Below are 112,457 nucleotides of genomic sequence, written 5' to 3'. Positions count from 1 at the left end.
CGATCGTCGGTACGACTGACCGCTGGGACGTTCGGCGGCCTGTTCCCGGTTCCGGCAGACTGCGAGATGACCGGTCACGATTCAGCGACGGAGGAGCACCGTGCGTGTCACGAAGTTCACTCATGCCTGTCTACGGATCGAGGGGGCGGGAGTGCTCGTCGTCGATCCGGGCGAATTCTCCGAGAAGTCGGCCTTGGACGGTGCGGATGCCGTGGTCATCACCCACGAGCACTTCGACCACCTCGATGTGGCGGCGCTCACCGCGGCCGTCGAACGCCGGCCCGGGCTGCGGGTCTTCGCGCACGCGGAGGTCCTGGAGAAACTCGGCGACGTCGCCGAGGCGACCAGGCCGGTGGCGCCCGGCGAGCAGTTCGAGGCCGCGGGCTTCACCCTTTCGGCGTACGGCGGCAAGCACGCGATCATCCACGAATACGTCCCGCGGATCGCCAACCTGGGATACCTGATCACCGATGGGACCGCGAACCTCTACCACCCCGGTGACTCGTTCGTCGTCCCCGACGGCGCGACCGTCGACACCCTCTGCGTCCCGCTCAACGCGCCGTGGCTGAAGATCTCCGAAGCGATCGAGTTCGCCCGGGCGGTCAAACCGGCTCGGGCCATCGCCATCCACGACGCGCTGCTCAACGAGCGGGGGGCGAAGATCTCCGACGGGCATCTGGAGAACTTCTCCCAGACCCGGTATCAGCACGTGGCTCCCGGCACCACGCTCGACTGACGTGCCGGGTGTGATCGACGACGTGGTCCGGCGGCTCTACGAGGAGCCGCCGGACGGTTTCGTGGCGACCCGGGCGGCCGCGGTCGACCAGGCGCGCGCGGCCGGCGACCGGGAGACGGCCAAGCGGCTCGCCGCCCTGAAGAAACCGACCGTGGCCGCGTGGGTGGTGAACCTGCTGGTCCGCAAACGCCCGGACCTGATCGGCGAGCTGGTCGAACTCTCCGGGGCGCTCCGGGCCGCCCAGCGCGAACTGCAGGGCGGTCAGCTGCGCGAGTTGTCGCAGCAGCGCCGGGCGTTCGTGTCGGCACTGGTCACCGCGGCCCGCAAGCTGGCCGTGGCCGCCGGGGCGGGCGCCGCCAAGCTGCCGATGGGCGAGGTGGAGGCGACGCTGACCGCGGCGCTGGCCGACCCGGAGATCGCCGAGCAGGTGCAGACCGGCCGGTTGATCCGGGCCGCCGCCTATGCGGGGTTCGGGGAGGTCCCACGCCCGCGCCTACGCCTGATCACCGGCGGCGAGGACGAGGATGATCTCGTCGGCTCCACGCCGGTCCGCGGCGGCATGAACCACGATGAGCCGGGCCACGGAGACTCGGGGCAGGGCGAGTCTGATGCGGAGTCGGCGGCGCGGGAAGCGCGGGAACGGGCCGCCCGCGAGCGCCGGCGCCGGGAGGTCGAGCGCCGCCGCCGCGAACTGCGACGCGAGCTGAGCGCGGCCGAAGCCGGTGAACGGCGCGCCGACGACCAGCTGAACCGGGCCGAGTCGGCCGAACGGGACGCCGAGAGCCTGGTCGACGACCTGGAAGCGGAACTCGCCGAACTGGAACGCCGGCGCACCGAGGCCGTCGCCGAAGTCGGCCGCCGCAAACTGGCCCGCCGGACCGCCGAGCGCGAAGCCGCCACCGCCCGCCGCCGGGTCGGCGACGTCCAAGCCGCCCTCGACGACCTGGACTGACCACCGAGCCCCGCTTCGGCGCTGTCCCGGCGCTCTGCGGACGGGCAGCCGTGCCCGGGCGGCAACCGGGCCGGAACCCGGGGGCGCGCTGCGGGCGGGACTCACCGCGGAGGTCGCGGACCACCGGGTGGCGGAACTGCGCGGCCTGCTCAAGCGCGTCGGGAGGTTTGTTGCTCTCACCGTGCCCACCCACGGAGGCCGCCCTGGAGGGCTGAGCGTTCTGGGCGCCCCGCGCCCTGCTCGGCCCGGAAGGGTCCCCGCGGGAGCGGCGGAGAAGGACCACAGCGGACCCAGGACATGAAGATCTTGATGTTGATTTGTTCGCAGGGCGGACAAGTAGAGCGTTTTCTTAATCGGTCGAGCGGAGCAGAATCGGACGGTGACCCCCGAACAGGCAGCGGCCAACGCCAAGGCGAGCGTCGCCACCATCGTCGGAGCCTTCGCCGAATCCCCGCAGACGTTGCGGCGGGCCCGCCTGCTCGGGCTCTCCGGCTGGGCCTATCACGTCTCGGCCCGGGCCGGCGCGCTCGGCGACGTGCGGCCGGAGACGGTGGCGGCGGCGATCGCGTTCATCGCGCCCGAGGCGGTCACCGAGGGGTGGGAGGCCACGGCGAAGAGTTCGCAGCCCTCCGAGGTGGCCACCTGGCACCTGCGTGAGCTGTGCACCTGGGGTGTCGAGCAGGTCGGCGGCTTCCCGCGGCTGGGCCGGCTGCTGGAGCTGGCCGAGCGGGTGGTGGGCGAGGTCGACCCGGCCGGGTTGCCGCTGTTCGCCGCGTGGCGGGCGATGCCGGTGCCGAGTCAGGAGCCGGGGGCGCGGGCCGCGTTCCTGTTGCATCTGCTGCACGAGCACCGGCAGGGGGTGTACGTGATCGCCGTCCGCGCCGGTGGCCTGACCCCGCTGGAGGCGATCATCGCCGGGCCGGAGGGGGAGACCGGCGCGGTGGCGCTCGGATGGCAGTCGCCGTACCCGTCGGCGGGCCCGCTGGTGCGCCGCCTGATGTGGGCCGAGTCGGTGGCGAACTCGCTCGCCGGGCAGGCCTGGGGCACGCTGGACCGTCCGGAGCGGGTGGAACTGGCCGGGTTGCTGGAGTCTCTCGCGCACCGCTTCACCCGCTGACGTCCCGGCCCGGGCGGGTGACAACGACTGGCAGGTGCTCGGCGGGCGTGGTCGGATGGCGGGCACGAGCGTGTTCCGCCCGGCTGGACCACTCGCCGGCTTGTCCCGTCCACGGAACCCGACCGGTCAGGCCCGGGACCTCGCCGAGGTGTACGTCTGACCGGAACGCCGCCTGCTGATGGGGCGGACGGCCGAGCGCGCGGCGGAACTGGGTCACGACGTGTACACGAACCCGACCGAGGCCGCACGGCTCTACCGGAAGGTCGGGATGTCCCCGCTCTACCGGGCGAACGTGTACGAGACCACGGTGACACCGCGGCCGGGCGTCAGGTCCCCGGCGTAGCCGTGCGGGTCGGGCGGCTACGCAGCTCGCTGACGTAGTCGTCGGGCGCCCCGGCCTTCTCCGCCGCGGTGGCGATCTCGGAGAGGTACCACGCGGTCGGCAGGCCGCCCTCGTAACCGGCGAAGACGTAGACCCAGGCGGGCATCTCACCGTCGAGCGTCGATACACGCACGGTGAGCTTCTGGTATGTCCCGGCGGGCACCCCCTCGACCTCGTCGAGTTGTGAGGCATCCCACGGATGCACGTCGTAGAGGGAGACGAAGACACGGTCGCCGGGCGATTCGACGATCGTCGTCACCGCCCCCTCCCAGCCCATTTCCCCTTCTCCGGCAAAGGTCAGGCGCCAGCCTTCGATCCACCCGACCCCGACCATGGGGGAGTGCGGACAGTAGGCCAGCATGCGGGCTGGGTCCAGGTTCGAGCCATACGCGGCGTAGTGACGCACGGCGACGACGATAGTCGTAACGACGGTCGGTGAGAATATGAGACGAGCGTGTCGGCACACCGTATGGGGTTTGTTGCCGGTTTTTCCCCTGCGGGGGCGGCAGAGTCATTATTTGGAGGTCGGGTAACAGTGAGTCGGATCGTGATCATCGGCGGGGGCCCGGGCGGGTACGAGGCGGCCCTGGTCGCCGCCCAGCTCGATGCCGATGTGACCCTGGTCGAGGCGGACGGGCCCGGTGGCGCCTGCGTGCTGACCGACTGTGTCCCGTCGAAGACCTTCATCGCCAGCTCCGAGGTGATGACCGGTTACCGCAACAACGACGCCTTCGGGATCCGTTCCAGCGGTCTCGACGGGGTCAGCGTCGACGCCGTCGCGGTCAACCAGCGGGTGAAGAAGCTGGCGCTGGCGCAGTCCGCCGACATCCAGACGAAGCTGGTCAAGGCCGGTGTCGACGTGGTCCGTGGCCGCGCCCGGATGGGTGAGGACCGGCTCGGCCACACCCACCAGGTGCTGATCACCCCGGCCGAGGGCGCGGAGTACGCGGTGGAGGCCGACACGGTCCTGCTGGCCACCGGCGCCACCCCGCGGGTGCTGTCCACCGCCCGCCCGGACGGCGAGCGCATCCTCGACTGGCGTCAGGTGTACGACCTGACCGAGCTCCCCGAGCACCTGGTCGTGATCGGCTCGGGTGTCACCGGCGCCGAGTTCGCCAGCGCCTACCTGGCGATGGGGGTGCAGGTCACGCTCGTCTCCAGCCGCGAGCGCGTGATGCCGCACGAGGACGCCGACGCCGCGATGGCGATCGAGCGGGTGTTCCGTGACCGCGGCATGACCATTCTCAGCCAGTCCCGTGGCGACTCGGTGGTGAACACCGGCGACGGTGTCCGGGTGACCCTGTCCGGCGGCAAGGTGATCGAGGCGTCGCACGCCCTGATCGCGGTCGGCGCCGTCCCCAACACCGCCGACCTGGGCCTCGCGGAGTACGGGGTGGCGGTCGGCAACGGCGGCTACGTGACCGTCGACCGGGTGTCGCGCACCAACGTGCCGGGCATCTACGCCGCCGGTGACTGCACCGGGGTGCTGCCGCTGGCCAGTGTCGCTGCCATGCAGGGCCGGATCGCGATCTGGCACGCGATGGGTGAGGCGGTCGCGCCGCTGCGGCTGCGCACGGTCTCGGCGAACGTGTTCACCGACCCGGAGCTGGCCACCGTCGGCGTCTCGCAGAACGAGGTGGACTCCGGCCGCACCCCGGCCCGCCAGGTGATGCTGCCGCTGACCGGCAACGCCCGGGCGAAGATGGCCGGCCTGCAGGACGGGTTCGTGAAGCTCTTCTGCCGCCCGGCGACCGGTCAGGTCATCGGCGGCGTGGTCGTGGCGCCGAAGGCGAGCGAGCTGATCCTGCCGATCACGATGGCGATCGAGAACAACCTGACCGTGGACCAGCTGGCCCACACGATCACGATCTATCCGTCGCTGTCGGGTTCGATTGCGGAAGCGGCTCGTCAGCTGATGCAGCACGAGATCCAGTAGCGTCCTGGCCGGCTGACCCTGAGCAGGCTGACCCTGAGCCGGCTGACCCTGAGCCGGCCGACCCTGAGCCGGCTGACCCTGAGCCGGCCGACCCCGAGCAGGCTGACCCCGAGCCGGTCGACCCCGAGCAGGCGGAGCCTGAGCCGGTCGACCCTGCGCCGGTCGAGCCTGCGCCGGTCGACTCCGGGTCGGCCGGGTCCTTGCCGCCGAAGAGGGCGAGGATCCAGCCGGCGGTGCCGAAGACGAGGGCGGCGGCTGCCGCGATCGCGAACAGCCGCCAGGCGGACTGGGTGATCGCGGTGCCGCCGAGGTGCCCGACCAGCCCGCCGTAGGAGGCCCAGCAGAGCGCGGCCGCGCCGTCGTACCCGACGAAGTTCCGGACCGGGTAGCCGGTGCGGCCGGCGTGATAGCCGGAGGCCATCCGGCCGCCGGGGACGAACCGGCACAGCAGGATCACGAGGGGACCGGGCCGGCGCAGGCCGCGGGTGAACCGCTCGGCGGCCTGTCGGGCGCGCGAATTCTCACCTTCTTCGCTGCGCGGGGCGAATCGGGCGCGAAGGGCGCTGAGCCCATGCCCGGTGGATCGCCCCAGCACGAATGCGATCAGGTCGCCGGTGACCATGCCCAGTGCGCCGATCAGGATCACCAGGGCCAGGTGCAGGTCGCCGTAGACGGTCAGCGCACCCGAAGTGATCATGATGGCCTGGATCGGCACCACCGGGATCAACGCGTCCACCGCGAGAAATCCGAACAGCGCGAGGTAGACCCAGAGCGGTGAGGTCACCATCGTCAGCAGATCGGTCATCGCAGGGGCCACCACCTAGCGGATTCAGGGCTCACGGTATTTTCCGGGAACGCACCTGAGAGAGCGCTGTGCTCAGCATGCGCCCACTGTCTGTGAACCCGGCCGTGATGCCCGCCACGCTACGGCCGAAAGGCCCTGAAGCGCCCATGGTTTTCCCAGTGTCCACAACGGCGGGGCGTACCGTTGGTTCTGCCCGCCGGCGCCGGATCCCCCGTTCCGACGCGCCGTGGCAGCGGGCCGCCGGTAGGTCCCGTATCGGCGGCCCGCCCCTTCAAAAACAAGATCAAGACCGGTTTCCCGTACGTCGTGAGCCGCCGAATCTTGCCACTGGCTAGTTATCCTTGCGCGGTGACCAGGCAGAGCTACCACCACGGTGACCTGCGGCGCGCCCTGCTGACCGCGGCCGCCGACGCGATCACCGACTCCGGCGTGACCGCGCTGAGCATGCGCGACCTCGCCCGCCGCGCCGGTGTCTCGCACGCCGCGCCCGCCCACCACTTCGCCGACAAGGCCGGGCTGCTCACCGCGCTCGCCACCGACGGCTTCGAACGCCTCGCCAAGGCGCTCGCCACCTCCCGGCTGGCCAGCAACAGCCTGCTCGAACTCGGTGTCACCTATCTGCGGTTCGCACTGGCCAACCGGGCGACGTTCGAGGTGATGTTCCGGACCGACCTCTACCACGCCGACGACCCCGGCTTGCTCGCCGCGCGCCGCCAGGCCGCCGACGCCCTCTACGCCGGCATGACCGACCTGCCGGACGCGCCGCTCGCCGGGCCCGTCCCGACCGGCCCCGCGCGACCGGCCAAGGAAGGCACCGCCGAGCTGGTCTCCGACGAGGTACGCGAAGTCGGCCTGGCCGCCTGGTCGATGGTCCACGGCTTCGCGACGCTGTGGCTGAGCGGCGCCTTCCCGGACAGCGCCCAGGAGGACCCGGTGGAGGCGGCCCGCCAGATCCTGGGGCGTGTCCGCCAGATGGGCGGGTGATCGACTTCTACTTGTCACCCCACCCGCCCTGGGGGAAGTCCCGCTGGTCAGTATGGCCGGAAACGGCAGGCTGCCACCGGCGGCCTGTGGACAGGCCGCCAGTGTGGACACACTTGCCCTCAGCCCTCGATCGTGCAGACCACCGCGCCGGACGTGACCGTGGCGCCGACCTCCAGCGACAACCCGCTGACCGTGCCGGCCTTGTGCGCGTTCAGCGGCTGCTCCATCTTCATCGCCTCGACGACCACGATCACGTCGCCCTCGTTGACGACGTCACCGTTCTGCGCGGCGACCTTCACGATGGTGCCCTGCATCGGGGCGGTCAGGCTGTCGCCGCTCGCGGCCGCGGTCGCGGCGTTGCCGCGCGGACGGCTTGCGCGTTTCTGCGGGGCGGCGGATGACGACGTACGCCCCATCAGGTCCTTGGGGAGGCGGACCTCGATGCGCCGGCCGCCGACCTCGACCACGACGGTCTCGCGTTCGGCGGCCTCGCCGCCGTCGGCGGCCGGGGCACTGAACGGCGGCACCTCGTTGGCCCACTCGGTCTCGATCCACCGGGTGTGCACGGTGAACGGTTCGGCGGTGAACGCCTCGTCGCGCACGACCGCGCGGTGGAACGGCAGCACCGTGGCGATGCCCTCGATGACCGTCTCGTCGAGGACCCGGCGGGAACGTTCGAGTGCCTGCTCCCGGGTCGCGCCGGTGACAATGATCTTGGCGAGCATCGAGTCGAAGTTCCCGCCGATGACGCTGCCCGTCTCGACGCCCGAGTCGACTCGCACGCCCGGCCCGGACGGCCAGGTCAGCGCGGTGACCGTGCCCGGTGCGGGCAGGAAGCCGCGGCCCGCGTCCTCCCCGTTGATCCGGAACTCGATGGCGTGCCCGCGGGGCTCCGGGTCCTCGGTGAGCGCCAGCGGCTCGCCGGACGCGATCCGGAACTGCTCGCGGACCAGGTCGATGCCGGCGGTCTCCTCGCTGACCGGGTGCTCCACCTGCAGCCGCGTGTTGACCTCCAGGAACGAGATCGTCCCGTCCTGGCCGACCAGGTACTCCACCGTGCCGGCACCGTAGTACCCCGCCTCGCGGCAGATCGCCTTCGCACTCCCGTGGATCTCGGCGCGCTGCTCGGCCGTCAGGAACGGCGCGGGCGCCTCCTCGACCAGCTTCTGGTGGCGGCGCTGCAGCGAGCAGTCACGCGTGCCGACCACGATCACGTTGCCGTGCGTGTCCGCGATGACCTGCGCCTCGACGTGGCGGGGCCGGTCCAGGTAGCGCTCGACGAAACACTCACCGCGCCCGAACGCGGCCACCGCCTCGCGTGTCGCGCTCTCGAACAGCGCCGGGATCTCCTCGATCGTGCGGGCCACTTTCAGACCTCGCCCGCCACCACCGAACGCCGCCTTGATCGCCACGGGCAGCCCGTGCTGCTCGGCGAACGCGATGATCTCGTCGGCGTCGGCCACCGGCTCCGGTGTGCCGGGCACCAGCGGCGCCCCGGCCCGCTGCGCGATGTGCCGCGCGGTCACCTTGTCGCCGAGGTCGCGGATCGCCTGCGGGCTCGGCCCGATCCACGTGAGGTTGTTTTTAATCACTGCGTCGGCGAACTCGGCGTTCTCCGAGAGAAACCCATAACCCGGATGTACGGCGTCAGCCCCGCTCCGCTTGGCCACGTCGATCAACTTGTCGACGCGCAGGTACGTGTCAGCGGCGGTCTCGCCGTCCAGTGCGAACGCCTCGTCGGCGAGCCGGGCATGTGGCGCGTCGCGATCACTGTCGGCGTAGACGGCGACGCTGGTGAGGCCGGCGTCCTTGCAGGCCCGGATGACCCGGAGGGCGATCTCGCCACGGTTGGCGATCAATATCTTCCGCACGGCTAGAGCCTAACGGCAGTTCAGTGTCCCGTCGTGGCCCGTCTTGAAATGCAGCCATTTGGATGCCTATTGTGGTGACCGTGGACGAGGTGTTCAAAGCACTGGCCGACCCGAGCCGCCGCCACCTGCTCGACAGCCTCAACCGGCGCAACGGGCAGACGCTGCGGGATCTCTGCTCCGGCCTGGGCATGGCCCGGCAGTCGGTCAGCAAACACCTCGCCGTGCTCGAAGCCGCCGGCCTGGTGACCACCACCCGGCGCGGCCGGGAAAAGCTGCACCACCTCAACGCCGCACCGGTCAACGCCATCGCCGACCGCTGGATCAGCCGATACGACCGCGGGCGCGTCCAGGCGCTCGCCGACCTCAAAAGCGCGCTGGAAGGGACACCGATGAGCTTCGTCTACACCACGTACATCGCGACCACGCCCGCGAAACTCTGGGAGGCGCTCACATCGCCGGCGTTCACCAGTCAGTACTGGGGCGTGTCGTTCGACAGCGACTGGACCGCCGGCTCGCCGATCACCTGGAAAATCGGCGACCTGACCATCGCCGACCCGGAACAGGTGGTGCTGGAATCGGTACCGGGGTCGCGGTTGTCGTACACGTGGCACAGCTTCACCCCGGAGTTCGCCGCCAAGCACGGCTTCTCGCCGGAGTGGCTGGCGGCGGTGACCGCGGAGCGGCGCTCGACCGTGACGTTCGACCTCGAACAGGTGGGCGAGCTGGTCAGGCTGACCGTCACGCACGACGGCTTCGACGACGGCAGCACGATCCTCGGGCAAGTGAGCCAGGGGTGGCCGGCGATCCTGTCCAGCCTCAAGACGTACCTGGAGACGGGCTCTCCGCTGCCCGTTGAGTGACTAGTTCCGCCCGGTGGCTGCTGGGGCTCGGCTCAGTTTCGCTGCCGCTTCCACGGCCTGTTCCACTGCCGCTTTCACGGCCTGTTCCACTGCCGCTTCCGCTCGGCGGCTGCTGGTTTCGCTCCGGCGGCTGGCCGGGGCTCGGCTCAGTTTCGCCAGAGCGTCGTGATCGGCACGTCCATCTCGGCGAGCAGCGTCCTGAGCAGCGGCAACGACAGCCCGATCACGTTGCCGGGGTCACCCTCGATCCGCTCGACGAACGCACCCCCACGCCCGTCCAGCGTGAACGCGCCCGCCACCTGCAGCGGCTCACCCGAAGCAACGTAGGCCTCGATCTCGGCGTCGGTCACGTCCGCGAAGTGCACCGTGGTCGTACCGACCGCCTCGGCCTGCCGCCCGCTGACCAGCCCGGTCAGATGATGCCCGGTGTGGAGCACCCCGGACTTCCCGCGCATCGCCATCCACCGCTGCGCCGCTTCCCGGGCGTCCGCCGGCTTCCCGAAGATCTCCCCCTCGAACGCCAGCACCGAGTCACACCCGAGCACCAGCGCCCCCGGATCCGCCGGCAGATTCGCCGCCACGGTCCGCGCTTTCATCCGCGCCAGCGCGAGGCTCAGCGTGTAGGCATCCTCAGCCTCCACGACGCTCTCGTCCACCCCACTGACGATCACCTCAGCATCAATTCCCGCCCCGGTGAGCAGCGCCCGCCGGGCAGGGCTGGCCGAGGCAAGAATCAGCCGGTACGCGTTGTCACTCTGCACAAAAAGTGAGACTACAAGCCCGCCGTGCCCAAAAGTGCACGCAAGCCCCATCTTCCACCGACAAACCCATCATTCCCCCTGTCCCACCACAGCCCCAAGTCCCAAATCCCCAGCTGGGACTGCCCAGCCCTGGTCGGTGGAACCTTGCGTCGCGGCTTGCGAGGCCACGCGCCCTCGGCCGCCCGGACACGGGCCACGCTCTCCGCGCTCGCCCGTGCGCTACGCCTGAGCCGGTTCCGGAGGCAGCACACCGGTCGATGGCCAATGCATCGCGGCGCCGACCGAGCCATTACCGCATGCGAGTCCCTGCCTGGTGAGCGTCTTTGCCTACAAGGCAGGCAGCTCGGTAGCTTTCTAAATTCGTCTCCGATTCCGCCGCCGAACAGCTAAGAACGCCAGAACCACTCCACCGCTCAATGCGACCGCAACCCTACCTAGCAGGCCGAACTTCCACCCACGACCACGGTTATGGGCCCCGTCCACCACCGCACTGCTGGAAGCACCGGCGCCGACTGAGGTCCCATTGCTCATCGGCGGAACGTCTGCGGTTAGAGCCTTAATGATGTTGAGCACCCCGTACCCACATTGCTCATCCCGACCAGGCGGCCCGATGTCGGTAGCCGTGGCCGTAAGTCGATGAACGACTTCCCGAGCAGAAAGTTTCGGAAAATTGGCCCGAACCAATGCCGCTGCCCCCGACACAATCGCAGTCGCTGCCGAAGTGCCGTCGATCTTGCTGTAGGAATTATGTGATCCGGTCGTCACAATATCAACGCCGGGTGCGCAAATTCCAAGATTAGGTCCAGGCGTCGAGAATGGCGCATACTTTCCATCCTTGTCGACGGCTCCAACGGCGAGCACGCCCGGGAGTGCGGCGGGGTACCCTATCCGCGCCGTTCGGAAATCGTTTCCTGAGGCTGCTACGACAACCACGTCGCGATTGATTGCGTCGTTAACTGCCCGTTCAAGCTCCTTGGAGATACTTCCAGCGGATGACACGTTTATTACTCTGGCTCCAAGATTTGTTGCCGCTGATATTCCGGCGCCAACTATTGGACGGAAATCTGGTCCGTCGGATACCTTAATTGGCAACAGCTTCGATCCAGGAGCTATCCCAAGTACTCCCTTGGCAGAATCTTGCCCGTGGCCGACAATAAGGCCAGCCATCTCAGTGCCATGTCCGATTCGATCGTTGTTGTAGGCGGGGCCGCTATTGGTGACTAGGTCTACGCCCGGAACAAGATTATTATCGAAGTCGCGATGGTTATTAACGCCGCTGTCCGTTAGTGCGACGGTGACGCCCGTACCCGTGCTTAGTGCGTGGGCCTTGTCAATCTTAAGGGCATCCAAGAACCACTGTGCCTCTCGCACCGCGTCAGTTCGCTCGAATGCCGTCAGTGACAATGTAGCGACAAAGGCGAGAACAGTTGTGGCATTGCGGAGGCTGAGAAGAGAAGATTTCCCAATCCTGTGGCTCCTACGGAAGTCCAATTGCTGGCCCCGGATCAATCTTCTGCTTCTCTGGGGGAAGGATGACCGGATCAATTCCTTCTTCGATAGCCCAAGGGTCATCGGGACTCCAGTGCCTATCGCCTATTTTTTCTCGGGTTGTGTTCGAGCGCTTTCGGGGATTGAAGGAGCTTCCGATGGGGGTGGTGGGGCTGCCAATGATCCCACCTGACGGATTCAACTGCTGGTTTCGGGGCAAGCTAGGTCCGATGTGGGTGCCGCCTGTTTCGGCGGGATCTCCTATGATGCCACCGGGTAGTGTTTTTCGTGCCCGGCTCAACGTGCTGGGAGATCTTTCGATACCGCCAATATTCCCAGCGGGAAGACTCGCGTGCGGTTCCGTGGGTAGCGTTCCTATGACCGGAATTGAACCGATCAATCCGGTGCCTGGGTTCAGACCATGACTGATTGGATTGGTTGCTACGGGCGTTGAGGTCGCCTTCGTTGGGTCTAAACCGCTCAATATTGGTATTAGTGGGCTCGAGGGTGGGTCTGGATGGGTGTAGGAAGGAGTTGAAGAGACCGCCGAATGTCCGCCGGTTGGTCCGCTTGATATCCCATGCGAATGCGTGAGTGATGTGCCCGAGTTATTGCTGACGTTGCTTGACGGAGAAGGTGAGGTGAGGGTTTTGATTGACGAATCACTCGAGTTTTCGGGATCGAATGGCTTGGTTCGATCGGTATTGGGCACTGGGTCATAAAGCGCCGGTGTGGTGATGTTTAGTTGGGCTTGGGCGAGGTCGGTGCTCAGCGCGGACATGACTGACTGGGCCTGTAGGTGCAGTTCGAGCTGACGGGACTCTGCCGTTGGTGGGGTCGGGGCGATGATTCGGTATTTGCCGACGATCTGCTCGTTTGACTTCAGCTTCGCGGCGTAGGCGTCCAAGTCCTGCTGGTTCGCCAGGTAGGCGCGGTAGATGGACTCCATTTTGACCCGGGCGCCGACCAGGGCGGACGTGGCGGCACCCAGGGCGCGGTGGTTTTCTACGGCGGCCTCGTAGGTGCTGGTCAGGTGGCTGATCAGGTCGTCGAGACGGTCGAGGTATTTGGCGGCGGCTTTGCTTTTGTCCGGGGGCCAGGCTTCGGCGAGGTTGTCGCGGTAGCGCTTGACCCGGGACAGGTGGTCGATCAGGAGGTCGGCGGACTGCAGCCAGGTGAGCAGCAAGCTTTTGTGGGCTGTTCCGTCGTGGGCGGCGATCATCGACCACATTTCGGGGACGGTTTTCAGCGCCCAGTCGGTTCCGCCTTGGTTGTCGGAATTCGCGAACATCAGGCACCTTCCTTCGCGGTGGAAGGCGGCGATGGCGTCTCTGCCACGGGGTCGAACGGGACGGATTTGTCGCCGAAAATGCCGATCGAGGAGTCTGCGGAAGTGCCCGCGACGGCGGGCGGGGCCACCGAGGCGCCACCGGAAGGAGCGGCGGAAGACCCGGGGGAAGGAGCGGCGGAAGACCCGGGGGAAGGGGCTGCGGGAGACCCAGCGGAAGGGGCTGCGGGAGACCCAGCGGAAGGGGCGGCGGGAGACCCAGCGGAAGGAGCGGCGGGAGACTCCGGGGAAGGAGCGGTGGTCGACCCGGCGGAGGACGCGACGGAGGGGCCGCCGGTCGAGGTCACCTCCGCAGGTGGCAGCAGCCCAGCCGTGACCAGCGCCGACTCCACATCGCTCAACCGTGCCCGAGCAAACGCATCCGCCCCGCGATAAAGCCCGCTGACTTGCTCAGCCGCTTTCGCGAACCCATGGGTCCCGTTGGCGAAGTTGTAGATGTTCTGCTGGCAGGTGTCCTGCGCCGAGGCCAGAACGGTGGTGAAGGCGTGCAGTTCGCCGAATTGGTGGTCGGCGGCGGGGAGGCCGGCCAGCATCCGGTTCGCCAGGGTGTCGGCGAACGGCGCGTACTGGTCGTCGACATCGGCCAGGAGTTTCCGGGCGAAGTCTTCCATCGCGGTGATGTCGGCCGAGATGTGACCGTCGTCGCGCCATGGATCGTCGTAGGGAGCCACGCAGCGAGGTTAGCCGCTCACGGCACGCTACATCGACTCCTGTGGAAGGGGCCTGTGGACAACGTGCGGTCGGTCAGTGGCGGGGGAGGGAGGACGTCTTCCAGGAGCGTGCGCCGGTGGCGGGACGCCCTGATCGGATCCAGTCCGAGGCGCTCTGCGGGCGGCTTGACGAATTGACCGACGTAGATCTAACTGCCAGGATGGCGACCAGAGCGGCGAGCTCATGATCGTCTAGGCTTCCACGTACGACTCCGACCAGCGGTTCCTCTTTCATTGGCCGAGCGTACGACGGGTGCCCCGGCTTCCGGTGACACGTGTCCCACACTCGGCTGATCAATTCGCGGCCGCTCGACAGAACCAGGTATTTTCTGCGTGATGTCTTCTTCTCCCCCGCTCATTGTCGCTGATCGGTACCGGCTGGTTGCGCCGCTCGGTCAGGGCGGGATGGGTCGCGTCTGGCGGGCGACCGATGTCGTCCTGCACCGTGAGGTGGCGATCAAGGAACTGGTTCCCCCGCCCGGACTGACGCCCGCCGAGCGGCAGGAGATGCGTGAGCGTTCCCTGCGCGAGGCTCGGGCCATCGCCCGCCTCAACAACATCAACGTGGTACGTGTCTTCGACGTGCTCCGGACGGATGCCGACCCGTGGATCGTCATGGAGTATGTGCCGTCCCGCTCGCTGCAGGACACGCTCGCCGCCGACGGGCCGTACAACGCGGTCCGCGCCGCCGAGATCGGCCTGGGCGTGCTCAACGCGTTGAAGGCCGCGCACCGTGCCGGTGTCGTGCACCGGGACATCAAGCCGGGCAACGTGCTGATGGGTGGCGACGGCCGTGTGGTCCTGACCGATTTCGGTCTCGCCACCGTCCCCGGCGACCCGAACGTGACGCGCACCGGCTTGGTTCTGGGCTCCCCGGCGTACATTGCTCCGGAGCGCGCCCGGGACGGGACAGCCGGTCCGGCCGCCGACCTCTGGTCGCTGGGCGCCACTCTCTACGCCGCGGTCGAGGGCCAGTCCCCGTTCGCCCGGCCGTCCGCGATCGCCACGCTCGCCGCTCTCGCGACCGAGAACGTGCCGCCGGCGCGGAACGCTGGGCCGCTCAAGCCCGTACTGAATGGGTTGTTGCGCAAGGATCCCGCGCACCGGATCGACGCTGACGAGGCGGAACGCCTGCTGGCCCGCGCCGCCGGGCGCCGGGCGAAGATCAGCTTCCCGATGAGCCCGACGATGCGCCGTCCCGGTGCCGGCCGGGAACGGCCGTCGTTGCCGAGCGGTCCGGGTGGGCCGCCGGTGCTGCCGGGCAGCGGGTTCGTCACCGCGACCGGTTCCGCGCCGGTCGTCCCGACCCCGCGCCCGCCGGCCACCTCGCGTCCGGCTGACGCACCGGGCCGGGCGCAGAGCGGTCCGGGCGGTGTGGGCAGTAACAGTCAGGGTCGTCCCGCGACTCCGCCCGTGCCGCCGGTCGGCCGGTCGAGCTTCGCGCCGGGTCGCGCCACCGTCGGCAACCCGCCGCCCGGTCCTCAGCCGGGCCCGGCCGGGCCCGGTCGTCCGCCGGTCCGCCCGGGTCAGAAGCCGTTGGACGCGACGAAGGTCGACGGTCCCGCGGTCGTCGACGAGCCGAAGGGTGTGGCGAGTCCTGGCACCGTGTCCGGCACGCGCCGCCCCGACGGCCTGCCGCAGGGCCCGTTCGCCGGGCGCGGTCCGGTCGGCCCGGCTGGTCCGCGTCAGCCCGGTGACCCGTCGGCCGCCCGTGGCCTCGCCGATCCCGCCGGTCAGCGCTCCGCGCCGCCGACCGGCCCCGGCCAGGCGCCGCCCCGTGAGGCCGGTCTCGGTCAGGCCCCGTCCCGCGATGTTGCCCCTGGTCAGGCCACTCCGCCCCGCGACACCCGTCCCGGCCGGGCCGCGACTCATGGTGCCGGTCCGGGTCAGGCCCCGTCGGCGCCGTCCCGCGATGCCGGCCCGATGGTGAACACGGCCCGGGTCGGTTTCACCGCCGCCGACATCGCCGCGAACCGTCGCAAGCAGGCCGCCCCGGAGCACGAGGCGTCCCTGGCCGCCGCGACCGGTTCGTACCCGGTGGTCGCCACGCCGGAGCCGGCCGAGTCCGACTCCGAAACGCCGGTCGAGAACACTCCGGCGGAGACCCCGCCGGTCGAGGCCGCTGAGAACGCTCCGGCTGAGGCGCCGGCTGAGAAAGCCACGATTGGGGCGTACGGGTCGGAGCCGCGCCAGTCCGCCCCCGGCCAGGCCGAATCGGACAGTGCCGAGCCGGCCGAGTCCGAGCCGGCCCAGTCCGAGCCGGACACTCCCGCGGCCGAGGCGCCAGCTCCCGTGGCCCCGCCCGCCGAGGAGCAGGAGCCCGCGGAGGAAGCAGCCCCGGAGACCGCGGAGCCCGAGCCCGCCGCCGCGGAGTCGAGCGCCGAGCCGGAGTCGAGCGCCGAGCCGGAGTCGAAGGTCGAGCCGGGGTCGAAGGCCGAGCCGAAGCCCGAGCCGGAGGCGAAGCAGCCGGAGCCGGCAAAGCCCGAGCCGGTGGCATCCGAGCCGGTCGAGCCGGAGCCGGAGCCGGAGCCGGCGAAGGCGGAGAAGCCCGCCGACCGCCCGGCCACCGCGCTCACCCCGGGCCGCCGGCCGGCGTCCGCCGCTCGCCCCGAGCCGCGGACCCCGCCGGCCAGGGACGAGGACAAGACGTCGGTCGTGCGCGCCGAGGACAAGACGTCGGTGGTCGACTTCACGGCGATCGCCCCGCCGTCCCCGCCCGCCGGTCCTGACGACGGCGCCACCCGGGTCGTCGGCTCCCTGCCGAACGTGCCGGGGTTCGCCCCGTCGAGCCGTCCGGCCTGGACACCGATGCCGACCCGCCCGGCGGTCCGCCGGGTCGACGGCGTCACGATCTTCGGCACCACGCTGACCCGCCGTCAGGCGATCATCGGTGCGGCCATCGTGCTCACGTTCGTGCTGCTCGTCGGCATCATCCTGGTGCAGGCGTTCGGTGGGGACGGCGACAAGCAGGCGACCCCGCAGGCGAGCGCCCCGGCGGCGGTGACCGGCGGCAAGGCGCCGGACGCCCAGCCGAACACCGGTAGTGCCAGTGCGGCGGCCACCAAGCCCTCGGCGGCCGCGCCGTCGAGTGCGCCGGCGTCGAGCGCGCCGACCGGGGCCGTCCCGGCCGGCTGGAAGACCGTGCCGTTCGGTGCCTACTCGGTCGCGGTGCCGGCGAACGCGAAGATCAGCGACGCGGAGAACGGCGGCAAGCAGGCCGAGTGGAATGGCCGGCTGTTGCTCATCTTCCAGTTCAACGGCACCTCGGACCCGGCGACGATGTTCTCCTCGGACTCGCCGTCCGGGTTCCAGGGACAGATCAGTCTCAAGCAGACGACCTATCAGGGCCGGCCGGCCGCCGACTGGCAGTACTACCGCAGTAGCGGCAGGGGCAGCCAGCAGCGCGTTCTCCGCAAAGGCTTCTCGGTCGGCGGCAAGACGTACAACATCTGCTGGTACACCCCGGTGGCTGACTGGGATGCGTCGCAGGCGGATCTCAACGGAGTCCTCGCCGGCTTCAAAGTCAACTAGGGCTCGAAACGCGAGCCTCATGCGTGATTTCTCGCCGATGCGGGTAGTTGGTGAGAATCACGGATGGAGGTACGTCATGAACTGCCGACCGTACGGCAGTAAGCCGACTCTCGCGTTGTGGATGCTGGTGGCCCTGGCTGACATCGCGATCCTCATGACCGCCGCGGGCGCGGTCACCATGCTTCTGATCAGTGCCGGACTGTTCGTCGTGGCCGCGGGCGTTTTCGCGGCGCGGAGCCTGGGACGTCCGGCACCGGCGAAAGCGGCGGTTCGACGCCGCGCCTGAGCGTGCTGACGACGTACGCACAAATCGTTTTTTGTGAATGGATGACAGTCGGTGCGACGCGACTCTTAGCGTGATCGGCTACAGTCCCCGGCGTGTTGTCGATCGACGGTGTGAGCGACCTCTGGGACCAGCTGCTGGGCGCACAGCCCGACCCTCCCGGACTGCTGGTGGCCCTGACGGCGGTGGCCGGTTTCCTCGCGGTGGCCTTCAGGCCGGTGTGGCGGGTCGCCCGTAATGCGGTGACCATCGCGCACGAGGGCGGCCATGCCCTGTTCGCGCTGCTCACCGGGCGGAGGTTGCGCGGCATCCGGCTGGAGTTCGACACGTCCGGCCTGACGCTGTCGTCGGGCCGTCCGACCGGTCTCGGCATGATTCTGACCCTGCTCGGCGGCTACATCGCGCCGTCGCTGGTCGGGGTGCTCGGCGCGTGGTTGCTCGGCGGCAACCGGATCACGATGCTGCTCTGGCTGGCCGTGGCGCTGCTGCTGCTCATGCTGATCAACGTCCGGAACCTGTTCGGCGTGATTTCTCTGCTGGTCACGGGCGCGATCGTCTTCGCCGTGTCGTGGTACGCGTCGCCGGAAGTGCAGTCCGCTTTCGCGTACGCGGGAGTCTGGTTCCTGCTCTTCGGTGGCGTGCGGCCGGTCTTCGAGCTGCAGAGCCTGCGCGGGCGCGGCCGGATGCGGGACTCGGACCCCGACCAGCTGGCGCGGATCACGCACGTGCCCGCGCTGTTCTGGGTCGGCGTCTTCCTCGTCGTGAACCTGGGTGCGCTGGTCACGGGCGCGTTCCTGCTCGCCGGCCAGTGGCTGCCGGCGAGCGCGTAGCAGATCTTGCCGGCCCCTGGCGGCCGGCCACCACTAGCGGGTGGCACATCGGACCGCGGTCATCGGGCGCGCAAGACCACGCCGGCCGCCGGCCGGGCTGGGCTCGGCCGTGGTCATTCGTCTCCATGACCACGGAGGGCACCAGCCCGGGAGCGGGAGCGGCCCCGCCGGCTCAGAGCGGAATGTTCCCGTGCTTCTTCGGCGGCAGCGTCTCCCGCTTGGTCCGCAGCATCCGCAACGCCCGCGTGACCTGCGTCCGAGTGTCCGACGGCCGGATCACCGCATCCACGTAACCGCGTTCCGCCGCGATGTACGGGTTCGCCAGGGTGTCCTCGTACTCCTGGATGAGTTCGGCCCGCCGCGCCGCCGGGTCGTCCGCGGACGCCAGCTCGCCCCGGTACAGGATGTTGACCGCCCCTTGCGCGCCCATGACGGCGATCTGCGCGGTCGGCCAGGCGAAGTTCATGTCGGCGCCGATGTGCTTGGAGCCCATCACGTCGTACGCCCCGCCGTAGGCCTTCCGGGTGATGACGGTGACTTTCGGGACGGTGGCCTCGGCGTAGGCGTAGATCAGCTTGGCCCCGCGCCGGATGATGCCGTCCCATTCCTGGCCGGTGCCGGGAAGGAAGCCGGGCACGTCGACGAAGGTCAGGACGGGGATGTTGAACGCGTCGCAGGTGCGCACGAAGCGGGCGGCTTTCTCGCTGGCCGCGATGTCGAGCGTGCCGGCGAAGTGCATCGGCTGGTTCGCGACGACGCCGACCGGGCGTCCTTCGACGCGGCCGAAGCCGACGACGATGTTCTGCGCGTAGAGCGGCTGCACTTCGAGGAAGTCCTCGACGACCGTCTCGACGACGGTCTTGATGTCGTAGGGCTGGTTCGGCGAGTCCGGCACCAGGGTGTCGAGGGCCAGGTCCGCGTTGCTGGAGGCGAGGTCGGCGTCCTCGGCGTAGACGACCGGCTCGTCGAGGTTGTTGCTGGGAAGGTAGGAGAGCAGAGCGCGTACGTAATCGATCGCGTCCTCCTCGTCGGAGGCGAGATAGTGCGCGTTGCCGGAGCGGGTGTTGTGGGTGCGGGCGCCGCCCAGCTCCTCCATCCCGACCTCTTCACCGGTGACCGTCTTGATCACGTCCGGCCCGGTGATGAACATGTGCGAGGTCTGGTCGACCATCACGGTGAAGTCGGTGATCGCGGGGGAGTAGACCGCGCCGCCCGCGCACGGGCCCATGATCAGTGAGATCTGCGGGATGACGCCGCTGGCCCGTACGTTGCGGAAGAAGATGTCGGCGTAGAGGCCGAGCGCGACCACGCCCTCCTGGATGCGGGCGCCGCCGGAGTCGTTGATGCCGATGATCGGGCAGCCGATCTTCATGGCCAGATCGAGCACCTTCACGATCTTCTCGCCGAAGACCTCGCCCAGGGACCCGCCGAAGATCGTGAAGTCCTGGGAGAACACGCAGACCTGCCGGCCGTCGATCGTGCCGTGGCCGGTGACGACCCCATCCCCGTACGGCCGGTTCTTCTCGAGGCCGAAGGCGGTGGACCGGTGCCGGGCCAACTCGTCGAGCTCGACGAACGAGTCCTTGTCGAGCAGCAGCTCGATCCGTTCCCGGGCGGTCTTCTTGCCGCGCGCGTGCTGCTTCTCGACGGCACGCGCGGAACCCGCGTGGACCGCCTCCTCGGACCGGTTCGCGAAGTCGGCGAGCTTACCGGCGGTGGTGTGGATGTCGGGCTGCGTTGTCACGATGGTCTCCACATACGGGCGGCGATGCACTCTCGATGATCGTAGCCGCGTCGGCACCGCGCGCGAGGGGCGCCGGAAAGCGTCCGTTTCACACCTCTTGTCTTATTCGTTACGCCTCACGTGACGAACTGGATGACCGCGGCCGGGCTCGCCTTCATCGCGGGGGGCCTCGCCACACTGATCAGTTTCCGCGCCGTGCTGTTCGGCGGCGGTGACGACGGTGAGGCTCGCACCCGGGCGGTACCACCACCGGCCCGGGCGCGCCGCTCGCTGCCGCCGGAAACCGAGTTTCCCCAGGAAGACGCGCTGCCTGTGGACAACGAACCGGGGCGTGGGCGGCGGCTGGCGGCGGCCTTCGCCGGTCGCTCCGAGGCGCGGGCCGACCGGAGGAACGGTCTCGCCTCGATCGGCCTGGCCGAGGAGAACGAGGCGGAGCGGTACGCGCCGGTGGCGCCCCCGGCCGAGGAGCAGTCCTGGCCCGAGGAGCAGTCCTGGCCCGAGGAGCAGTCCTGGGAGGCGCAGCCGGAATCCTGGCACGACGACTTCGCGCCCGTCGAGGACGAGTTCGTCGAGGTCGAGTACGACGAGCCGGAGCCGGTCGGCGACCCGGGTCACGAGAATGAGGCATCGCGGTTCATCGACAACGCCGGGTGGCGTCCCCAGCCCGACGAGCCGCGCTACGAGGTGCCGCCGCCCCGGCCGGCGGCGATCGACCGTTCCGACCGCGGCTACGGCGACCGGGTCGACGGCTGGGTCCGGCCCCGCTACCGCGACCTGGACGACCGGCCGCCGTCCGGGGACTACTGGACGCCGGTTCCGGACGACCTCTACGCCGATCCGGAGCCGTCCGCCCGGGGGTACGGCTGGCCGGTCCCGGTGGAACGTCTCGCGGCCGCCCCCGACTACGGGCCGGCGACTGATTTTGATCTGTCCCCGGTGGAGGCGGCCGAACCCACCACCCTGGTGCCGGACTGGCCGCCGAGCCCGGATCGCCGGATCCGGCTGCCCCGATCGTGGGCGGCCCGGGACGAGCAGGAACGGGGCAGCGACCGTACCGGAATCGGTGGTGAGCGGGAGCAGCCGGCCTGGAACCAGCCGCCTCGGCGCAGCCGCCGGGCCGCCGACGGCCCGCGTCCGCGCCCGCGTCCCCGGCCGGCCGCGGCCGAGGAGGACTCCTCCTACATCAGTCGCCACGCCGCCGGTCCGCACCGCTGAGTCATCGCGGCCGGCCGGGGCATAGGCTGCCGGGATGGCCGCCTCCGGGTACAGCGATCTGGACCGCCCGCCGCTCTCCGAGCGTGCCCTCACCCGGGCCCTCGTGCAGCCCGGCGGTCTCTGGTCGCGGATCGACATCCGTGCCGAGACCGGCTCGACCAACGCCGACGCGGCCGAGGCGGCTCGCGGTCACGCGCCGGAAGGCCTGGTCGTCGTCGCGGAGCGGCAGGTCGCGGGCCGCGGCCGGCGGGACCGGCAGTGGCTCAGCCCGGCCCGCGCCGGCCTGACCCTGAGCGTCCTGCTGCGGCCGTCCTCGCCCGAGCCGGAGCGCGACTGGCCCGCCGCGCCGCCCAGCACGTTCGGGTGGCTGCCGCTGCTGGCCGGGGTGGCGCTGGCCGAGGCGGTGACCCGGGTGTCCGGTGTCGAGGCGGCCCTGAAGTGGCCGAACGACCTGCTGGTCGGTGACCGCAAGTGCGCGGGCATCCTGGCCGAGATGGCCGGTGACGCCATCGTGGTCGGTATCGGGCTGAACGTCAGCACGTACGCCGCGGAGCTGCCGGAGACCACCGGTGTCCCGGCGACGTCGCTGCGGGTCGCCGGGGCCGAGAACCTGGACCGGGATCCGCTGCTCCGGGCGCTGCTGCGCGGGCTGGAGCGGTGGTATGGCGGCTGGCGCCAGTCCGGTGGCGACGCCGAGATGTGCGGGCTGCTCGGGGAGTACCGGCGGCTGTGCGCGACGATCGGCCGGGATGTGCGGGTGCTGCTGCCCGGGGGCGGCGAGCTGGTCGGCGAGGCGGCCACCGTGGACCGCGACGGGCAACTCGTGGTCCGAACGGTGGACGGCAGTGAACATCGCGTCTCAGCAGGTGATGTTCTGCACGTACGCTGACCGCGTGGCGTTCCCGGCAGAAGTTCTCGCGGAGCAGGAGGAGGTCGTCCTCCACCTGCGCCCGCACGGCAAGTCCGTGGTCGGCCCGGCCCTGGTGGTCGCGCTGGCGACGGCCGGCACGATCCTGGCCTGGGTGCTGCTGCCGGGTAACGAGGGCGGTCGGATCGGCCTGGGCCTGGTCGTCGCGATCATGGCCTACAACGGCATCCGGTACGGCGTGGTCCCGCTCGTCCAGTGGCGTTGCACCCACTGGGTGATCACCGGCGAGCGGCTTCTGACGCAGCGTGGCCTGCTCGTCCGTGAGCGGCGGGACCTGCCGTTGAACCGGGTGAACGATCACGCGCTGACCCAGTCGCTGCTGGACCGCATCTTCGGCACGGGCACTCTGGTGATCGACTCGATCGGCGAGCAGAGTGCCCGGCTGGCCGGGGTCCCGCACGCGCAGCAGGTGCAGACGACGCTGTACGAGCTGATCGAGCAGGCCCCGGACGACGAGGAGGAAGAGGAAGAGGAAGCGCCGGTCAGCGCTTCAGGCGGACGTCCAGCTCGGCCGCGCTTCCCGGCACGTCGATCGCGCTGAGCTCGGCGAACCCGGCGGTCGCGTCCATCTCGGTGATCGCGCCCTCGTGACCGTCGACCGGCGGCTTGAGGAAGACGAACGTCCGGTACGCCCAGAAACGGAAGACCGTGGCGATGCCGATGCCGATCAGCGTGACGGCGAGGAACGCGATCTTGTCGTTCTCCTCGGTGAGCCCGAAACCGTACTTACCGACCGCGACCAGGCCCGACTGGATGGCCATGCCGACCAGGTTGAAGCCGAAAAACAGTGCGTACTCCCGGCGCAGCGCGGTGCGCGTGTGGTTCCGGTACGTCCAGTAGCGGTTCGCCAGGTACGCCAGGGTGGTGGTGACGACGGTGGCGATGATGCTCGCCTTGACCGCGCCGATCGGCAGCGCGACCCAGGTGATCGCCAGGTAGAGCAGGGTGTTCCCGGCTCCGATGATGGCGAAGGCGACAGCTTCCGGAGCGAGACGGCGCAGCCGTTCCGTCAGCGAGGGGGCTGAGGGCATTGGTCAACCTTACGGGGGGTGGGGCGCGAACGCCGAATCACGAAAGTGTGGGTGACGACGATGTCACCCCGGGGCTCCGGTCCGTGTCGGCCCGGAAAACGAACTTCCGATAGGACCAGAAGCGGAAGATGGTACCGATAGCGGTCCCGACTAGCTGTCCCGCGACGTTGTCGGCGGCCTGGCTCCGCAGCACGGGCCAGAAGTGGCCGAGACCGTAGTGACTGATCGCCAGGCAGGCCAGGGCGATGCCCAGGCCGATCGCGTTCAGCACGAAGAACGTCGTGTACTGCCGGGCCAGGTGGGTGTGCGCACCGTCACGCCATGTCCAGAACCGGTTCCCGAAGAACGCCAGCGTGGTCGCGATGACCGTGGAGATCGTCTTGGCGCTCAGGGTCTCACTGCCCGCGTTCAGCAGCAGGTTGAAGATGATCAGGTCGACGCCGAACGCGACCGCGCCGACCGCCCCGAACTTGCTCGCCTCCCGTGCGAGGGAGCGCAACCGGGCTCGCATTCCGGCGGGCCGCGGCGAGGGAGGGGGCACGGGACCGAATGTACCGGCGCCGGGCTCGCCGCGGTGGCCTCGTTGCACAGTCTCAACCCGCGGTACCGGCATGGTGACGTTGCCGGTACGGCCCGTGACGGAAGCCGTCGATCTCCCGGATCTCGGCCAGCCGGCTCCGGCACTCCGCGCAGCGGCCGAGATGGGTCCGCATCCGGTGCGCGTCGCGGGGCGCGAGCCGGCCGCGGACCTGCGGGCCGAGCCGGTCGCCGGCCCACCGGCACTCCGGGTGCTCGGCCACGGTGACGTGCTGCTGGAGGTAGAGGCTGCGCAGCCCCTCGCGGGCCCGGTGCGCGAGGACCGCCACGGCGTTCGGGGTCAGGCCCATCCGCGGGGCGAGCTCGGCCGGCGTGGTGCCCTCCACCTCGGTCTGCCAGAGCACGTCGCGCCAGCGCGGCGGGAGTTGCCGGAAGGCGGCCGCCGCGAAACTGCGTTCCAGCTGGTCCAGGGCGGGGTCGGTGAACGGCTCGCCGGCGTCGTAACGGGTCAGGTCGTCGGTGAACTCCAGCCGCCGGTCCGAACGCGCCCGCTGGTAGCAGACGTGCCGCATGGTGGTGTGCAGGTAGGCGCGGAACGCGACCAGGGGACCGCGGCCGGCCCGCAGCGACGCGAACACCTTGGCGAACGTCTCGGCGACCAGGTCGTCGGCGTCGGCCGGGTCGCGGGCCAGGCCGTACGCGAACAGCCGCGCCGCCGCGTGGTGCCGCTCGTAGAGCGTCCCGTACGCGGCGGTGTCGCCGGCCCGGACGGCGGCGAGTAGATCCGTGTCCGAGTCCACGTCGTTGCCCGGGGTCGTCATTCCGCCTCCTGTGGCAGGAACTGCGAGGAAAGCCCGATTAGGTGAAAGTGTACGGCGCTATGTCCTTTTTGCGAAAGTTGTCAGGAGTGACGGTGTGGCTGGCTCAAGTGCGCGCTCGTGCGCTCTGCAGCGAAGAATCAATCGTCATTGCGCACCGCAGCCAAAGATTGTGCGGTTATCCACAGGTTCAGCCGATGAACTGTATGGGTGTGGGGCTTAACCTGATGTGACTCCCATGACAACGACCGGATTTTCCCGGTTGCTTCGTCATTGGTCAGTGCCGACCGAAGGAGCTTCACTTGTCTCACCCCCACACCTCGCACCCGCGCCTGCTGGCGTGGATCGACGAGGTCGCCGCCCTGACAACGCCCGACCGGATCGTCTGGTGCGACGGTTCGGACGCCGAGTGGACCCGGCTGACCGACGAGCTCGTCGAGTCCGGCGCGCTGGTCCGGCTCGACGAGAAGAAGAAGCCCAACTCGTTCTGGGCGCGAACCGACCCGTCCGACGTGGCGCGCGTCGAGGAACGCACGTTCATCTGCTCGGCCGACGAGGCCGACGCCGGTCCCACCAACAACTGGATGGACCCGGCCGAGATGAAAGCCCTGATGACCGAGCTGTACCGGGGGTCGATGAAGGGCCGGACGATGTACGTCGTCCCGTTCTGCATGGGCCCGCTCGACGCGGACCACCCGATGTTCGGCGTCGAGCTGACCGACAGCCCGTACGTCGTCGCCAGCATGCGCATCATGACCCGGATGGGGGCCGAGGTCCTGAGCGCGATGGGCGACGAGGCGGACTTCGTCCCATGCCTGCACTCGATCGGCGCGCCGCTCTCCCGGCATGAGGAGGACGTCGCCTGGCCGTGCAACGAGACGAAGTACATCTCGCACTTCCCGGAGACCCGGGAGATCTGGTCCTTCGGCTCCGGTTACGGCGGCAACTCCCTGCTCGGCAAGAAGTGCTACGCGCTGCGCATCGCCAGCGTGGCCGCCCGTGACGAGGGCTGGCTGGCCGAGCACATGCTGATCATGAAGCTGACCTCGCCCGAGGGCGTCGTCCGCTACATCGCCGGCGCGTTCCCGTCGGCCTGCGGCAAGACCAACCTGGCCATGCTCGAGCCGACCCTGCCGGGGTGGAAGGTCGAGACGGTCGGCGACGACATCGCCTGGATGCGTTTCGGGGAGGACGGCCGGCTCTGGGCCACCAACCCCGAGTTCGGGCTCTTCGGCGTCGCGCCCGGCACCGACTTCCACACCAACCCGAACGCGATGCGCACCCTGGCCAAGGGCAACTCGGTCTTCACCAACGTGGCGCTGACCGACGACGGCGACATCTGGTGGGAGGGCATGGGCGAGCCGCCCGCGCACCTGACCGACTGGAAGGGGCAGGACTGGACGCCGGGGTCGGAGGCGCCGTCCAGCCACCCGAACAGCCGCTTCTGCACCCCGATCGAGCAGTGCCCGATCCTCGCCGACGAGTACCACGACCCGCGTGGCGTGCCGATCGACGCGATCCTGTTCGGTGGCCGCCGCAAGACCACGATCCCGCTGGTCACCGAGGCCCGCGACTGGGTGCACGGGGTGTACCTGGGCGCGACCCTGTCCAGCGAGACCACCGCGGCCGCGGTCGGCCAGGTCGGCGTGGTCCGGCGCGACCCGATGGCGATGCTGCCGTTCATCGGCTACCACGCCGGCGACTACTTCCAGCATTGGATCGACATGGCCAAGGGCGCCTCCGGCGACGCGTCCAAGCTGCCCAAGGTCTTCTACGTGAACTGGTTCCGGCGCGACGCCGACGGCGGGTTCCTCTGGCCCGGCTTCGGCGAGAACAGCCGCGTCCTCAAGTGGGTCGTCGAGCGTCTCGACGGCAAGGCCGACGCGGTGGAGACGGCGATCGGCCACGTCGCCACGCCCGAGGCGATCGACGTGACCGGCCTCGACCTCGACCCGGCGGCGCTGGCGGCGGTGCTGCGCGTCGACAAGGACGAGTGGCTGGCCGAATTGCCGCAGATCACCGAGTGGTTCGAGAAGTTCGGCGACAAGCTCCCGGCCGTGCTCTGGGCGGAGCTGGACGCGCTGCGCGCACGTCTGGCCGACGCCTGACGAGACTCCGCGCCCGCCCTCAACGGCGAGGGCGGGCGCGGGGGGTTTCTATAACGCTTTCGACAACGCTTTCGGCGAGTTGCGTCACCCGGACGGCCCACGAGGCAGCGGCACGAACAGGTTTATCCAGGCCCGGATGGTTCCAGCGCGCACGGCCACCGCTTGAGTGCACGGCGAACATGGCTACCCTTGCCCGTGATGAGTGTGCGTTCGCTGGTCTACAGGTTCTACGAACGGCGGCTCGCCGGAAAGCTGGTCGGCAAGCCGGTGCCCCGCCATGTCGGCGTGATGTGCGACGGCAACCGCCGATGGGCGCGCGAAATGGGGTTCGTCGACCCCAACGACGGCCACCGCGTCGGCGCCGTCCGCGTCAAGGACCTGCTGACCTGGTGTGATCAGTCCGGGATCGAGCACGTCACGCTCTACCTGCTGGCCACCGACAACCTGCAGCGCCCGGCGGCCGAGCTCGACCCCCTCGTGAAGATCATCGAGGACCTGGCGACCGAGCTGGCCGAGGAGGGCAACCCCTGGCGGCTGCGCATGGTCGGCGCGCTCGACATCCTCCCCAGCGGGACGGCCGCGACGCTCAAGGCCGCGCAGGAGAAGACGCAGGACCGCTCCGGCGGCGTCGAGGTCAACATGGCGGTCGGCTACGGCGGCCGGCGCGAGATCACCGACGCGGTGCGTTCGCTGCTCCAGCAGCACGCGTCGACCGGCGGCACCTTGGAGGAGCTGGCCGAGATCCTCGACGTCGAGCACATCGCCGAGCACCTCTACACCCGTGGCCAGCCCGACCCCGACCTGGTCATCCGCACCAGCGGCGAGCAGCGGCTCTCCGGCTTCCTGCTCTGGCAGTCGGCGCACTCGGAGTTCTACTTCCACGACGCGAACTGGCCCGACTTCCGTCGCATCGACTTCCTGCGCGCCCTGCGCAGCTACGGCAACCGCCAGCGCCGCTACGGAGCCTGAAACCCCTATTCGGGTACGTCGTGAGCGCCGCCCGTTCCCGGGCGACACGACTCGGCCCCGTGCGTGCGCGGCCTCCGCGCCACTCCACGTGCCGGCGCGAGTCGCGCTTGCCGGCTGGTTCTCACCGTGGTCATCCGTGCCTCATGACCGCGGTGAGAACCGGCCGGACGGCGTGACCCGCGTAGCGAGCCGGACCAGCGCGGAGGCCGCGCACGCAGGTACGGCCACGGGCGCTGCTCACGACATACCCGAACAGGGGTTTTTCAGAAGCGGTTGATGCCGTCGTTGATGAACTTGGCGACGGCCTCGGGCGACGCGAGGGTCAGGTCGGCGGCGTCGGACACGGCGGCACCGGTCTCGTCGTTGGCCACCGCGACCGCCATGCCGAGGAAGCCGGGGTCGGCCACCTCGCGGGCCCGCAACGCCTCGAACGCCCTGATGTCCGACATGTCGTCACCGAAATACCACGCCGTGGCGGCATCCCGCACGGCCTCGGTGATGACCATGCCCTTGTCCTGGTCGACCGGTGGCTTGAGCTCGACCACCATGCGGCCGCCCTGGATCTTCAGCCCTTCGCTGGTGGCCCGGTCGCGCGCCCACTGCTCGACCTCGGCCGCCCGCTCGGGGCAGTTGCGGTAGTGCAGGGCGACGGACAGCCTCTTGTACTCCACCTCGGCCGGCTCGGGGAACGCCCGCCGCGCCTCGGCGGCCAGCGCCTCCATGGGCTCCACGTACTCCAGGGCGGCGGGTTTGGTGACGACCTCGCCCTCGTGCAGCATCTCCAGGCCGTAGAGCCCGTAGAAGTCGACGTGGGCCAGGGTCGGGAACCGGCCGCGCAGGAAGTCGACCGGGCGGGCCGAGACGATCGCCACCCGGCCGACCTTGGTCGCCAGTCGTTCAAGAACGGCGGGCACGGCGGCCACCGGCTGGGAGTCGCCCGGCTTGTTGGTGATCGGTGAGAGAACGCCGTCGAAATCGAAGAAGAACGTTGTCCGCGACGCGTGGTGGGCGGTGCGCACCCAGGCGTCGTCAGCGCTGACGGGACGGGTCGGACGCTCGGTCTCTGCCACGTCGCCAGACTACCCGCGGAGGGTGTCCTTTTATGCCCGGAGGAATTCGCGTGGGGCGAGCGTCACCCGCGAGTGCCCGATTTTGCGCACTACCGCGGGAGCCTGTTGACCGCTAGCGTTTGTGTCATGGCACGGGGTTATCCCGGGCCAGCCGGTCGGCCCGGACCTGCGATTACATGCGCCACAGGGCCCGCATCCCGTCCCTGTGCACGAGCCGGCGGCCGGAGGTGGCGGACCGCGGGTGGCGGGTTGCACGCCCGCTGGAGCAGGCCTGTGACATCTCGCCGTACCGATGCCGGTGTCGCTTCTTCTTCCGACCCGGCCGACAAGGTGACCAAGACCCGTGCCACTGCTTCCCGCCGCAAGGTGCGGGACAGGCACGCGGACGCCGAGCCGGCGCCCGCCGGCAAGGTCTTCGTCCTGGACACCTCGGTCCTGCTGTCCGACCCGGCGGCCTTCCGCCGGTTCGCCGACCACGAGGTGATCGTTCCGCTCGTGGTCATCTCCGAACTGGAGGGCAAGCGTCACCACCCCGAGCTCGGCTGGTTCGCCCGGCAATCCCTGCGGATGCTGGACGAGCTGCGCATCAAGCACGGCCGGCTGGACCAGCCCGTTCTCTGCAACGACGAGGGCGGCACGCTGCGCGTCGAGCTCAACCACGCCGACCAGAGCGTGCTCCCGCAGGGTTTCCGCAACGACTCGAACGACACCCGGATCCTCTCGGTGGCGCTCGGGCTGGCCGCGGAGGGCCGCGACGTCACGCTGGTCAGCAAGGACATGCCGCTGCGGGTGAAGGCCGCCTCGGTCGGCATCGCCGCCGACGAGTACCGGCACGGCCAGGCCAGTGACCCCACCTGGACCGGCATGGCCGACCTGGAGCTCGGCGAGGAGCAGGTCAACGCGCTGTACTCGGGTGACGAGCTGGAGATCGAGCAGGCCGACAGCCTGCCCTGCCACACCGGCCTGGTGATCCACTCACCCCGGGGCTCCGCGCTCGGCCGGGTCACCCCGGACAAGACGGTGAAGCTGGTCCGCGGCGATCGGGACGCGTTCGGCCTGCGCGGCCGTTCCGCCGAGCAGAGGATCGCCCTGGACATCCTGCTCGACGAGCAGATCGGGATCGTGTCGCTGGGCGGCAAGGCCGGCACCGGCAAGTCCGCGCTGGCGCTCTGCGCCGGCCTGGAGGCGACGATGGAGCGCAACCGCCACAAGAAGGTGATCGTGTTCCGCCCGCTCTACGCGGTCGGCGGCCAGGAGCTGGGCTATCTGCCCGGCAGCGAGTCGGAGAAGATGTCGCCCTGGGCGCAGGCGGTCTTCGACACGCTCGGCGCCGTGGTGCACGGCAACGTGGTCGAGGAGGTGCTGGCCCGCGGCCTGCTGGAGGTCCTTCCGCTGACCCACATCCGCGGTCGCAGCCTGCACGACGCCTTCGTGATCGTCGACGAGGCCCAGTCACTGGAACGCAACGTGCTGCTGACCGTCCTGTCCCGCATCGGGCAGAACTCCCGGGTGATCCTGACGCACGACGTCGCGCAGCGGGACAACCTGCGGGTCGGCCGCCACGACGGCGTCACCGCGGTGATCGAGGCGTTGAAGGGGCATCCGATCTTCGCCCACGTCACCCTCACCCGTTCGGAGCGTTCTCCGATCGCCGAGGTGGTCACGGACCTGCTGGAGGACATTCCCCTGTGAGGTGATGCCGACGCGGGTCTTTGTCCCGATTGTAGGGAAAAAGTGGGTGACTAAAGTCACAGATCCGCGTTGGCATTTCACATCCCCTTCACGCCACGGCATGGTGTCTGGCGGGCACCGTGCCGTGGCAGTGACGTCGGATATCGACCAGTCGGCAGGACAGATCCCTCGCGGGGTCGCGGTGCTCGCGGCACGACCACTGCGCTGACCAGCGGTGGCCCGCCGTGTCATTGCCCCCGACGAAGGGAATCTTCGTGAATCGGCTCTGGAGCCGGCTCGGAGTTCGCACGGCGTCTGTCGGCCTGCTGGTGGCGGGACTCGGCGGCGGTGTGTACCTCGGACAGGATCGGGACGAGCAGCCGCAGACCAGCTCTGCCGCCCTCGTCATGCAGGCCGACGCGGAAGAGGTTGCTCTGCTGAAGCAGCGGCAGAACGAGCACGCCGCCGATCGCGCCCACCGCACCTCGGCCGAGAACGCCGCGGCCGGCAAGGCTGCTGCCGAGGCCAAGACCGCTGCCACCGAGGCGCACACCCTCACGGTGAAGTCGATCGCCGCCGAGGCCGCGAAGAAGAAGGCGGCCGAGGAGAAGGCCAAGGAGAAGGCCGCCGCCTCCGGGGCCGAGGTGCCCTACACCGGCGACATCCCCTCCTCCTGCAATGAGTACTCGGGCACCCGCGGTGTCGGCTGCGCGCTGATGCTGGACGCCGGCTTCAAGATCGATCAGTTCCCGTGCCTGGACAAGCTCTGGAAGCGCGAGAGTGGCTGGAACTACAAGGCCACCAACAGCAGCTCCGGGGCGTACGGGATTCCCCAGGCCCTGCCGGGCAGCAAGATGGCCTCGATCGCGTCGGACTGGAAGACCAACCCGGCCACGCAGATCAAGTGGGGTCTCAACTACATCGAGGGTCGTTACTCGACCCCGTGTGGCGCGTGGAACCACTCGGAGAGCACCGGCTGGTACTGAGCACGCTTGGGTAACGGGGCCGCGCGGCATTTCGCGCGGCCCCGTTCCACTGTGATCAAATGCCCGTATGGTCCGAAATGTCGCTCTGGTTGCCTTGGCGGTCCTGCTCGCCGGCGGCGACGTGCCGGCATGCGCGGGCACGGGCGGCCCGCCGATCCTCGAAGTGGTCGGCGGCAACGAGGCCAAGACCGGCGAGTTCCCCTGGGTGGTGCGGCTCTCCATGGGGTGCGGCGGCGCCCTGACCGCGCCCCGGATCGTGCTCACCGCCGGCCACTGCGTCGGACCCACCGGACCGAACCAGAAGATCACCGTGACCGCCGGGGTCGCCGACCTGAAAGCCCAGGGAGCTGTCACCGCGCACTCCGTCGAAGTGATCCGCGCGCCCGGCTTCGTCACCGAGACCCGCGGCGACGACTGGGCCGTGATCAAACTCGACCGGGACCTCGGCCTGCCCACCCTCGACCTGGTGCCCGACGCGACCAGCGACGACGGCGAGGTCACCGTCATGGGCTGGGGGCAGACGAAAGAAGGGTCGCTGCACCAGGAGCGGCGGCTGCACTACGCGACGGTTCCCACCATCGCCGACGATGCGTGCGCCAAGGCGTACCTGCCCACGAAGATCGCCGTGGCCACCGGGGACTCGATCTGCGCGGGGCGGCACGGCGTCGACACCTGCCAGGGGGACTCCGGTGGGCCGATGGTGCGGCGCGACAAGGAGGGAAGGTGGGCGCAGGTCGGCATCGTGAGCTGGGGACTGGGATGCGCCCGTGATGCCTATCCCGGGGTCTACACCCAAATTTCCCATTTCCGTACGGCCATTCTCGCCGCCATCCGCAAGCTGTCCTGATTGCCCGGGTGGCCGGTCGCCCGCGCGCCTGCGACCATCGAGTCATGAGTTACGGGCTGGCCGACACGCGTCCCGAACAGGCCCCGAGGTTCGGCACCGACGCGTTCTACGCCTCCATGGGCCGCGCGTTCGTCACCATGTGCGGGGTCATCCCGATCCTGTTCCTGATCGAGGCGCTGGACGTGGCCGTCGGTCGCGGCACCCTCGACGTGGCCGGCGGCATCATCCCGCGCCGGGTCGACGGGCTGGACGGCGTGCTGTTCAGCCCGTTCCTGCACGACGGCTGGGACCACCTCTACGGCAACGCGGTGCCGCTCATCCTGGTCGGCACGTTCGCGCTGGCCGGCGGCGCCCGCCGGTTCATCTGGTCGACCGTGACGATCATGCTGGTCAGCGGCCTCGGCGTCTGGTTCGTCGGCGACCCGGGCACAGTCGTGGTCGGTGCCAGCGGGGTGATCTTCGGTTACCTGGGTCTGCTCTTCGCCCGCGGCTTCGTCGAGCGCAGCTGGTGGAGCCTGGCGGTCGCCGCGTTCATCGGGCTCCTCTACTGGTACCAGATCTACAACATCCTGCCGACCGACCGCGCGATCTCCTGGCAGGGGCACGCGTTCGGCCTGGCCGGCGGCCTGATAGCCGCCTTCCTGTTCCGTCGCCGCTGACCGTGATGGCGGGGGGACCCGGGCCACGCCCGGACCTCCCCGCCCGGAATCAGATGACCGGCTCGTCGCCGATCCCGACCGTCGGCAGATGCCCGTCGAAGTCCACCGCGGAGTAAAGGGCCAGCTTCTCCAACCGGTGATACGAGTCGATCACCCGGATCGTCCCGCTCTTCGACCGCATCACGATCGACTGGGTGTGCGCGCCACCCGAGCGGTAACGCACCCCCTTGAGCAGGTCACCCGAGGTCACCCCGGTCGCCACGAAGAAGCAGTTGTCGCCGGTGACCAGGTCGTCGGTGGTCAGCACCCGGTCCAGGTCGTGGCCGCCGTCCAGGGCCTTCTGCCGCTCCGACTCGTCGAGCGGCCACAGCTTCGCCTGGATCATGCCGCCCAGACACTTGATCGCGCAGGCCGCGGTGATGCCCTCGGGCGTGCCACCGATACCCATCAGAACGTCCACGTCGGACTCCGCGCGGGCCGCCGAGATCGCCCCGGCGATGTCCCCGTCGGAGATGAACTTGATGTTCGCGCCCGCCTGCCGGACCTCCTCGACCAGCTTCGCGTGCCGTGGCCGGTCCAGGATGCAGACCGTCACGTCGGAGACGCTGGACCGTTTCGCCCTCGCGATCCGGCGCAGGTTCTCCGTCGCACCGGCGTTGATGTCGATCACGTCGGCGCAGTCCGGCCCGACGGCGATCTTGTCCATGTAGAAGACGGCGCTCGGATCGAACATCGCGCCGCGCTCGGCCACCGCGAGAACCGCGACAGCACCCGGCATGCCCTTGCTCATCAGCGTGGTGCCGTCGACCGGGTCGACCGCGACGTCCACCTCCGGTCCGGTGCCGTCACCGACCTGCTCGCCGTTGAAAAGCATCGGGGCCTCGTCCTTCTCCCCTTCGCCGATGACGACGACCCCGCGCATCTGGATCGAGTTGATGAGCTTGCGCATGGCGTCGACGGCCGCGCCGTCACCGCCGTTCTTGTCGCCGCGCCCGACCCAACGGCCGGCGGCCATGGCGGCGGCCTCGGTCACGCGGACCAGGTCGAGGGCGATGTTACGGTCGAGATCCTGGGGAACCCGTGCAGGCATGCGGCCTCCTCGCGTCTTTGCGGGGCTGGTGGTTCCCCTGATCCTGGCACCTGAGGACTGCCAAGTCCCGGTTCAGCGACATGGTTAACAATGAGCACGTGGAACCCGCTGCTGCCGAACCCCTGTCGACCGCTTCCCCGGCGCCCGCCCAGCCCGCGCCGGCCACCCCGGATTCCGGCACGCCGGGCGGATCGGGCGCGCGGGCCGATGCGAGCGCGCGGCCGGATGCGGGCCCGGGTGGTGGTTCGGGCGCGCGGGCCGATGCGGCTCCGGGTGGTGGTTCGGGCGCGCAGGCCGATGCGGCTCCGGGTGGTGGTTCGGGCGCGCAGGCCGATTCCGGCGCGCTCGGCGGCTCAGAGGTGGCGCAGGGCTCCGGCTCGGACATGGTGGACGCGCTGTCCGTTCCGGTGGCCACGGGCGTGCCGGTCGCCGAGCCGGCCCCGGCCTCACCGCGGCTGACCAAGCGCGAAGGCCGCTCGCCACGCGACATGGGGCTGTCACTGCTGGTGCTGATCGTGCCGATCGCGCTGCTGCTGCTCTTCTACCGGGTGGTCCTCGACGGCGACGAGCCGTTGACCGTCGACCCCACCTCATCGATCCAGCTGGCGTCCAAGGACTTCACCGTCCTGACCCCCACCGGGCTGGACGCGGACTGGCGGGTCACCGCGGCCACCTTCAAGCGCGAGACCGGCGGCGCCACCCTGCGCATCGGTTACGTCGGGCCGGGCGACGACCCGGTCCAGCTGGTGGAAAGCACCGTCCCGGCCGACAAGCTGGTCCCCGCGGAGGTGGGCAACGAAGGCAAGCGCATCGGCGCCTACCGCACCGACGCCCGCTCGTGGCTGGTCTACAGCGGCCGCCCGGACGAGACCACGCTGATCTTCACCGAGGGCACCCGCACGGTCCTGCTCATCGGCAAGACCGAACAGCAGAACCTCGAAGCCCTGGCCGGCTCGCTGAAGTAAACCGCCCGCACACCCCCGGCGAAACGCCGCCGTTGAGGAGGCAGCTGTTTCCCGGCGCCGCGGTGTTTGCGGCGTCGGGGAAACAACTGCCTCCTCAACGGTCACCAGGCGTTTGTGGGGGAGCGAAGCGAAGCAATCAAGTAGAGTCGCGGGCGGCCCGGGCGGCGTCGATTCGTTCGCGGGCGCCGTCCAGCCACCGCTGGCAGATGTCGGCCAGTTTCTCGCCGCGCTCCCACAGCGCGAGCGACTCCTCCAGGCTCCCGCCGCCCTGCTCCAGCCGCCCGACCACCTCGGCCAGCTCGGTCCGCGCCTGCTCGTAGCTCAAACTCTCGTCGCTCATCCGCTCTCTCCCGTGTCGACCGCTGCCCTCGGCAGAAGTCCGCTCCTCCGCGCCCGCGGCCGGCTTGCTCATGCGTCGTCCCCGGCGGTGACCACGGCCGTGACCGCGCCCTCGGCCACCCGGATCCGCAGCGGATCGCCCGCCCCGACCTCGCCGGCCGCCCGCACCACGTGCCCGTCCCCGCGCTGCACGATCGCGTACCCCCGCTGCAGCGTGGCCAGTGGCGACAGCGCGCGCAGCCGGGCCAGCGTGTGCCGCAGCTCGTCGTCGGCGCGCCGGACCCGGTGCTCCAGGCTGCGGACGGCCCGGTCACGCAGCGCGGTGACCTCGGCCGACCGCTGCTCGACCAGGGTCTCCGGCCGGGCCAGGACCGGCCGGGACCGCCACGCGTCGATCCGCTGCCGCTCCCGGTCGATCTTCGTCAGGACTGCCCGGTCCAGCCGATGGCGGGCCTCGGCGATCCGGTCCAGTTCGTCGGCCAGGTCGGGCACGATCCGCTTGGCGGCGTCGGTCGGCGTGGAGGCGCGGAAGTCGGCGACGTAATCCAGCAGCGGGGTGTCCGGGTCGTGGCCGATCGCGCTGACCACCGGCGTGCGCGCGGCGAACACGGCCCGGCACAGCGCCTCGTCGGAGAAGGGCAGCAGATCCTCCACGCTGCCGCCGCCCCGGGCGATCACGATCACGTCGACGGTCTCGTCCTCGTCGAGGACCTTGAGCGCGCCGAGGATCTGCGCCACCGCGCTCGGCCCCTGCACCGCGACGTGCGTGACCCGGAACTCGGCGCCTGGCCAGCGGCGCCGTACGTTCATCAGCACGTCCCGCTCGGCGGCGGTGTTCTGCCCCGTGATCAGGCCGATCCGGTTCGGCAGGAACGGCAGCGGGCGCTTGCGGCGACGGTCGAACAGGCCCTCGGCCTCCAGCAGCTTCTTCAGCCGCTCCAGCCGGAGCAGCAGCTCACCGAGGCCGACCTGGCGGATCTCGTCGGCGCGCAGGCTGAGCGTGCCCCGCGCGGGGTAGAACTCCGGCTTGGCGTGCAGGGTCACCCGGTCGCCCTCGGCCAGCTCGGGTGCGCCCGCCTCCAGCACGTCCTCACTGGTGGTGACGGTGAGGCTGAGATTCGCGGCGGGGTCGCGCACGGTCATGAAGACCAAGCCGCGCGAGCCGGACCGCCGGTTGATCTGGGCGACCTGCCCGTCCACCCACACCCAGCCGAGCTTGGTGATCCAGGCGCCGATCTTCTGGCTGACGACGCGCACCGGCCACGGATCGTCGGCCGTGCTCTTCGGGGCGGCGCTCTTCGCCGGAGCGGTGGCAGCCTGGGCTTCGTTCACCCGGCCAGACTAGGTCAGCCCACCGACATTTTCGTCGGCGCGATGCTGCGCCACGTACGCGTGCGGCTCGGCGTGGCGGCCGACGTATCCGTCGAGGTCCACGGGCGTACGCCGCTCGGGCATCTGCTTCTCGACGGCTCGCACGAGCACCGTCGCGACCAGGCCGGCACATGCCCAGAACACCAGGTCGGCGCCGAGATAGCGCAGGTCGGCGTGCACCCCGCGGCCGAGGCCGAGGAACGGGAACGGGAAACCGCGGCGCTGTGGATAGTCCGCGAGGCAGCACCGCCCGGTGTCGACGAGCAACCCGGTCCCGAGCCCGGCCACGGTCACCAGCAGGGCGGTCAGGTACCCGGCGGGGCTCGGCCGGACCCGGTGCAGCCCGAGCAGGACCGCCCCGCCGAGCGTCACCATCACGTGGAACACCACGTAGACGACGCCGTCGACCCCGGTCACCAGGTCGAGCAGGCCGACGCCGGACAGGAACCAGCCGGCCATCACGCGCAGCACGGTCGGGATCGAGGGCCACCCGTCGTCCCGCTCGGCTGTCATGAACCCGAGTATCCCGCCGATTACCACCCGTTCGGGGCGAAACGGCTCAACGGTTCGAGCGCCTGCGCCAGGCTCGCCGGGTGAGGCTCGTGACGACGACGATCAGGAATCCGGCGTACGCCCAGAAGGCCACGTCCACGACCAGGTGCCCCAGGTCGGGTCCCCATCCGTCCGCGACCGCCAGCTCGCGGGCCGCCCCGGGCGTGTCCGCGGTGCCGCCGCGCGACAGCCACGCGTACGGCCAGCCCCGGGCCTCGGTCCAGCCGAACATGCAACAGAGCCTCTCCGTACGTACCGCAAGAGTCCCGAGCGTGCCCGCCGCCGCACCGGCCACCGCGACCACGGCGGACCAGACGGCCGGAGGCCGCAGTCGATGCCAGAAGACCAGCGCCAGCCCGCCGGCGAGCACCACCAGCCCAGCCGGGACGAAGACGACGCCGATCACGCCGAACACGCACGTCAGCGCCCCGAACAGCACCGGGATCGGATGATCGGCGATCTTCGCGGAGGACCTCACAGGCGATGTCTACCACCCGGTCGCCACCGCTGTGGCGCTGATCGCAGGAGGGCGGGCCGCCGGGCGGGGCACGTACCATGGCCGGGTGACTGAAGCTCGCAAACGTGTGTTGCTCGCCAAGCCGCGTGGTTACTGCGCCGGCGTCGACCGCGCGGTGCAGACCGTCGAGGAGGCGCTGAAGCTCTACGGCGCCCCGGTCTACGTGCGCAAGCAGATCGTGCACAACAAGCACGTGGTCAACACGCTCGAGGCCCGTGGCGCGATCTTCGTCGAGGAGAACTACGAGGTGCCCGAGGGGGCCACCGTCGTCTTCTCCGCGCACGGCGTCGCGCCCGAGGTCCACGAGCAGGCCCGCGAGCGCAACCTCAAGGCCATCGACGCGACGTGCCCGCTGGTCACGAAGGTGCACCACGAGGCGAAGCGGTTCGCCGCCGAGGACTACGACATCCTGCTGATCGGGCATGAGGGGCACGAGGAGGTCATCGGCACCTCCGGCGAGGCCCCCGCGCACATCCAGCTCGTCGACGGCCCCGACGACGTGGAGAACGTGGTGGTTCGCGACCCGTCCAAGGTCGTCTGGCTGTCGCAGACCACGCTCTCGGTCGACGAGACGATGGAGACCGTGGCCCGGCTCAAGACGAAGCTGCCGCTGCTGCAGTCGCCGCCCAGCGACGACATCTGCTACGCCACGTCGAACCGGCAGCACGTGATCAAGGAGATCGCGCCGGAGTGTGATGTGGTGATCGTGGTCGGGTCGACGAACTCGTCGAACTCGGTGCGTCTGGTCGAGGTCGCCCTCGGCGCCGGCGCCCGGGCCGGCCACCTGGTCGATTACGCCTCCGAGATCCAGGACTCCTGGCTGGAGGGTGCGACCACGGTCGGCGTCTCCTCCGGCGCCAGCGTGCCCGACGAGCTGGTCATGGAGGTGCTCGGGCACCTGGCCACGCGCGGCTTCGCGGACGTGACCGAGTTCACCACGGCCGAGGAGCGCCTCACCTTCTCCCTCCCGCAGGAGCTGCGCCGCGACATGAAGAAGGCAGCCGCCGCTAGCTGAACTCGGGCGCCTGGGGCTGGCGCGGGGCGACCTCGACCTGGGGTGGCTGGGCCAGCTCCTCGTCCGAGACCCCCATCTCGGCCAGCTTGCGCGCGCTGACCAGCACCCGCGACTCCAGCGAGCCCACCGCCTTGTTGTACGCGCTGACCGCCCCGTTCAGCGAGACCCCGAGCCGGCTCACGTGCTCCCCGAGCGTGGACAACCGGCCGTAGAGTTCCCGCGCCAGGCCGTGCACCGCCACCGCGTTACCGGTCAGCGTCTCCTGCCGCCACGAGAACGCGACCGTGCGCAGCATCGCGATCAGCGTCGCCGGGGTGGCCAGCACGACGTTGCGGCGGAACGCATACTCCATCAGGACCGGGTCGCGCTGCAGCGCCGCGTCCAGGAACGGGTCGGCCGGGACGAACAGCACCACGAAGTCGGGCGACGACGCGAACGCGTTCCAATACTCCTTCGCCGACAGGGCGTCGACATGTGCCCGCAGGTGCCGGGCGTGCTGATCCAGGTAGAGATCCCGGTCACGTTCGTCGCGGGCCTCCATCGCCGACAGGTAACCCTCCAGCGGCGCCTTCGCGTCGACCACCACGCTGCGGCCACCGTGCAACCGCACCACCAGGTCGGGCCGCACCCCCTGATGATCGGTCTCGGCGGTGACCTGCTCGGCGAAGTCGCAGTGCTCCAGCAGCCCGGCCGCCTCCACGATCCGGCGCAGCTGATGCTCGCCCCAGCGGCCCCGCACCTGCGGCGTGCGCAGCGCCGACACCAGCTGCCGGGTCTCGCCGCGCAGCTCGGTGGAGACCGCGCCCATCGCCCGCACCTGTTCCCGCAGCTCCGCATACGCGTCGACCCGGTCGCGCTCCAGCTCGGCGACCCGCTGCTCGTAGCGCCGCAGCGTGTCCTGCAGCGGAGCGACGGCGCGGGCCACCGCCTCCTGCGACTGGGCGGTCGCCTCATAGGACAGCGCCCGCATCGACTGCTCCAGCCGCTGCTCCCCGTCGCGGGTCGCGGCCACCGTCGCCTCCAGCCGGGCGATGTCGGCCGCGGCCCGGGCACGGGCGGCGAGCCACCCCAGGGCGGCACCGGCAGCCAGACAGAGCACGATCACGCCGAGCGTCGAGTACGTCACCATCGCAGATTGCCAGACCGGTACGACAAGACCGCCGAGGGTACTTTGGAAAACATGAACGGCGTGTTGCTCATCCTGGCCATCGTCGCGGTCGTCGCCCTGGTCGTCGTCGGCATGCAGCGTGGCGGCGGCAAAATCCAGCAGACCCAGCTCGAGGACGCCCGGGCCGAGGCCCAGAGGTGGTATGAACGGCTCGGCGGCCAGGTGATCAACCTGCACGCCGACGAGCCGGCCGCCCGGCAGGCCCTGGCCGACGCGAGCGAGCGCTACAACGCCGCCGGCGGCCAGCTGCAGCAGGCCAAATCGGTCCGCCAGTTCGAGCTGGCCCGTGAGTCGTCGCTGGAGGGTCTGACCTACGTCCGGGCCGCCCGCCTCGCGATGGGCCTCGACCCCGGCCCCGACCTGCCCCCGCTCGCCGCGGCCCGCGGCGCCGGGCAGCTCACCCAGGAACGCGAGGTCAGTGTGCAGGGCCACGCCTACAAGGCAGGTCCGCAGCCCGGCCCCGACACTCCGTACTACTACCCCGGTGGTCGCGTCCAGGGCCGCCCGGTGCCCTCCGGGTGGTATTCGCAGCCGGTCTGGAAGACCGCGCTAGGCACCGGCGCCGGCGTGCTCGGCGGCATGCTGATCTTCGACGCGCTGTTCTCCCCGGCGTTCGGCGACGTCGGTGGCTACGCCGACGGTTACCAGGACGGCTTCGACGCCGGCAACGACGTCGACACCAACGGCCTCGGCGACTTCGGTGGCGGAGGCGGCGACGGCGGTGGCTGGGGCGGCGGCGACTTCGGCGGTGGAGATTTCGGCGGCGGCGACTTCGGCGGCGACTTCTGATCTACCAGGGCTGCGGCGGCGACTTCTGATCTACCAAGGCTGCGGCGGGCGCACGTCCGCCGCCGGCCTCGGGTAAGGGTGCAGGCGCCGGGTCAGCTCCCGGCGCAACGCCCGCGGCCCCGGCCAGATCTGGCTCAGATCGGCGACGAACGCCGGCCCACGCGCCGTCACCGTCTGCGCCGGCCAGCCCGCGCCCGACCCCTGCACCGGGTGGACCGTGTCCATGTCCACCGGAGTGACCTCCAGCACGGTCCGCAGCCCACTGCGGCGCACCGTCACCGCGGCGATGTCGTCCCAGGCCAGCAGCACCGGATCGCTGCCCTGAGCGGCCAGTTCCAGACCACCGGCCGACACCCGGACCCAGGTAGTGAGCGCGGCCCGCGCGGACAACGAGTAGAACGCGGCAACCACGCCGCCGACGATGACCGCCTCCAGGGTGGTCACCCACCACGGGTCGCCGGTGTCCTGGGCCAGCCGGCCCACGATCGGCGAGACCACCAGGTACGACAGCATCAGCACGGCGAACACCGCGACGAACGTCCGGGCCGGCGACGACCGGAACAGGATGGTGTCCCCGGCCGGCGCCTCGACCTCCTCCGGGGCGATCGGCATGCCTCCTATGGTGGACCGAACCACCGGCTCCGCTCCCGGGATCGCCGCTTTTGCCCCCTCCGCCGGCCCCCGGAGATCACATTCAAGAGCCTCATGTCCGACGTCCGCTGTGGTCGCCCTCCGCCGCTCCCGCGGGGACCCTTCCGACCTGAGCAGGGCGCTGGCGCGCCCTGAACGCTCAGGCCGGAAGGGCGATCTCCGCGGGTGGGCACGGTCAAAGCACGAAACCCCGTGACCTCGACCTCAGAACGCGCAGGCGACCACCAACTCCGGGGTCCGGTCGCGGAGCAGGTCCAGCCGGGCGATCCGGCCGGCCGCGCGGACGTCACCGTCGATCAGCTGGAGCTGATCGAGCAGCGCACCCGGCCCGAGCGCCTCGGCCAGCGGCACCTCCGCCCGCATCGACAGCTTGCGGTCCGACTTCGCCTTGCGGACCTGCCGCAGCGCGTCGCCGGCCAGATCGAGCAGTGCGGGTTCGCTCTCCGGCGCGACCCGGGTCAGTTCATACCTCGTCGGCCAGGTCGCCCGGTGCACCGATCCGTACCGCCACCAGGACCAGACCTCCTCCGTCACATACGGCAGGAACGGCGCGAACAGCCGCAACTGCACGGACAAGCCGGTGGCCAGCGCGGCCCGCGCCGAGTCCCCGGCCGGGCCGGCCGCATACGCCCGATCCTTGACCAGCTCGATGTAGTCGTCGCAGAACGTCCAGAAGAACGTCTCCGCCGCCTGCAACGCCTCGGTGTGCTGGAACCGGTCGAACGCCTCGGTCGCGGTCGTGACGACCTCGGCCAGCCGGCCCAGCATCGCCCGGTCCAGCGGCTCGCCGACCGGCTTCCGCAGCGCCTCCGCCGCGCCCAGCCCGAGCGCGAACTTCGACGCGTTCAGCAGCTTCGTCGCCAGTCGCCGCCCGACCTTCAACTGCCCCTCGTCGTAGGTCGTGTCGACACCCGGCCGCCCGCTCGCCGCCCAGTACCGCACCGCGTCCGCTCCGAAGCGCGCGAGTGGCTGGTCCGGCGTCAGGACGTTGCCCAGCGAACTCGACATCTTCTTGCGGTCCGGGTCGACGACCCAGCCGGACAGGATGGCGGTGTGCCACGGCAGCACCCCGTGAGCCAGCTCGGCGCGCAGGATCGACGAGAACAGCCAGGTGCGGATGATCTCCTGACCCTGCGGCCGCAGATCCATCGGGACGATCCCGTTGATCTCCGGGGTCAGCGACGACGTGGCCCAGGTGTCCATGACGTCCGGGTCGGCGGTGAAACCGCCCGGCTGGTCCCGCGCCGACTCGTCGAACCCGGGTGGACAGTCCGACGTCGGGTCGACCGGCAGTGCCGAATCGTCCGGTATGAGAAGCTGGTCGTAATCCGGCTCGCCAGCGTCGTCGAGCCGGTACCAGACCGGGAACGGCACGCCGAAGAACCGCTGCCGGCTGATCAACCAATCCCCGGTCAGGCCGGCGACCCAGCGCTCGTAACGGTGTCGCATGTGCTCCGGAACCCAGCGCAGCTCCCGGCCCCGGGCCAGCAGGCGCTCCCGCAACTCCGCGTCCCGCCCGCCGTTGCGCAGGAACCACTGCCGGCTCGTGACGATCTCCAGCGGCGCCTCGCCCCGCTCGTAGAACTTCACCGGATGCATGACCGGTCGCGGCTCCCCGACCAGCTCACCCGACCCGCGCAGCAGCTCGACGATCGCGCGCCGGGCAGCCGGGACGGTCAGCCCGGCCAGCGGCCGATACGCCTCCGGCGGGACACCGGCCGGTGACTCCAGCAGGAAACGCCCGTCGCGCCCCAGCACAACCCGGGTGCCCAGGCCCAGGTCACGCCACCAGGTGACATCGGTCAGGTCCCCGAACGTGCAGACCATCGCGATACCGGTGCCCTTGTCCCGCTCCGCCAGCGGATGTGCGAAGACCGGGACCTCGACCCCGAACAGCGGCGACCGGACCGAGGTCAGGCCGGCGAAGCGCTCGTCACCGGGGTGGTGGACCAGCGCGACGCACGCCGGCAACAGCTCCGGCCGCGTCGTGTCGACGTCGACCGGCCCGGCCGGCCCGTGGAACCGCAGCGTGTGGAACGCACCGGGACGATCCCGGTCCTCCAGCTCGGCCTGCGCGACGGCGGTGCGGAAACCGACATCCCACAACGTCGGGGCCTCCGACGAATACGCCTCACCCCGCGCCAGGTTCGCCAGGAACTCGCGCTGCGAGACGGCCCGCGCACGGTCACCGATCGTCGTATACGTCAGCCCCCAGTCGACGGAGAGACCCAAATGGCGCCAGACCGCCTCGTACGCCTTCTCGTCCTGCGCGGTCATCCGGCCACACAGCTCGACGAAGTTGCGCCGGGAGATCGAAATCGGCGACTTCGGCGGTCTCGCCGGCGGCTCCCAGCCCGGGTCGTAGGGCAACGACGGATCACAGCGGACGCCGAACACGTTCTGCACCCGGCGCTCGGTCGGCAGGCCGTTGTCGTCCCACCCCATCGGGTAGAAGACAGCCTTGCCCCGCATGCGCTGGAAACGCGCGACCGTGTCGGTGTGCGTGAACGAGAAGACGTGCCCGATGTGCAACGCACCCGATACGGTCGGCGGAGGGGTGTCGATGGCGAACACGTCAGACCGCCCCCTCTGCCGGTCGAACGTGTACGTACCCTCCTCCTGCCAGCGCGGCGCCCACTTGCCCTCGAGCCCGTCCGGAGACGGCCGCTCGGGGAGGCCGGGGCGTCCGGTTCCCGTATCGGTCATGCGGCCACCCTAGGCCCGCCGCGGCGGCCACTGCCAGGAGTTTTCCGGGCCTGTGGACAACCCTCCGAGCCGGACGCCGGCCCGGCGGCCGGCGTCGCCGGACCGCAGACCGCTCACGCCGCCGACTCGTGCTCCAGCAGCCACGACTTCACCGGCAGACCCCACCGGTAACCACCGAGCGACCCGTCCGTACGCAACACCCGATGACACGGCACGATCAGCGCCACCGCGTTCCGCGCGCACGCCGCAGCCGCCGCCCGGATCGCCGCCGGACGACCGGCCAACTCCGCATAGTGCGAATACGTCACCGGGTCACCCGGCTTGATGTCCCGCATCACGCTCCAGGCGTGACCCAGGAACGTGCCCGACGTGTGCTGCTCGACCGGCACCGCATCCAAAGCGGCCAGATCACCGCGGAAATAGGCCCGCACCGCTTCCTGCGCTGCGCCGACGTCGTCAGCCGGCTCCGCCGTCTCCACCAGCCTCGGATGGATCAGACGGATCAGACCCGGCACATCCGTGGTGAAACCGGCCGCGCGAACCGCGCCCGAATCCGCGACCACCAAGGTGAACGGGCCGGCCGGGGTCTCCAACGTCGAATGACGCAACATGGTCCTCAACTCCTCGTCTCGGGGGATACAGCCTTGCGGAGATCCGTCCACCACGAGCAACTTCTCGTGTCGCCTGTGGACAACGGACCGGCCTGTGGACAACGCGTTGCCGGGTCGGCGGACGAGGTACGTTGCAACGCGTCGGTTTCATCGAAGCCCGCGGTCACCCCGCGGAATCAGGCGGCTCGCCAGAGCCGGATCAGTGCATACGAGCGCCAGGGGCGCCAGCGTTCGGCATGCACGGCGAGTGCCCTCGCCGCATCCGGCAGGCCGAGCGCGGCCGCGCCACGACGGGCGGCCAGATCAGAGGGAAGGAAGACGTCCGGGTCGCCGATCGCGCGCATCGCCACATAGCCGGCAGTCCACGGGCCGACGCCCGGGAGCTCCAGCAGGCGGGCGGTGGTATCCGGGCGGTCGGCGCCGGGTTCGAGGTCGAGTTTGCCATCGGCTACGGCGGCGGCCAGGGCGCGGACGGTGGCGCGGCGAGCCGCCGGCATGCCGAAGGCGGAGTCGGGTAGTTCGGCGACCACGGCCGCCGACGGAAACCCGGTCAGTTGGTTAGTGAAGGCGGGGGCGGGGGCGGGGCCCGAAGGGCCGAGACCATCAGCGTTGCCGCCGTCGGCCGCAGCAGCCGCCGCCGCCCGGACGATCCGCCCCAACGTAGTCCGAGCCCCGGAAACACTCACCTGCTGCCCCACCACCGCCCGGACTGCCATCTCGAACCCGTCCACCGCCCGAGGCACTCGCACCCCCGGCTCCGCCGCCACCGCCGCGGCCAGCGCCGGGTCGGCCCGGAGCGTCCCGTCCACCGCTTCGGGGTCCGCGTCGAGGTCGAACAGCCGCCGGCACCGGGCGACGGCCGGCGCCAGGTCCCGCACATCGTTGAGTCGCAGCGTCGCGAGGATCCATCGTTCCGCGGGCCGCAGCGCCACGCTTCCGTTTCCGTGGGGGAGGACCAGGCCTCGGCGGTACGTCGTCCCGTCCACTTCGTCCACGCCGGGAAGTGTCCGGGCGTCGAGGAATTCCAGCAGTGACGCGGCGTGCAGCGGTGCCCGGTACGCGAGCCGCAGGTTGATCACCCCGGCTTCGCCTCGTGCGATCGGCCGTTTCTCCCGTAGCCGGCTCGGCGATTGCGCGTACACCTCGAGCATCGTGTCGTTGAACTGCCGTACGCTGCCGAACCCGGCCGCGAACGCGATGTCGGCGAGCCCGAGGTCGGTCGTTTCGACGAGGATCCGGGCGGTCTGTGCTCGTTGTGCGCGGGCGAGCGCCAGTGGTCCGGCGCCGAGTTCGGTGGTGAGCATCCGGTTGAGGTGCCGTTCGGTGTATCCGAGGCGTGTGGCGAGTCCGGTGACGCCTTCCCGGTCGACGACGCCGTCGCCGATCAGCCGCATGGCGCGGCCGACGGTGTCGGCTCGGGCGTCCCATTCGGGTGATCCGGGTGCGGCGTCGGGCCGGCACCGTCGGCAGGCGCGGAATCCGCCGCGCTGGGCGGCGGCCGCGCTGACGTAGAACGTGACGTTCTCGCGTTTCGGTGTGACGGCCGGGCAGGACGGCCGGCAGTAGATCCCGGTGGTGCGCACGGCCGTGTAGAAGCAGCCGTCGAACCGCTGGTCACGGCTGTCGACAGCGCGGTAGCAACGCTCGAAGTCCAGCTCCATGCCACCGAGTCTGCTCCGCCCGGTCTCGCGGCGGCTGGCGGGTTTCGGACCTGACTGCTGTCAACCGTGGTTGACGATCGAGGCGGTGTCAACTATGGTTGACGGATGATGGCTTTGGTGGCGACGGACATCCGGTGGCGGGTCTTCGGTGACGGGGGACCCAAGGTCGTGCTGCTGCACGGCGGAATGCAGACGTCGGCGAATTTCACGAAACTGGCCCGTGAGCTGGCCCGCGACTTCACCGTCCACGTCCCCGACCGGCGTGGTCGCGGGTTCAGCGGCCCGGCTGCGCCCGGTCACGGGCTGCGGGCCGAGATCGACGACCTGGGCGCGGTTCTCGGCGAGACCGGCGCGCGCAACGTGTTCGGGCTCAGCTCCGGGGCGGTCGTCGCGCTGCGGGCGGCGCTGGAACTGCCGATCGAGCGGCTCGCCCTGTATGAGCCGCCCCTCAAATACGGTGCTCACGATCCGATTGCTTGGCTTTCCCGGTACGAACGTGAGTTGTCCCGCGGCCGCACCGCCGCCGCGTTCACCACGGTCGTGAAGGGCACGGGCGGTGCCCGGTTCGTGCCCCGGGCCGCGCTGCTCCCACTCGCCGGGCTGGCCGTGCGCAACCCCGGGATTGCCGAACTGGTGCCGACGATGCGCCTGGACGCGGCCGTGGTCGAGGGCGCGGCCGGCCCGCTGAGCACGTATGCGGGCGTGACCGCGGAGACGCTGCTTCTCGGTGGGGACCGTTCACCGGCGTACCTCAGATCGGTCTTGAACGGTCTTGAGCCTGTGCTGCCGAAAGTGTCGCGCGTGACGCTGGGCGGGGTCGGTCACCTCGCCGCCGACAACAGCGGCAAGCCGGCCCTGGTCGCTGCGGAACTGCGGAAGTTCTTCCGATGAGGCTTGCGTAGACTGGCGTTCCGTGAGCCTCACCATCGGAATCGTCGGCCTGCCCAACGTCGGCAAGAGCACCCTGTTCAACGCCCTGACCAAGAACGACGTGCTCGCCGCGAACTACCCGTTCGCGACGATCGAGCCCAACGTCGGCGTGGTCGGGCTGCCCGACGAGCGGCTCGGGAAGCTCGCCGAGCTGTTCGGCAGCGAGAAGATCCTGCCGGCGCCGGTGAGCTTCGTCGACATCGCCGGCCTGGTCCGCGGCGCGTCGAAGGGCCAGGGGCGCGGCAACGCGTTCCTCGCGAACATTCGTGACGCGTCCGCGATCTGCCAGGTGGTCCGCGCGTTCTCCGACCCGAACGTGCTGCACGTCGACGGCAAGGTGTCGCCCTCCGACGACATCGAGACGATCAACACCGAGCTGATCCTGGCCGACCTGCAGACGGTCGAGAAGGCGCTGCCACGCCTGCAGAAAGAGGCGAAGCTCAAGAAGGAGAAGGCCGCCACGGTGGCCGCCGCCGAGGCCGCGTTCAAGCTGCTCAACGACGGTGTCACGCTCTACCAGGGCGCGGCGTCGGCCGGCGTCGACCTGGAGCTGCTGGGTGAGCTGCACCTGCTGACGACCAAGCCTTTCCTGTACGTGTTCAACGTCGACGAGGCCGAGCTCGGCAACGAGTCGTTCCTCGACGAGTTGCGTGCCCTGGTCGCGCCGGCCGAGGCCGTGTTCATGGACGCGAAGATCGAGTCGGAGCTGATCGAGCTGGACGAGGAGGAGGCGCTGGAGCTGCTCCAGTCCACCGGCCAGTCCGAGCCGGGCCTGAACCGGCTGATCCGCGTCGGCTTCGAGACGCTGGGCCTGCAGACCTACTTGACGGCCGGCCCGAAGGAGGCCCGCGCCTGGACCGTCCCGGTCGGCGCGACCGCCCCCGAAGCGGCCGGGGTGATCCACTCCGACTTCCAGCGCGGCTTCATCAAGGCCGAGATCGTCAGCTACGACGACCTGGTCGCGGCCGGTTCCATGGCGGCGGCGAAGGCGGCCGGCAAGGTCCGCATGGAGGGCAAGGACTACATCATGAAGGACGGCGACGTGGTGGAGTTCCGCTTCAACGTGTAATGCGACTCGGTGCCCGGCTCATTCGCTCGGGCCGGGCACCAGGGCTGTCGGTCCGGTCAGCGGGGTGTGGCGTTGCGGAGGCGGATGCCGCTGAAGCCCAGCGTGCTGGTGGTGACCTCGTCCCAGAACGGCCACAACGACGGCAGCAGGCGCAGCTGGATTCCCGCCTCGGAGTGAACGTCGATCAGGTCGCCGACCGGGGACGGCGGAGCCAGCGGGACGACCGGCGAAGTGGACACCCACGCGTGCGTGCCGAAGGGGCGGAAGCGCTCGGCGGGCAAGCGGTACGCGTACAGGGAAGTCGATCTCATCGCCGGCAGCCAGCCGTATTCGATGGCGTGCACCCGTGTCCCGCACCCCGCGCCGATGATCCGGTCCTGATCAGTTTCGGTCGTGGAGGGGACGACCCAGGCGAGGGCGCGTGGGCACTGCCGCGGGAACCAGTACGACGGCGCCTGATCGTGGTCGACTGCCCAGACGTACGGTTCGGGCTGCTGAGCGGTCGCTGCCACGTGCGGGACGAACCGGGTGATCGCCGGGTCCTCGGAGAAGTGCAGCACCTCACCGGGCACGGGACGAGCGAGCCCGGTGAGGTGCACAGCTGATCAGAGCCGGACGACCGAGCGGGCGCCCTCGCCCCGCGCCATCCGTTCGAATGCGGCCGGCACGGCGGCCAGTTCGATCCGGTCGGTGATCAGGTGGTCGAGGGAGAGCCGCCCGTCGAGGACGTCCCGGGCCAGGGCGGGCACCGCGACGTCCGGGTCGGCCTGACCGTAGACGGACGCCCGCAGGGTCCGCGCCGACGAGAAGATGTCGAGTGCGGCGATCTGCACCATGTCGTCGGCGGCGCCCATGCCGACGACGGTGACCTGCCCGCCGCGCCGGGTGGCCCGCCAGGCGGCGCGGATCGTCGACGCCCGGCCGACGCATTCGATGGCGTGGTCGGCGCCGCGGCCTTCGGTGCGGACCCGGATGTCCTTGGAGAGCGTGTCCGAGGAGACCACGAAGTCGGTCGCGCCGGCCGCCTCGGCCAGTCCTTTCTTCGCCTCGCTGACGTCGACGGCGATGACCTGCCCGGCGCCGGCCGCGCGGGCGGCCGCGACGACTGACAGGCCGACTCCGCCGAGACCGATGACCAGCACCGATTCGCCCGGCTGCACGTTCGCGGTGTTCTGCACGGCGCCCGACCCGGTGAGCACCGAGCACCCGAGCAGCGCCGCGATCTCAAAATCCAATTCCCGTGGTACGGCGATGACAGCGTTCTCCGGCGCGACGACCTGTTCGGCGAACGCGCCGAGTCCGAGCGTCACGTGCACGGGCGCGTCGTCGAGAGTGATCCCGTTCTCCAGCGCCGCGACGCCGGAGGACGTGGAGCACAGCCACGGCTGGCCGTGGTCGCAGAACCAGCAGCGCCGGCACGGCGGCTGCCAGTTGAGGACCACGTGGTCGCCGACCGCGGCGCGGGTGACGTGCTCGCCGACCTCGACGACCTCGCCGGCTGCCTCGTGGCCGAGGACGAGCGGGTGCGGCGGCCGCAGCGTCCCGTTGATCATCGACAGGTCGGAGTGGCAGACGCCGGCCGCCCGCACACGGACCCGCACCTGGCCGGGGCCGATCTCGGGCAGCCGCAGTTCCTCGACCGTGGCCGGCCCACCGGCCTCACGGACGACCAGCCCGGGAATGTAGCGGCTCATCGCCGGACCGCCTTCGCCTGCGAGCGTTCGTCGCGGCCGGGAATGTCGTGGCTCATCGCTGGATCGCCTTCACCTGCTGGAACTCCTCCAGGCCGAATTGTCCGAGCTCCCGGCCGACGCCGGACTGCTTGTAGCCGCCGAACGGCGCGAACGGGTTGAACGAGCCGCCGTTCACGTCGACTGCGCCGGTGCGGATCCGCCGTGCCACCGCGAGGGCGTGCTCGTCGCCGCCCCAGACCGCGCCGGCCAGCCCGTACTTCGAATTGTTGGCGATCGTGACGGCCTCGTCGTCGGAGTCGAAACCGATGATCGACAGCACCGGGCCGAAGATCTCCTCCTGGGCCAGTTCGCTGTCCGGCGCGACGTCGGCGAAGACGGTCGGCGCCACGAAGTGACCGGTGCCGGGCACCGGCGCGTCGAGACCACCGGCGACGAGCCGCGCGTCGGCGCGCTCGATGAACCCGCGGACCCGTTCGCGCTGGGCGGCGGAGACCAGCGGGCCGAGCCGGGTGGCCGCGTCGAACGGGTCACCGGTGGTGTAGCCGCCGGCCGTCTTCGCGGCCAGTTCGACCGCCTCGTCGTAGTGGCTGCGGTGGACCAGCATCCGGGTCCATGCCGTGCACGTCTGACCGGAGTTCAGGAACGCGTTGCCGACTCCGACCTTGACCGCCTTGACCAGGTCCGCGTCGTCAAGGATCACGTTCGCCGACTTGCCGCCGAGTTCCAGGCTGACCTTGGCGATCCGGTCCGCGGCGGCGTGGGTGATCGCGCGGCCGGTCGCGGTGGAGCCGGTGAACGAGATCATGTCGACGTCCGGGTGCCCGGCGATGGCCGCGCCGACGGCCGCTCCGGTGCCGGTGACCAGGTTGAGCACGCCGGGCGGCAGGCCGGCCTCGTCGGCCGCGTCGACCAGCAGGTACGCCACCAGCGGCGTCAGCTCGCTCGGTTTGAGCACCACCGTGCAGCCGGCCGCGAGCGCCGCGCCGACCTTCGCGACGACCTGGTGCAGCGGGTAGTTCCACGGCGTGATCGCGCCGACCACGCCGGCTGCCTCGCGCACGATCAGCGAGTTCCCGATGGTGTGCTCGACGACGGGGGAGAGGGCCAGATCCGCGTACCCCCGAAGGACCGTGAGGGGCAGGCCGGCCTGGACCGCCTGGGCGATCTTCAGGGGCGTGCCGAGTTCCTGGCCGACGGTCCGCGCGATGTCCGCGGCCCGCGCCGCGAGAGCCTGGTGCAAGCGGTCCAGGTGGGCGCCGCGCTCGGCCATGGGCAGCGCCGACCAGCCGTCGAAGGCCTGGCGGGCGGCGGAGACGGCGAGGTTCACGTCCTCCGGCGTGCCGGCCGGGACGTGCCCGATCACCTGCTCGGTGTACGGGTTCTCCACCTCGATCCGGTCGCTGGAATCCGGCGGCACCCACGCGCCCCCGATGTAGAGCTGTTCGCGGAATCCCGACGTCATCGGCGTACCCCCTGGTCGTAGTGGTCGGACAGGCCGGCGAGGAGCACGTCCAGCCCGAGTTCGAACGCGCCCTCGTCGACCGCGGCGCGGTGCGCCGGCAGTTCGTGGGCGCGGTGCAGGTGCGGATAGCGGTCGTACAGCTCCGGGTCGCTGGCGAAGCCGAGCGCGAACGAGCCGAGCGCCGACCCGGTGATCAGGTAGCGCATCAGCGCGCCGATGTGGGTGGCCCGCGAGCGGGACCAGCCGGCGTCGATCAGCGCGCCGTAGACGGCCTCGGCCATGGCCAGCCCGTGCGGCCGCCGCCCGGGGCCGGTGGCCAGGACCGGGACGATGTTCGGGTGGGCGGTGAGCACCGCGTGGTACGACTTGGCCCAGAGCCGCAGCCCTTCCCGCCAGTCGCAGTCGGCGAACACGTCGATGTCGACCTGCGCGACCACCGCCTCGGCGACCGCGTCGACGATCTCCGCCTTCGTGGCGAAGTGGTTGTAGAGCGACGGGCCCTGCACGCCGAGTTCGGTGGCGAGCCGCCGCATCGACAGCGCGTCCAGGCCCTCGGCGTCGATCAGGGACGAGGCGGCCTCGACGATGCGCGCCCGGGTGAGCAGCGTCTGTCGTGGCCTTGCCATGTTGGCAACTCCCTGGAAATCGGAAATCAACACTGGACGCGCAAAAACTTACGCCGCTAGTTTATGCGCAAGCTGCGACGTACATCACTTCGGAGGGAACCAGCATGACGACTCTGTCCCTGGCCACAGTTCTGGCGGAGAGCGCGCGCCGGTACCCGGAGAAGGTGGCGGTGGTCGACGCGGGCGCCCGGATCACGTACCGGGAGTTGTGGCAGCAGGCCCGGGAGTACGCGGCCGGCCTGCAGGAGCTGGGCATCGGCCCGGGCAGCACGGTCGCCGTGATGATCCCGAACGTCGCCGACTTCCCCCGGGTCTACTACGCGGCGCTGGCCGTGGGCGCCCGGGTGGTGCCGGTGTCGCTGCTGTTGCAGCCGGAGGAGGTGGCCTATGTCCTCACCGACAGTCAGGCCGACCTGATCGTTACGCACTCCGCGTTCCTGCAGGTGGCCGCGGTCGCGGCCAGGCTGTCGCAGACCCGGCTGGCCAACGTCGGCCCGCTGCCGGCCGACCTGCCCGTCCCGCCCGAGCGCCTCGAGCGGGTGGCGGCCGGGGTTCCGGCGCTGCACACCTACGTGACCCGCGAGGCCGAGGACGTCGCGGTGATCCTCTACACCAGCGGCACCACCGGCAAGCCGAAGGGCGCCCTGCTCACCCACCTCAACCTGGTGATGAACGCCGCGGTGAACGTCTTCGACGTGCACCCGATCACCGGCGACGACGTGGTGCTGGGCTGCCTGCCGCTGTTCCACACGTTCGGCCAGACGGTCGGGATGAACGCCACGTTCCGGCTCGGCGGGACGCTCGTGCTGCTGCCGCGCTTCTCCGGCGAGGCGGCGATCGACCTGATCCTGCGGGAGAACGTGTCGATCTTCCACGGTGTGCCGACCATGTACATCGGCCTGCTCGAGGCCGCGGCGAAGGCGGAGCGCCTGCCCAAGCTGAAGCTCTGCGTCTCCGGTGGCGCGTCGTTGCCGGTCGCGGTGCTCGAGCGCTTCGCGGAGGCGTTCGGGTCGCACATCTGGGAGGGCTACGGTCTTTCCGAGACGTCGCCGACGGCGACGACCAACCAACCGGCGTACGGCGCCAAGCCCGGCACGGTCGGGCATCCGATCTGGGGCGTCGAGGTGGAGATCGCGCGTCCCGAGGTGCCCGAGCGCATCGAGTTCCTGCCGACGGGTGAGCTGGGCGAGATCGTGATCCGCGGTCACAACGTCTTCGCCGGTTACCTGAATCGCCCGGAGGCCACCGCGGAGGCGATCGTCGACGGCTGGTTCCGCACCGGTGACCTGGGTGTGAAGGACGACGAGGGGTTCATCAGCATCGTCGACCGCACCAAGGACCTGATCATCCGTGGCGGCTTCAACGTCTACCCGCGCGAGGTGGAGGAGGTCATCGCCCGGCACCCGGCGATCCAGCAGGTGGCGGTCATCGGGGTGCCGGACGGGACGCACGGCGAGGAGATCTGCGCGGTGGTGGTCCTGGAGGACAAGGGCTTGACCGAGCAGGAGCTGATCGACTGGTCCCGCGAGCGGCTCGGCAAGCACAAGTACCCGCGGCAGGTCCGGTTCACCGAGTCGCTCCCGCTCGGGCCCAGCATGAAGGTTCTCAAGCGGGAGCTGCGCAAGCAGTACTCGGGTAACTAGCTCAACAGTGGGGGCAGTTCGGCGACGATCGGTACGTCGGCGGGCAGCCACGGGACACTGTTCAACTGGTCCACGGCCAGCCAGCGCATGGCGGAATGCTCCAGCGCCTCCGGCTCACCGCCGTCGAGCACCTCGACGGCGTAGACGCGGAGTACGGCCCGGCCGTGGGCCAGTGGCACGTCGGGTCCGACCCGGGGCCCGACCTCGACGGTGATGCCGAGTTCCTCGGCGCATTCACGGGCCAGCGCCTGCTGGTCGGTCTCCCCCGGCTCGACCTTGCCACCGGGGAACTCCCATTTGCCGGCCGCCTCCGGCGGGGCGCTGCGCTGGCAGGCGAGCACCCGCCCGCCCGTGATGATCACCGCGGCCACAATCACCCTGGGTGACGGCGCGGGTTTGACGTACTGTTCCGACGGCATGAGAACCAAGATCGCACAAAACTCCGCCGATCAGGTTGCCCGAGCCGCCCCGATCGTCCCCCAAACGCGGATATGTGGGCGTGGACATCACTGTCCCAACGGACGAGACTGTGCGTACCGACCATGACGACACGGCGACAGTTCGGCCACAAGCCGGCAACAACGCTCTGGGGGGTGCGGCCATGCGGGCTAGAAAACGCCGGAACAACACCGGGTCCGACTATCTGAGTGACGCGCTCACGCTGTTGAGCGGGTGGACCCGCGACGGCGTGCAACTGCGTCGCGATCTTGCCTGTGACGACAGTCAGCACGCGGCCTTGACCGAGCGGATCAAGGTGGCCGCGGACACGCTCGCGATCCGGCCGGTGATCCGGCGCGTCGAGGGGCACACGCAGATCTGTCTGGGTGACCGCGACGGTGAGGCCATCACGGACGGTGAGGTAACGCTCGCCGCGCGTATCGAGGATTTCTACCGCACCGTGCTCGAGCATCCGTAAGGATTCGCGGCTACGCTGCGCCGCATGGCAGACGTGATCTACGACAACAAGAGCCAGCTGGAGCAGGTCCAGAGTGGCCTGCTCGAGGGCGAGACGGTCATCGCCGTCTACGACGCGATCGGCGTGGGCACCGGCTTCATCGGGCTGACCAACCGCCGGATCATCATCCAGGACAAGTCGTTCGTCGGTAAGAAGTTCGCGATCACGAGCATTCCCTACAGCAAGGTGAGCTCGGTCAGCGTCGTCAGCAACAAGAGCTGGGCCGGCCAGTTCTTCTCCAGCGGCGAGATCGCCATCACCGTGGGCCAGCACGTGTACGAGGTGGAGTTCCGCGGCTCCGACAAGGCTCACCACGCGCACAACCTCATCCTCAGCCTCGCCTCCTGAGCTCCTCCCGGGGTGCGGGCCGGCGGACGGCTCAGTGCCCGCCGACCGCCTGCGTCAGATCCCAGACGTACCGGCGGCCGGCGGGCTTCTCGTCGCGCCACACCACCTCCCAGCGGCCGGAGGCGATCTGCACCGGGTCGGCGAACGTGCCGTACCCCGCGCGCTCCTTGACGCTCGGCGGCTGATCGTTCTCCGGGAACGTGAACGTCACCTCGAAGCGGGTGAACGCGGACGGCGTCCCGCTCGCGGTGGGCAGCCGGTCCTCCCAGACGAGCTGGTCCCAGCCGCGCTCGCGCAGTGGCCGCCACAGCCCGCGCGGCCGGTACTCCACCTGCCACTCGGTCGGCGTCATCATCGCCGGGTCGAAGATCATCCAGACCCGCAGCACCCGGTTCTGCTCCAGCGGCAGCGCGGTGATCGTGCCAGACGTCTGCCGGTGCACCTTGAACGCGATGTCGTCGAGCCGCATGATCCGTTCGTCGTCGGTCGGCACGATCGGCCGCATGGTCCGGTGCGTGACCAGCGGTTCCGGCGTGGTGACCCGCTTCTCGACGATCCGGTCGCTGTCGTCGTCGGCGCCGATCGTGACGGTGACCTCCAGGGTCTCCAGGAAGAGCGGCTTCTCCCGCTCGCTGATCCGCTGGATGGCGTCGAGGTAGTGCTGGTGCCCGGCCCGCTGCAGGGTCAGCGCCTGCGTCGCCGCCAGCAGCTGGTCCCGCAGCTCGCGGATGCGCAGCACGAACGCGATCTGCCAGAACCGGACCACGAAGTAGAGCAGGGCGGCCAGGAAGACCGCGGTCAGCGCCCACTGGGCGGCCCGGGCCGGGATCTCGGCGAGCTGGGCGACGCCGGAGGCCAGTCCGATGAGCATGACCAGAACGTTCAGGGCGCCCCTGAACACGGTCTGATACCTGGACGGCGTTGCCGGCATTCTCACCATCATGCCGACCGATACTGAAGGGATAAATCACGTCAAAGAGTGACGTGACCCGATTCGGGGTGGCTGTTCGACCGATGTTCGAAAGCCGGATGGGGGATACGGCATGCCAGACCGGCCAGCGAGCGGACGGTTACCGAGCGGTAACTATTGCTGGCCCCGGCCCGATCGCCGCATGCTACCCGGGAGATTCACCGCAACCCATCGATGCCCCTGACCCCCCGGAGGCGATCACCGGTGCTGGCTCACCTGCAGAAGCCGCTGACCCGGAAGCCGAGCCGTGAACTGATCGGCAGCGATCTCGGACCGTTGCCGGCGACCGGCGGCGGGGAAGGGGGTCAGCCGCACCGGCTGGCCGTGTTGCTCGGCGCGAACGCGGTGTTCGCGATGGCGCTGCTGCTCTCGGCCGTGCTCGTCGGCCTGGCCACCGTCGCGCTGCACTGACCCCGTCCCGCTGCGACTCAGTAGCTGCCGCCCTCGCCGCCGCGCGACCCGGGCTGCTTCGCCATCGCCTTCATCGTTCTCCCTCTGGTCTTGCCGCTTCCGCAGCGGACAACGGAATCGACGGCACTGTGGTTGCGGAATGCCGCGCGTAGTTTAGCCGGGCATAGCGGACCAACCGGTCAGTTCCGGTGTTCCGGGCCGCCGCTCAGCGCAGCATCACCGCGCACGCCTCGGTCGTCTCCAGCACGAGGTCGGCCGCGATGTCGATGGCCAGCGTCAGGTGCACCGGATCGTTGTTGATCGCGGCGAACGCGGCGTCGACCCGCTGCTGGAACTTCGCCGGCGCGCCCGGCAGCCGCCCGGCCGCGGCCACCGCGCCCTTCTCATTGACCAGCCACTGCCCGGCCGCGCCGTGCAGTGCGTGCGCACACACCCCGACCAGGCGGAACAGGCAGCCGGCGACGTAACTGGTGTCGAACCGCGACACGCCCTTGCGGGCCAGCCCGACCAGGAAATCCGCCTCCCACAGCCCGGAGACCAGCGCCTCGGCCAACGGCCTCGGAAAAACCGAGACGCGGCGGCGCAGCGCGGCCAGCTCCCCGGTCGGGTCGCTCAGGATGCGACCCAGGGCCAATTCGCCCGCGTACGCGAAATCCGGCACCCCGAGGGGATGGCCGCCCTGCGCGTGGAACTCGTACCGGCCCTGCTCGGCCTCGGACCAGCACCGGTGCACGCGGTCGAGGTCGCGGTAGATCCAGTCCACCGGGTGATCGCCGATCCGGAGCCAGCCGCCGCCGTCCACCCACGGACCCCACTCGCCGGGCGCCGTGACCCGGGCCCGGTCCCCGGCCACCTCGACGGCCAGCTCGCCGAGGCGGGCGGTGTCGAACGGCGCCCGGTAGTACAGGCCCAGATCAGTGTCGGACTCGGGCGAGTGGGTCTGCCGGGCCCGGCTGCCGCCGAGCACGACCCCGACCACCCCCGGGACGGTGAGCAGGCGCTGGGCCATCTCGGTCAGTTCGGCGTCGGAGAGTGCCATGCGGCCAGCCTATGACCGGTTCAGCATGTGGTGGCCGGTTCCAGCCGGGTGTCGGCGACCGCGTCGGGGTCGAACAGCGTCAGATCCTCGTCGGTGATGACGGACGGGCCGGTCTCGGTCTCGTCGACCTTCGCCGGCGGGGCCGGGGGGTCCGGCTCGAACTGCTGCGGGCAGCCGGTCCGGCCCAGCGGCAGGCACAGGTCCAGAAAGCCCCCGCAGTCCTCCTGGGTGCCGAAGACGATCACACGCGGCTGCGGTTGCCGGGTGATCGCGGTGTCCAGCACCCGGCGGCCGGTCGGCTGCCCGCCGACCAGGGTGACCGCGTACCGGATCGTCCGCTCGCCCGGTGCGCCCGGGTTCCGGACCTGGCGGAAGCCCTTCGGCAGTGAGTCGTCGCGGACCACCCGGGTCCGGAACGGGATGGGCTGGGTCTCCACGTCGGTCCGGGTGGTGACGGCCGGCTTGGCCGCGGTCCGGCCGGTGGTGGCCGGGTTGCGGGTCACCGGCTTCTCCGCGGTGGTCCGCGACGACCGGGGGACGCGTGGCGCGGTCCGGTCGGCCGGGTCCTCGGCCCGGACCCGGCTCAGCTCGCTGCCGGCGCCCTTCGGCTGAGCGGCGGCGACCGGCGGCGCGGGCTGCACCGGGACGCGCGTGCCGCGCCGGGGCAGCGGCTCGGCGGCGGCCGCTTCCCGGCTGACCACCTCCGGATCCTCCTCCAGGTGCGCGGCCCCGGGGTCCGCGGCCAGTGTCTGCTCGGCGGTCTGGTTGTTCCCGTCACTGCCGCTCACCACGGCCGCGGTGGCCAGTCCGGCGCTGAGCAACCCCAGCAGCGCGCTGGTTCCGGCGAGCATGCGGACACCGAACGGCAGACGGGCCCACCAAGACTTTCGTGGCACTTCGAGCAGATGCTGCATTGAGTCACTAGTTGTCTGGTTTTGCACCAAAGCATTGTGACTTGTCCGGAAGGAAAGACAAGGCTGCGACAGTCCCCCGAAATGCTGACCGCCGGTGCCCGTAACCGGACTGGCGCGTTCCTCCCAGGAGGCGAAATCTCGCCGTTCACGCCGCGCGGGCCGGATGCGGGCCCGCCGTACGATCGCAGGCATGTCAGCATCCGGATCTTCCGTCCCGTTGAGCCCGGAGGAAGAGGCGGTGATGCGCGCCCTCGGCCGGTTCCTGCTCGTCGTGCCGCGCGCCCTGGACGCCGATCTGATGCGTGAGCAGCGCATGTCCGCCAGCGAGTACTCGGTGCTGCGCCACCTCTCGGAGACCCCCGACCGGCTGATGCGGATGAGTGAACTCGCCGCGGCCTGCGACATGTCCCTGAGCGGGATGACCCGGCTCGCGGCGAAACTCGAGTCGCTCGGCTACCTCGAACGGATCCGCTGCGAGGAGGACGCGCGCGGCGCCAACGCGGTGCTCACCGACGCCGGGCTGGAACGGCTGCGCGAGGCGTGGCCGACCCACCTGGCCAGCGTGCGGCGGCACATCTTCGACCACCTCGGCGACCTGGACCTCAAGCAGCTCGCGGTCGCGTTCTCGGCCATGGCGACCGATTAGGACAGGGTGCGCTCGTAACACTTGGAGATGGGCGAGCCGGTGTACTTGCCGTACAGCGGGATCTCGCGGTAACCCTCGCGCTCGTAGAAGCGGATCGCGTCGGGCTGTTCCGTGCCCGTCTCCAGCCGCATCGTCGTCCAGCCACGGCGGGTCGCGGCCGCCTCCAACTCGCGCAGGATCGCGGTGGCGACACCGGAGCCGCGGCTTGCCGGTGCCACATACATCCGTTTGACCTCGGCGCTGTGGTCGTCGAGCTGCCGCAGGGCGCCGCAGCCGACCGGCTCGCCGTCGCGCGTCGCGACCAGGAAGACGTCGATCTCGGACGCTTCCGGGGCGCCACCGGGCTCGTGGTCGTCCGAGCCGTAACGGGCGTCCAGCTCGGCGCGTTGGGCTCGGCGGAGCGACTCACCGGCCGGGTCGTCCCAGGACCGTTCCTCGATCGTCCAGGTCATGGCTGACACCGTACGGGGAAATCGGGTCCTTGCTGTTTCGGTTCTCTCACCTCAGGACCGGGAAGACGGTGCCCGCCACCAGCGCACCGGCCAACGCCCCGACCACCACCTGCGCGGGGGTGTGCGCGGTCAGCCGCACCCGGGCCCAGCCGCCGAGCACCACCAGCGGCACGCCGAGCAGCGCCACCGGGCCGTAGATCGCGGTGAGCGTGGCCAGCGTGCCGGCCGCCACCCCGGCGTGGATCGACATCTTCCACCAGTGCGTGACCAGCGCGAAGATCACCAGCCCGCTGCCGCCCGCCGCGAGCAGGGCCAGCACCTCGCGGGGCGCGCCCAGCAGCACCATCACGATCAGCCCGGCGCTCAGCGACGCGACCCCGAAGAGCAGCGGCGACCGGCGGTCGGCCCGGTCCGGGATGTGGTGGTCGGTGAGGCGGCCGGTCCGCACCCCGTGCAGCACGTAGCCGAGCGGGATGACCGCGGCGAAGACCGCGCCCGGCAGCCCCCACCAGCGGGAGACGCCGGGGGCTTCCCCGGCGTGCCATCCCACGGTGACCAGCAGCGCCGCGACCAGCACGGCCGGCGCGAGAACTTCGGAAACGATACGAGCGATCCGCTCGCTCACGGCCGGCCCGGCGTTGATCACGCCCCATTCTGGCAGGCCGGGCCCGTTTCCCCGATGATCATCGCCGTGCGGCGGTGGGCTGCTCGATCAGCATGCGGCCGACCTCCGACGCGTTCGTCCCCAGCACCGGGCGCAGCACGGCCGCCACGTCCTCCGGGGACGACGCGGAACCGAGCGCCTTCAGCACCTCGGCCGCGGTCGCCGCCGGCACGCCGGAGAGGTCGACCGGCTCACCCAGGATGCCGTGCAGATAGTCCCGCCAGTTGCGGGCCCGCCGGTCCTCGGCCGACGCGCCGGTCGCCTTGCCGGTGGCCGCCCGGTACGCCTCGGACAGCACGAACGTCAGCGCGGCGATCGAACCGGCCTTGACCTCGCCGGTGATGAAGCTCTTGTCATCGCTGTTCAACGGCATGTCGTCCCCTTCCAGCCCCCAGGGGCCGGTGTCCTGCTCCTGCGCGGTCGTGTACCGGGCCGAGAAGTGGGCGTGACCGGTGTGCGGATCGGTGGTCGACGTGTAGGCCCGCCACTTCCAGTTCCCGACCTCCCGGTTCGCGATCTGCCGGTTCCAGATCACGTACTGCAGCCGGTCGTCCTCGCCGCGGCGGTGCCGGTCCACGATCCCCTTGACCGCCGCGTCGAACCAGGCCGGACCACCCGGCCACGGTCCCGAACTGTCGATGTCGAGCGCGTGCACCTCGTTCTTCGCATCCGAGTCGTGATCCCGCAGGATCGCCGAGTCCTCGTCCGGGGTGTGATCGGAAGCGGACGTGTGGTTGCTGTCCCCGATCGAACCGTCCGAACTCCTGTCCCGCTTCGGGGCCACCGCGTCGAACTCGGCCCGGAGCGACACCAGGCACGGCACCAGCACCCAGTCAGACATCGGCTACCTCTCGGCTGTGGTCGTCGTACACGGCGAACGTTCCCACGAGCCCGGCGGCGACAGTCGCACGCCGTGTGCAGCACGTCACCCGACAGGCGCCGGCAAAGCCCTCGAAAGAGGTCTAAAGGCTTTCGGCGGACCTCGGCCGGGCGATCGCCGGGCGGTGCACCGAGATCCAGTCCTCGACCTCGTCGACCAGCCACACCGAACCGGCCGGCAGGTCGTCGAAGGACTCCGGGAAGCTGTCCCGGTTCGCGATCGCGTAGGCGCGCTGCCGGCTCACGCCCAGGCGCCCGGCAAGGTCACCGGTGGTGTACAGCTTCCCTTTGATCCCCACCGGCATCACGGTAGCCACTCGCGACGAGAGGACATCGTCGCTGTACCACCTTTCAGTGACCTCACCGGAGACGTAGCGCGTGAGGGTCTCGACCGTGGCGACCTCGCCACGCTCGATCCGGGAGACGCGGCCCCTGGTGACGCCCCTGCGTTCCGCGACCTCGCTCCGGGGCAGCCTGATCGATCGGCACGCGCGGATGTCGGATTGGTGATGGAGCGGGGCGCCACTCGGTGTCATGGTGCGTCGATGGGGGAGAGGTCCACCGGCGACAACCTGCTCGAAAGAACCGCGCAACTCGCCGCACTGCATCGGGCGTACGCCACCGTCACCGCCACCGGCAACGGGGTCCTGGTGCTGCTCGGCGGGGAGGCCGGCGGCGGGAAGACGGCGCTGGTGCGGCGGTTCCGGGCGGAGGTGACGGCGACCCGGCCGGTGCTCTGGGGTTCCTGCGATCCGTTGTGGACGCCTCGCCCGCTGGGCCCGTTCCTGGAGATGGAGGAGCTGGCCGAGCTGGGCGTCAAGTCCTACGAGCTGGCCATCGGCATCATCCGGGACGTGCGGGCGCGCCCTGGCCTGATCCTGGTGCTGGAGGATCTGCACTGGGCCGACGAGGCGACCCTGGACGTGCTGAGCGTCCTCGGCCGGCGGATCGCGACGATCCCGGCGCTGGTGATCGCCACTTATCGCAGTGACGAGGTGGGCCGCGGTCACCCGCTGCGACGGCTGCTCGGCGAGTTGCAGGGCCCCGCGGTCCGGCGGCTGAGTGTGGAACCGCTCTCCGAGCACGCGGTCGGTGAGCTGGCGGGGGTGCACGGGCGGGACGGTTCCGCGCTGCACCGCGCGACCGGCGGGAATCCGTTCTTCGTGACGGAGGTGCTGGCTCGCGATGACGGTGACGTGCCGCTGACCGTGCGGGACGCCGTGCTGGCGCGGGCGGGGCGGCTGAGTCCCGCGGCGGCCGCGGTTCTCGACGTGGTCAGCATCGTTCCGCCGTACGCGGAAATGCCTTTGATCGTCGAGGAGGACGGGCTGGACGAGGCCCTGCGAGCCGGGATGCTGGAGAGTGTGCCCGGCGGAGTGGCGTTCCGGCACGAGCTGGCCCGGCTCACGATCGAGGAGTCACTGGCCGCGCATCGGCGTCTCGACCTGCATCGACGCGTGCTGGCGGGGCTGCTGGCGAAGGAGGAGTCCGCGGATCCGAGCCGGGTGGCGCATCACGCCGAGGCGGCCGGTGACGCGGAGACCGTGGTGATCTGGGCGCCGCGGGCCGCCGAGCAGGCCGCGGCCTCGGGTGCCCATCGGGAAGCCGCCGCGCAGTATGCGCGGGCCTTGCGCTTCGCGGCCGGCCTGAGCCCGCGTGAGCGTGCTGAGCTGCTGGAACGCCGCTCCTACGAGTGTTATCTGACCGAGCAGACGACCGATTCGATCGCGGCGCTGCGGGAGGCGATCCGGGAACGCCGGCAGGCCGGTGACCGGCTCGGCGAGGCTGTCGCGCTGTCGAACCTGTCCCGGCGGCTGTGGTGCGGCGGCTTCCCGGACGACGCCGCCGAGGCCGGCCGGGAGGCGTTGCGGCTGCTGGAGGGGTCGCCCGGGCGGGAGCTGGCGGTGGCGTGCACGAACCAGGCGTCGATCGCGATGAACATCGAGGAGTACGGCGATGCGATGGAGCTGGGCACCCGGGCGTTGCGGCTGGGCGAACGGTTCGGCGATGCCGAGGTGGTCGTGCACAGCCTGAACAACCTGGGCACGATGATGATGCTCAACGGCGAGCCGGAGGGGATCGGCAATCTGGAGCGCAGCCTCGCCACGGCCGAGCGCGAGGGCCTGGAGGAGCACATCGGGCGCGCCTACATCCACGCCGGCTGGGCGATGACCCGAACCCGTTCCTACCATCTGGTGTCCTGGCTGGGCCGTGGCGTCACGGTCTGTGACGACTTGGGGCTGGACGGCTGGAAACACTACGTGCTCGCCCACCGCGCCCGGTACCACCTGGACGTGGGCCGCTGGGAGGCGGCGGCCGCGGACGCCGAGTGGATCCTGGCCAACTGCGGTCCGGTGCCGCTGCTGCGGATCATCGCGCTGAGCGTGGTCGGTCTCCTCGCGGCCCGGCGCGGGGACGCCGACCCGTGGCCGATGCTGGACGAGATGCGGGCGCTCACCGCCGGGCGCGCCGAGCTGCAGTACCTGGCGCCCTCCGCGACGGCTCGCGCGGAGGCGGCGTGGCTGGCCGGCGGCCCGGTCGAGGCGGAGATCGCCGAGGCCTGGGATCTGGCGCGCCGGCGCCGGTCCCCGTGGGTGCTGGGCGAGCTGGCCTGGTTGCGCCGGCTCTCCGGCGGCACCGGCGAGGACCTTCCGGAAATCAAGATCCCTGAGCCGTACGCCGATCAGCTCACCGGCCACGTCCACGCGTCGGCCGAGCGCTGGCGCAAACGCGGCTGTGCCTACGACGCCGCGCTCGCCCTGGCCGGCGGTACGGACGAGGCCGACCTGCGCGCCGCGCTCGCCGAGTTCCAGCGGCTCGGCGCCCGTCCGGCCGCCACGGTCGTCACCCGGCGGCTGCGGTCCCGCGGCGTGCGGGACATCCCACGCGGCCCGCAGCGCTGGACCAGGGACAACCCGGCCGAGCTGACCCGCCGGGAGGTGGAGGTGCTGGCGCTGGTGCAGCAGGGCCTGTCCAACGTGGAGATCGCCGGGCGGCTGTTCCTGTCGACGAAGACCGTGCACCACCACGTCTCGGCGATCCTGCGGAAACTGGGTGTGTCACGAAGGGGCCAGGCCGCGGCCGAGGCATCCCGGCTGGACCTGACCCCCTGACGAGTTATCGCGCGGTCAGCAGCGCACGCAGGCCACGGGCCAGCGCGGCCCGGGCCGCCTCCACCGGCATGTCCATCGACTCCCGCCAGGTCGACCAGGTCGGCCACTGGCTGATCGCGGTCAGCGCGTTCAGCAGTTCCTCGTCCGCGCCGATCTCGTCGGGGAACGTGTCGGTCAGCTCGTCCCGGACGCGAGCGACGTGGACCCGGCGGTACCGCTGGAGGGCGGTCGAGAACGGCTCCTTCAGCGCGGACGCCCGCGCGGCCGGCCCGATCTCCTCCAGCAGGCGGGCCCGCTGGCGGGAGAACGCCTCGATCCGCTCGGCCAGCGGCAGGTCCGTCGGAATCCGCTGGTACGACGCGTCGCGCTGCTCCAGGACCCGCTGCCCGCTGGCCGCCATCAACGCCTCCATGTCGGCGAAGTGGCTCCACAGTGCACGCAGCGAGACGCCGGCCAGCTTGGCGATCCGGTCCGCGGTCGGGCGCAGGTCGCCCTCGGCGATCAACCGGAGGTGGGCGTCGACGATCGCGTTACGCGTCCTCTCGGACCGTGCGGTGCGACCGTCGACGCGCGGGGGCTGGGTCACGGACGACTCCGGTAACGGTTCAGCTCCCGCCGGGCCAGCGAGCGCTTGTGCACCTCGTCGGGGCCGTCGGCGAGACGCAGCGTGCGGGCTGCCGCCCAGAGCTGGGCGAGCGGCGTGTCCTGGCTGGTGCCGAGCGCGCCGTGGGACTGGATCGCCTTGTCCAGGATCCACTCCACGGTCAGCGGCACCGCGATCTTGATGGCCTGGATCTCGGTGTGCGCCCCCTTGTTGCCGACCGTGTCCATCAGCCACGCGGCCTTGAGCACCAGCAGGCGGGCCTGCTCGATCCGGACCCGGGACTCGGCGATCCAGTCCTGGATCACGCCCTGCTCGGCGAGCGGCTTGCCGAAGGGGGTGCGTTCCAGCGCGCGCCGGCACATCAGCTCGAGGGCGCGCTCGGCCATCCCGATCAGCCGCATGCAGTGGTGGATCCGGCCCGGGCCGAGCCGCGCCTGGGAGATCGCGAAGCCGCCGCCCTCGACGCCGATCAGGTTGCTCGCCGGCACCCGGACGTTCTCGAAGATCAGCTCGGCGTGGCCGCCGTGGTCGCCGTCGGTGTAGCCGAAAACGGTCATGCCGCGCTTGACCGTGAGTCCCCGGGTGTCCCGCGGAACCAGGATCTGGCTCTGCTGGACGTGCCGGTCCGCCTCCGGGTCGGTCTTGCCCATCACGATGAAGATCTTGCAGTTCGGGTTCATCGCGCCGGTGATGTAGAACTTGCGGCCGTTGATGACGTACTCGTCGCCGTCCCGCTCGATCCGCGTGCCGATGTTCGTCGCGTCCGACGACGCCACCTGCGGCTCGGTCATCGCGAAGGCCGACCGGATCTCTCCCGCCAGCAGCGGCTTGAGCCAGCGTTCCTGCTGCTCAGGGGTGCCGAACTCGGCGAGCACCTCCATGTTGCCGGTGTCCGGGGCGTTGCAGTTGAACGCGGCCGGCGCGATGGCCGGGCTGCGGCCCATGATCTCGGCCAGCGGCGCGTACTGCAGGTTCGTCAGCCCGGCGCCGTGCTCGCCGGGCAGGAACAGGTTCCAGAGGCCGGCGTCCTTCGCCTTCTGTCGAAGGCTTCGCAGCACGGCGGGAGGCTCCCAGCCGTCCCCCTCGGCGTGGAAGTCCTTCTCCACCGGGTAGACGTGCTCGTCCATGAACGCGAGTAACCGCTTGCGGTAGTCCTCGGTCGTCGCGTCGAACTCGAAGTCCATCAGTGTCCTTCCAGCGCTCGGTGGCCCTGCTCGACCAGCGCGGGCACCATCGCACCCACGGTGTCGAAGCCGGCGCCGACGGTCTGACCCTTGGTGTAGCGGTAGTGCACGCCCTCCAGGATGACGGCGAGCTTGAACGCGGCGAACGCGACGTACCAGTGCAGGTCGCTGACGTCGCGGCCACTGCGCTCGGCGTACCGGGCCGCCATCTCGTCGAGCGTGGGGTGCCCGGGCAGGTCGATCGGGGCGAACGGCCTGCCGTCCTTGACCAGCAGCGGGCGGCCGGCGTAGACCAGCATCAGGGCGAGGTCGCTGAGCGGGTCGCCCAGCGTCGACATCTCCCAGTCCAGCACCGCGTTGACCTGCTGATTCTCTCCGATCAAGACGTTGTCGAGGCGGAAGTCGCCGTGCACCACCGCGCCCGGGCCACCGGCCGGGATGTCCGTGGCCAGCCGCGCGTGCAGCTCCTCGATGCCGGACAGATCCCGGCTGCGGGACGCGTCGAGCTGTTGCTTCCAGCGGCGCACCTGGCGGGCGTTGAAGCCCTCCGGCTTGCCGAAATCGCCCAGCCCGATCTTCTCCGGGTCCAGCGAGTGCAGGTCGGCGAGCGTGTCCACCAGCGTGAGCGTCAGACCGTGCAGATCGACTTCTTCCAGGTCGGAGGCATCGCGGTAGATCTTCCCGTCGACGTGTTCCATCAGGTAGAACGGCGCGCCGATGACCGAGACGTCGTCACACAGCAGGACCGGCTCGGGCGCCGGGAAACCGGCGGCGGAGAGCGCGGCGAGAACCTTGTGCTCCCGGGCCATGTCGTGCGCGGTCGGCAGCACGTGACCGAGCGGTGGGCGGCGCAGCACCCAGCGGTTCGTCCCGTCGGTCACGGCGTAGGTCAGGTTCGACCGCCCACCCGCGAACATCGTCCCGGTCAGCGGCGGACTGTCCAGATAGGCCTGGAGTTTCTCCAGGTCGAGCCCCTTCATTTCGCCGCCTCGAAGCCACGCTGCATCTTGTTCATGCCACCCAGCCAACGGTCCGGATCGGTCGCGCGCAAGCGGTAGTACTCCGCGACTTCGGGATGCGGCAGGATCAAGAACTGATTTCCCCGTACGGACTCGGCCACCAGCTCGGCGACCGCCGACGGCTCCAACGCGCCCTCGGCCAGCAGCGCCGCGCTGCCGCTGCCCCGGGCGTTCCCGCCGGTCAGCATGTCGGTGCGGACACCTTGCGGGCAGAGCGCCTGGACGGTCAGACCCCGATGCGCGTACGTCGCCCGGAGCCATTCCGCGTACGCCAGCGCCGCGTGCTTGGTCACCGAGTAGGTCGCGCTGCCCAGCAGCGTCAGCAGCCCCGCCGCACTCACCGTGATCAGCAGCCGCTTCGGTGTGCCCGAGTCCAGCCACCGCGGCAGCAGCGCGCGGGTCACGTAGACGTGCGACATCACGTTGACGCCGAAGTCGCGGTCCCACTGCTGGTCCGGGGTGTTCTCGTCACCGGCGCTGAGCACGCCGGCGTTGGAGCAGAACAGGTCGATGTCGCCGGCGGTCTCGACCAGCCGGCGGACGTCGTCCTCGACCGCCACGTCGGCGGCCACCGCGGTCCCGCCGATCTCCGCGGCGACCGCGGCCGCCGCGTCCGCGTTGATGTCACTGACCACGACCTCGGCGCCGTCGGCGGCGAACCGGCGGGCCAGCGCCGCGCCGATGCCCCCACCGGCGCCGGTGACGACGACCCGGGTCACTCGACCACCCCGGTCAGGGTGACGCCACCGTCGATCACGATGGTCTGGCCGGTGATCCACGACGCTTCCCCCGAGCAGAGGAACGCGACCGCGCCGGCCACGTCCTCGGGCACGCCCAGCCGCTTCAGCGGGTACGTCGCGGTGACCTTCTCCTCGCGGCCCTCGAAGAGCGCGGCGGCGAAGCGGGTCTTCACCACGGCCGGCGCGACCGCGTTGACCCGGATCTTCGGCGCCAGCTCGACGGCGAGTTCCTCGGTGAGGTGGATCAGCGCCGCCTTGGTGGTGCCGTAGAACGCGATGCCGGGCGCCGGGCGGACCCCGGAGACCGAGGAGATGTTGACGACCGAGCCGCCGCTCTCGGCCAGTCCGCCCCGCAGCGCCTCCTGCACCCAGCCGAGCGTGCCGATCAGGTTGACCTCGGCCATCTTGCGGGCGGCGTTGAGGTCGAGCTGGGCCAGCGGCCCGTACGCCGGGTTGATACCGATGTTGTTGATCAGGGTGGTGACCGGCCCGAACGTCGCGTTGACCTGATCGATCACCGCTGCCCGGTGGCCCGCGTCGTCGCCCTTGCCGGCCACCCCGAGGGCGACCCCGGGGCCGCCCAGCTCCTTCACCGCGGCCGCCAGCGCGTCCGCGTCCCGCCCGGTGATCGCGACCTTCGCGCCCTGGGCGACGAAGCGTTGCGCGATGGCGAACCCGATTCCCCGGCTTGCCCCGGTCACGATCGCCACTTGGTCCGCCATCGCATTACCTCCTAGTAACTTGCACTCAGTGTGCGGATACTACGCCGCCGGGATGCCGTTCTGCGGCGGTGTCACGGCCTGACCGGTCGAGGGCTGCACCGCGCCGTCGGCGTCATCGGTCGTGTACGCCTGGCCGAAGTACACCGCTTTGCCGTCCTGCACCTTGGTGAGCTGCTCACCGCCGTACCCCGAATGATCCTTGTCGGAGAAGCGCAGCGGGACCAGACCCGGACCCTGGAAACCGTTCTTCTTCACCGCGGCGAGGATGCCGTCGCGGGTCAGGTCCTTGCCCGCGGCCTGCAGCGACTGCACGAACAGGTACGCCACCGACATGCCGTAGACGACGTTGTTGTCGAACTCCGCACCGGCGTTGTACTGCTCGTTCACCTTCTTGAAGAGCTGGATCCACGGGCTGGTGTCGTCGGTGTTGAGCGGCAGGTAGTTCGCCGAGACCACGCCCTCCAGCAGCGGTGCCGCCGCGCCCAGCGCCTTGCCGACGGTGGCCGGGTCGGAGCCCACGTTGCTGACCACGAACTGCGGCTTGAAGCCGATCTTGGCCGCGGTGCCGATCGACAGCGCGGTGAAGCCCGGGATCGTCGCCAGCAGCACCACCTCACAGCCGGCCGACTTGAGCGCTCCCATCTGCGGGCCGACGTTCGGGTTGCTGGTCACGTACGTCTGCTTGGCCACGACCGCGCCCAGGATCTTCTCGATCCCGGCCAGGCTGTCCTGCCCGAAGTCGTCGTCCTGCCCGAGGAAGCAGGCCTTCTTGCCGGCCAGGTTCTCCTTGACGTACGTGCCGAGGATCTTGCCCTCGACGGTGTAGTCCGGGTTGAAGCCGAACGTGCCCGGATACTTGTCGGGCTGGTTCCAGCTGCGGCTGCCACTGGCCACGAACAGGTCGGGGACCTTGTTCGTCTTCAGGAAGTCCAGCACGCCGGAGTGCGTCGGCGTGCCCAGGCCGCCCATGATCGCGAAGACCTTGTCCTGCAGCACCAGCTCCCGCACCACCTGCTGGGTGGTCGCCGGGTTGTAGCCGTCGTCCTTGACCTTGTAGGTGATCTTGCGACCGTTGATCCCGCCGGCCGCGTTCACGAAGTCGAAGTACGCCTTCGAGGCCGGCGCGATCTTCGAGTAACCGGCGGCGGCCGGGCCGGTCAGCGGCATGTGCGTGCCGACGACGATCTCGCTGTCGGTGACCCCGGGGACGTTTCCGCCGCTCGAGCCGCCACCCTGGGAAGCGGAACCGTCGCAGGCCCCGGCGAACAAGAGGACGGCGAGGAACACCGCCGTGGTGCGTTTCATCGTTTCCTCCTGGATATCGTGGAAAACCGGATTGATGCGAGGCCGCCCGGGGCGGCGAGCATGACGACCACCAGCACCAGGCCGAAGATCACCAGGGCGAGGTTTCCCTCCAGGTGCTGCGAGCCGGAGCGTTCGCCGGCGGTCTGGGCCAGCGCCGGCAGCAGGACCAGCAGCAACGCGCCGCAGAGGGCGCCGCTGAGCCGGCCCAGGCCGCCGATCACGATCGCCATCACCAGGAACAGCGACAGCGTCAACGGGAACGCTCCGGGCGAGACGCTCTGCGCGAGGAAGGCGAAGAGAGCGCCGGCCAGGCCGGCACAGGCCGCGCTCACGACAAAAGCCAAGATTTGCGTACGGGCGACGTTCACCCCCGCGAGCCGGGCCGCGGTCTCGTCGTCACGCACGGCCCGCAGGTCCCGCCCGAACCGTCCACGCACGAGCGTGGCCAGCAGGAACGTCGTGACCAGCGCGCCCGCCCAGCAGAGCCACGCCTGCCACTGCTCCATCGGGATCACCCCCGGTGGTGGGTCGAGCGCGATCGACAGGCCCATGTCGCTGCCCAGCGTCTCGTCGAACGTGCTGGTCACCGACGGAACGACGACCGCCACCGCGAGCGTGAGCCCGGCCAGGTAGGGGCCGCGCAGCCGAGCCGCGGCCAGCCCGATCACCACGCCCGCCAGAGTCGTGGTGATCAGGGCGGCCACGATGCTCAGCGGCATGTTCAGCCACTTGTTCTGGGCGAGCGCGAAACTGTACGCACCCGTGGCCATCAGCGCGCCGTGGCCCAGCGAGAGCTGACCGTTGAGTCCGGTGAGGACGGTCAGGCCGGCGGTCACGGTGAAGTACGCGCCGACCGTGGCGAGCTGGTAGTTCCGGAACGGCGGGAGCACGTAGGTGAGCGCGGCGACGAGGATCGCGCCGGCCACGGCGTACCACATCGGGTTCATGCCTTTTCCGGGTCCCGGGGTGGCGGACCGGGCCGTGGTGGCCGGCTTCTTCTCCTTGATGTCCGTCATGCCGGCCTCGCCTTCGAACTGGAGAAGAGCCCGCCGGGACGGCCCAGCAGAACGACCACGAGCAGGGCCAGCACCGCCATCGGCGCGACCGTGGCACCCAGATAGCCGCTGACGTAGGAGAGCAGCAGGCCGACGATCAACCCGCCGGTCACCGCGCCGATCGGGCTGTCCAGCCCACCCACCACGGCCGCGGTGAACGCCGACACGAACAGCACGTCCATCGCGTTCGGATTCAGGCCCAGCTCCGTCGGGACGACCAGCATCCCGGCGAGCGACCCGACCGCGGCGGCCAGCGCCCAGCCCAGCGTCAACATGCCACCGACCGGGACACCGAGCAGCCGCGACACGTCCGGCGCGAACGCCGCGGCCCGCATCCGCAGGCCCACCGCCGTCCGCGTGAAGAGCACCGAGAGCCCGATGACCACCGCGCCGACCGCGGCGAACACGAACACGTCGTAGCGACTCAGCAGCGCGACCCCGCCGACCTGGAACGCCTCCCGGGAGAACGGCGTCTGCACCGGCCGGAACTCGTTGCCGTAGACGATGCCGAGCACCCCCTGCACGACCAGCACCAGGCCGAGCGCGACGACCACGCCGTTCAACGGCGACGAATGGTCGACGAAGCGCATCACCGCCTTCTCCACCGCGATGCCCAGCAGCAGGCCGAAGACGAGCGCGGCGGCGAACCCGAGCCAGTAGGAGCCGGTCTTCTCGGTCACCGAGTACGCCACGTAGACGGCCGCGACCGCCATCGCACCCTGCGCGAAGTTGACGATCCGGGCGGCGCGCCAGATCAAGACCAGGGCCAGGGCGAACGCCGCGTAGACGGCGCCCCGGCTCAACCCGTCGAAGGTCAGGTAAACGAATCTGTCCATGCTCAGAACCCCAGGTAGGCGTGGCGCAGATCGGCGTCGTCGCGCAGGTCCGCGGCGGAGTTGCGGGTCACCACACGGCCCAGCGACAGGACGATGCCCTCGTCCGCGATGGCCAGCGCACTGCGCACGTTCTGCTCGACCAGCAGCACCGCGAGACCGGTGCGCTCCCGCAGATCCTGGAGCAGCGCCAGGATCTGCGCGGTGATCCGCGGGGCCAGACCCAGCGACGGCTCGTCGAGCAGCAGCAACCGGGGCCGGCCGATCAGCGCCCGGCCCAGCGCCAGCATCTGACGCTCCCCGCCGGACAGTTGGTGCCCGGCGCTGGCACGTCGTTGTGCCAGCGCCGGGAAGAGGTCGTAGACCTCGCTCAAGGCGCGGGACGCATCCGCGCGGTCACGCCGCCACAGGCCGCCCAGCCGCAGGTTCTCGTCCACCGTCAACTCGGTGACGACGCCCCGGCCCTCCGGGACGTGCGCGATGCCGCGGCTGACCATGCGCTCCACCCGGACCCCGCGAAGGTCCTCCCCGTCGAACGTGATGCGGCCGCTGTCCGCCCGGACCAGGCCGGACAGGGTGCGCAGGAGGGTGGTCTTGCCGGCGCCGTTCGCGCCGAGGACCGCGACGATCTCGCCCGGCCGGACGGTCAGGCGGATGTTGTGCAGGACCGGGGCGGCGCCGTAGCCGGCGGTCAGGTCCTCGACCTCCAGCAGCGGTTTCTTCTTCTGGTAGGGCTCGTCGAGCCTGCTCGGGGTGGGCGCGCTCATGCGACGGCTCCCGTCCTTGTCCGCGGTTCCGCTTCGGCCCGCGGTTCCGCTGCGGCTTGCGGTTCCGCTGCGGCCCGCGGTTCCGCTTCCGGCCGCGGCGTCATGCGGTGGCTCCCAGGTAGGCCTCGGTCACCTTGTCGTCGGTGCTGATCTCGGCGGGGGAGCCCAGCGCGATCGGCTTGCCGAAGTCCAGGACCAGGATCTCGTCGCAGACCGACATCACCAGATCCATGTGGTGCTCGACCAGCAGAACCGTGGTGCCGGTCTCGCGGATCAGCCCGGCCAGCCAGTGGATCTCGTCGGCGTCCAGCCCACCGGCCGGCTCGTCGAGCATCAGGATCCGGGGCCGGGCGGCGAGGGCGCGGGCCAGTTCGATCCGTTTGCGGATCGCATACGGCAACGCACCGGGGCGGGCGTGCGCATATTCCGCGACGCCGCATCGGTCCAGAGCCGCGAGAGCGTCCTGTTCGGACTGTCGTTCGTGGCCTCCCCGGGTTTGTTCCCCACGGTGTCCCCGCGCTCCGACCTGCACGTTCTCCAGGACGGTGAGGCCGTTGAACTGGCCCACCCCCTGCAGTGTGCGGGCGATGCCGAGCCTGTTCAGGTGGTGCGGGCGGGGCCGCCACGGCTTGCCGCCCAGGGAGATCTCCCCGGAGGACGGCGTGACGAACCCGCAGATGACGTTGAAGAGCGTGGTCTTGCCGGCGCCGTTCGGCCCGATCACCCCGACGATCCGCCCCGCGGGCACCCGCAGGGAGACGTCGTCGAGAGCGGTCAGCCCGCCGAAGCGAACCGTTATGTGGTCGAGCACAAGCTCAGGAGCAGGAGTTTTCGTCGACATGGCCACCTCGTGCATCCACTGTGGAGCGTGATGGTCAACTATTTACACTAGGAGTGTAACTTTCTGATCCGTCTCGTCAACTACTTGCAACGTCTCCGTTACCTGGCGCGACCTTATGTTCGCTATCGGCGCCGTGATCAGCGAAAACTTCCCTCGGCCGGCCGTTGTCCGCTCCGGATACCCTGCGGCAGCAGTCCATCGACGAGGAGCATGATGCGCGCGCAGCCGCCCCGCCCCGGCCCGGACGACCCGCCGACCCCGGATCTGATGCCGCCGGCCGATCCATGGTCCGCAGCTCCGCTGCCCGGTCCGGACCCGCTCTTCCCGATGCCGCCGCAGTCCGTCGTCGACCCGCTCGCCCCGCCGTCGCAGCCTCTGGGATCCCCGCCCGCTCCGGCCCAACCCTCGTCGCCCGCTCCGGCCCAGCCCTCGTCGCCCGCTCCGGCCCAGCCCTCGTCACCCGCTCAGGCCCAGCCCTTGTCACCCGCTCCGGCCCGGCCCTCGTTGCCCGCGCCGGCCCAGCCCTCATCACCCGAGCCCTCATCGCCCGACACCGCGTGGCCGCCCACCATCCCGCTGCCCAGCCCCTACATCCCACCGGCACCGCAGCCCCCCGCCGCCGCGCCGCCACCGCAGCCGTGGCAGCAGCCCGCGTCCGAAGCCCCGCACCAGCCGGACTTCCCGCCGCGGGCCAATCCCGCGCCGGCCCCGGATCGCCCGGTCCATCCCGACCCGGCCGCCGGCTACCAGCCGCCGCCCGTCACCGGTATCCCGCAGCCGTATGCGCAGGCCCCGTATGCGCATCCCGGAACGCTCTACGCCGGCGGCCCGGTCCGCTCACTGCGAACCCCGTCCCGTACGGCCATCGGCGCCCTGGCCGTGACCACGATCTACTGCCTGCTGCTGCGAACCGGGCTGTACTCCTACGGCAACTCGGCCAGCGGTTGGATTCCCGGCCAGGCGCTCGCCGCCGTCGCCGGTTACGCCGCCCTCGTGATCTTCACCATCATCGCGTTCATGGTCTGGCTCCACCGAGCCTCGGCCAACCTGTGGAGTACCGGCCACGCGATGACCTGGCGCCCCGGCTGGACCGTCGCCGCCTGGCTGATCCCCGTGGCGAACCTGGTCCTGCCGCTGCTGGTCGTCCGCGAGGTGGACCGCGCGACCCGCGACCACGGCCCCGGCCTGTTCGCACTCTGGGCCGGGTCCTGGTCGCTTTCGCTGTTCCTGAACCGTTCCTCCAGCGTCCTGACCCCCTACGCCGGCGTGAGCCTCTTCGAGTCGCTCGCCTTGACGTCAGCCGGCGTCGCCGCGATCCTCCTGATCCGCCGTGTCACCGCCGACCAGGAACACCTGACCCGGTCCGCCTGACCGCAGGGCCGCTCAGCCTGCGGCGATGAGGGCTGCGAACGGCGAGGATGGCGACGCTCTTCCCCGGCCCACGTCGCGGCGGCGCTCATCGTTGCTCCGGTGTCTGCGGGGACCGGCCGCCTGTCGTGCAGCCGCTCGGATACAAGGCCGGCTTCGATGAGCACTGCGGGGTGGCCGGCATCGCGCGGTGGCCGACACCGTGGGACACCGAACCTCAGGCCACCCCGCGCGGCCGGAACTGGACACTGACCCGCGGCCCGACCGCCCGAGCCGTCTTCGGCACCGCGTGTTCCCAGGTGCGCTGGCAGCTCCCGCCCATCACGATCAGGTCGCCGTGCCCCAGCGGGAACCGCAAGGTCTCGTGCTCCCCGGCCCGCGGCCGCAGCAGCAGATTCCGCGGCGACCCGACCGAGACGATCGCCACCATCGTGTCCTCGGTCGCGGACCGCCCGAGCGTGTCTCCGTGCCAGGCCACACTGTCCCGCCCGTCCCGGTAGAGGCACATCCCGGCGGTCGCGAACTCCTCACCGAGCTCGGCCGCATAGTGCTCGTTCAACGCTGTCCGCGCCTCGGTCAGCGCCGGATGCGGTAGCCGCTCGTCCTCGCGGAACCATCGCAGCAGCCGTGGCACGTCGACAACGTCGTCATACATCTGCCGCCGCTCGGCTCGCCAGTCGATCCCGAGCAGGGTCTCGAAGACCTCGTCGGACCCGTGCAGCCAGCCGGGCAGCACGTCGACCCAGGCGCCGGCGGTGAGTTGATGCCGGGTCGCCCCGGCCAGCGGCTCGAGAGTGGGGCCGGCGGCCGTCACCAGGTCGAGCATCGAGGGCTGGTATGCGCTGCTCATGCCGCAATATTAGTACTGATGTTCGCCTCCTCGACCATCCCTGTGGACAACCCGGGACGCAACACCAGCGCCGCCACGACCGCGGCCGCGACCCCGCCGGCCACGCCGAGCCAGGAGGTGGTGGCGATCGCGTCGACGAACGAGTCCTTCGCGACCTGCGCGAGCGCCGGGTCCCCGATCCGCAGTGCGTCCCCGATCGAGTCGCGGGCCGTGGCCGGTGCGTCCGGCGGCATGGCCGCGCGATAGGCCGTGGTCAGCACACTGCCGAGGACCGCGACGGAGAGCGCCGTCCCGATCTGCTGCACGGTGTCGTTGACCGCGGATCCGACGCCGGCCCGCTCTTTCGGCAGCGCCCCGAGCAGCGTCCCGACGGCGGCCGGTGTCGCCGTGCCGCTGCCGGCCCCGATCACGACCAGGGCGATGGCGAGCTTCAGGTAGCCGTCGGCCGGCCCGAGCGACGCCAGCACCGCGAACCCGGCACCCATCAGCAGCAGGCCGAGCGTGAGGGCGACCCGGGTGCCGAGCCGCTTGTCGATCACCACGCCGATCCCGTTGAAGATCAGCCCACTGATGATCATCGGCACGAACGCGAACCCGGCCCGCAGCGGCGGGAACCCGAGGACGAACTGCACATACTGCGTCAGGGCGAGCAGCACGCCGCCGGCTGAGAACGACAGCAGCACGAGGGAGAGGCTGGCCCCGGCGAAGTTCCGGTTGCGGAAGAGCGAGAGCGGCAGCATCGGCTCCTCGGTGTGCCTCTCCCAAAGGCCGAAGGCGATCAGCGCGATCACGGCCACCGCGAAACCGCCCAGGGTCTGCGCGGAACCCCATCCCTGTTTCGGCGCCGAGATCACGCCCCAGACCAGCGCGGTCATCCCGATCGTCGAGGCGAGGGCGCCGATCACGTCGGGCCGGCCGGCCGGGCCGCGCGACTCCGGGATGATCGCGATCGCGGCGATCACGCCGAGTGCGGCGATCGGAACGTTCATCAAGAAGACCGAGCCCCACCAGAAGTGCTCCAGGAGCAGCCCGCCGAGGCTGGGGCCGCCGAGCGCGCCGAGCATCAGCACCGAGCCCCAGATGGCGATCGCCTTCTTCCGCTCCTCGTCGTCGAAGACGGTGGTGAGGATCGAGAGCGTGCCCGGCATCAGGAACGCCGCGCCGACGCCCATCAGCGCCCGCGTCGCGATCAGCTGGCCGGCGGTCTGGCACAGCGTGGCCAGCACGGACGCGCCACCGAAGACGACCAGCCCGATCACCAGGCCGCGCCGGCGCCCGTGCCGGTCGGAGAGGCTGCCGGCGGTGAGCAACAGGCCGGCGAAGACCAGAATGTACGCATCGATGATCCACTGGATCTCGGCGGTGCTCGCCCTGAGATCACGGATCAGGGCCGGGATCGCGATGTTCAGCACCATGTTGTCGATGACGACCACGAGCATCGCCAGGCACAGCACACCGAGGATCAACCAGCGTCGAGGATCGCGCTCAGGCATGGACCACCTTCTCTCGTACGGTGTTCGAGGGCTCGTACAACGTACCAGAGCCTCGAACGCCGTACGAGGGAAGTTAGGATCTGACCATGGCCGAACTGAACTCGGTGTGGGCGCATCCGCCCCGCGCCACCCGCGGTGACCAGCCGACCCTGAGTCGCGAGCAGATCGTGCGCGCCGCGATCGAGCTGCTCGACGCGGAAGGCTCCGCCGGCCTGAGCATGCGTCGCCTGGGCACCAAGCTGGGTTCCGGCACCACGTCGGTGTATTGGTATGTGGCGAACAAGGACGATCTGCTGGAGCTGGCCGTCGACGAGGTGCTCGGCGAGATCTACGTGCCCGAGCCCGGGGACACGGACTGGCGCGTCGGCGCGTCGATCCTGGCCAACGGCATGCGCACCGCGCTGCTGCGGCACCCGTGGGTGCTCGGCCAGCTCGGCACCCGTCCGACCCTGGGGCCGAACGCGATGCGGATGGGTGACCGGACCGTCGCGCTGCTCACCGCCGCCGGCTTCACGGGCGTCGAGGTCTCGTACGCGGGATCGCTCCTGCACGCCCACGCCCTCGGTGCCGCGACGACCGAGTCGGCCCTGACCGCCGCCGCGGCCCGCAGCGGTCTGCGTCCGAGCGAGATGGCCGAGCAGATCGCGCCCCTGGTCGAGCAGATCGGCGACGACTACCCGCACTACGACCGGTGGCGCCGGCTCAACGGCGTTGCCGGCCCCGACCCCGATCACGTCATGGAGCAGTCGTTCACCTTCGGCCTGGAGCGCCTGCTCGACGGCCTGTCCCTCTGGCTCGACCAAAGATCAAAAGCCCATTGACGGCGTACGGCACGAGTCGCCCGCCGAACCCGAAAGGTACCTGCATGCCGCTGCTGATCCGGGACGCCACCGCGGACGACGCGGAGGCCTGCGCCGCCATCTACGAGCCGTATGTGCGGGACACCGCGATCACGTTCGAAACCGAGCCGCCATCGGCAACGGAGATGGCCGCCCGGATCGCCGAGTCCGCCGCGACCCACGCCTGGCTGGTCGCCGAGGACGCCGGCGCCGTCGTCGGTTATGCCTACGCCCGCCCGTTCGCCGCCCGCGCCGCCTACCGCTGGTCGTGCGAGGTCAGCGTCTACCTGCAGGCCGGGCGCCGGCGCACCGGTGCCGGCCGTGCGCTCTACGGGGTGCTGCTCCCGCGCCTGACCGATCGTGGCTTCCGGGTCGCGGTCGCGAAGACGACGCTGCCGAACGACGCCGGCATCGGCCTGCACGCCGCGCTCGGCTTCGAGCACGTCGGCACCCATCCCCGGATCGGCTGGAAGCACGACGCCTGGCACGACGTCACCATCACCCAGCTCTTCCTCACCCCGGAGACGACCGCACCCATCGACCCGCACTGACCCGCGCATGGTTCAGTCGCCGGCCAGGCGGGCGTGCTGGTGCATGTCGTGCCAGCCGTCCGCGTGCCGGGCCTCGGAACGCTTCACCCCCTCGGCCCGATAACCAGCCCGCTCGGCGACACGGCAGGAGGGCTGGTTGGCGGTCGAGTGGCTCAGCTCCAGGCGGTGCAGCCCCAGCGGCCCGAACGACCAGGCGGTCAGCGTGGCCAGCGCCCGCGGGGCGATCCGCCGGCCGCGGAACTCGGGCAGCACCCAGTAGGAGATCGCGGCCAGCCCCTCCACCAGGTCGACCCGCCGGAGGCCGACCTGGCCGGCCACCACCGTGCCGTCCACGATCGCCCAGCTCGCGCCGGTCTCGTTGTGCCAGTGCCGGGACCAACCGGCGATCCAGGACGCCGCCTCGTCGGCGGTCATGGTGTGGCAGTGCCACCGCTGGATCGCCGGATCGGCGTAGGCGGCGACGACCGCCGCGCGATCGGACTCCTGCCAGGGGCGCAGCAGCAGACCGTCGCCGGGGAGGCTCGGCTGAGTCGAGGCGGACAGCTTTCCGGTGGGCAGCGCGGGTGCGACGAGGGACGGCATGCCAGCACTCTAGGTCGCCGGGCGGGGGTCCGTTCGGTTATCCACAGTGGCGGGTCGTCCACAGGCCGCCTCGCGCCGACCGGCCGTTCCGGGCAAGATGGTTCGAGGTGGCGGCCCCCCAGGGAGGGTGGGTTGTGAAGTTGCGGCGGCACTCCACCCCACCCTGCGTACCAGGGAAATTGCTCCTAAGACGGCGACCGCGGAGGTGTCTCCGGCTCCGGGTGGTGGTAATTGACCCGCTCGAGCGGCAGCGGAAACTCCATGTCCTCGCCGAAGGGCGACGGCCCGCCCTGTGTCGTCGCCGCGAGTTCGGCGATGTCGAGCCGTCCGTCCGGGCCGACCGGTGGTCCTTCGGGGAGGCGTGCGCTGGTGTAGGTCATGCCGGCGCCGACCCCGGAGACGCCTTCGCTGGTTGACGGGGCCATGGTCTCGGGCTGTTCGAGCTGGTCCCGGCGGAAGATCTTGCGGCCGAGGCGGACCAGTGGGTCGTATCGACGATCCACGACGCGCTCCTTCATCGGGATGATCGCGTTGTCGGTGATCTTGATGTGTTCCGGGCAGACCTCGGTGCAGCACTTGGTGATGTTGCAGAAGCCGAGGCCCTGGCTCTGCTGGGCGTACTGTTTACGGTCTTCCCGGGCGTCCAGCGGGTGCATGTCGAGTTCGGCGGCGCGGATGAAGAAGCGCGGGCCGGAGAAGGATTCCTTGTTCTCCTCGTGGTCGCGGACCACGTGGCAGGTGTTCTGGCAGAGGTAGCACTCGATGCACTTGCGGAATTCCTGGCTGCGCTCGACGTCGACCTGCTGCATCCGGTACTGCCCGGGGGCGACGCCGGCCGGCGGGGCGAAAGCGGGGGTCTCACGCGCCTTCTCGTAGTTGAAGGAGACGTCGGTGACCAGGTCGCGGATGACCGGGAAGGTTCGCAGCGGGGTGACCGTGATCGTCTCGTCCTCGGTGAACGTGGACATCCGGGTCATGCAGCCCAGCCGGGGCATGCCGTTGATCTCCATGGAGCAGGAGCCGCACTTGCCGGCCTTGCAGTTCCACCGACAGGCCAGGTCGGGCGCCTGGGTGGCCTGGAGCCGGTGGATGATGTCGAGCACGACCTCGCCGTCGTTCACCTCGACGTCGAAGTTCTCCAGGTCGCCGCCGGACGAGTCGCCCCGCCAGACGCGGAAGTGTCGGTTCACTCTTCCCCCAGCTCCTCGTCGGTCAGGTATTTGGCCAGCTCGCTGCGTTCGAACAGGTCGAGCAGCTCGGGCCGCATGGCCGGAACGGGCTTGCGTTCCAGGTGCACCCCGCCGGTCTCGTCGAGCGAGCAGACCAGGTTGATCCGCCGCCATTCCGGGCTCATCTTCGGGAAGTCCTCCCGGGTGTGGCCGCCGCGCGACTCCTCGCGTTCCAGGGCGGCCTTCGCCGTGCACTCCGAGACGATCAGCATGTTGCGCAGGTCGAGGGCGAGGTGCCAGCCGGGGTTGTAACGCCGCCCGCCGCCGCCGGCCGCGACGTTCGCCACGCGCAGCCGCAGTTCGTGCAGACGCTTGAGCGCGTCGGTCAGTTCGCCCTCGCGCCGGATGATGCCGACCAGGTCACCCATCACGGCTTGAAGATCCTGCTGCAGCCGGTACGGGTTCTCACCTCCGCTGCGCACGAGCGGCGCGAGCGCGACCTCGGTGGCCGCGGCCACGTCCACCCGGGACGGTTTGGGGCGCTTGTCGAGCGTGTCCACGTACGCCGCGGCGTGCTCGCCGGCGCGCTTGCCGAAGACGAGCAGGTCGGAGAGGGAGTTGCCGCCGAGCCGGTTGGAGCCGTGCATGCCGCCGGACACCTCGCCCGCCGCGAACAGCCCTTGCACGGTGCCGAACGCCGCGCCGGTGTCCGGGTCGACCTCGACGCCGCCCATCACGTAGTGGCAGGTCGGGCCGACCTCCATCGGCTCCTTGGTGATGTCGACGTCGGCCAGTTCCTTGAACTGGTGGTGCATCGACGGCAGCCGCCGGACGATCTGTTCGGCCGGGAGGCGGCTGGCGATGTCCAGGAAGACGCCGCCGGCCGGGCTGCCCCGACCGGCTTTGACCTCGCTGTTGATGGCCCGGGCGACTTCGTCGCGGGGCAGCAGTTCGGGCGGCCGGCGATTGTTGTCGGGGTCGGCGTACCAGCGGTCGGCTTCTTCCTCGGTCTCCGCGTACTGCTTGCGGAAGACGTCGGGGACGTAGTCGAACATGAACCGCTTGTTCTCCGAGTTGCGCAGCACCCCGCCGTCGCCCCGGACCGACTCGGTGACCAGGATGCCCTTCACGCTCGGGGGCCAGACCATGCCGGTCGGGTGGAACTGCAGGAACTCCATGTTGATCAGGGTCGCGCCGGCGCGCAGGGCCAGGGCGTGGCCGTCGCCGGTGTACTCCCAGGAGTTCGAGGTGACCTTGTAGCTGCGGCCGACCCCGCCGGTGGCGAGCACCACCGCGGGTGCCTCGAGGAGCAGGAAGTCGCCGGAGTCGCGGTAGTAGCCGAAGGCGCCGGCGACCCGGTCGCCGTCGAGCAGCAGCTCGGTGATCGTGGTCTCCTGGAAGACCCGGATGCGTGAGTCGTAGCTCCCGGTCTCGGCGAAGTCCTCCTGCTGCAACGAGACGATCTTCTGCTGGAGGGTACGGATCAACTCCAGCCCCGTGCGGTCACCGACGTGAGCCAGCCGCGGGTATTCGTGGCCGCCGAAGTTGCGCTGCGAGATCTTGCCGTCCTTCGTCCGGTCGAACAGCGCCCCGTACGTCTCCAGCTCCCAGATGCGTTCCGGGGCCTCCTTGGCGTGCAGCTCGGCCATCCGGAAGTTGTTGAGGAACTTCCCGCCGCGCATGGTGTCCCGGAAGTGCACCATCCAGTTGTCGCGCGAGTTCACGTTCCCCATCGCGGCCGCCGCGCCGCCCTCGGCCATCACCGTGTGCGCCTTGCCGAACAGCGACTTGGAGATGATCGCGGTCTTCTTGCCGGCCAGTCGTGCCTCGATCGCCGCGCGCAGCCCGGCACCGCCCGCGCCGATCACGACGACGTCGTACAGGTGCCGCTCGGTAGTGGTCGTCATCGTCGCTGCCTCCTAGCCGATCAGCCGCAGGTCGGAGAACCATCCGGCGGAGAGCGCCATGATGTAGAAATCGGTCAGCGCCAGCGTCCCGAGGGTGATCCAGGCCAGCTGCATGTGCCGGGTGTTCAGCTTGGACACGAACGTCCAGAACCGGTACCGCACCGGGTGCTTGGAGAAGTGCTTGAGCCGCCCGCCGGCGATGTGCCGGCAGGAGTGGCAGGACAACGTGTACGCCCACAGCATGATCACGTTGACCCAGAGGATCACGTTGCCGAGGCCGAGGCCGGTGGCCTGCGCCCGGACCGCGTCCCAGGTGTTGATGACCGAGATCAGGAACGCGGCGTAGAACGCGTACCGGTGCGCGTTCTGGAAGACCAGCGGGAAGCGCGTCTCGCCGGTGTAGGTCTTGTGCCCGTCCGGCACCGCGCAGGCCGGCGGCGACAACCAGAAGGCCCGGTAGTACGCCTTCCGGTAGTAGTAGCAGGTCAACCGGAAGAGCAGCAGGAACGGCAGCGTGAAGGCCGCCTCCGGGATCAGCCAGAAGCTCGGCAGGGGAGTGCCGAACTCGGCCGCGTCGCCGCACCGGTCGGTGATGCACGGTGAGTAGAACGGCGTGAGGTAGTGGTAGTCCTCCACATAGAACCACTTGTGCAGGAACACCCGGACCGTCGCATACGCCACCCAGGCGCTCAGCCCGAGAAACGTGATCAGCGGCGCCAGCCACCACCGATCGGTCCGGAGTGTCCGCGCCGAGATCGCCGCACGGACTCGTCCCGCGCCGGGCCTCGATGCCGTGGTCGTCATGTCATCTCCCTGCCGGTGCCGCGCCAGGTGCTGCGCGAGCCCGACCGGAAGCGGACACACGGGTGCCCACGGTCAGCCGTCCTCGCGCGACGGTGATGTGGAGCACACGTTACGCCGAAGGTCGGACACTTTGCGGACCGGGGATGCCAGATAGGTCACAAAAACATCATCCCGGTCCGCAAAGACGATCACCGATGGGCTAGTGGATCACCCGGAGGCGTTGCCGGTGAACTTCCAGGACGCGAGGTGCAGCGCCGGTGAGGCGTAGTGAGCGCCGCCCCAGGAATCCGGCAGCAGCACCGACTCGGCGCCGATGCCGAGCACCCGGCCCGGGCCCAGCGCCTGCGGGTAGGACTGGGTGAAGCGCAGATTCCCCACCGGGCGGGTGATCTCGCCGTCCTCCACCAGCCACACGCCGTTGCGGGTCAGGCCGGTCACGACCAGCGTCTTCGGGTCCAGCACCCGCGTGTACCAGAGGTCGGTGACCAGCAGGCCGCGGCGCAGGTGCGCGACGAACGGGCGGGCCGACTCGACGACCGCGGCCGGCTCACCCGGAATGCCCGTGGCCGGCGCCGGGCCGGCCTCCAGGCGCAGATGAGCCGGGAACGCGCCCCACGACCGCGAGGTGGCCGCGGCGTGCCCGGTCGACTCGGCGCCGGCCTCGGCCGCCGACGTCCGGTCATGGGTCACCGCCTGGGTGACCCCGTCCCGCACCAGCACCAGCGACCGCGCCGGAGTGCCCTCGTCGTCGAACGGCAGGCCGGGGGCCGGCTCGCCGCGGCTGCCCAGCGGATCGTCCACGATGGTCACCGACGGGTCGAACTGCTCCTTGCCTGGCTCGGCGAAGGACTGCTTCTGCGCGTACGACTTCCCGTTGAACCCGAAGACCGAGAAGTTCTGCAGCAGGTCGGCGACCGCGGTGGGCTCCAGGACCACCTCGTACTCCCCCGGGGGGAGTTCGATCGGGCCGGCCGCGGCGCGCGCCTTGGCCGCGGCCCGGGCACCCAGCGCCGCCCCGTCGAGGTCGGCGAGCCTCGCCGCGGCCAGCCGGGCCACGCCGTCGGCGCCCTGGTTGCGCGCGATGCCGTCCATCGCAGCCTCGGCCGTCCGGCCGTCTACGGCCTGACCGGCGGTGTTCGCGAAGGCGGCCGACACGTACTCCGTCCGGCAGTAGCCCGCGGTCTCCAGGCCACCGGCCGCGTCGACGAACGCGCGGACCCGCTCGGCCCGCTCGGCCGGGGTGGCCCGGGCCGTCGCCTCGTCGAAGCCGAAGGCCAGCCCGGAGTGCTCGCCGGAGCCCGGGTGCCCGGCCGAGATGTGCAGCGCGGCGGGCAGCGCCAGCCCCGCCCAGCCCGGGTCGGGCGGGGTGACCCGGGCCGCGGCCAGGGTCCGCTCGACCAGCGAACGCAGACCGTCCACACTGGTCATCGTGGTGGAGCCGGTCGCTGTCCGGCCGTCCAGGTGCAGCCGTAGCCGGACCCCCGTGGTCGCCTCGGCCACGTTCTGGTGGATCGCCGAGTTGGCGAACCGGGTCAGCGCCAGCGCGCGGTGCCGCACGTTCACCTCGGCCTCGGCGGCCCGCCCGGCCAACTCCCGCACCAGCTCGACCACTTTCGCGGCCGTCTGCAGTTCGGCGCTCATGCCGCCACCTCCGCTGCGCTCCGGCGTCGCCACGAGTTCTCGACGGGGCCTGATGATCCGCTCGCAAGCTCGCTCATGCCCGCACCCCCACCCGGACGTCGGTGAACCGGGCCGGCGCCGCCGGGTGCCCGGTGTGCCCGACCTGGCCGGGCTGTCCCTTACCGCAGTTCGGCGTGCCCCAGGCAACCGTCTCGGACGAGAGCATGTCCATCGACTGCCAGAACTTCGGGCCGATCCCGGTGTAGGTCGGGTTGCGCAGCATCCGGCCCCGCTTCCCGTTCTTGATCTCGTAGCCGATCTCGCAGCCGAACTGGAAGTTCAGCCGGCGGTCGTCGATCGACCAGGAGCGGTTGGTCTCCATGAACACACCGTCGTCGGTAGCGGCGATGATCTCGTCGAGGGTGTGCGGCCCCGGTTCCAGGCCCACGTTGGTCATCCGGACCATCGGCAGCCGGGCCCAGCCGTCGGAGCGGACACTGCCGGCGTAGTCCAGCCCGGCGACCGCGGCCGAGTCCCGCCCGGCCAGCACACCGACCCAGATGCCGTCGCGGACCGCGTGCCGTTTCGCGGCCGGGGTGCCCTCGTCGTCGAAGCCGAAGCTGCCCAGCGCGCCCGGGAAGCTCGGGTCGATGGTGATGTTCATCAGCTCCGACCCGTAGCGCAGCTCGCCGAGCCGGTTCAGGTCCAGCCAGCTGGTGCCGGCGAACGCGGCCTCCCAGCCGAGGATCCGGTCCAGCTCGATCGCGTGCCCCACCGACTCGTGGATCTGCAGCGCGAGCTGCGAGCCGCCGAGGATCAGGGTGGTCTCGCCGGACGGGCAGAGCGGCGCGGTGAGCAGCTCCCGCGCCTCCTGCGCGAGCCGCGGCGCGTTGCCGACCAGGTCCAGTTCCTCGACCAGCTCCCAGCCGCGCGTCCCGTACTGCCCCGGCAGGGACCGGCGCTGGACCTCGCCGTCGCCGATCGCGTTGGCCGTCACCCCGCCGCCGCACTCCCGGATGTGCTGGTCGATGCGGTGGCCCTCGCTGGAGACGAACCACTTGTGGGTGTCCCAGATCGCATAGCCGGCCTGGGCCAGGTCGGCGCCCGCTTCCTTGGCCGCGGTGGTGGCCCGGACCAGCAGGTCGCCCTTGTCGGAGAGCGGGACCGACAGCGGGTCGATCGCGCACTCGCTGGCCCAGCTCGCGGTCACCGGCGCCGAGGCCATCAGCTCGACCGGCGGGCCGGACACCTGAGCGCTGGCCGCGGCGATCTGCGCGGCGCGGCGGCCGGCGGCGCGGGCCGACGGCTCGGAGAGATCGGGCACGGCGTAGAAGCCCCAACTCGAGCCGACCAGGGCGCGCACGCCCAGACCGGCACTCTCGTCGGAGCCGAGATCCTCGACGGACCCGTTGCGGGCCGACATCGACTCGGTGCGGCAGACCATGACACGGGCGTCCGCATAGCGGGCACCGGCGTCGAGCGCGGCCTGAACCGCCGCACCCGCCTCATCGAAGTGGCTCATGCCGGCACCTCCGCTTCGCTACGGCGCCGGGATGAGTAATCAACTGAGCCCGATGATTGGGTCGCAAGCTCCCTCATGTGGTCGACCCTATGGGCCCGGTGCGACAAAACCCGGTCAGGACGCCAACTGCCGCTGTATCCACGCGAGTTCGCCGGGCAGCCCGGTCTCCGGGCCGGCCAGCAGCACCGGCCCGTCCGCGCCCGCCTCGGCCAGCTCAACGGTCAGGTCGTGGTTGTGGTAGACGTGCGCCGAGTCGGCCGGATCACCCAGGTACCGCTCGGCGATCGGCCGGGGCAGCGTGGTCCAGTCCAGCACCGGCTCCCGGGCCGTCGCGCAGCGGAACACCTCCGGCCGGCGCAGCGCGGCCAGCGCGGCGAGCCAGCCGCCGAGCCCGCGGCCACGCGCCGCGACCCGGTTCAGGTCGAGGTCGGGGTGCTTGCCGGTGAGGGCTCGCAGCGCGTCCACCAGGTCGGCCAGGACCAGGTCGGCGAGCCGCCGGTGGACCGCCTTCTCGAAGCTGGGCGCGACCCCGGGCGTGCCTCGCGGGTCGATGCTGACCACGGCGAACCCGGCGTCGGCCCACCACTGCCGTTCCTGCCAGGCGTGCGGCTCAGCCCGTACCTCCTGAAATCCCGGACCGTCGCCGAGGGTGAGCAGAACGGGAAGCGCGCCCCCGACGAAACCGGTGGGGTAGAGCACGGCGGCCGGCAGACGCCGATCGGTGACCCGCTCCAGGACCGGCTCCGGGCGGTACGGCTCCGCCGCGCGCAACGACCGCAACGTCCCGATCCGCCGGTCACCCCGCCACACCTCGTCGTCCGCGACCAGTACGTCCCCACCGGTCACCAGCGTGGTCCCGGTGAGCGCGGTCAGCCGGGTCACCTCCGGGCCCCCGCCGCCCAGCGACGTACGCACCCGGAACACCTCCCGCTCGGCCGGGTCACCGAGGCTGCCCTCGACGATCAGGTCCGCTGTCCCGGCCGGCCCGTCCGCGCGGGGCAGTGTGCCGGCCACCCGCCGCACGTAGAGGCCGGGCGGGGTGAGCAGGCTGCCGTCGGCGAAGAGGCAGCGCGCGTCGAACCCGTCGTGGGCCAGTTCGCCGCCGACCAGCACCCGGCCGTCCGGCAGGTGGCGGGGCGTGCCCGGGATCGGTTCGACCCAGCGGGCGTCGGCGAGTTCCGCGTGCACCTGGGTCTCGCCGGTCCGCGGGTCGACCGAGAGCACCAGGCCGTGCTGCTGCATCCGGCGCAGCACGGTGATCAGCGGACCGCCGCCGGACCAGCGGACCTGGGCCAGGTGCGGGTACGTCTCCCGGTCCCAGTGCACGTCGACCCAGCCGTCGTCCAGGTCGAGCAGGTGCAGGCTGGTCGTCCCGGCGGTGCGCACGGCCAGCACCTGGTTCCCGTCCGGGGACCACCACCAGCCGCGGGTCCGCCCGAACGGTGCCGCGCCGGCGCCGGCCAGGCCCCAGGCGATCGTGCCGCCGTGCTCGCGCCACGCGTTGCCCGGTTCGCCGGCGAGCAGCCGGTCCCCGTCCGGCCCGGTGAACCGCAGCGACGCCGAGGCCGCCGGGTCGGTCACGTATCCGGTCCGGACGCCCTGCGGGTCGGGGCGCGGGTCGTACACCGGACCTGTGGTCGGGACCGCGGTCACCGCACCGGCGGTCAGGTCGGCGCGGAACAGCCGGCCACCGCGGGCGAAGGCGGCGACCCGGGCGTCACGATCCACCGCGTACGTCGTGATCGGCCCCGGCGCCACGAGATGCTCCGTGCCGGTGACCACGTCGAGGACCCAGAGCGCGGCCTCCGGGTCGAAGGGGCCCGACGAGCGCAGGAAGGCGACCCGCGCCCCGTCGGCGCCGACCGTCACGGCACGGGGCGCGCCGTGGCTGAAGCCGCCGGTGCGCGCGGCGAGTCCGGGGTAGTCCACGACCTCAGCATCGCTGATCAACGTGGGCTTCCGCCGGGTAAACGGTGGGCTCGTCGGGCGAACCTGTCGGTGGTCGCGCGTACAGTATCCGCCGTGACGCTCGACCGGACCGCATCCGATTCGCTGCCCGCCCGCCGCCTTCTGCTGGTGCACGCCCATCCCGACGACGAGGTCATCGGGACCGGCGCGACCATGGCGCACTACGTCTCCGCCGGCGCCCACGTGACGCTGGTGACCTGCACCCTCGGTGAGGAGGGGGAGATCCACGTCCCGGCCCTGTCCCAGCTGGCCGCGGCCGAGGCCGACCAGCTCGGCGGCTGGCGCCTGGTCGAGTGGGAGCGGGCCTGTGACGCGCTCGGCGTCACCGACCGGCGCATGCTGGGCGGCCCGGGGCGTTATCGCGATTCCGGCATGATGGGCCTGGAGACGAACAAGCACCCCCGCGCGTTCTGGGGCGCCGACCTGGACGAGGCCGCCGCGCACCTGGTCGAGATCATGCGGGAGATCCGTCCCCAGGTCATGATCACCTATGACGAGAACGGGTTCTACGGTCACCCCGACCACATCCAGGCGCACCGGGTCGCGATGCGCGCCGCCGAGCTGGCCGGTGCGGACGGTCCGGCCAAGATCTACTGGACGGCCCAGCCGCTGAGCGTCCTGCGCGACGGCATGGAGGCGTTCAAGGAGTCGGAGAGCAACCCGTTCGCCGACGTCGACACCGTCGAGGACCTGCCGTTCGGCACGCCCGACGAGGAGATCGCCGCCCGCATCGACGGCACTGAGTACTACGCGAGGAAGACCGCCGCGATGCGGGCCCACGCCACCCAGATCCCCGACAACTCCTGGCTGTACGGGATGGCCGGCGACTTCGGCGGCGAGTTCATGGGTGTGGAGTACTACACGCTCGTCAAGGGTGAGCGCGGCCCCGGCGAGGGCCCGCACAAGTGGGAGAGCGACCTGTTCGCCGGCCTGGACCTGGACAGATGACGGTGACCGAGGTGCCCGTCGAGGAGGAGCAGAAGGCCGCGCCGGGCAACGACGTCCTGGTGCGGGCCGGCGGCATCCTGGTCAGCATCGTCGCCACCGTGGTGGTCACGGTGGTCGAGCTGGAGCTCAGCGTCCTGCGCGTCGGCGGCGTCACCGGCCTGTTCCACGGCGACCTCGCGATCTGGGAGGGCACCGGTGCGCTGGTCGGCCTGGCCATCCCGGTGACGATCGGGGCGAACCTGGCGCTGGCCTGGTTCGCCACCACCACGATCGCGCGCAGCTGGGCGATCGGTGTCCCGTGGGCGTTGTGGACGCTGCTGATCCTGGGCGCGGCCGGTACCAAGACCACCGAGGGGGACTATCTGCTCGGCGCGGACAACTGGGTCGCCCTCGTGATGATCCTGGTCGGCAGCCTCGCGTTCGCCGTCCACGCGTACCGAATGATCATGAAACCCATCAAGAGGGCCGAATGATCATGAAACCCATCAAGAGGGCCGAATGATCATGAAACCCATCAAGAGGGCCGAATGATCATGACCTATCAGGAGGGCCGAACGATCATGAGATCCGTCAAGAAGAGCTGACTCTCAGCTGACTCACAGCCCCGCTCCAGGAACTGTCGCGCACCATCCGCGAAGATGACCGGGAGATCGAGCCCCGCGGGTTTCCCGGGCGCTACGATCCCGGCCACGAGACGTTCCCCGGGAGGACTGATGAGGCAGCAGCGCTGGTTCCGGATCACGGTGCTGGCGGTCGCCCTGTTCGCGATCAACGCGGTGACCAGGCTGGTCGTCCGCATCGGATTCGACAGCACGGACACCGCTCAGGGCCGCGGCTCGATGGTGATGTTCGGGCTGGTCGCGCTCGTGCTGGGCGCGCTCACGTTCGTCTGGTGCCAGCGCCGCCGGCCCAGCGACTGGTTGCCCGACGTCGGCTTCGGTGCGCTCGGCGGGATGCTGCTGACCGTCCTGGCCGGACCGTTCCTGAGCGGCAGCGAGCCGTTCGCGAACGGCAGCGGCGACTTCTTCGCGCAGGTCTGGCTCTACGCCGGCTGCGCGATCGTCGGCACGGTGATCGGTTACTGGATCGCCGTGATGCTCGCGAAGGACTTCCGTTCCCGCTCGCTGCAGGCCTACACCCGGGCGAAGACGACGAGGCCGCGCCGCGTCGTCCGCCGCTGAGTCAGCGCGGCGCCTCCCTGGTCAGGTAGGTGTGGTGGGTGCTGAAGCCGAGCCGGCCGTAAAGCGCCACCGCGGGCGTGTTCCGCTCCTCCACCTGGAGGTAGGCGCGGGTCGCCCCGTGCTGCCCGGCCCACTGGGCGATCCCGCGCACGACGTGCTGTCCCAGGCCGCGCCGCCGCATCGCCGGGGCGGTCTGGAGCAGCGAGATCCCCAGCCAGCGATCCGGGCCGGTGACCGCACCGCGCGCGATCGCGATCAGGTCGCCGTCGGCGTCCCGGACATGCGCGAAAACCTTTTCCGGTACGCCCGTGAGCACCCGGATCGCCGCGGACGGCAACGTGCCCTTGTGCTCGGCGACCATCGCGTACCAGTCGTCACCGGGCGAGTCGGCCAGGTCGACCGGCGGCAGGTCCCCGCGCCCGGCGGTGGCCAGGATCGGGGCCAGTGCCGCGGTCTGCACCAGCGTCAGCGGACGCGCCGACCAGCCGCGCTCGTCGAGCATCGCGTTGACCGGTGAGGCCAGCGGCATCGGCGCGTTGATCAGCGGGCGCTGGCCGTGGTCGGCGTACCACTTCTCGACGGCGTCGATCGCCGCCGCCAGCGGACGGTCCGGGTCGCCGGCCGCGAGGGCGGAGTTCGCCCGGCCGGTCCAGTTCTCGGCCGCGCGCAGCAGCCAGTTGCCCAGCTTCGCCCGTACCGGCGCCGGCCAGGCCTCGTCGGCGGCCAGTTCCAGGGCGATCACCGCGGCGGCACTCGGGCGGCTCGCGGGCGGCACCCGCTTGGCCCGGTGCACCTCGCGCAGCGGCACGCGCAGGGTGCCCTTGTCGGTGGCGATGGTGAGTTCCGTCTCGGTGAGGTCGACGAGCTCGCCCAGGGCATCCGTGTACAGCGGGCGATCCCCGGATACGCCTACAATTCGCCGTACCACCACCCGGTGTCCCACATCCTGCTGTCGGAGCACGTATTACCTCCTTCGGCGGGAATACTAGGCTCTGCATTTGTCGTCGGCGGTCCACGCGGCGTGGCTTTGAAGGGAAAGACCCGTGACCTACATCATCGCTGAGCCCTGCGTCGATGTTCTTGACAAGGCATGCATCGAGGAATGCCCGGTCGACTGCATCTACGAGGGCAACCGGATGCTCTACATCCACCCCGATGAGTGCGTGGACTGCGGTGCGTGCGAGCCCGTCTGCCCCGTCGAGGCGATCTTCTACGAAGACGACGTCCCGGAGCAGTGGAAGGACTACACGAACGCGAACTACGAGTTCTTCGAGGACCTGGGCTCGCCCGGCGGCGCGTCCAAGGTCGGCAAGATCGACAAGGACACGCCGTTCGTGATCGCGCAGCCGCCCCGCGGGGACGCACACTGAGCGCTCTGTCGTCGGCCCTGCCGGATTTCCCCTGGGACCTGCTGGAGCCGGCGAAGACCCTCGCCGCCTCCCACCCGGACGGCATCGTCGACCTCTCCGTCGGCACGCCGGTCGACCCGGTTCCCGAGGTCGTCCGGCGGGCCCTCGTCGAGGCCTCCGACACGCCCGGCTACCCGTTGACCGCCGGCACGCCGCAGCTGCGGGCCGCGATCGCCGGGTGGCTGGCCCGTGCCTGCCGCGCCTCCGGTGAGCTCGGGGTGCTGCCCACGATCGGCTCCAAGGAGCTGGTCGCGTGGCTGCCCACGCTGCTCGGCGTCGGTCCCGGCGACAAGGTGGTGATCCCGCAGGTCTGCTACCCGACGTACGAGGTGGGGGTGCGCCTCGCCGGTGCCACGGTGATCCGGTCCGACTCGCTCACCGCGGTCGGCCCGGCGCGGGTGAAACTGGTCTGGATCAACTCGCCGTCCAACCCGACCGGTAAGGTCCTGCCCGCCGAGCACCTGCGCAAGGTGGTCGCCTGGGCCCGCGAGCGCGACGCGATCGTGGTCAGTGACGAGTGTTATCTGTCACTCGGCTGGGAGTCCGAGCCGGTGTCGGTGCTCGCCGACGAGGTGACCGGGGGCGACTACACCGGCGTGCTGGCCGTGCACTCGCTCTCCAAGCGGTCCAACCTGGCCGGCTACCGGGCCGGTTTCGTCGGCGGCGACCCGGCCCTGATCGGTGAGCTGCTCGCGGTGCGCAAGCACGCCGGCATGATCCCGCCGGCCCCGGTGCAGGCGGCGATGGTCGCGGCGCTGGAGGACGAGACGCACGTGGCCGAGCAGCGCGCGCGGTACGCGGCTCGCCGGGACACCCTGCGGGCCGCCCTGCTCAAGGCCGGTTTCGAGATCAGCCACTCGGAGGCCGGTCTCTACCTGTGGGCGACCCGGGGTGAGGACTGCTGGCAGACCGTCGACCGGCTCGCTCAGCGGGGCATTCTCGCTGCTCCGGGTGCGTTCTACGGCCCGGCCGCGGCCCAGCACGTGCGGGTGGCGCTGACCGCGACCGACGAGCGGGTGGCCGCGGCCGCCGACCGTCTGGCCGAGGGTTTCTGATGGCCGAGGCGATCGTCGTCGCTACCGGTGACGCCGTCCGCGAGGTGCAGCCCGAGCAGGCCGTCGTCAGCGTGCGGTCGGAGTCGAAGGGCCGCAGTCGGGAGTCGGTGCTGGAACGGCTCACTCAGCGGTCGGCGGCGATCGGGGTCGTGCTCGACCAGTTCGACGCCGCGATCGAGCGGCGTGAGTCGGCCGGCCTGCACATCCGTCCGCAGATGAAGCGGCGTGGCGAAGAAGTGCTGGCCTACCACGGCAGCATCGGCATCGATGTGATCGTCACCGACTTCACCGTGCTCGGCGACCTCATGCTGAAACTCGGCGCGGAGGAGCTGACCAGTGTGCACGGGCCGTGGTGGCGGATGCGGGCGGACAGCCGGGCCGGCGCCGGCGTGCGGCAGGCCGCGGTCGCCGACGCGCTGGCGAAGGCGGCGGAGTACGCCGCCGCGGTCGGCGCCCGGATCGAGCGGCTGGTCGAGATCACCGACTCGCTGTCCGACGGCGGGTTCCGGGCCGGTGCCGGTGGGGCCATGATGCGGTCGAAAGGCGCCACCGGTGAGACTCAGGCCCTGGAACTGGAACTGGAGCCGGAGTTGCAGCTCGTGCAGGCCACGGTGAAAGTGACCGTCACGATCAGCGAGCCCACCCTCCCGATCTGACGATTCGCGCCCGGGCGGCGGTCACTTCGACCAGACTCGACCGCATGCGCACGGGCCTCGGGCACCTGCTGCTGCGGGTGGCGAACGTGAATCCGCGCAGCGTGACGACGCATTCGGATCGTGTGCTCTACCGCTCGATCGGCGTCTTCATCCTGCTCTACTTCCTCTACGCGACGATCGGCGGCGCGGCGTTCGTCGACGCCAGCAGCGGTTATCGCCATCCCTGGTACCAGTGGCTGGTCGGCCCGCTCGTGGCGATCGGCGTGGTCGCGTACGACCGCGCGGTCGTCGGCCGGGTCGCGATCAGCTACGAGTACCTGGACTCCACCGACCCCCGCCACCTGCTGCGCCCGCCGACGCTCGGGCTCTACCTGGGCCGGCTCGGGCTGGCGCTGCTCTTCGCGGTGGTGGTGACCGAGCCGCTGATGTTGGCGCGCTATCGCGGCGAGATCGACGCGCGGCTCGCGGTCGCGCACAGCGATCAGCTCAGTCGGCTCGACGAGGGTGGTGCGGTTGCGGGCTACCAGGCGCGGCTGGCCGAATTGCGGCAGGCGACGAAGGACGACGACGCGGCCGTCCGCACGCTCAGTGACCGGGCGGCGGGCAAGCGCCGGGATGCCCGTACCCTCTATCGCCAGGCCTTGGCCGACTCGGCGGGATCCGGCGTCACTCACAGTCCCGGCTGCCCACGCGACGGTTACTGTGACAACCTGGTCCGCCGCTCCCGCGCCCTCGACGATCAGGCCGCCGCGCTCGACCGGCAGGCCGCTGACCTGCAGCGCGACCAGCGTTCCGAACGCGCCGCGCGAGCCGATGAGCAGTCCCGCCTGACCGCGCTGGTCAGTACCGAGCGTGCCGCCAACGCGGTCGCGGTGCGTGGCGACTCCGGCTTCGGCGCGCGGACCGCCGCGATGTGGCACATGATCACCGCGGACTTCTGGGGCGTCGGCCTCTACTACCTCGGCATCGCGTTGTTGCTGGTGGCGCTCGACTGCGCGGCGATCGGCCTCAAGTTCGCGTCCCGCGGCAACGCCTATGAGCGCAACGAGGCCCGCGCCGCGCGACTACGTGAGCACGAGGCCGCGCTGATCCACGAGCGTGAGGTGCACGACGCCCGCACCTACGGCGACGCCACCGCGAAGGTCGTCGCCGACGGCATCGAAGCCGCCAGCCACGACGTCCAGCTCGCCCACGCCGCGACCGAACGCGCCCGAGCCGTCCTGCACACCGCCGTCGTCGTCGACCCGGCCGAGTTGGAACGCCGCTTCTGGCGCGACCGCATAGAAGCCTGAAGATCAACTTCAAGAGCCTTCTGTCCCAGCTCCGCTGTGGTCCAGATCGTCGCTCCCGCGGGGACCCTTCCGGGCCTCGCAGGGCCGTGGCCGGCCCTGAACGCGAGGCCCGCAAGGGCGGCGTCCGTGGGTGGTCCCGCTCAGAGCACCGAACCCGTCCACGCCGCCCGCCCCGGGCACAGGTCCGGTCTCAGCCGCCCGTCGGCCGCACAGCCCCGCACGTCGGAGCCCGCGAGCCAGACGGTTCGTCACTGTTGCTGCCGCGTCCCCGGTCCCGGCTGGTTCCCACCGTGGTCATGGGGCACGAACAACCACGGTGGGAACCAGCCGGAAAGAGCGAGCCGCGGCCGGCCGGAGTGATCGCCAGCGCGCGTGAGCGGCCGGCGGCGTGCGCGGTCAGCGGCGGTTGAAGGCCCAGGCGGCGCCGGCCGCGGCCAGACCGCCACCGACCGCGGCGAGCAGGCCGTGGTGCTGGGACGCCCACAGCTGCAGGCTCCGCGAGTGCGCCTTGTCGTCGAAGCTGCCGTGCGCGCCCTGGTCCTCCCCCTGCGGCCCGTCGGCCGGCTCCCACAGGTTCTGCGGCTGGTCCGCGGGACGCGGCTCGTCGGTCTGCTGACCCTTGAAGCCGGTCCGCGCCAGATAGCGGTCCAGGATGCCGGGCGCGACCGCGTTCGCGGCGAGGGTCAGCGCGGTCGACCCGCCCACCCAGTACTCCCGCCGTTTCGGGTGGTCGGCCGCGTACTCCACGGCCCGCGCCGCCACCTCCGGCTGGTAGATCGGCGGCACCGGCTGCGCCTTGCGCGGCAGCCGCGACAGCACCCAGCCGAACTGCGGGGTGTTCACCGCCGGCATCTGCACCATTGTCACGTGCACGTTGCTCTTGGCGTGCAGCAGCTCGACCCGCAGCGACTCGGTGAACCCCTGGATCGCGTGCTTAGCCCCGCAGTACGCGCTCTGCAGCGGGATCCCGCGATACGCCAGCGCCGACCCGACCTGCACGATCGCCCCCTGGTCGCGGGTCCGCATCCGGGCCAGCGCGGCCCGCGTGCCGTAGACGTACCCCAGGTAGCTGACCTCGGTGGTCCGCGCGAACTCGGGCATCTCCATCTCCATGAACGGCGCGAAGACACTGGAGAAGGCGTTGTTGACCCAGAGCCCGATCGGCCCGAGTTCCTTCTCCACCCGTTCCGCGGCGGCGTCCACGGCCTGATAGTCGGCCACGTCCACCTCGATCGGCAGCGCGGTGCCGCCGGCCCGGCGGACGTCCTCGGCCGCCCCTTCCAACCCCTCTTCACCGCGGGCCAGCAGGGCGACGGTGTCACCCCGGGCCGCCAGTCGCCGGGCCACCGCCCGCCCGATCCCGCCACTCGCGCCGGTCACTACCGAAATCCTGGTCATGACAGAAGGAATGACCAGGATCCGGCGGGGAGAAACCTCAGCGCTGGACGCCGTCGGCCCGTAACGGAACGGTGAACGTCGCCCCGATGCAAGCTTTCGGCACGCCGTGCGGCATGGTCAGCGCCTGGTCCACGGCGAACGCGCCGATGGTGTTCCGCGCCACTTCCCAGGAGACCGGGAAGACCGGCTGCTTCATCCGCACCCCGGGGTCGACGCATCCCGCGTCCCGGTGTTGCGCGTCGGCCACCACGGTACCGGGGCCCATCGTGATCGAGGTGATCCGGATCGGCACGTTCTTGTCGTTGGTCACCGTGACCAGCAGTTTTCCGGTATCACCGGGCCGCAGGGCCCGGCTCGAGTCGTTGCGCCCACGCAGCACCATGTCGACCGCGACCGGCGTCGGCCCGGCCGGCCGGCTCGGCTGCGTGATCTTCCAGTAGGCCCAGGCCGCACCGGCGTTCGCCAGGATCGCCGCGAGCGCCGCCAGCCCCAGGATGGTCCGCGACCGCCGGTCGAACCGGCGCTTCCGCGGTGCCCGCACCTCCCAGGTCGGCTCCTCGTGATCCGCGGTGCCCAGCTCGATCCGGCCCTCCGGCGGCCCGGCGCCGCGCGTCGCGTTGGTCAGCACGTCCCGCCGCATCACGAGCCGGCTCCGGGAGCGGCTGCCGCGGGCGGGTCGCTCAATTCGGGCATGCGGCTCGCTCCTCCTCGGACGCCGGTGAAAGGGCCAGGCTGGCGTACATTCAACGTTCCCTGATAGAGATGTCCGATGTGATCGGTTTTCCGTCCGCCGTTGTAGGCGCATAAATCGGAACGATCCACCCAACCGGTTTACCCCGCCCGAGGGATCGGGCTGCTCCCAGAATCCCTGCCGCACCGTCCAGTTTGCTGCCCGACACGCCCATGACCTGCACGGACGAGTCGTTAGCAGCCCCCACCCGGCGACCGGAAATCCGCGATCGCCGCGGTGCCCCGCGCCGGCCCGCGGGCGTCGCCGGCGATCCGGTCACCCCGGTCGGTGCGGGCGCCGGGCCCGTCGCCGGTCACCGCAGGCGGCGCGGCCGCGGCCTGCCCGCCGGGTCAAGCCGATCGAAGCCGCGTTCTCCTGAAAGGGCTTCGCTCCTATGCCTCTGCCGGCCGCTGAGCCTGGAGCAGGAACCGGTGCGCCCGGACGGTGAACTCGCCACGAGCGCGGATGACCGCCGCGAGGCGGGCGAGCTCACGTTCGTACCGCTGGGGGGTGAAGTCCCGCACCTGCCACGGCACCGTCCGCAAGTGGTGCACGACGGCCCGGATGTCGCGGAAGGCGAGCCCGGGGTGCTCCTCGCGCACGTCGGTCACCCGTAGGCCGGCCGCGGTCAGGGCCTCGACCGCGACCTCGGCGTCCCACCGGCGCGGGGACGGGGGCGGGGCGCCGAGCGCGTCGTTCAGCTCGGCCAGGTCGTCGCTGCCGACCTGCTGGGTGAGCAGCACGCCGCCCGGCTTGAGCAGGCGGGCGACGTCGGCGGCGGGGAGGCGCCCGTGCCGGCTGAGGACGACGTCGAACTCGTCCTCCCCGGCGGGCAGCTCGGTGAGCACCTCGACGCCGAACGGGGCGAGCCGCTCGCGGGCGATCGGGGTGTTGCGGGTCCAGCTCTCGACCGCCACCGTGTACGCCGGGAGGGGCGCCAGCTCGGCCAGCAGCTCGCCGCCGCCGGTGTCCAGGTCGAGCAGGCTGCCGGCCGGCCGCACGAGTGGCCGGGCGATCTCCGGGTACGACCAGGAGGGCTCGGCCGCGACGGCCAGCCCGTCCAGCCAGGCGAACTCCCACCCGGTCATGGACGCGCCGGCCGCCGCGGTGTTGAGGTCGTCATCCGGCGGGCTGCTGCGCACAACGCCGACGGTAGCCAGAGCCTGCGCTCAAAGTCGCGATGGTCTCGCTGTCTACGGAAGTCGTGGCTGAACCGTGTTCAATCCGCGACCCTGCGCGGTGGGACAGTCAGGCCCGGACCGGCATCAGGACGGAGAAACGGGACTCGTCGCCGCCCGCCCGGATCGTCAGCGGCCGCACCGGCCCGTCGAGTTCCAGCAGCAGTTGGCCGGTGCCGCCCGCGTCGACGGCCTGGAGCAGGAACTCCCGGTTGACCGCCACATGCGCGGTGCTGTCGGCGGTCCACTCCGACTCCTCGGCGACACGCAGGCCACCTTCCGGGCTCAAGGCGAGGATCGCTACGGGGTACGCCGTACCGTCGTGCTCCCGGCGCACCTCGGGCGCCGACGAGAGCAGCTCGCGCAGCTCCTCCCGGCCGACGGCGACCCGGCGGGTGTCCGTGCCGGCGGGGCCGATCAGCCGGCGGTAGTCCGGGAAGTCCACGTCGAGCGGGGCGGCCCGGAGCTCGGCGCCGGCCACTTCCGTACGTACAGAATCGGCATTGAGGTCGAGGGAAGCGGGGCCGGAACCGAGCCGCAGGAGCTCGTCGGCGAAGGCTGTCGGCAGGTACTGCCGGGCCGGCGGACCCTCCACCGTGGCCGGCGCCGTCGCCACCGCGAGCCGGTAGCGATCCGTCGCGACCAGGGTCAGCGTGCCTTCACCGGTCTCGAACAGGACGCCGCCGGGCAGCGGCAGGCCGGGGATCGGGTCGGCGGCCGCGAAGCGGACCGCGGTGAGCGCGGCCTTGAGATCAGAAGCGGACAGGGTGATGCGGGTCATCAGGTTCTCCTCCAGGTCGAGCAGGGTGTGCAGGCGGAGGAGTTCGCGGCGGGCGTCGGCGAGCCCGGCCTCGAGGCGGGCCTGGTGGGCGTCGAGCCGGGCCCGGACGCGGCCGGGGTGCTCGAGGTCACGCACCGCTTCCGCGATCTCGGCGACCGGCATGCCGACCCGGCGCAGGCCCGCGATCAGCCGGGCCGCCTTGATCTGGTCGGCGGTGTACCGGCGGTAGCCCGTCGCCGGGTCCACCACGGCCGGGACCAGGACGCCGGCGCCGTCATACCAGCGCAGGGCGCTCACTGACAGTCCACTGGCCCGGGCCGCCTCGCCGATCGTCCGCATCTCGCTCCTCACAGCCGATGACCCTGGTGTCTCGACCTGGTCGAGGGTCAAGCGCCCAGCAGCAATGTCGCGGCGACGCCGGCCATGACCAGTGCGATCAGGCCGTCCAGGATCCGCCAGGCGCCGGGCCGGGCCAGCAGCGGGCCGAGCTTGTGCGCGCCGAGGCCGAGTACGGCGAACCAGCTGAGGCTGGCCGCCGCCGCGCCCAGGCCGAAGGACCAGCGGTGGGCGTGCTGCTGCGCGACCGAGCCGAGCAGCAGGACGGTGTCCAGGTAGACGTGCGGGTTGAGGTACGTGAGGGCCAGGCAGGTGAGCAGGGTCGCGCGGAGCGTGGCGGGGGCCTGACCGGCCGGGTCGAGGCTGCCGGCCGGGCGCAGCGCGCGGCGGGCGGCGAGGACGGCGTACCCGATCAGGAACGCGGCGCCGATCCAGCGGATCGCGGTGACCAGGCCGGGCTGCGCGGCGATGACCGCGCCGAGCCCGGCGATGCCGGCCGAGATCAGCGCCAGGTCGGAGAGGGCGCAGGTCAGGACGACCGGGATGACGTGTTCGCGACGCAGGCCCTGGCGGAGGACGAAGGCGTTCTGAGCACCGATGGCGATGATCAACACGGCGGAGGCGATGAAGCCGGCAGCGGCGGAGGTGAGCACATCCCGACGCTAGGGTTCATACGGCTGTGAAATCCAGCTAAAGATTTTCAGGATGAATTAGCGATACTTAATCGTGGACCAGGTACAGCTGGAGACGTTCCAGGCCGTCGTCGAGTACGGCAGCTTCGAGGCGGCGGCGCGGGCGCTGCACGTCACCCCGTCGGCGGTCAGCCAGCGGATCAAGGCACTCGAACGGGCGGTCGGCCAGGTGCTGGTCCGCCGGGCCAAGCCGTGCACGGCGACGGTGGCGGGGGAAGCGCTGGTCCGGTTCGCCGGGCAGGTGGCCCTGCTGGAACGGGAAGCCCTGGAACAGGCCCGCGGCGGCACGCGGATCTCGATCGTGGTGAACGCGGACTCGCTGAACACCTGGTTCCTGCCGGTGCTGACCCGGGTTCCGGGCGCGACGTTCGAGCTGCACACCGACGATCAGGATTACACCGCGGACCTATTGCGATCCGGTACGGCGATGGCGGCCGTGACCGCGGAGAACGTGGCCGTTCAGGGGTGCCGGGTGGAGCGGCTGGGTTCGATGCGTTACCTGGCGGTCGCCGCGCCCGGGGTTGACTTCGCCACCGCCCCGATGATCGTTTACGACCGCAAGGACCAGCTCCAGAACCGGTTCCTGACGCTGGTGGGGATGCGGCCGGCCGAGCGGATCCACTACGTGCCACAGGCCGCGGCGTTCAACGAGGCGATCCGGCTGGGACTGGGCTGGGGAACGGTACCCGAGCAGAACGCGGGACCGTTGCTCCAGTCCGGCGAATATGTCCAGATATATCCGGGCAGGTTTCTCGACATCCCGCTCTACTGGCAGTGCTGGCGGATCGAGTCGGCCCTGCTCAACGAGGTGACGGCCGCCGTCCGCACGGCCGCCGCCCAAGCGCTCCGGCACCGGTGAACACACGCATTGCGCCCGCCGGGGCCGAGGCCACCGAAAACGGCTAGGCGAAGCCGTGGTCGTTCTCGGTGGCCGCGACACGGCCGGAAAGGGCGCAATGGCGCCGGGCGAAGCGAGGCAATCAAACTCAGTTCGCGTGCAGGGCGCTGTTCAGCTCGATGCCGGTGCCCTTGCGCGGGCGGGCCTCCAGCGCGCCCGAGACCGAGTTGCGCCAGAACAGGAGATTGTTCACACCGGACAGCTCGATGGCCTTCACCACACGACCGTCGGGCAGCGAGACCTTCGACGCCGCGGTGACGTAGACGCCCGCCTCGACCACGCAGTCGTCGCCGAGCGAGATGCCGACGCCCGCGTTCGCCCCGAGCAGGCTGCGCTCGCCGATCCGGATCTTCTCCTTGCCGCCGCCGGAGAGCGTGCCCATGATCGACGAACCGCCGCCGATGTCGGACCCGTCGCCGACCACCACGCCCTGCACGATCCGGCCCTCGACCATCGAGGTGCCGAGCGTGCCGGCGTTGAAGTTGACGAATCCCTCGTGCATGATCGTCGTCCCCGGGGCCAGGTGCGCACCCAGGCGGACCCGGTCCGCGTCGGCGATCCGGACACCCGAGGGGGAGACGTAATCGGTCAGCCGCGGGAACTTGTCGATGCCGTGGACGGCCAGGTGCCGGCCCGCGGCGCGCTCCAGGAAGCGCAGCTCGTCGACCCGATCCGGCGGGCAGGGGCCGGCCGAGGTCCAGGCGACGTTGGCCAGCAGGCCGAAGATGCCGTCCAGGTTCAGCTCGTTCGGCCGGACCAGGCGGTGCGAGAGCAGGTGCAGCCGCAGGTAGGCCTCGCTGGCGTCGGCGATCGGCTCGGCCAGCGACTTGATCGTGGCGCGGACCTCGACCGTCGAGAGTCCGGGCAGCAGCTTCGGGCCGGTCAGCCCGGCCGGGAGCGCCGGGAGGTCGGCCGGCTCCTCACCCAGGCCCAGGAAGCCGGCCGGGAACCAGGTGTCCAGCACCTGCCCCTCGGCGGTCACGGTGGCCAAACCGATGCCCCAGGCGGGCGAAGTCGAGATCGCGGTATCCACGAGGTGAACCCTACTAGGGCCACGGGCTGCTGATCGGGTGCGTCCGCTGCTCGGGACGGCCTTGTATGGTGCGCACATGGCCAACCCGCTGACCCCGGACGTGCTTGTCGACCCGGTCGAGCTGACCCGAGCACTGGTCGACATCGAATCCGTGTCCCGCGACGAGAAGGTGATCGCCGACTGCGTCGAGGACGTCCTCCGCGGCGCCGGCCACCTGACCGTCGAGCGGGTCGGCAACACGGTCATGGGGCGGACCGAGCTGGGACGTGAGCAGCGCGTGGTGCTCGCCGGTCACCTGGACACGGTGCCGATCAACGACAACTGGCCGTCCACTGTCGTCGACGACCTGATCTACGGCTGCGGGACGTCCGACATGAAGTCCGGTGTGGCGATCGCGCTGCACCTGGCCGCGACGCTGCCCGATCCGGCGTACGACGTGACGTACCTCTTCTACGAGGCCGAGGAGATCGAGTCCGAGTTCAACGGGCTCAAACTCGTCGCCGACCAGCGGCCGGAGTGGTTGCGCGCCGACTTCGCGGTGCTGCTCGAACCGACGTACGGGGTGGTCGAGGCCGGCTGCCAGGGAACGGTCAGCGCCGTGGTCCGCACCCACGGGCGGCGGGCGCACACCGCACGGGCGTGGCGCGGGGTGAACGCGGTCCACGCCGCCGGGGAGGTGCTGCGCCGGCTGGAGGACTACCACCCGCGGACGGTGACGATCGACGGATGCACGTATCGGGAGGGGCTCAACGCCGTACGGATCAATGGTGGGGTTGCCGGTAATGTCGTCCCGGACGAGTGTTCCGTCGAGGTGAACCTGCGATTCGCCCCGGACCGCTCGGAGCAGCAGGCGCACGAGCACCTGCAGCAGGTCTTCGAGGGTTTCGACCTGGAGGTCGTCGACTCGTCGCCGGGCGCGCTGCCGGGCCTGGACGCGCCGCCGGCCCGCGAGTTCCTCACCTCGATCGGCGTCGAGCCGGCCGCCAAGCTCGGCTGGACGGACGTGGCCAGGTTCGCGGCGCTGGGCATCCCGGCCATGAATTACGGCCCCGGCGACCCGTCGCTGGCGCACGCGCCGGACGAGCACGTCGAGATCGGCCAGATCCGGGACGGCGCCGCGACGCTGCACCGCTGGCTGGCCGGCTGACCCCGGTCAGAGCTGGGGGATCGCGGCCCGGCCGATCGCGCGCTGCGGCACCGAGACCTCCATCGTGGTCTCCGGGTCGAAGGCCGGGTCGGGCTGCCGTGCCGCGAAGGCGACCCGGCGTTCCTCCACCACCAACTGGATGCGCCGCTGCATGCGGCGGTGCATCTTGAGGCGCTCGTATCGGTTCGTCACGGTGGCCGCCCTTTCACCGGGACACCCGGACTCCGGGCGCCGTGCCTGCCGTGTATGCGCGGTGCGGTAACTGTATAGACGTGCCAGAGCTACCGTCCGTTGCTTCAATCTGGCAAAAAGGTCTCCGCGTCGCAATCCTCTTGCCGAAACGCGGCCGGTTATTCACCGGAGAATGGCCGTCCGCACTACCTTGGGCGCATGACGGAGAGCACCAACGGGCGACCGACGGCCGCGCCGCAGCGTCACCGGGGTGCGGTCACGCTACGACGCGACGCCGTGCCGCTGAGCACCGCGGACGAGAAGTTGCTGGACTCGCACCATCGCGGTGAGTGGAAGACGAAGGACGCCTGGCGCGCGCTGCGCATCCTGTCCGAGTTCGTCGAGGGCTTCGACACGCTGGCCGATCTGCCGCCCGCGGTCAGCGTCTTCGGCTCGGCCCGCAGCAAACCGGAGAGCGCCGAGTGCGAGCTCGCCACCCGGCTGGGCGCCGCACTCGCCGAGGCGGGCTACGCGGTGATCACCGGCGGGGGCCCGGGCGTGATGGAGGCGGCGAACCGCGGCGCCACCGAGGCCGGCGGGATGTCGGTCGGGCTCGGCATCGAGCTGCCGTTCGAACAGGGCCTCAACGACTGGGTCGACGTCGGCATCGACTTCCGCTACTTCTTCGTCCGCAAGACCATGTTCGTGAAGTACGCGCAGGCGTTCGTGGTGCTGCCCGGCGGGTTCGGCACCCTCGACGAGCTGTTCGAGGCGATCACGCTGGTCCAGACGCGGAAGGTGACCCGGTTCCCGGTGATCCTGATGGGCGCCGACTACTGGAGCGGCCTGCTCGACTGGATCAAGCAGCGGATGCTCGACGACGGCAAGATCAACGCGGCCGACCTGGATCTCATCCAGGTCACCGACGACGTCGCCGAGGCCGTCCAGATCATCGTGAACGCCGGCGCCGCCCTGGCCGACTCGCAGGCGTCGTCCTGATGGCCGCGATCTGCGTGTTCTGCGGCTCCTCCAGCACCCTGGAGCAGCGCTGGCTCGACCTGGCCACCGAGACCGGCCGGGCCCTCGGCGAACGCGGGCACACCCTGGTCTCCGGCGGCGGCCGCGTCGGCATGATGGGCACCGTCGCCGACGGCGCCCGGACCGCCGGCGCGCACACGCTCGGCATCATCCCGCAGTGCCTGGTCGACTGGGAGGTCGCCGACAACGCCTCCGACGAGCTGATCGTCACCGACGACATGGCCGCCCGGAAGAACCTGATGATCGACCGCTCCGACGCGTTCCTCACGCTGCCCGGCGGGCTCGGCACGCTCGACGAGCTCTTCGAGGTGTGGACGACGTCGGCGCTGGAGGTGCACCGCAAACCGATCGTCGTCCTGGACCCGGACGGGTTCTACGACGGCCTGGTCGAGTGGCTGAACGGACTGGTCGCGACGAAGTTCATCCGGCCCGCGGTGATGGAGACCGTGCGGGTGGTGCGGTCGGTGCCGGAGGCTCTGGACATGCTCGAGGCCGTGCTCGCGGCGTGACGCCGCTTACGCCGGCTCCTTCATCGGACGGGTGAGGCGGCGGAAACGTCGTACCGGCGTGCTCTTATTGATGCCGTGAGCACGCCGGCCCCCTCCGCCCCGGTGCGCCGGCCGGCCTACCGCCTGGTCCGGCGCCCGCGCCCGGTCGCGCCCGAGCTGCGCGACGACCCGGTCCAGACCCGGGTCGCCGCGCACACCGCCGGGCCGCTGCTGGTCGTCGGCGGCCCCGGCACCGGCAAGACCACCGCGCTGGTGGAGGCGGTCGCCGCCCGGATCGCCGAGGGCGTCGACCCGGAGCGGATCCTCGTGCTCACCTTCGGCCGTCGCGGCGCCGCCGCACTGCGCGACCGGATCGAGGCACGCGTCGCCGGCGATGCCGCTCGGATCGTGCACGAGCCACTGGTCAGGACCTTCCATGCGTACGCGTTCGGTCTGCTCCGCCGAGCCGCGGCCGAGCGCGGCGAGCCCGCCCCGCGCCTGCTCACCGGTCCCGAGCAGGATCTGATCATCCGTGAGCTGCTGGCCGTGGTCGAGGATCCGGATTCCGCCGACACCGTCGGCTGGCCGGAGGAGTTGCGTCCCGCGCTGCCCACCCGGGCCTTCGCCCAGCAGCTGCGTGACCTGATGCAGCGTGCCGCCGAGCGCGGCGTCGGCCCGATCGAGCTGGCCGGGCACGCCGCCCGCCTCGGCCGCAGCGACTGGGCCGCGGCCGCGCGCTTCCTCCGCGAATATGTCGAGGTCCTCTCGCTGCGCGACGCCACCACCCGGGGATCGGTCGCCTACGATCCGGCCGAGCTGGTCCGGGCCGCCTCCGGCCTGCTCGCCGACGAGCCCGATCTGCTGGCCGCCGAGCGCCGCCGGCTGGCCTACGTGTTCGTCGACGAGCTCGCCGAGACCGACCCGGCCCAGGTCGACCTGCTCGCCCAGGTTGCCGGCGGTGGCAAGCCCCTGGTCGCCTTTGCGGATCCGGATTCCTCGATCTTCGGCTTCCGTGGGGCCGATCCGGAGGTCGTCGCGACCTTCCCGGAACGGTTCCGCAGCCCGGCCGGGGCGCCGGCCGAGACGATCGTCCTGCACACGAACTATCGGCTGGCGCCGTCCCTGCTCACGGCTGCTGCGGGGGTGGCCCGCCGGATGCGCGGCCCGATCAGCCACCGCCTGATGGTCCCGCCACCCCCACCCGACGCCGTGCCCGGTTCTGTCGTGCCCGGTTCTGTCGTGCCCGGTTCTGTCGTGCCCGGTTCTGTCGTGCCCGGTTCTGTCGTGCCCGGTTCTGTCGTGCCCGGTTCTGCCGCGCCCGCGCCGGCCGTGCCCGGCGGCGGCGAAGCGCTCGGCGTGCCCGATCCGGACGGTGCGGACGTCACCGGAGACGAGATCTCGCCGTTCGGGCCGTTGGCGGGAGCCGTGGTGCGCACGTTCCGGTCGCCGGCCGCGGAGACCGCGTTCATCGCGCACGCCCTCCGCGAGGCCCACCTGCTCTACGGGGTGCCGTGGTCGCGGATGGCGGTGGTGATGCGGTCGGCCACCCTGCAGCAGCCGTCGGTGCAGCGGGCGCTCGCCGCCTCCGGCGTGCCGACCGTGATCCACGCCGAGGATCTGCCGCTGCACCTGCAACCCGCGGTCGCGCCGTTCCTGCTGCTCCTGCGCTGCGCCCTGGATCCGGAGCTGCTCGACGAGGAGGCGGCGGTCGCGCTGCTGCACTCGCCGCTGGGCGGGGCCGACCCGCTGGCCGAGCGGCGGCTGCGGCAGGGTCTGCGGGCGCTCGCGGTGGCCGCCGGTGACCGGCGCCCCTCCGGTGAGCTGCTGGTCGACGCGGTGCGCGACCCGGCCGGGCTCGACCTGGTCGAGCGTCGCTGGGCCCGCCCGGCGCAGACCATCGCCCGCCTGCTCACCGTGGCCCGGGCCGCGGCCGCCGAGCCCGGCGCCTCCGCCGAGGACGTGCTCTGGACGGTCTGGCGCGCGAGCGGCCTGGCCGACCGGTGGTACGCGATGAGCACCGGTGACCTGCGCGTCACCGACCCGGCCCAGGCCGCCCGCGCCCGGCAGTGGCGGGCCGAGGCCGCCGACCGTGACCTCGACGCGATGGTGGTGCTCTTCGACGCGGCGGCCCGGTTCGTCGACCGGCTGCCCGGCGCCGGCGTCGGCGTGTTCCTCGACCACGTGCTCGGCCAGGACCTCCCGGCCGACACGATCGCCCCCAGCGCCGACCGCGGCGACGCCGTCCGCCTGCTCACCGCGCACGCCGCGAAAGGCCTGGAGTGGGACGTGGTCGTCCTGGCCGGCGTGCAGGAAGGCATCTGGCCCGACCTGCGCCTGCGCGGCAGCCTGCTCGGTTCGGAACGCCTGGTCGACGCGGTCGCGGGCCGTCCCGCCGCGGGCTCGGAGGCGATCGTCGCCGAGACGTCCGCGCTGCTCGACGAGGAGCGACGGCTCTTCTACGTGGCCGCCACCCGGGCACGCCGCCGCCTGGTGGCCACCGCGGTCGCCTCGGCGAGCACCGGCGGCGCGGCGCTCGAGGAGCAGCCGAGCCGTTTCCTCGGGGAGCTCGCGTCCCGGCGCCCGCAGCCGGGGCCGGGCGACGACCCGCATGCGGATGGGCCACCCCCGGAGGAACCGCCGCCGGACGACTTTCCGCCGGAGCCGGACCCTACGGAGCCGGACCCTGCGGAGCCGGACCCTGCGGAGCCCGACCCGTGGGGCCTGGGTTCTCCCGACGACAACCCGCCGTCCACGGCGCCGACCGCTCCTGATGAGGAGCCATCGCCCGCCGGTGCGGTTCCTGACGAGGCCGATGACCCGTCAACCGAAGCAGAGGCCGCGCGTCCTGTCTCCGACATTTCCGAAATGCCGAGCGGCGGTGCCGGCGAAGCAGCGCGCGCTCGCGAGGATGGCGGGGCGGGGGCCGGCGGCGTCGGAGCGGGACCTGGCGGTCGCGGGGCGGGGGCCGGCGGTGTCGGGGCGGGACCTGGCGGTCGCGGGGCGGGGGCCGGCGGTGTCGGAGCGGGATCTGGCGGCGAGGCGAGGTCCGGCGGTGATGGCGAGGAGCCGGAGGCCACGCGGGGGGAGAGCGGGCCGGACACCGGCGACGACGCAGATGTCGAGCTGCTCGTCGGCCGCGCGCCACGGGCGTTGACGCTCGCCGCGCTCGTCGCCGAACTCCGTACCGTCGTGGTCTCCGCCACCGAAACGCCCAGCCGCAGGCGCGCCGCCGCGGCCGAGCTCGCCCACCTCGCGTCGGCCGGTGTGCCGGGGGCGCATCCGGACGAGTGGTGGGGTCTGCGGCCGCTCTCCGACGAGCGGCCCCTGGTCGACGACGGCGATCCGGTCAAGGTCACCCCGTCGGCGATGGAGTCCGCGCTCCGGTGCAGCCTGCGCTGGCTGCTGGAACGGCACGGCGGCGCGGCCCCGGCCGGCCCCGCGCAGGGCATCGGCAACCTGGTGCACGCCGCCGCGATGCTGGCCGAGGACGCGCACGCCGACCGCGAGAAACTGGTGGAGTACGTGTCGGCCCGTTTCGACTCGATCGAGCTGGCGGCCCGCTGGATGGCCGGCCCGGAGCAGGAGCGTGCCGAGGCGATGGTCGACAAGCTGCTGCGTTGGCTGGCGGCGAATCCGCGCCGGCTGCTGGCGATCGAGCACGAGTTCACCGTCCGGCTGGAGGACGAGCGGCATCCGATCCACCTCACCGGCCGGGTCGACCGGTTGGAGATCGACGAGGCGGGCCGGCTCGTCGTGATCGACCTGAAGACCGGCAAGTCCACTGCTCTGTCCGCCGACGTGGCGGAGAATCCGCAGCTCGCCGGCTATCAGGCGGCGGTCGATGCGGGCGCGTTCGAGGCGTTCGGGACGGATACCGGCGGCGCCGCCCTGGTGCAGCTCGGCCCGGGCAAGGATGCCCGCGAGCAGATGCAGGTGCCGATGACCGAGGCCACCGATCCGCAGTGGGCGTATGCGATGGTCCGCCGCACGGCCGAGACGATGGCCGCGTCGACGTTCTCCGCGGTGGCGAACAGCCGTTGCCGGGTCTGCCCGGTCCGCACGAGTTGCCCGGTCTCGGGGAAGGGTCGCCAGGTCGTGGAGCCGCCGCGATGAGCACGGAGGGCCGGCCCGCCGCGATGCGGGCCAGGAATCGACCTGCCGCGGCGAGGGCTGACGCCGGACCCCGGTACACCCCGGCCGAGCTGGCCGGACTGCTGCACCTGCCGCCCCCGACCGACGAGCAGGCGGCGATCGTCGCGCACCCGGTGAAACCGCTGCTCGTGGTCGCCGGCGCCGGGTCGGGCAAGACCGAGACGATGGCGTCCCGCGTGGTGTGGCTGGTCGCGAACGGTTATGCCCATCCCGGCGAGATCCTCGGTCTCACGTTCACCCGCAAGGCGGCCGGCGAGCTGTCCCACCGGGTGCGGACGAGGCTCGGCCAGCTCGCCCGGCGGCTGGGCGGGCGGGACGACGCGCTGGTCGGCGAGGCGACGATCTCGACCTACCACTCGTATGCGGCCCGTGTCGTCACCGAGCACGGTCTGCGCGGCGGGTTCGAGCCGTCGGCCCGGCTGCTGACCGAGGCGGCCCGCTGGCAGATCGTCGATTCGCTGGTCCGGGCGTACACGGGTGAGATGACCGGTCTGAACCGCGCGCCCGGCACGGTCACCGACGACGTGCTGGCGCTCTCCGCCGAGCTGGCCGAGCACTTGAAGTCGCCGGATGATCTGGCCGCCTGGACCGGCCGGTTCTTCGCCGACGTGCAGTCGTTCCCCGGGCGAATGTACAAAGACGTGCAGGAGGTGCTGCGCCGCCAGCAGCACCGGCTCACGCTGTTGCCCCTGGTCCGCCTCTACGAGCAGCGCAAACTCGATCTGGAGGCGATGGATTTCGGCGATCAGATGTCGCGGGCCGCGATCGTCGCCCGGGACCATCCGGCGGTCGGCGAGGTGGAGCGCGGGCGTTACCGGGTGGTTCTCCTGGATGAGTACCAGGACACCAGCCACGCCCAGGTGACGATGCTGAACAACTTGTTCGGCGGCGGGCATCCGGTGACGGCGGTCGGTGACCCGTGCCAGTCGATCTACGGCTGGCGCGGCGCGTCGGCCGGCACCCTGGAGCGTTTTCCGGCCGAGTTCCCGGACGCGGAGGGCCGCCCGGCCTGGGTGCACAGCCTGACCCGGAGTTGGCGGAACCGCCCCGAGATCCTCCAGGTGGCGAACGTGATCTCGGCGCCGCTGCGGGCCAGGGTGGGCACCTTGCGGCCGGCGGAACGGGTGGCCGAGGCGGTCGGCGGGCGGACGGTGGCGTGTGCGCTGCTCACGACGTACGCGGATGAGGCTTCTTGGATTGCCGATTCGATGCTGGCCGCCTGGCGGATCGCGGCCGGGATGCCGAAGGCGCTGCCGGAGGAGATTCCGCTCGACCGGCGCCCGACCAGCGCGGTCCTGGTCCGGGTCCGCAGTCAGATCGCGGTGATCGAGGAGGAGTTGCGTGCCCGTGGCCTGCCGGTCGAGGTGGTCGGCCTGGGCGGCCTGCTCGACACGCCCGAGGTGCGTGACGTGGTGTGCACGTTGCGGGTGCTGGCCGACCCGACCGACGGCGCGTCGCTGCTGCGGCTGCTGACCGGCGCGCGCTGGCGGATCGGGCCGCGTGACCTGGTCGCCCTGCATCGCCGGTCCCGCGCGATCGCTGCGGCCCGCGCGACGCGGTCCGGCGAGGACGAGGAGGAGGACGCGGTCGCCGACCGGCTGGACGACGCGACGCTGGTCGAGGCGATGGCCGACCTGGGCAGCCCGCTTCAGTATTCGACTGAGGGGTTCGCGCGGCTCGCGGCGTACAGCCGGGAACTGGCCTCTCTCCGGCAGCGCCTGGACCAGCCCCTTCCCGACCTGCTCGCGGACATCGAGCGGACCGTCGGGCTGGACGTCGAGGTCGCCGTCCGCGGCTGGGCGGCCGGTGACGCCGGCCTGGCCCGTGCGCACCTGGACGCCCTCGGCGAGGCCGCCACCAGGTATGTCAGCGAGAACGAGACCGGAACGCTCTCCGGTTTCCTGGCGTTCCTGGCCGCGGCCGAGGAGGAGGAGCGTGGCCTCGAGCCGGGCCAGGTCGACGTGGTCGAGGGTGCGGTCCAGATCCTCACCGCGCACGCCGCGAAGGGCCTGGAGTGGGACGTGGTCTCGGTCGCGGGCCTGTGCAAAGGCGTCTGGCCGGGCCTGGTCCGCGGCTCCGACCACTATCTCGGCGGCATCGGCGTGCTGCCGTTCCCGCTGCGGGGCGACGCGTCCGGCCTGCCCGAGCTGAACCTCGACGAGGCGGTCGAGCAGAAGGACGTGAACAACGCGCTCGGCGAGTTCAGCCGCGCCTGGCGCGAGCACGACGTGCGGGAGGAACGGCGTCTGGCCTATGTCGCGATGACCCGCCCGCGCCGCCTGCTGCTCTGCTCCGGCTACTGGTGGGGCGACGGCGTGAAGCGCCCGCGCGGCCCGTCGGTCTTCCTCGACGAGGTGCGTGCCACTTGCGAGGAGGGCGCCGGGGTGGTGGCCGTCTGGGCGCCCGAGCCGGCGCCCGGCGAGACCAATCCGAGCGACGAGGTGGTGTCGGTCGCCGAGTGGCCGGCCGATCCGCTGGGCCTGCGCCGCCCGGCGATGGCGGCCGCCGCCGACCTGATCCGCCGCATGATCGCGAATCCGGACGCGTCCGCCGCGGAGGCCTTCGCGGACCTGGCCGCCTCCGACCCCGAGGTCGCCGCGCGTGCCGGTCTCGCGGCTGACCTGGTCGGCCTGGCCCAAAATCAAGATCAAGATCCCGATTCGGTACGGCTTGAGCACCGTGCCCGTGACTCCGCGGTCGCCCCGCCGAGCCCGGACGCCCCGCCGAGCCCGGACGCCTCGCCGAGCCCGGTCGCGCAGCCCAGCCCGGACGCCTCGCCGAGCCCGGTCGCCCCGGGCAGCTCGGAGGCCCCGCCGAGCCCGGGCGAGCGGGCCGGCGTGCCGGCGGGAACGCTGGACCGCGAATCGGTGCTGGCCGCGGCCTCGGCCGTGGACCGGGTGGCCGCGCAAGCCGACCCGGACATCGCCCGCTGGCGCAAAGAGGCGCGACTCCTGCTGGCCGAGCGCGCGGAACGCACCCGCCGGGACGGCCCGATCGAGGTCGCCCTGCCCCCGCACCTCTCGGTCTCCCAGCTCGTGGTCCTGCGCCGCGACCCGCAGGCACTGGCCCGTTCCCTGCGCCGCCCGCTCCCGCAACGCCCGGCCCCGCACGCCCGTCGTGGCACCGCCTTCCACGTCTGGCTGGAGCAGCGGTTCGGCGCCGCGCGGCTGATCGACATCGACGAGCTGCCGGGCGCCGCCGACGACAGCGCGGCCGGTGACGAGGAGTTGGCCGAGCTGCAGGAGGCGTTCCTGACCGGGGAGTGGGCCGACCGCACTCCGCTCGACGTCGAGGTCCCGTTCGCCACCACGGTCGGCGGCGTGGTGCTCCGGGGCCGGATGGACGCGGTCTTCGCCGACCCGGACGGCCGGTTCGACGTGATCGACTGGAAGACCGGCCGCCGCCCGGCCGGCGCGGAGGCCGAGGCGGCCGCGGTTCAGCTCTCGGCGTACCGGATCGCCTGGGCGACCCTGGCCGGTGTCCCGGTCAACCGGGTCCGGGCCGGGTTCCACTATGTCCGCGAGCAGGTGACCGTCCGTCCCGCCGACCTGATGGACGCGACCGCGCTGGCCGCCCTGCTCACCGACATCCCGGAGGAGCCGCTCTAGGTGTGATGTCCAGCCAGGTTGTTCAACCGGGTGATCGGCGTGGTCTTGCCGATGGCGGTGTGGGGCCGATGATGGTTGTAATCGTGTAAGAACGCT

106 protein-coding genes and 1 pseudogene are annotated in these 112,457 nt (G+C 70.9%); 45 read left to right on the top strand and 62 right to left on the bottom strand.

From position 1 onward, the window contains the following. The first annotated feature begins 100 nt into the window (after window positions 1–100). The 3 genes from ACH442_RS17855 to ACH442_RS17845 all read left to right on the top strand — a co-directional run bounded on the left by ACH442_RS17855 (window position 101) and on the right by ACH442_RS17845 (window position 2,805). On the top strand, window positions 101–736 hold the full coding sequence (locus ACH442_RS17855; RefSeq protein WP_396339122.1) for an MBL fold metallo-hydrolase: 636 nt from the start codon (window positions 101–103) through the stop codon (window positions 734–736). 1 nt (window position 737) lies between these two features. Next, entirely contained in the window at window positions 738–1,688 is a 951-nt protein-coding gene (locus tag ACH442_RS17850) for a hypothetical protein (RefSeq protein WP_396339120.1), read from the top strand. 379 nt (window positions 1,689–2,067) lie between these two features. Beyond that, the gene (locus ACH442_RS17845) at window positions 2,068–2,805 is read left to right on the top strand and encodes a hypothetical protein (RefSeq protein ID WP_396339119.1); all 738 of its coding nucleotides are present in this window, start codon (window positions 2,068–2,070) and stop codon (window positions 2,803–2,805) included. 326 nt (window positions 2,806–3,131) lie between these two features. On the opposite strand, the gene ACH442_RS17840 is transcribed toward ACH442_RS17845, so the two are convergent. Then, complete coding sequence (locus ACH442_RS17840) at window positions 3,132–3,593, bottom strand: gamma-glutamylcyclotransferase (protein ID WP_396339118.1); 462 nt, start codon at window positions 3,591–3,593, stop codon at window positions 3,132–3,134. 129 nt (window positions 3,594–3,722) lie between these two features. On the opposite strand from ACH442_RS17840, the gene ACH442_RS17835 reads away from it, so the two are divergent. After that, window positions 3,723–5,123, top strand: a complete 1,401-nt coding sequence (locus ACH442_RS17835; RefSeq protein WP_396339117.1) for an NAD(P)H-quinone dehydrogenase — start codon at window positions 3,723–3,725, stop codon at window positions 5,121–5,123. On the opposite strand, the gene ACH442_RS17830 is transcribed toward ACH442_RS17835, so the two are convergent. After that, the gene (locus ACH442_RS17830) at window positions 5,050–5,928 is read right to left on the bottom strand and encodes a DedA family protein (protein ID WP_396339116.1); all 879 of its coding nucleotides are present in this window, start codon (window positions 5,926–5,928) and stop codon (window positions 5,050–5,052) included. The two genes, ACH442_RS17835 and ACH442_RS17830, sit on opposite strands and share 74 nt — an antisense overlap. A gap of 348 nt (window positions 5,929–6,276) precedes the next feature. Between ACH442_RS17830 and ACH442_RS17825 the strand changes: the two genes are divergently transcribed. Beyond that, complete coding sequence (locus ACH442_RS17825; protein ID WP_396339115.1) at window positions 6,277–6,912, top strand: TetR/AcrR family transcriptional regulator; 636 nt, start codon at window positions 6,277–6,279, stop codon at window positions 6,910–6,912. 119 nt (window positions 6,913–7,031) lie between these two features. Here the strand turns inward: ACH442_RS17825 and ACH442_RS17820 are convergent, their stop codons facing one another. Further along, window positions 7,032–8,783, bottom strand: coding sequence for a biotin carboxylase N-terminal domain-containing protein (locus ACH442_RS17820; RefSeq protein ID WP_396339114.1), 1,752 nt, complete (start codon window positions 8,781–8,783; stop codon window positions 7,032–7,034). 80 nt (window positions 8,784–8,863) lie between these two features. Here ACH442_RS17820 and ACH442_RS17815 point away from each other — a divergent pair, with 80 nt between their 5' ends. After that, on the top strand, window positions 8,864–9,643 hold the full coding sequence (locus tag ACH442_RS17815) for an ArsR/SmtB family transcription factor (protein WP_396339113.1): 780 nt from the start codon (window positions 8,864–8,866) through the stop codon (window positions 9,641–9,643). Between the two features lie 146 nt (window positions 9,644–9,789). On the opposite strand, the gene ACH442_RS17810 is transcribed toward ACH442_RS17815, so the two are convergent. The 5 genes from ACH442_RS17810 to ACH442_RS17790 form a co-directional block, all read right to left on the bottom strand. Further along, complete coding sequence (locus tag ACH442_RS17810) at window positions 9,790–10,404, bottom strand: Maf family protein (RefSeq protein ID WP_396339112.1); 615 nt, start codon at window positions 10,402–10,404, stop codon at window positions 9,790–9,792. Between the two features lie 354 nt (window positions 10,405–10,758). Next, a complete protein-coding gene (locus tag ACH442_RS17805) occupies window positions 10,759–11,976 on the bottom strand; it encodes a S8 family serine peptidase (RefSeq protein WP_396339111.1) in 1,218 nt (405 codons plus the stop codon). Then, window positions 11,882–13,183, bottom strand: coding sequence for a hypothetical protein (locus tag ACH442_RS17800; RefSeq protein ID WP_396339110.1), 1,302 nt, complete (start codon window positions 13,181–13,183; stop codon window positions 11,882–11,884). Before ACH442_RS17800 ends, ACH442_RS17805 begins: the two co-directional genes overlap by 95 nt. Beyond that, window positions 13,183–13,911 carry a hypothetical protein gene (locus ACH442_RS17795; protein WP_396339109.1) on the bottom strand — a complete coding sequence of 243 codons (729 nt, stop codon included), beginning with the start codon at window positions 13,909–13,911 and terminating at the stop codon, window positions 13,183–13,185. Before ACH442_RS17795 ends, ACH442_RS17800 begins: the two co-directional genes overlap by 1 nt. A 73-nt stretch (window positions 13,912–13,984) precedes the next feature. Further along, the gene (locus ACH442_RS17790; RefSeq protein ID WP_396339108.1) at window positions 13,985–14,185 is read right to left on the bottom strand and encodes an acyl-CoA carboxylase subunit epsilon; all 201 of its coding nucleotides are present in this window, start codon (window positions 14,183–14,185) and stop codon (window positions 13,985–13,987) included. A gap of 101 nt (window positions 14,186–14,286) precedes the next feature. Between ACH442_RS17790 and ACH442_RS17785 the strand changes: the two are divergent. From ACH442_RS17785 to ACH442_RS17775, 3 genes and pseudogenes are all read left to right on the top strand, one after another. After that, window positions 14,287–15,163 (top strand): annotated as a pseudogene (locus tag ACH442_RS17785) (serine/threonine-protein kinase); the annotation flags it as partial. A gap of 2,394 nt (window positions 15,164–17,557) precedes the next feature. After that, window positions 17,558–17,767, top strand: coding sequence for a hypothetical protein (locus tag ACH442_RS17780; RefSeq protein WP_396339107.1), 210 nt, complete (start codon window positions 17,558–17,560; stop codon window positions 17,765–17,767). 92 nt (window positions 17,768–17,859) lie between these two features. Continuing rightward, window positions 17,860–18,594 carry a M50 family metallopeptidase gene (locus ACH442_RS17775; protein ID WP_396339106.1) on the top strand — a complete coding sequence of 245 codons (735 nt, stop codon included), beginning with the start codon at window positions 17,860–17,862 and terminating at the stop codon, window positions 18,592–18,594. Window positions 18,595–18,766: 172 nt separating this feature from the next. Here ACH442_RS17775 and ACH442_RS17770 read toward each other — a convergent pair whose 3' ends face one another. Beyond that, window positions 18,767–20,338: an acyl-CoA carboxylase subunit beta gene (locus ACH442_RS17770; RefSeq protein WP_396339105.1), complete on the bottom strand. Its 1,572-nt coding sequence runs from the start codon at window positions 20,336–20,338 to the stop codon at window positions 18,767–18,769. 120 nt (window positions 20,339–20,458) lie between these two features. Here ACH442_RS17770 and ACH442_RS17765 point away from each other — a divergent pair, with 120 nt between their 5' ends. From ACH442_RS17765 to ACH442_RS17755, 3 genes are read left to right on the top strand one after another with little or no spacing between them, the layout of a single operon-like run. Further along, window positions 20,459–21,553: a hypothetical protein gene (locus ACH442_RS17765; protein WP_396339104.1), complete on the top strand. Its 1,095-nt coding sequence runs from the start codon at window positions 20,459–20,461 to the stop codon at window positions 21,551–21,553. A gap of 34 nt (window positions 21,554–21,587) precedes the next feature. Then, window positions 21,588–22,442 (top strand): biotin--[acetyl-CoA-carboxylase] ligase, encoded by an 855-nt coding sequence (locus ACH442_RS17760; protein ID WP_396339103.1) that lies wholly within the window; start codon window positions 21,588–21,590, stop codon window positions 22,440–22,442. A 4-nt stretch (window positions 22,443–22,446) separates the two neighbouring features. After that, window positions 22,447–23,022 carry a PH domain-containing protein gene (locus tag ACH442_RS17755; protein WP_396339102.1) on the top strand — a complete coding sequence of 192 codons (576 nt, stop codon included), beginning with the start codon at window positions 22,447–22,449 and terminating at the stop codon, window positions 23,020–23,022. On the opposite strand, the gene ACH442_RS17750 is transcribed toward ACH442_RS17755, so the two are convergent. From ACH442_RS17750 to ACH442_RS17740, 3 genes are read right to left on the bottom strand one after another with little or no spacing between them, the layout of a single operon-like run. Further along, window positions 22,964–23,512, bottom strand: coding sequence for a GtrA family protein (locus tag ACH442_RS17750; RefSeq protein ID WP_396339101.1), 549 nt, complete (start codon window positions 23,510–23,512; stop codon window positions 22,964–22,966). The two genes, ACH442_RS17755 and ACH442_RS17750, sit on opposite strands and share 59 nt — an antisense overlap. A gap of 37 nt (window positions 23,513–23,549) precedes the next feature. Further along, window positions 23,550–24,125 carry a GtrA family protein gene (locus ACH442_RS17745; protein WP_396339100.1) on the bottom strand — a complete coding sequence of 192 codons (576 nt, stop codon included), beginning with the start codon at window positions 24,123–24,125 and terminating at the stop codon, window positions 23,550–23,552. Further along, window positions 24,106–24,870: a sigma-70 family RNA polymerase sigma factor gene (locus ACH442_RS17740; protein ID WP_396339099.1), complete on the bottom strand. Its 765-nt coding sequence runs from the start codon at window positions 24,868–24,870 to the stop codon at window positions 24,106–24,108. Before ACH442_RS17740 ends, ACH442_RS17745 begins: the two co-directional genes overlap by 20 nt. A gap of 299 nt (window positions 24,871–25,169) precedes the next feature. Between ACH442_RS17740 and ACH442_RS17735 the strand changes: the two genes are divergently transcribed. Both ACH442_RS17735 and ACH442_RS17730 read left to right on the top strand, forming a co-directional pair. Then, window positions 25,170–26,975: a phosphoenolpyruvate carboxykinase (GTP) gene (locus tag ACH442_RS17735; RefSeq protein ID WP_396339098.1), complete on the top strand. Its 1,806-nt coding sequence runs from the start codon at window positions 25,170–25,172 to the stop codon at window positions 26,973–26,975. 198 nt (window positions 26,976–27,173) lie between these two features. Beyond that, the gene (locus ACH442_RS17730) at window positions 27,174–27,944 is read left to right on the top strand and encodes an isoprenyl transferase (RefSeq protein WP_396339097.1); all 771 of its coding nucleotides are present in this window, start codon (window positions 27,174–27,176) and stop codon (window positions 27,942–27,944) included. Between the two features lie 263 nt (window positions 27,945–28,207). Here the strand turns inward: ACH442_RS17730 and otsB are convergent, their stop codons facing one another. Further along, window positions 28,208–29,014 carry a trehalose-phosphatase gene (gene otsB, locus ACH442_RS17725; RefSeq protein WP_396339096.1) on the bottom strand — a complete coding sequence of 269 codons (807 nt, stop codon included), beginning with the start codon at window positions 29,012–29,014 and terminating at the stop codon, window positions 28,208–28,210. Window positions 29,015–29,287: 273 nt separating this feature from the next. On the opposite strand from otsB, the gene ACH442_RS17720 reads away from it, so the two are divergent. From ACH442_RS17720 to ACH442_RS17705, 4 genes are all read left to right on the top strand, one after another. Further along, window positions 29,288–30,706, top strand: a complete 1,419-nt coding sequence (locus ACH442_RS17720; RefSeq protein WP_396339095.1) for a PhoH family protein — start codon at window positions 29,288–29,290, stop codon at window positions 30,704–30,706. A 254-nt stretch (window positions 30,707–30,960) separates the two neighbouring features. After that, window positions 30,961–31,671 carry a lytic transglycosylase domain-containing protein gene (locus ACH442_RS17715; protein WP_396339094.1) on the top strand — a complete coding sequence of 237 codons (711 nt, stop codon included), beginning with the start codon at window positions 30,961–30,963 and terminating at the stop codon, window positions 31,669–31,671. Window positions 31,672–31,738: 67 nt separating this feature from the next. After that, entirely contained in the window at window positions 31,739–32,518 is a 780-nt protein-coding gene (locus ACH442_RS17710; RefSeq protein ID WP_396339093.1) for a S1 family serine peptidase, read from the top strand. 44 nt (window positions 32,519–32,562) lie between these two features. Then, on the top strand, window positions 32,563–33,177 hold the full coding sequence (locus ACH442_RS17705; protein WP_396339092.1) for a rhomboid family intramembrane serine protease: 615 nt from the start codon (window positions 32,563–32,565) through the stop codon (window positions 33,175–33,177). Between the two features lie 49 nt (window positions 33,178–33,226). Here the strand turns inward: ACH442_RS17705 and glpX are convergent, their stop codons facing one another. Continuing rightward, window positions 33,227–34,267 (bottom strand): class II fructose-bisphosphatase, encoded by a 1,041-nt coding sequence (glpX, locus tag ACH442_RS17700; RefSeq protein ID WP_396339091.1) that lies wholly within the window; start codon window positions 34,265–34,267, stop codon window positions 33,227–33,229. 98 nt (window positions 34,268–34,365) lie between these two features. On the opposite strand from glpX, the gene ACH442_RS17695 reads away from it, so the two are divergent. Next, the gene (locus tag ACH442_RS17695; RefSeq protein WP_396339090.1) at window positions 34,366–35,232 is read left to right on the top strand and encodes a DUF4245 family protein; all 867 of its coding nucleotides are present in this window, start codon (window positions 34,366–34,368) and stop codon (window positions 35,230–35,232) included. A 136-nt stretch (window positions 35,233–35,368) separates the two neighbouring features. Here ACH442_RS17695 and ACH442_RS17690 read toward each other — a convergent pair whose 3' ends face one another. From ACH442_RS17690 to ACH442_RS17675, 4 genes are all read right to left on the bottom strand, one after another. Continuing rightward, a complete protein-coding gene (locus tag ACH442_RS17690) occupies window positions 35,369–35,572 on the bottom strand; it encodes an exodeoxyribonuclease VII small subunit (RefSeq protein ID WP_396339089.1) in 204 nt (67 codons plus the stop codon). Window positions 35,573–35,640: 68 nt separating this feature from the next. Beyond that, entirely contained in the window at window positions 35,641–36,903 is a 1,263-nt protein-coding gene (xseA, locus tag ACH442_RS17685; RefSeq protein ID WP_396339088.1) for an exodeoxyribonuclease VII large subunit, read from the bottom strand. Window positions 36,904–36,912: 9 nt separating this feature from the next. Continuing rightward, a complete protein-coding gene (locus tag ACH442_RS17680) occupies window positions 36,913–37,455 on the bottom strand; it encodes a hypothetical protein (RefSeq protein WP_396339087.1) in 543 nt (180 codons plus the stop codon). A gap of 46 nt (window positions 37,456–37,501) precedes the next feature. Then, on the bottom strand, window positions 37,502–37,972 hold the full coding sequence (locus tag ACH442_RS17675; protein WP_396339086.1) for a hypothetical protein: 471 nt from the start codon (window positions 37,970–37,972) through the stop codon (window positions 37,502–37,504). Between the two features lie 85 nt (window positions 37,973–38,057). Here ACH442_RS17675 and ACH442_RS17670 point away from each other — a divergent pair, with 85 nt between their 5' ends. Continuing rightward, a complete protein-coding gene (locus tag ACH442_RS17670) occupies window positions 38,058–39,026 on the top strand; it encodes a 4-hydroxy-3-methylbut-2-enyl diphosphate reductase (RefSeq protein ID WP_396339085.1) in 969 nt (322 codons plus the stop codon). On the opposite strand, the gene ACH442_RS17665 is transcribed toward ACH442_RS17670, so the two are convergent. Next, window positions 39,019–40,155 (bottom strand): DNA recombination protein RmuC, encoded by a 1,137-nt coding sequence (locus ACH442_RS17665; RefSeq protein WP_396339084.1) that lies wholly within the window; start codon window positions 40,153–40,155, stop codon window positions 39,019–39,021. The genes ACH442_RS17670 and ACH442_RS17665 overlap by 8 nt on opposite strands. 51 nt (window positions 40,156–40,206) lie before the next feature. Between ACH442_RS17665 and ACH442_RS17660 the strand changes: the two genes are divergently transcribed. Further along, entirely contained in the window at window positions 40,207–40,983 is a 777-nt protein-coding gene (locus ACH442_RS17660; protein WP_396339083.1) for a hypothetical protein, read from the top strand. Between the two features lie 30 nt (window positions 40,984–41,013). Here ACH442_RS17660 and ACH442_RS17655 read toward each other — a convergent pair whose 3' ends face one another. The 4 genes from ACH442_RS17655 to ACH442_RS17640 all read right to left on the bottom strand — a co-directional run bounded on the left by ACH442_RS17655 (window position 41,014) and on the right by ACH442_RS17640 (window position 46,612). Then, window positions 41,014–41,595, bottom strand: coding sequence for a hypothetical protein (locus ACH442_RS17655; protein ID WP_396339082.1), 582 nt, complete (start codon window positions 41,593–41,595; stop codon window positions 41,014–41,016). Window positions 41,596–41,838: 243 nt separating this feature from the next. Then, on the bottom strand, window positions 41,839–44,340 hold the full coding sequence (valS, locus tag ACH442_RS17650; RefSeq protein WP_396339081.1) for a valine--tRNA ligase: 2,502 nt from the start codon (window positions 44,338–44,340) through the stop codon (window positions 41,839–41,841). A 113-nt stretch (window positions 44,341–44,453) separates the two neighbouring features. After that, a complete protein-coding gene (locus ACH442_RS17645; RefSeq protein ID WP_396339080.1) occupies window positions 44,454–44,951 on the bottom strand; it encodes a methylated-DNA--[protein]-cysteine S-methyltransferase in 498 nt (165 codons plus the stop codon). Window positions 44,952–45,127: 176 nt separating this feature from the next. Continuing rightward, window positions 45,128–46,612, bottom strand: a complete 1,485-nt coding sequence (locus tag ACH442_RS17640) for an AlkA N-terminal domain-containing protein (RefSeq protein ID WP_396339079.1) — start codon at window positions 46,610–46,612, stop codon at window positions 45,128–45,130. A gap of 105 nt (window positions 46,613–46,717) precedes the next feature. Here ACH442_RS17640 and ACH442_RS17635 point away from each other — a divergent pair, with 105 nt between their 5' ends. Beyond that, complete coding sequence (locus tag ACH442_RS17635; RefSeq protein ID WP_396339078.1) at window positions 46,718–47,503, top strand: alpha/beta fold hydrolase; 786 nt, start codon at window positions 46,718–46,720, stop codon at window positions 47,501–47,503. A 22-nt stretch (window positions 47,504–47,525) separates the two neighbouring features. Beyond that, the gene (gene ychF / locus ACH442_RS17630) at window positions 47,526–48,611 is read left to right on the top strand and encodes a redox-regulated ATPase YchF (RefSeq protein WP_396339077.1); all 1,086 of its coding nucleotides are present in this window, start codon (window positions 47,526–47,528) and stop codon (window positions 48,609–48,611) included. Between the two features lie 56 nt (window positions 48,612–48,667). Here the strand turns inward: ychF and ACH442_RS17625 are convergent, their stop codons facing one another. Genes ACH442_RS17625 through ACH442_RS17610 form a run of 4 tightly spaced genes read right to left on the bottom strand, consistent with a single transcriptional unit; the run spans window position 48,668 to window position 52,393 of the window. Next, window positions 48,668–49,183, bottom strand: a complete 516-nt coding sequence (locus tag ACH442_RS17625) for a DUF6886 family protein (RefSeq protein WP_396339076.1) — start codon at window positions 49,181–49,183, stop codon at window positions 48,668–48,670. Window positions 49,184–49,216: 33 nt separating this feature from the next. Next, window positions 49,217–50,305, bottom strand: coding sequence for an alcohol dehydrogenase catalytic domain-containing protein (locus tag ACH442_RS17620; RefSeq protein WP_396339075.1), 1,089 nt, complete (start codon window positions 50,303–50,305; stop codon window positions 49,217–49,219). A gap of 52 nt (window positions 50,306–50,357) precedes the next feature. Beyond that, a complete protein-coding gene (locus ACH442_RS17615) occupies window positions 50,358–51,767 on the bottom strand; it encodes an aldehyde dehydrogenase family protein (RefSeq protein WP_396339074.1) in 1,410 nt (469 codons plus the stop codon). Further along, on the bottom strand, window positions 51,764–52,393 hold the full coding sequence (locus ACH442_RS17610) for a TetR/AcrR family transcriptional regulator (protein WP_396339073.1): 630 nt from the start codon (window positions 52,391–52,393) through the stop codon (window positions 51,764–51,766). Before ACH442_RS17610 ends, ACH442_RS17615 begins: the two co-directional genes overlap by 4 nt. A 104-nt stretch (window positions 52,394–52,497) precedes the next feature. On the opposite strand from ACH442_RS17610, the gene ACH442_RS17605 reads away from it, so the two are divergent. Continuing rightward, the gene (locus ACH442_RS17605; RefSeq protein ID WP_396339072.1) at window positions 52,498–54,036 is read left to right on the top strand and encodes a long-chain fatty acid--CoA ligase; all 1,539 of its coding nucleotides are present in this window, start codon (window positions 52,498–52,500) and stop codon (window positions 54,034–54,036) included. Here the strand turns inward: ACH442_RS17605 and ACH442_RS17600 are convergent. Further along, the gene (locus tag ACH442_RS17600; RefSeq protein ID WP_396339071.1) at window positions 54,033–54,455 is read right to left on the bottom strand and encodes a (deoxy)nucleoside triphosphate pyrophosphohydrolase; all 423 of its coding nucleotides are present in this window, start codon (window positions 54,453–54,455) and stop codon (window positions 54,033–54,035) included. The two genes, ACH442_RS17605 and ACH442_RS17600, sit on opposite strands and share 4 nt — an antisense overlap. A 182-nt stretch (window positions 54,456–54,637) precedes the next feature. Here ACH442_RS17600 and ACH442_RS17595 point away from each other — a divergent pair, with 182 nt between their 5' ends. Together ACH442_RS17595 and ACH442_RS17590 are read left to right on the top strand one after the other, a co-directional pair. After that, a complete protein-coding gene (locus ACH442_RS17595) occupies window positions 54,638–54,952 on the top strand; it encodes a pterin dehydratase (RefSeq protein ID WP_396339368.1) in 315 nt (104 codons plus the stop codon). 24 nt (window positions 54,953–54,976) lie between these two features. Further along, the gene (locus ACH442_RS17590) at window positions 54,977–55,339 is read left to right on the top strand and encodes a PH domain-containing protein (RefSeq protein ID WP_396339070.1); all 363 of its coding nucleotides are present in this window, start codon (window positions 54,977–54,979) and stop codon (window positions 55,337–55,339) included. A gap of 31 nt (window positions 55,340–55,370) precedes the next feature. On the opposite strand, the gene ACH442_RS17585 is transcribed toward ACH442_RS17590, so the two are convergent. Further along, a complete protein-coding gene (locus tag ACH442_RS17585) occupies window positions 55,371–56,210 on the bottom strand; it encodes a hypothetical protein (protein WP_396339069.1) in 840 nt (279 codons plus the stop codon). Window positions 56,211–56,513: 303 nt separating this feature from the next. Between ACH442_RS17585 and ACH442_RS17580 the strand changes: the two genes are divergently transcribed. Beyond that, complete coding sequence (locus ACH442_RS17580; protein WP_396339068.1) at window positions 56,514–56,720, top strand: hypothetical protein; 207 nt, start codon at window positions 56,514–56,516, stop codon at window positions 56,718–56,720. A 205-nt stretch (window positions 56,721–56,925) separates the two neighbouring features. Here ACH442_RS17580 and ACH442_RS17575 read toward each other — a convergent pair whose 3' ends face one another. Both ACH442_RS17575 and ACH442_RS17570 read right to left on the bottom strand, forming a co-directional pair. Beyond that, the gene (locus tag ACH442_RS17575) at window positions 56,926–57,759 is read right to left on the bottom strand and encodes a nucleotidyltransferase domain-containing protein (RefSeq protein ID WP_396339067.1); all 834 of its coding nucleotides are present in this window, start codon (window positions 57,757–57,759) and stop codon (window positions 56,926–56,928) included. 20 nt (window positions 57,760–57,779) lie between these two features. Then, window positions 57,780–58,610: a G5 domain-containing protein gene (locus ACH442_RS17570; protein ID WP_396339066.1), complete on the bottom strand. Its 831-nt coding sequence runs from the start codon at window positions 58,608–58,610 to the stop codon at window positions 57,780–57,782. A gap of 253 nt (window positions 58,611–58,863) precedes the next feature. Between ACH442_RS17570 and ACH442_RS17565 the strand changes: the two genes are divergently transcribed. After that, window positions 58,864–59,319, top strand: coding sequence for a MarR family winged helix-turn-helix transcriptional regulator (locus tag ACH442_RS17565; RefSeq protein ID WP_396339065.1), 456 nt, complete (start codon window positions 58,864–58,866; stop codon window positions 59,317–59,319). Here the strand turns inward: ACH442_RS17565 and ACH442_RS17560 are convergent. The 4 genes from ACH442_RS17560 to ACH442_RS17545 all read right to left on the bottom strand — a co-directional run bounded on the left by ACH442_RS17560 (window position 59,316) and on the right by ACH442_RS17545 (window position 61,613). Continuing rightward, a complete protein-coding gene (locus tag ACH442_RS17560; RefSeq protein WP_396339064.1) occupies window positions 59,316–59,771 on the bottom strand; it encodes a GNAT family N-acetyltransferase in 456 nt (151 codons plus the stop codon). The genes ACH442_RS17565 and ACH442_RS17560 overlap by 4 nt on opposite strands. A 46-nt stretch (window positions 59,772–59,817) precedes the next feature. Then, window positions 59,818–60,417, bottom strand: coding sequence for a phosphoesterase PA-phosphatase (locus ACH442_RS17555; protein ID WP_396339063.1), 600 nt, complete (start codon window positions 60,415–60,417; stop codon window positions 59,818–59,820). Window positions 60,418–60,454: 37 nt separating this feature from the next. Continuing rightward, window positions 60,455–61,276: a hypothetical protein gene (locus ACH442_RS17550; protein ID WP_396339062.1), complete on the bottom strand. Its 822-nt coding sequence runs from the start codon at window positions 61,274–61,276 to the stop codon at window positions 60,455–60,457. A 121-nt stretch (window positions 61,277–61,397) separates the two neighbouring features. After that, window positions 61,398–61,613 carry a helix-turn-helix transcriptional regulator gene (locus ACH442_RS17545; RefSeq protein WP_396339061.1) on the bottom strand — a complete coding sequence of 72 codons (216 nt, stop codon included), beginning with the start codon at window positions 61,611–61,613 and terminating at the stop codon, window positions 61,398–61,400. Between the two features lie 246 nt (window positions 61,614–61,859). On the opposite strand from ACH442_RS17545, the gene ACH442_RS17540 reads away from it, so the two are divergent. Next, window positions 61,860–64,427: an ATP-binding protein gene (locus ACH442_RS17540; RefSeq protein WP_396339060.1), complete on the top strand. Its 2,568-nt coding sequence runs from the start codon at window positions 61,860–61,862 to the stop codon at window positions 64,425–64,427. Window positions 64,428–64,431: 4 nt separating this feature from the next. Here ACH442_RS17540 and ACH442_RS17535 read toward each other — a convergent pair whose 3' ends face one another. The 10 genes from ACH442_RS17535 to ACH442_RS17490 form a co-directional block, all read right to left on the bottom strand. Further along, window positions 64,432–65,013 (bottom strand): TetR/AcrR family transcriptional regulator, encoded by a 582-nt coding sequence (locus ACH442_RS17535; protein ID WP_396339059.1) that lies wholly within the window; start codon window positions 65,011–65,013, stop codon window positions 64,432–64,434. After that, on the bottom strand, window positions 65,010–66,215 hold the full coding sequence (locus tag ACH442_RS17530; protein ID WP_396339058.1) for an acyl-CoA dehydrogenase family protein: 1,206 nt from the start codon (window positions 66,213–66,215) through the stop codon (window positions 65,010–65,012). Before ACH442_RS17530 ends, ACH442_RS17535 begins: the two co-directional genes overlap by 4 nt. Next, complete coding sequence (locus ACH442_RS17525; protein ID WP_396339057.1) at window positions 66,215–67,195, bottom strand: phosphotransferase family protein; 981 nt, start codon at window positions 67,193–67,195, stop codon at window positions 66,215–66,217. The genes ACH442_RS17530 and ACH442_RS17525 overlap by 1 nt, the downstream gene beginning before the upstream one ends. Continuing rightward, window positions 67,192–67,953 (bottom strand): SDR family oxidoreductase, encoded by a 762-nt coding sequence (locus ACH442_RS17520; protein ID WP_396339056.1) that lies wholly within the window; start codon window positions 67,951–67,953, stop codon window positions 67,192–67,194. Before ACH442_RS17520 ends, ACH442_RS17525 begins: the two co-directional genes overlap by 4 nt. Next, window positions 67,950–68,696 carry an SDR family oxidoreductase gene (locus ACH442_RS17515; RefSeq protein WP_396339055.1) on the bottom strand — a complete coding sequence of 249 codons (747 nt, stop codon included), beginning with the start codon at window positions 68,694–68,696 and terminating at the stop codon, window positions 67,950–67,952. The genes ACH442_RS17520 and ACH442_RS17515 overlap by 4 nt, the downstream gene beginning before the upstream one ends. 39 nt (window positions 68,697–68,735) lie before the next feature. Continuing rightward, window positions 68,736–70,001, bottom strand: a complete 1,266-nt coding sequence (locus tag ACH442_RS17510) for an ABC transporter substrate-binding protein (protein ID WP_396339054.1) — start codon at window positions 69,999–70,001, stop codon at window positions 68,736–68,738. After that, window positions 69,998–71,017 carry a branched-chain amino acid ABC transporter permease gene (locus ACH442_RS17505; RefSeq protein ID WP_396339053.1) on the bottom strand — a complete coding sequence of 340 codons (1,020 nt, stop codon included), beginning with the start codon at window positions 71,015–71,017 and terminating at the stop codon, window positions 69,998–70,000. The genes ACH442_RS17510 and ACH442_RS17505 overlap by 4 nt, the downstream gene beginning before the upstream one ends. Beyond that, window positions 71,014–71,892 (bottom strand): branched-chain amino acid ABC transporter permease, encoded by an 879-nt coding sequence (locus ACH442_RS17500; protein ID WP_396339052.1) that lies wholly within the window; start codon window positions 71,890–71,892, stop codon window positions 71,014–71,016. The genes ACH442_RS17505 and ACH442_RS17500 overlap by 4 nt, the downstream gene beginning before the upstream one ends. Window positions 71,893–71,894: 2 nt before the next feature. After that, window positions 71,895–72,656, bottom strand: a complete 762-nt coding sequence (locus ACH442_RS17495; protein ID WP_396339051.1) for an ABC transporter ATP-binding protein — start codon at window positions 72,654–72,656, stop codon at window positions 71,895–71,897. A gap of 100 nt (window positions 72,657–72,756) precedes the next feature. Next, complete coding sequence (locus tag ACH442_RS17490; protein WP_396339050.1) at window positions 72,757–73,497, bottom strand: ABC transporter ATP-binding protein; 741 nt, start codon at window positions 73,495–73,497, stop codon at window positions 72,757–72,759. Window positions 73,498–73,707: 210 nt separating this feature from the next. Between ACH442_RS17490 and ACH442_RS17485 the strand changes: the two genes are divergently transcribed. Continuing rightward, window positions 73,708–74,868: a DUF4328 domain-containing protein gene (locus tag ACH442_RS17485; protein ID WP_396339049.1), complete on the top strand. Its 1,161-nt coding sequence runs from the start codon at window positions 73,708–73,710 to the stop codon at window positions 74,866–74,868. 214 nt (window positions 74,869–75,082) lie between these two features. Here ACH442_RS17485 and ACH442_RS17480 read toward each other — a convergent pair whose 3' ends face one another. Both ACH442_RS17480 and ACH442_RS17475 read right to left on the bottom strand, forming a co-directional pair. Next, window positions 75,083–75,715, bottom strand: coding sequence for an alpha-ketoglutarate-dependent dioxygenase AlkB (locus tag ACH442_RS17480; protein ID WP_396339048.1), 633 nt, complete (start codon window positions 75,713–75,715; stop codon window positions 75,083–75,085). Beyond that, on the bottom strand, window positions 75,712–77,208 hold the full coding sequence (locus ACH442_RS17475) for an MFS transporter (protein WP_396339047.1): 1,497 nt from the start codon (window positions 77,206–77,208) through the stop codon (window positions 75,712–75,714). The genes ACH442_RS17480 and ACH442_RS17475 overlap by 4 nt, the downstream gene beginning before the upstream one ends. 86 nt (window positions 77,209–77,294) lie before the next feature. On the opposite strand from ACH442_RS17475, the gene ACH442_RS17470 reads away from it, so the two are divergent. After that, window positions 77,295–78,029 (top strand): TetR/AcrR family transcriptional regulator, encoded by a 735-nt coding sequence (locus ACH442_RS17470; protein WP_396339046.1) that lies wholly within the window; start codon window positions 77,295–77,297, stop codon window positions 78,027–78,029. 44 nt (window positions 78,030–78,073) lie between these two features. Further along, window positions 78,074–78,598, top strand: coding sequence for a GNAT family N-acetyltransferase (locus ACH442_RS17465; RefSeq protein WP_396339045.1), 525 nt, complete (start codon window positions 78,074–78,076; stop codon window positions 78,596–78,598). Between the two features lie 12 nt (window positions 78,599–78,610). On the opposite strand, the gene ACH442_RS17460 is transcribed toward ACH442_RS17465, so the two are convergent. The 7 genes from ACH442_RS17460 to ACH442_RS17430 form a co-directional block, all read right to left on the bottom strand. Next, entirely contained in the window at window positions 78,611–79,180 is a 570-nt protein-coding gene (locus ACH442_RS17460) for a GNAT family N-acetyltransferase (RefSeq protein ID WP_396339044.1), read from the bottom strand. A 185-nt stretch (window positions 79,181–79,365) separates the two neighbouring features. Then, a complete protein-coding gene (locus tag ACH442_RS17455) occupies window positions 79,366–80,370 on the bottom strand; it encodes a succinate dehydrogenase/fumarate reductase iron-sulfur subunit (protein WP_396339043.1) in 1,005 nt (334 codons plus the stop codon). Beyond that, window positions 80,367–82,256 (bottom strand): fumarate reductase/succinate dehydrogenase flavoprotein subunit, encoded by a 1,890-nt coding sequence (locus ACH442_RS17450; protein ID WP_396339042.1) that lies wholly within the window; start codon window positions 82,254–82,256, stop codon window positions 80,367–80,369. The genes ACH442_RS17455 and ACH442_RS17450 overlap by 4 nt, the downstream gene beginning before the upstream one ends. 12 nt (window positions 82,257–82,268) lie before the next feature. Next, window positions 82,269–83,060: a hypothetical protein gene (locus ACH442_RS17445; RefSeq protein ID WP_396339041.1), complete on the bottom strand. Its 792-nt coding sequence runs from the start codon at window positions 83,058–83,060 to the stop codon at window positions 82,269–82,271. Between the two features lie 207 nt (window positions 83,061–83,267). Then, window positions 83,268–84,701, bottom strand: coding sequence for a TldD/PmbA family protein (locus tag ACH442_RS17440; RefSeq protein WP_396339040.1), 1,434 nt, complete (start codon window positions 84,699–84,701; stop codon window positions 83,268–83,270). Between the two features lie 73 nt (window positions 84,702–84,774). Further along, window positions 84,775–86,202 carry a TldD/PmbA family protein gene (locus ACH442_RS17435; RefSeq protein ID WP_396339039.1) on the bottom strand — a complete coding sequence of 476 codons (1,428 nt, stop codon included), beginning with the start codon at window positions 86,200–86,202 and terminating at the stop codon, window positions 84,775–84,777. A 114-nt stretch (window positions 86,203–86,316) separates the two neighbouring features. Beyond that, complete coding sequence (locus ACH442_RS17430) at window positions 86,317–88,071, bottom strand: prolyl oligopeptidase family serine peptidase (protein WP_396339366.1); 1,755 nt, start codon at window positions 88,069–88,071, stop codon at window positions 86,317–86,319. A 153-nt stretch (window positions 88,072–88,224) separates the two neighbouring features. Between ACH442_RS17430 and mshB the strand changes: the two genes are divergently transcribed. From mshB to ACH442_RS17415, 3 genes are all read left to right on the top strand, one after another. Beyond that, window positions 88,225–89,118, top strand: a complete 894-nt coding sequence (mshB, locus tag ACH442_RS17425) for an N-acetyl-1-D-myo-inositol-2-amino-2-deoxy-alpha-D-glucopyranoside deacetylase (protein ID WP_396339038.1) — start codon at window positions 88,225–88,227, stop codon at window positions 89,116–89,118. Next, window positions 89,115–89,591 carry a hypothetical protein gene (locus tag ACH442_RS17420; protein ID WP_396339037.1) on the top strand — a complete coding sequence of 159 codons (477 nt, stop codon included), beginning with the start codon at window positions 89,115–89,117 and terminating at the stop codon, window positions 89,589–89,591. Before mshB ends, ACH442_RS17420 begins: the two co-directional genes overlap by 4 nt. 240 nt (window positions 89,592–89,831) lie before the next feature. Next, window positions 89,832–90,299, top strand: coding sequence for a hypothetical protein (locus ACH442_RS17415; RefSeq protein ID WP_396339035.1), 468 nt, complete (start codon window positions 89,832–89,834; stop codon window positions 90,297–90,299). Between the two features lies 1 nt (window position 90,300). On the opposite strand, the gene ACH442_RS17410 is transcribed toward ACH442_RS17415, so the two are convergent. After that, window positions 90,301–91,260 carry a GNAT family N-acetyltransferase gene (locus tag ACH442_RS17410; protein WP_396339034.1) on the bottom strand — a complete coding sequence of 320 codons (960 nt, stop codon included), beginning with the start codon at window positions 91,258–91,260 and terminating at the stop codon, window positions 90,301–90,303. An 82-nt stretch (window positions 91,261–91,342) separates the two neighbouring features. Here ACH442_RS17410 and fdxA point away from each other — a divergent pair, with 82 nt between their 5' ends. Genes fdxA through ACH442_RS17390 form a run of 4 tightly spaced genes read left to right on the top strand, consistent with a single transcriptional unit; the run spans window position 91,343 to window position 94,711 of the window. Then, window positions 91,343–91,669, top strand: a complete 327-nt coding sequence (gene fdxA / locus ACH442_RS17405) for a ferredoxin (RefSeq protein ID WP_378068459.1) — start codon at window positions 91,343–91,345, stop codon at window positions 91,667–91,669. Next, window positions 91,666–92,763 (top strand): succinyldiaminopimelate transaminase, encoded by a 1,098-nt coding sequence (gene dapC / locus ACH442_RS17400; RefSeq protein WP_396339365.1) that lies wholly within the window; start codon window positions 91,666–91,668, stop codon window positions 92,761–92,763. Before fdxA ends, dapC begins: the two co-directional genes overlap by 4 nt. Next, entirely contained in the window at window positions 92,763–93,419 is a 657-nt protein-coding gene (locus ACH442_RS17395; protein WP_396339032.1) for an SIMPL domain-containing protein, read from the top strand. The genes dapC and ACH442_RS17395 overlap by 1 nt, the downstream gene beginning before the upstream one ends. Window positions 93,420–93,463: 44 nt before the next feature. Then, window positions 93,464–94,711, top strand: coding sequence for a DUF4407 domain-containing protein (locus tag ACH442_RS17390; RefSeq protein ID WP_396339031.1), 1,248 nt, complete (start codon window positions 93,464–93,466; stop codon window positions 94,709–94,711). 396 nt (window positions 94,712–95,107) lie between these two features. Here ACH442_RS17390 and ACH442_RS17385 read toward each other — a convergent pair whose 3' ends face one another. The 5 genes from ACH442_RS17385 to ACH442_RS17365 all read right to left on the bottom strand — a co-directional run bounded on the left by ACH442_RS17385 (window position 95,108) and on the right by ACH442_RS17365 (window position 99,787). Then, window positions 95,108–96,109, bottom strand: coding sequence for an SDR family oxidoreductase (locus tag ACH442_RS17385; protein ID WP_396339030.1), 1,002 nt, complete (start codon window positions 96,107–96,109; stop codon window positions 95,108–95,110). Window positions 96,110–96,146: 37 nt separating this feature from the next. Beyond that, window positions 96,147–96,749 carry a hypothetical protein gene (locus ACH442_RS17380; protein WP_396339364.1) on the bottom strand — a complete coding sequence of 201 codons (603 nt, stop codon included), beginning with the start codon at window positions 96,747–96,749 and terminating at the stop codon, window positions 96,147–96,149. A 482-nt stretch (window positions 96,750–97,231) separates the two neighbouring features. Next, window positions 97,232–97,981 carry a class I SAM-dependent methyltransferase gene (locus tag ACH442_RS17375; RefSeq protein ID WP_396339029.1) on the bottom strand — a complete coding sequence of 250 codons (750 nt, stop codon included), beginning with the start codon at window positions 97,979–97,981 and terminating at the stop codon, window positions 97,232–97,234. Between the two features lie 106 nt (window positions 97,982–98,087). Continuing rightward, window positions 98,088–99,137, bottom strand: coding sequence for a MerR family transcriptional regulator (locus ACH442_RS17370; protein WP_396339028.1), 1,050 nt, complete (start codon window positions 99,135–99,137; stop codon window positions 98,088–98,090). 47 nt (window positions 99,138–99,184) lie between these two features. Next, entirely contained in the window at window positions 99,185–99,787 is a 603-nt protein-coding gene (locus tag ACH442_RS17365) for a LysE/ArgO family amino acid transporter (RefSeq protein WP_396339027.1), read from the bottom strand. 70 nt (window positions 99,788–99,857) lie between these two features. Between ACH442_RS17365 and ACH442_RS17360 the strand changes: the two genes are divergently transcribed. Beyond that, window positions 99,858–100,685 carry a LysR family transcriptional regulator ArgP gene (locus ACH442_RS17360; protein ID WP_396339363.1) on the top strand — a complete coding sequence of 276 codons (828 nt, stop codon included), beginning with the start codon at window positions 99,858–99,860 and terminating at the stop codon, window positions 100,683–100,685. Between the two features lie 127 nt (window positions 100,686–100,812). Here ACH442_RS17360 and dapD read toward each other — a convergent pair whose 3' ends face one another. After that, on the bottom strand, window positions 100,813–101,757 hold the full coding sequence (gene dapD / locus ACH442_RS17355; protein WP_396339026.1) for a 2,3,4,5-tetrahydropyridine-2,6-dicarboxylate N-succinyltransferase: 945 nt from the start codon (window positions 101,755–101,757) through the stop codon (window positions 100,813–100,815). 76 nt (window positions 101,758–101,833) lie between these two features. Here dapD and dapE point away from each other — a divergent pair, with 76 nt between their 5' ends. Further along, window positions 101,834–102,904, top strand: a complete 1,071-nt coding sequence (gene dapE, locus ACH442_RS17350) for a succinyl-diaminopimelate desuccinylase (RefSeq protein WP_396339025.1) — start codon at window positions 101,834–101,836, stop codon at window positions 102,902–102,904. 6 nt (window positions 102,905–102,910) lie between these two features. On the opposite strand, the gene ACH442_RS17345 is transcribed toward dapE, so the two are convergent. Further along, complete coding sequence (locus tag ACH442_RS17345; RefSeq protein WP_221324283.1) at window positions 102,911–103,096, bottom strand: hypothetical protein; 186 nt, start codon at window positions 103,094–103,096, stop codon at window positions 102,911–102,913. A gap of 198 nt (window positions 103,097–103,294) precedes the next feature. Between ACH442_RS17345 and ACH442_RS17340 the strand changes: the two genes are divergently transcribed. The 4 genes from ACH442_RS17340 to ACH442_RS17325 all read left to right on the top strand — a co-directional run bounded on the left by ACH442_RS17340 (window position 103,295) and on the right by ACH442_RS17325 (window position 112,361). Next, window positions 103,295–104,074: a TIGR00730 family Rossman fold protein gene (locus ACH442_RS17340; protein WP_396339024.1), complete on the top strand. Its 780-nt coding sequence runs from the start codon at window positions 103,295–103,297 to the stop codon at window positions 104,072–104,074. After that, entirely contained in the window at window positions 104,074–104,622 is a 549-nt protein-coding gene (locus ACH442_RS17335) for a TIGR00730 family Rossman fold protein (RefSeq protein ID WP_396339023.1), read from the top strand. The genes ACH442_RS17340 and ACH442_RS17335 overlap by 1 nt, the downstream gene beginning before the upstream one ends. A gap of 102 nt (window positions 104,623–104,724) precedes the next feature. Beyond that, window positions 104,725–108,714, top strand: coding sequence for a UvrD-helicase domain-containing protein (locus ACH442_RS17330; RefSeq protein WP_396339362.1), 3,990 nt, complete (start codon window positions 104,725–104,727; stop codon window positions 108,712–108,714). 23 nt (window positions 108,715–108,737) lie between these two features. Beyond that, entirely contained in the window at window positions 108,738–112,361 is a 3,624-nt protein-coding gene (locus tag ACH442_RS17325; protein ID WP_396339361.1) for a UvrD-helicase domain-containing protein, read from the top strand. Window positions 112,362–112,457: the final 96 nt, after the last annotated feature.

It is taken from the genome of Actinoplanes sp. NPDC020271 (genome assembly GCF_044388125.1).
Lineage (GTDB): Bacteria > Actinomycetota > Actinomycetes > Mycobacteriales > Micromonosporaceae > Actinoplanes.
The sequence above is the reverse complement of the archived record's forward strand: the minus strand, read 5'-3'. Positions and strand labels throughout refer to the sequence as shown.

Bases quoted from the DNA above. Each gene is read 5' to 3' on its own strand.
- ACH442_RS17660 (WP_396339083.1), top strand. From the start codon at position 40,207: ATGAACGGCGTGTTGCTCATCCTGGCCATCGTCGCGGTCGTCGCCCTG.
- ACH442_RS17510 (WP_396339054.1), bottom strand. From the start codon at position 70,001: ATGAAACGCACCACGGCGGTGTTCCTCGCCGTCCTCTTGTTCGCCGGG.
- ACH442_RS17420 (WP_396339037.1), top strand. From the start codon at position 89,115: ATGACGGTGACCGAGGTGCCCGTCGAGGAGGAGCAGAAGGCCGCGCCG.
- ACH442_RS17830 (WP_396339116.1), bottom strand. From the start codon at position 5,928: ATGACCGATCTGCTGACGATGGTGACCTCACCGCTCTGGGTCTACCTC.
- ACH442_RS17325 (WP_396339361.1), top strand. From the start codon at position 108,738: ATGCGGGCCAGGAATCGACCTGCCGCGGCGAGGGCTGACGCCGGACCC.
- ACH442_RS17390 (WP_396339031.1), top strand. From the start codon at position 93,464: ATGCGCACGGGCCTCGGGCACCTGCTGCTGCGGGTGGCGAACGTGAAT.
- ACH442_RS17435 (WP_396339039.1), bottom strand. From the start codon at position 86,202: ATGAGCCACTTCGATGAGGCGGGTGCGGCGGTTCAGGCCGCGCTCGAC.
- ACH442_RS17705 (WP_396339092.1), top strand. From the start codon at position 32,563: ATGAGTTACGGGCTGGCCGACACGCGTCCCGAACAGGCCCCGAGGTTC.
- ACH442_RS17340 (WP_396339024.1), top strand. From the start codon at position 103,295: ATGACGGAGAGCACCAACGGGCGACCGACGGCCGCGCCGCAGCGTCAC.
- ACH442_RS17570 (WP_396339066.1), bottom strand. From the start codon at position 58,610: ATGCTCGCCGGAACCAGCGCGCTGCTGGGGTTGCTCAGCGCCGGACTG.
- ACH442_RS17655 (WP_396339082.1), bottom strand. From the start codon at position 41,595: ATGCCGATCGCCCCGGAGGAGGTCGAGGCGCCGGCCGGGGACACCATC.
- ACH442_RS17505 (WP_396339053.1), bottom strand. From the start codon at position 71,017: ATGACGGACATCAAGGAGAAGAAGCCGGCCACCACGGCCCGGTCCGCC.
- ACH442_RS17575 (WP_396339067.1), bottom strand. From the start codon at position 57,759: ATGGCACTCTCCGACGCCGAACTGACCGAGATGGCCCAGCGCCTGCTC.
- ACH442_RS17790 (WP_396339108.1), bottom strand. From the start codon at position 14,185: ATGAAAGAGGAACCGCTGGTCGGAGTCGTACGTGGAAGCCTAGACGAT.
- ACH442_RS17500 (WP_396339052.1), bottom strand. From the start codon at position 71,892: ATGGACAGATTCGTTTACCTGACCTTCGACGGGTTGAGCCGGGGCGCC.
- ACH442_RS17380 (WP_396339364.1), bottom strand. From the start codon at position 96,749: ATGCGGCGGGACGTGCTGACCAACGCGACGCGCGGCGCCGGGCCGCCG.
- ACH442_RS17645 (WP_396339080.1), bottom strand. From the start codon at position 44,951: ATGTTGCGTCATTCGACGTTGGAGACCCCGGCCGGCCCGTTCACCTTG.
- ACH442_RS17495 (WP_396339051.1), bottom strand. From the start codon at position 72,656: ATGAGCGCGCCCACCCCGAGCAGGCTCGACGAGCCCTACCAGAAGAAG.
- ACH442_RS17665 (WP_396339084.1), bottom strand. From the start codon at position 40,155: ATGGTGACGTACTCGACGCTCGGCGTGATCGTGCTCTGTCTGGCTGCC.
- glpX (WP_396339091.1), bottom strand. From the start codon at position 34,267: ATGCCTGCACGGGTTCCCCAGGATCTCGACCGTAACATCGCCCTCGAC.
- ACH442_RS17540 (WP_396339060.1), top strand. From the start codon at position 61,860: ATGGGGGAGAGGTCCACCGGCGACAACCTGCTCGAAAGAACCGCGCAA.
- ACH442_RS17780 (WP_396339107.1), top strand. From the start codon at position 17,558: ATGAACTGCCGACCGTACGGCAGTAAGCCGACTCTCGCGTTGTGGATG.
- ACH442_RS17445 (WP_396339041.1), bottom strand. From the start codon at position 83,060: ATGACGACCACGGCATCGAGGCCCGGCGCGGGACGAGTCCGTGCGGCG.
- ACH442_RS17550 (WP_396339062.1), bottom strand. From the start codon at position 61,276: ATGTCTGACTGGGTGCTGGTGCCGTGCCTGGTGTCGCTCCGGGCCGAG.
- ACH442_RS17610 (WP_396339073.1), bottom strand. From the start codon at position 52,393: ATGGCAAGGCCACGACAGACGCTGCTCACCCGGGCGCGCATCGTCGAG.
- ACH442_RS17750 (WP_396339101.1), bottom strand. From the start codon at position 23,512: ATGCCCTCAGCCCCCTCGCTGACGGAACGGCTGCGCCGTCTCGCTCCG.
- ACH442_RS17475 (WP_396339047.1), bottom strand. From the start codon at position 77,208: ATGCCTGAGCGCGATCCTCGACGCTGGTTGATCCTCGGTGTGCTGTGC.
- ACH442_RS17680 (WP_396339087.1), bottom strand. From the start codon at position 37,455: ATGACAGCCGAGCGGGACGACGGGTGGCCCTCGATCCCGACCGTGCTG.
- ACH442_RS17485 (WP_396339049.1), top strand. From the start codon at position 73,708: ATGATGCGCGCGCAGCCGCCCCGCCCCGGCCCGGACGACCCGCCGACC.
- ACH442_RS17620 (WP_396339075.1), bottom strand. From the start codon at position 50,305: ATGAGCCGCTACATTCCCGGGCTGGTCGTCCGTGAGGCCGGTGGGCCG.
- ACH442_RS17745 (WP_396339100.1), bottom strand. From the start codon at position 24,125: ATGCCGGTACCGCGGGTTGAGACTGTGCAACGAGGCCACCGCGGCGAG.
- ACH442_RS17480 (WP_396339048.1), bottom strand. From the start codon at position 75,715: ATGAGCAGCGCATACCAGCCCTCGATGCTCGACCTGGTGACGGCCGCC.
- ACH442_RS17585 (WP_396339069.1), bottom strand. From the start codon at position 56,210: ATGCTCATCGGACTGGCCTCCGGCGTCGCCCAGCTCGCCGAGATCCCG.
- ACH442_RS17335 (WP_396339023.1), top strand. From the start codon at position 104,074: ATGGCCGCGATCTGCGTGTTCTGCGGCTCCTCCAGCACCCTGGAGCAG.
- ACH442_RS17385 (WP_396339030.1), bottom strand. From the start codon at position 96,109: ATGACCAGGATTTCGGTAGTGACCGGCGCGAGTGGCGGGATCGGGCGG.
- ACH442_RS17515 (WP_396339055.1), bottom strand. From the start codon at position 68,696: ATGGCGGACCAAGTGGCGATCGTGACCGGGGCAAGCCGGGGAATCGGG.
- ACH442_RS17525 (WP_396339057.1), bottom strand. From the start codon at position 67,195: ATGAAGGGGCTCGACCTGGAGAAACTCCAGGCCTATCTGGACAGTCCG.
- ACH442_RS17710 (WP_396339093.1), top strand. From the start codon at position 31,739: ATGGTCCGAAATGTCGCTCTGGTTGCCTTGGCGGTCCTGCTCGCCGGC.
- ACH442_RS17740 (WP_396339099.1), bottom strand. From the start codon at position 24,870: ATGACGACCCCGGGCAACGACGTGGACTCGGACACGGATCTACTCGCC.
- ACH442_RS17595 (WP_396339368.1), top strand. From the start codon at position 54,638: ATGCGGGCTAGAAAACGCCGGAACAACACCGGGTCCGACTATCTGAGT.
- dapE (WP_396339025.1), top strand. From the start codon at position 101,834: ATGGCCAACCCGCTGACCCCGGACGTGCTTGTCGACCCGGTCGAGCTG.
- ACH442_RS17730 (WP_396339097.1), top strand. From the start codon at position 27,174: ATGAGTGTGCGTTCGCTGGTCTACAGGTTCTACGAACGGCGGCTCGCC.
- ACH442_RS17440 (WP_396339040.1), bottom strand. From the start codon at position 84,701: ATGAGCGCCGAACTGCAGACGGCCGCGAAAGTGGTCGAGCTGGTGCGG.
- ACH442_RS17565 (WP_396339065.1), top strand. From the start codon at position 58,864: ATGTCAGCATCCGGATCTTCCGTCCCGTTGAGCCCGGAGGAAGAGGCG.
- ACH442_RS17690 (WP_396339089.1), bottom strand. From the start codon at position 35,572: ATGAGCGACGAGAGTTTGAGCTACGAGCAGGCGCGGACCGAGCTGGCC.
- ACH442_RS17640 (WP_396339079.1), bottom strand. From the start codon at position 46,612: ATGGAGCTGGACTTCGAGCGTTGCTACCGCGCTGTCGACAGCCGTGAC.
- ACH442_RS17800 (WP_396339110.1), bottom strand. From the start codon at position 13,183: ATGTTCGCGAATTCCGACAACCAAGGCGGAACCGACTGGGCGCTGAAA.
- ACH442_RS17560 (WP_396339064.1), bottom strand. From the start codon at position 59,771: ATGACCTGGACGATCGAGGAACGGTCCTGGGACGACCCGGCCGGTGAG.
- ACH442_RS17395 (WP_396339032.1), top strand. From the start codon at position 92,763: ATGGCCGAGGCGATCGTCGTCGCTACCGGTGACGCCGTCCGCGAGGTG.
- ACH442_RS17370 (WP_396339028.1), bottom strand. From the start codon at position 99,137: ATGCGGACGATCGGCGAGGCGGCCCGGGCCAGTGGACTGTCAGTGAGC.
- ACH442_RS17530 (WP_396339058.1), bottom strand. From the start codon at position 66,215: ATGGACTTCGAGTTCGACGCGACGACCGAGGACTACCGCAAGCGGTTA.
- ACH442_RS17490 (WP_396339050.1), bottom strand. From the start codon at position 73,497: ATGTCGACGAAAACTCCTGCTCCTGAGCTTGTGCTCGACCACATAACG.
- ACH442_RS17450 (WP_396339042.1), bottom strand. From the start codon at position 82,256: ATGACGACCACTACCGAGCGGCACCTGTACGACGTCGTCGTGATCGGC.
- ACH442_RS17760 (WP_396339103.1), top strand. From the start codon at position 21,588: ATGGCCGCCTCCGGGTACAGCGATCTGGACCGCCCGCCGCTCTCCGAG.
- ACH442_RS17635 (WP_396339078.1), top strand. From the start codon at position 46,718: ATGATGGCTTTGGTGGCGACGGACATCCGGTGGCGGGTCTTCGGTGAC.
- ACH442_RS17590 (WP_396339070.1), top strand. From the start codon at position 54,977: ATGGCAGACGTGATCTACGACAACAAGAGCCAGCTGGAGCAGGTCCAG.
- ACH442_RS17460 (WP_396339044.1), bottom strand. From the start codon at position 79,180: ATGCCGTCCCTCGTCGCACCCGCGCTGCCCACCGGAAAGCTGTCCGCC.
- ACH442_RS17470 (WP_396339046.1), top strand. From the start codon at position 77,295: ATGGCCGAACTGAACTCGGTGTGGGCGCATCCGCCCCGCGCCACCCGC.
- ACH442_RS17465 (WP_396339045.1), top strand. From the start codon at position 78,074: ATGCCGCTGCTGATCCGGGACGCCACCGCGGACGACGCGGAGGCCTGC.
- ACH442_RS17605 (WP_396339072.1), top strand. From the start codon at position 52,498: ATGACGACTCTGTCCCTGGCCACAGTTCTGGCGGAGAGCGCGCGCCGG.
- ACH442_RS17600 (WP_396339071.1), bottom strand. From the start codon at position 54,455: ATGCCGTCGGAACAGTACGTCAAACCCGCGCCGTCACCCAGGGTGATT.
- ACH442_RS17415 (WP_396339035.1), top strand. From the start codon at position 89,832: ATGAGGCAGCAGCGCTGGTTCCGGATCACGGTGCTGGCGGTCGCCCTG.
- ACH442_RS17805 (WP_396339111.1), bottom strand. From the start codon at position 11,976: ATGACCCTTGGGCTATCGAAGAAGGAATTGATCCGGTCATCCTTCCCC.
- valS (WP_396339081.1), bottom strand. From the start codon at position 44,340: ATGACCGATACGGGAACCGGACGCCCCGGCCTCCCCGAGCGGCCGTCT.
- ACH442_RS17615 (WP_396339074.1), bottom strand. From the start codon at position 51,767: ATGACGTCGGGATTCCGCGAACAGCTCTACATCGGGGGCGCGTGGGTG.